This window comes from Bacteroides oleiciplenus YIT 12058 (genome assembly GCF_000315485.1).
Lineage (GTDB): Bacteria > Bacteroidota > Bacteroidia > Bacteroidales > Bacteroidaceae > Bacteroides > Bacteroides oleiciplenus.
Window position 1 is genome coordinate 539,567 of sequence record NZ_JH992943.1, and the last position, 115,343, is coordinate 654,909.

Genomic DNA, 115,343 nt, shown 5'->3' on the forward strand with positions numbered 1-115,343 from the left:
ACGCAACTCCTTGAAATACAGGTCGTCATTGTTCAGATAATACATATCATGATAGCTAGCATCATTTCTAAACTTCAGTTTAGGATTCATAGATTGAAGTTGCAGGCATTCGGCAGTCATGGAAAGAATACAACGGATGACAACCGTAGAACGAGCGTCTATCTCTGCTTCTCCACGGAAGACTTCAGGGAAACTGTGAAACATTCTCTCAGCTATGCCACGGTGCTGGCGGGCACCGAGCAGAGTAAGCTCACCGTACCTGCTTCTTGCCATATGTGCAACGCTATCTACAATGAGTAGTGTCTTGCGTCCCAGTTCCGTAAGTACATTGTTACGATCAGCCTCAGTAAGTATCTCCAGCGGCTTTTCATAATCTGCAGGATTAATCAGATAGCGGGAACCATGACGTGCATAGTGGCTCAGATAGAAAGGCTTATACCCGGCGGGAGGTGCGGTCTGCACGGCCGAGGGCTGGGGATAGGCATAGTAGTTGGCTGCCGAACGATGGACATCGGCAAAGATTTCCTCTTTGGCTGTCTGGGCACTCATACCGAGTGCCAGACAACAGAGGACGGTCAGCAAGATAAAACGTTTCATAGTTTTTTATTTATGTGATTTATTCGTCTGAAATTCTTTTCAGGTGCTCTTCTATTTTCTGGAAAAATGAACTCAAATGTGAGCCATCCACAAATGCATGATTAACGTAAATGGAAAGAGGAAATACCAGACGTCCTTCGCGGGATACGGCTTTACCGGAAGTCATCAGTGGATAACTGCAACCGTTGCCAGCTTCGGCCAATGTGTAAGTGGTAGATGTGAAAAACATCTTGGGCACTGCACTTAAATGAACAATATCATAATCGCCCTGTGCGCCCAACACTTTTTCAACGCCATAAGGGTCTCCATCTTCCGGGATATTGGTTATCAGAGAATAAGCTTCGGCATAAAAGCTTTTGAAGTCTTCATGATAAGGAATGCGAACGGTATAGAAAGTCTTTCCTGGAACGGCTATCGGAGAAATGATATCTACCTCATCATGAAAGATAACTTTTCCATTCTTATCCGTACGGTAACGGAGCTCCGGCACCTCATTGGCTGAACGCACCACAGCATACAGATAATAGAGGAAAAAAGAATGACCGGAAGCTCTGGCTGTGGCACTGGCTTCGGTACAATCAATCTCTGTGGTAACTGAATACCATGAATTCACGAAACCCCGGAAAAAGTTATAATTATCCCGGCGTTCCCATGTGTCAATGTCTACAATATGTTTCATAAATATTTGGGGTTAATAAAAATGCCCGGTCGTTGATGTCGGCCAGGCATTCTGTTAGTATTATTTTCCTTTCTTATAGTTCTCCAATCCGGTTTGTAAGAATTCGATATACTTAGGAATGTCCTCGTCATAAGAATAAGATTTATTCAACGGGCGACCTTCATTATTTATCAGTACATAGAACGGCTGTGCATTTGCACCGAACTTAACCCGTTGCAGATAACTCCATTTATCGCCTACTGTACGTAGAGTACGCTCTCTGCCATTCTCAACCACTTTTACGGGTTCAGTCAGCGGTGTTTTATTATCTACATAAAGTGTGATGAGCACATAGTCGTTATTAATAATATCACTCACCTTGGAGTCTGTCCACACAGCAAGTTCCATCTTACGGCAGTTCACACAACCATAACCGGTGAAGTCGAGCATCACTGGTTTGCCATGTTGGCGGGCATATTCCATTCCGAGATCGTAATCATCGAACTTGGCATGTACCTCGTTATTATAAAGATTGAAATCCTGCGTCTGCATAGGCGGAGCAAAAGCGCTTACTGCCTTCAACGGGGCACCCCACAAGCCGGGAACCATATATACAGCGAAAGCAAGTGAGAAGAGTGCCATGAAAAAACGCCCCACTCCCACTTTTGTATCATCATCATCATGCGGGAACTTGATTTTGCCCAACAGATAGAAACCCAGTAAAGCAAACAGCACAATCCACAATGCAAGGAATGTTTCGCGGTCGAGGATGCGCCAACCATAAGCCAAATCGGCTACGGAGAGGAACTTCAATGCAAAAGCCAGTTCCAGGAAACCAAGGGTAACCTTGATAACATTCATCCAACCTCCCGATTTCGGCATAGACTTCAACCAGGACGGGAACAGAGCGAACAGTGTGAACGGCAACGCCAGAGCAATAGCAAAACCAAGCATACCGATGGCCGGAGCCACCACACTACCCGTTGTGGATACCTGTACAAGCAGGAAACCGATAATAGGTCCCGTACAAGAGAAAGATACCAATGAAAGCGTGAATGCCATCAAAAAGATACTGAGCAAACCACTTGTAGCTTCCGCCTTACTATCGACAGCATTGCTCCATTTAGAAGGCAACGTCAACTCGAAAGCTCCGAAGAAGGAAGCAGCAAACACCACCAACATCAGACAGAAAAGAATATTGAACACGGCATTCGTGGAAAGCGCATTCAGTGCACTCGCACCGAAGATCAAGGTAATAGCCAGCCCCAATGTAACGTAAATCACTACAATGGAAGCACCATATGTCCAGGCATCACGAATACCTTTCTTCTTATCCTTAGAACGTTTCAGGAAGAAACTCACCGTCATCGGGATAATGGGCCATACACAAGGAGTGAACAACGCCAACAATCCGCCGAGGAACCCGGTGATAAAGATATAGAACCATGACATATCCTCTTGTGAAGTAGTTTCACCGAAAGACTGTAAATCGGAGATGACTGGTTTCCACAAGTCTATATTTTCCATGACATCCACGTTTGTCGGACCATCCGCACCACCAATCACAGTGGCAGAAGCGGCGTCCGCAGGTGCTTCTGCCTGGGTTGCCGGTTGATCTTCCGGTTTTGTTTCAGCTACGGGAGCCGTTGTTTTATCAGCAGGAGTTGCAGCAACTGCACCCTTAGCAGCTTCCGCCTTACCAGTGAAATCAAATTCCACCTGCGTAGGTGGCAAACAGTTTTCATCATTACAAGCACCGAATTCCAGGAAGCCCTGCACCTGATAATCACCACCAGTGAGTTTCAACTTCTGAACAAACTGCGCCGTACTTTCAAAATAGCGCACGTTCATCTCAAACAATTTATCATAAGAAGCTATTTCTTTACCTTTCGGCTGCAATTTTCCTACGACCGTAGCACCAGATATTTTCTCTACATTGAACGTAGCCGAGATAGGACCACCATCACCGAGGTCGGTAGAATACACATGCCAACCTTTATCGATAGCAGCGGTGAATACAATTTCCGCTTCACCCGCCGAAAGCGTTTTCAGTTCCGACTTGAACTTGACGGGCTCTTGTATCTGCGCCTGTGCCACAACGGCAATGAGCAACAAACAAATGGACAATATCTTCTTCATCCTTTAATTTTTAATTTTCAATTTTTAATTATTCCTCATAGTCTACACATGCACGACTCTCTTTTACTTCGGCAATCAACTTGCCTGCCGCTACATGTTCGGGGTGAGTGGCGTAGTATTTCACATCGTCCAGTGTGTCAAACTCACTGTATAGCGCAATACTCCAGGTTTCGGCAGGATTCATATTCAATCCCACTTCTATTTTCCGGATAACAGATATTTTGGCAGGAAGAGCCTCTATAGCGCTTTTAAAATCATTCATAGCGGCCAGCTTTTTGTCAGCCGGTGCTTCGTCTTTTAGTTTAAATAATACAATGTGTTTGACCATAACTTTGTTATTTTAATGATTTATCTATATATTTGTCAACTGAAGCGATTAATTCTAACCGCAAAAATACTCGTTTTGTTTTAAATATACACTTAAACGGATGTTAATAATAGGAATTGCAGGCGGAACAGGTTCAGGAAAGACCACCGTCGTACGTAAAATTATCGAAAGCCTGCCGGCAGGTGAAGTGGTATTGTTGCCTCAGGACTCTTATTACAAGGACAGCAGCCACGTGCCTGTGGAAGAACGACAGAACATCAACTTTGACCACCCGGATGCTTTCGAGTGGAGCCTTTTGTCCAAGCACGTAGCCATGCTGCGCGAAGGAAAAAGTATTGAACAGCCCACTTATTCGTATCTGACGTGTACACGCCAACCGGAAACCATTCACATCGAACCTCGGGAAGTGGTTATCATCGAAGGTATTCTTGCCTTGTGCGACAAAAAGCTGCGCAGCATGATGGACCTTAAGATTTTTGTGGATGCTGATCCCGACGAACGGCTTATTCGCGTGATACAGCGAGATGTGATAGAGCGTGGACGTACTGCGGAAGCGGTAATGGAGCGTTACACTCGCATTCTGAAACCCATGCATTTGCAATTTATCGAGCCGTGCAAACGGTATGCGGATTTAATTGTACCCGAAGGTGGAAACAATATGGTAGCAATTGACATTCTTACTATGTATATAAAGAAACACTTATAAAATTGAGAATTAAAAATTAAAAAATAGATGAGGGCAACCGCTAAGATTTTTCTGATTGCTTTATTGTGTCTGTGCTGGCTATCAGGGTGCAGAAATAAACAACGTGCTTCCATGGATGGGGAGGCCGTGGGGGATTTGCAACAGATAAAGGATAGTGGTGAGCTCGTTGTACTGACTTTATACAGTTCCACATCCTACTTTAACTATCGTGGGCAGGATATGGGTTTTCAATATGAATTGAGTGAGCAATTTGCCAAAAGCCTTGGTGTAAAGCTGCGTGTAGTAGTAGCAAGGAACGTACAAGGACTCATAAAGAAATTGTTGGCAGGTGAGGGAGATATTATAGCTTACAACGTACCTATCACGAAAGAGCTGAAAGACAGTCTGATATACTGTGGTGAGGAAGTCATTACGCATCAGGTGATTGTGCAACGCTCAAGTGGAAAAACCAAACCACTGACGGATGTAACGGAACTGATCGGCAAAGACATTTATGTGAAACCCGGGAAATATTACGACCGACTGGTAAATCTGGATAAAGAACTGGGTGGAGGCATCCATATCCATAAGGTAACTAATGATAGTGTTTCGTCAGAAGACCTTATCACGCAAGTGGCTCAGGGAAAAATTCCCTATACGGTTGCTGATAATGATGTAGCCAAGCTCAACACTACGTATTACCCCAACCTGAACATTAAGTTATCCATCAGTTTCGACCAAAGGGCTTCCTGGGCAGTACGTAAAGATAGTCCCGAACTGGCTGAGGTTGCCAATAAATGGCATGAGGAAAACATGACTTCTCCTGCCTATACAGCCAGTATGAAAAGATATTTTGAAATCAGTAAAGCTACGCCACACACTCCTATCCTGTCTCTTCGGGAAGGAAAGATTTCACACTTTGATGAATTATTCAAGAAATATGCTTCGGAAATAGATTGGGACTGGAGATTACTGGCCTCGTTGGCTTATACGGAGTCTAATTTTGACACAACCGCCGTATCGTGGGCAGGTGCCAGAGGTTTGATGCAGTTGATGCCCGCTACGGCACGTGCCATGGGAATACCTGAAGGAAAAGAACAAAATCCGGAAGAAAGTGTAAAAGCTGCCATAAAGTATATTAATGCCACTGCCCAAAGCTTCTCATCCGTACCACAGGAAGAACGACTCAATTTCGTACTTGCATCTTATAATTCGGGCATCGGGCATGTGCAAGACGCAATGGCACTGGCCGAAAAATATGGAAAGAACAAGTATGTCTGGAAAGATAATGTAGAAAACTTCATCTTGCTGAAAAGCAACGAGGAATATTTCACCGACCCAGTCTGCAAAAACGGATATTTCCGTGGAATAGAGACATATAATTTCGTGAGAGATATTATGGGGAGGTATGAGACGTATAAGAAGAAGATTAAGAAATAGGGATAAGTATAAAATATTAATTATTAAATATAAGGTATAAGGCTGCGCTATAATAGCGCATGGTTAATAATTAATATTTCATATTTTCCCTAAAACAAACTCAGCTTATTCTTCTGTGCCTCTTCCAAAGATACTATTTTCGGGGCTTGAGTAGCATTCTTTTCACGCAACTGCTGATACTCAGAGGTTAATTTTTCCATTAGTTCCTCTTTCGTTTTCGGATTCATCAATCGGGCAGCAACTGTTGCATTCTGCGAAGCATCTTTCAAATGAACTACAGGAGCATGGTATACCGGAGCTATCTTCAATGCCGTGTGCAGTTGAGAAGTAGTGGCACCACCTATCAATAAAGGTATGTCAGCACCCACTTTTTCCAATTCCATAGCCACATGCACCATCTCTTCCAGTGAAGGAGTGATTAAGCCGCTGAGTCCAATCATATCCACCTTCTCTTCCAGGGCACGCTGAACAATCGTTTCGGCAGGCACCATCACACCAAGGTCTATAATTTCGTAACCATTACAAGCCATTACCACAGAAACAATGTTCTTGCCAATGTCATGTACGTCACCCTTCACTGTGGCAAGCAATACCTTTCCGGCAGAGGAAGAACCTTCCTGTTTTTCGGCTTCAATTATAGGTTGGAGAATAGCTACGGCTTTCTTCATGGTACGAGCTGTTTTCACGACCTGCGGCAAAAACATCTTTCCGGCACCAAATAACTCCCCTACATAGTTCATACCTGCCATCAGGGGACCTTCAATTATATCAACCGCTTTCGGATAGAGCTTCAGGGCTTCCGCCAGATCTTCTTCCAGATAATCACCGAGTCCCTTGGTCAGAGCATACTTCAAGCGTTCTTCCACACTCGTTCCATCGCGCCATGAAAGTGGGGCAACATGCTTATCAGACACATTACCTTTCTGTTGTTCGGCAGTAGCCTTCAGTTGCTCGGCTGTTTCTATCAAACGCTCGGCAGCATCGGGGCGACGGTTCAGAACCACATCTTCTATACGTTCCAGCACATCGGAGGGAATATCCGTATAAAGCACAGCCGTAGCCGGATTAACAATCCCCATATCCATTCCTTCGCGGATAGCGTAATAAAGGAATACCGCATGCATGGCTTCACGGATATAATTATTTCCGCGGAAAGAGAAGGAAAGGTTGCTGACACCACCGCTGACATGTGCACCGGGCAGATTCTTACGTATCCAGCCCGTAGCCTGAATGAAGTCTACGGCATAGTTGTTATGTTCGTCCATACCCGTAGCAACGGCAAGGACGTTAGGGTCAAAAATAATATCGTGAGGGTTAAAGCCGACTTTCTCAACCAGAAGCTGATAGGCACGGGCACACACTTCAATCTTACGTTCATAAGTATCTGCCTGTCCTTTTTCATCAAAAGCCATCACTACGGTCGCTGCACCATATTGCTTAATTGTACGGGCATGCTCCAGGAACTTCTCCTCTCCTTCTTTCAAAGAGATGGAATTTACAATGGACTTTCCTTGCAAACACTTTAATCCGGCAACGATGACATCCCATTTGGAAGAGTCAATCATCACAGGCACACGGGCTATTTCCGGCTCGGAAGCGATCAGATTGAGGAAGGTTGTCATTTCAGCCTGCGCATCCAGCAGACCGTCGTCCATATTTACATCAATGACCTGCGCACCATCTTCCACCTGTTGGCGGGCAATGCTGAGAGCTTCATCGTATTTCTTCTCATTAATCAATCGCAGGAACTTACGTGAGCCGGCAACGTTGCAGCGCTCGCCCACATTGATGAAATTCTTTTCAGGGGTTACTTCCAGCAGTTCCAGACCGGAGAGCCAAAGGCTATCAGGTTTCGGAGCGGGAATATGAGGGGCTGCACCAGCCACCAAGGCAGGATATTCGGCAATATATGCATCTGTAGTGCCGCAGCAACCACCGATAATATTTATCAAACCTTCATGAATATATTCTTTCACCTCATGCGCCATGTCGGCGGGAGTTTGGTCGTACTGACCGAGACTGTTAGGCAATCCCGCATTGGGATATGCACTGATATAATAAGGAGCACGAGCGGCAAGCTGTTCCAGGAAAGGTTTTAACTGGCGGGCGCCGAACGAACAGTTCAAACCCACCGAGAAAATGTCAGCATGTTGAACGGAGGCTAGAAATGCCTCCAAAGTCTGTCCAGAAAGGGTACGTCCACCTGTATCAGATACGGTAACAGATAGCATGACGGGCACTTGAATGCCCGTTGCCTCCATCGCCTTCTCTGCAGCAAAGATGGCTGCCTTAGCATTCAGCGTATCGAAGATGGTTTCTATCAGCAGAGCATCTACCCCACCTTCCAGCAAGGCTTCCATTTGCTCGCGATAGGCATCGGCAAGTTCATCATACGTCAACGCACGCATGGCAGGATTGTTCACATCGGGACTCATGGAGCAAGTCTTATTGGTAGGACCGATGGAACCGGCCACAAAACGTGGTTTATCCGGTGTAGAGAATTCATCCGCCACTTCACGTGCCAGTTTCACGGCAGCAAGATTCATCTCACGCACATACTGTTGCACATGATAATCGGCCATACTGACGCTGGTGGAACTGAATGTATTGGTTTCGATTATATCCGCACCTGCAGTGAGATACTTGCGGTGTATATCTCGTATCACATCGGGACGTGTCAGACAAAGCAGGTCATTATTTCCCTTGAGTTGTCCGGGGATGTCTGCAAAGCGTTCTCCCCTGAAATCTTCTTCTGTTAAGTTGTACTGTTGTATCATGGTGCCCATAGCACCATCTAAAATGAGGATGCGCTCACGCACCAAACTGCCAAGTTTACTCATCTAAAATTATCTTTTAAACATCCGCGCCATATCGCGCTTGTCGTCTTTTTCTTTCAAAGCTTCACGCTTGTCATATTGTTTTTTACCTTTTGCAAGAGCCACCACCACTTTAGCAAGTCCTTTTTCATTGATAAACATACGTACAGGAACCATTGTGAAGCCGGGATCTTTGGCTCCACGCGCCAGTTTATCAAGTTCTTTCTTAGTAAGTAAGAGTTTGCGCTCCCTGCGTGCCGAATGGTTGTTGTATGAGCCATAGAAGTATTCGGCAATATGCATATTCTTTACCCATAACTCGCCGTTGGCAAAATAGCAGAATGTATCTACAAGGCTTGCCTTGCCCATACGGATTGATTTAATCTCCGTACCGGTGAGCACGATACCAGCAGTATAAGTGTCCGTCAATTCATAGTCGAATGTAGCACGCTTATTCTTTATATTGATAGGAGCTTGTTTCATGATTTCATACGTTAGTTAAGCACCGTTGTCAGTTGGTTGAATATCATCTGAATGAGCATAGGGCAAGCAATCAGCAAAATAGAAGAAATGATAGTGAACCTCAATCGGTCCTTTTCTTCTACTTCCATCAACGTGGAAGCCCCTTCCCACACCACATACACGATATAGAACTGCAACAGCAATCCGATGATATTAAAGTCCGGCAATATGCCGATAATAATCCGAAGCAAGAAAAGTACGACCAGTGCATAGCCCGCAAATTGCTGCGTCAAAGGCATGTCACTGTCCATCATAAACATTTTGACGCGCAACCCATTAATGAGATATGCCGCCAGAAAATACCCTCCGAAGAGAGAAACCGCCACTGCACAACATTGCGTCATGGCATATTGAAAACTTTCCGGACCACCCCATCCTTTCGCCAGCAAAGAGCCGATGAAGACGGACAATCCGCATAAACCAATCATAGGATAGACAAAAGCAGTAAATACTTTTCGCCTATCCTCTTCCAAACGAATTTCCTCCCAGGCCTTGGCCGGAGAGGAAATCAGTAACATTGCTATATGGAATAATGCTTTATAGTCCAATTATTAATCTTTATATATGTACTCTACAGTATATGCTGTCAATTCATCCTTCTTATCTTTCAGATCGTCTGAATTAAAATTTTTCGTCTCATTTGCATAAATAGTTATTTTCTCAGGTTTCTTTCCATTATTAGCATTGGCAAATTCAGAAAGGGCATTGTCAATACTAAACAGTTTATAAGAAGTAGCCTGAGATTTTGAATCTTCCTCAGAAGAATTATGACGCAGGTAAAGCTTCAGTTCTTCACTCCTCTCTTCTAAATCTGCCTGATCATAAACTAAAGTAAATGTATGTTTTGAAATTTCTTTCTCAGCCAAGAATATAACAGGAACGATTATTTTGCTCTTATCATAATACATGAACCTTAAATTAGATTCCGGTCCATTTCCTATTTGAAGCATAGTCACATTCTCATATTCTTCTCCTTTATTTTCAGCCTCTATTGCATAGCTATTAGTTATCTTTTCTCCGATAATCACTGTGGCATTGATGTTTTTGGTATTTTCATCTACCTTCTGTTCATCCGAATTATAAGAATATTGGAAATATACATAATCCCCAGGATACAAATCCTTATCTGCCAAAGAATTCACAGCTGTTATCTGTAACCCGCCAGGAATAGTAATAACTGTAGGCATGAAAGAAGTTACTTGCCCAAAAGTTACTTGAGTTACTGTGGGATCAGTTTCAACGCATGAAGTAAGAGAAGCACCCATTATTAAGGTAAGGGCAACCATCCAGATTTTAAACTTAGCCATTTTCATTGTTCTATAAATATTAGAGTTTGCAAATTTAGATAAAAGAATTGAGTTACATAGTACTCTCTTCGTTTTTTCATTGTTTTTAAGAGTAAATGAAATATTAATCTAAATACTGCAACCCCCAACATTTATTTAACTTTTATTCAGACTTAATTTCCAATAATCCGAGTATCAAGTAATTTATTATCTTCATCTCGATAAATGTTATAATATAAAAAGGTCGTTACTATGCCCTCCCATTTTCCTTTAATTCTAAACCTTTTACCAGCTTCTGCACCATTTGCTTTTTCTAACGTGACAACATAAGTGAGAGTTGTATTATATGACATTTTTAAAACCTCAACCCTGCAGGTTGTATTCGCAGGAATAACCACTTTAAAAGTCTGGGATACAGTTACATCATATTCCCCTGTAGAAGTATAGTTAGTTGAATGAGATGAAGTTATCGAAGTACTAAGATCGCCACTAATACTTACTACAGGTAAAGGGGCTTGCCCAGATTGACTACTCCAATGAAATGCACTTTGATTCTGAGTAGAAACACCATTAGTTTCATTAAAAGTACTACTTTCTCTTGCTGTTTCAGAAACCGTAAGAGTATGCTCCACATCAAAAGGTTCTCCTGGGAAAATACTTCCCATTATGAATTGATCTCTTCGATTTATAAAATCGCCATCAAGTTCAGATTTTACATATTCTACATCAATAAGGCGAAACTCCCCAATGGGAACCATTCTCCACAAGGCAAGATCAGTAGAATGAGGTGTTTTAAACTTCAATGCAGTTCCATTCCGTGTATCTGATTGTAAATATAGTTCCGGAGAAGATAACGAAAATGTAGCATATTTTATATAATAATTATTTCCCGAAGGAATAAATGAGAAATTAGCAGGAATAAAACTACCAATCGCTCCAGCCAAAATGGGCTCCGTTTTGCTATCATTAGGTTTAACTGTGGGTGTGAAAGGAGGAGAAGAAATAGAGCTATTCCCTCCGACAAGAATAATATTTCCAGACCGTACATACCATCGCTGTCGCAAACTTCCATCATCTTCTGTATACAAACTCATTTCACTTCCAGATGGTGCACATGACAAATATCTACGACTAGTATTTCCTACATTCAAAATATTAACTGGAATACCATCCAACTCAGTTATCTGATTAAAATCTGTAATAGATGACGTTGCCGCCCTTGTTTGTACCTGCTCCGTACCGCTTTGTACAATCCCCTCCAAATTTTCTTGCTCACAAGAAAACATTCCCAACAATCCTACTAATAGCAAACTAATCTTTTTCATAAGTATCACATTTTCAGGTTAAACATATTACATTATTTATAGTACAAACTCCCCACGCACATACGCTCCATTTTTCCCTTCTATTTCTATCGAGAAATTACCGGAACTCCCTAATTCAAGTTGAATACCTTTTTGCACAGAAGATTGAATATTTTCCGAAGAAGAGTAAACCACAACACCATCCTGAGAAAGAGTTATCTCCACTTCTCCTATGGCTGCTTCAAAATACATAGTTAGAATACAATTATCAGTATCCAGCACCACAAAAATAGGCACTACCGGTCGTACAGAGCGATGATCGTCCGTATCTCCTTTAGTCAGAATATCAAAAGGGACATCATTTCCGGTCAGTTGAACCGAACTCATTTGTAGGACTTCATTTTTGTTCACTACTGAGTGAGCATTTACCTCCATCAAGGAAAACACACCCAACAAACATAGAATTAATTTTAGTTTCATAACGTTTTTCTTCTTTAAGTTTAGTAGCAAAGTTAACGCAATGACAACTATTTCCAAAGATATTAATGAGGACAAGAAATAAAAAATAATAATCTATTATACAATCAATTAAAAAATAAGTAGTGGACAAAACCATGCTTTTAAGCTCAATAAAATGCAATCATTTGCTCCAAAGAATCTTCTTTTTTCAATTTCAAATGTGCTTTCAGTCTCTGCTTATTTTTATATATCGACCTCGTTTCACAATCAAAGACAATCATCAGTTGCTTGACAGAGAAACCAACTTTAATCAACGCAGCCAATAATAATTCTCCTTTTGTCAAGTCAAAATTTGCTTTTATGCGTGAGATAAAGTTAGCATGCACCAAATCTAAATAATCGAATATATGTTGACGCTCAGAATCTGTAATCTTCTCCACAATCAACCTTCCCTGTTCCAATTCTCCCAGAATGAACAGGGCCTCCACACTTGAATTCTCACGTATCTTCTTGTTCTGGACCGTTAAATCAAGAATCTTCCTGTTCAGTTTACCTATTACTTCCTTTTTCGATTCACGCTCCTGCTTTTCCAACTGTTCTAACTCTGTAATCCTGCAAATATACCCCTTCTATTATCTTCTCATTCCTCTTCAAAGCCTCTATATTCCGCAGATTTTTCTTCCTATATAATTTAATGAAATAAATACTCAGACCAATAACCAACAACACTAGAAACGAATAGAAATAAGTTTGATTTGCCTTTTCTAATCTTACCTGCCTATTTTCCATAACAAGTTTGTCTGTTTCATACTTCTTCTGCAAAGTCAGCAGTTGGCTTCTCAACTTATCATTACTAACAATATTTAATATTGAATCGGATTTTTCTTTATAACAAAGGGCTTGTTGATAGTCACGTTCTTCTTTTTTCAATAAACACAAATAACTATATGCACCCGAAGAAATGATTATATCATTTGTACAAATACAATGCATGAAACATTCTTCGGCCAATGCAAACTCCCCTATGTCCATATATATACGGCCTAAAGACAGATAATAGCGAGATTCATTTTTCACATTCTTATTTAACTTGATGGCAGCAACAATATGGTCTATGGCTTGCGAATATTGTTTCTCTTCTTTAGCAATAAGTCCCAACAACTGAAGAAGAGAGACTCTTATCTGGTTTGTTGTATCGGGCAACAGTGCCAACCCTTTATTAACATACCATCGAGCACTGTCGTTATGTTGCTTTGCAAGATACCCTCGGGCAATATTACGACATCCAAACACCATACCTATACTGTCTCCAGCCAACTCATAATAATGAATAGATTTCTGATAATTATCTATTGAGAAGTCATACACACCTTGCACTGAATTTAAATAACCAATATGCTCAAATACCAATCCTTGCAATTTATATTCATTCGTTTTCTTCAAAAGATCCAAAGCTTCCAAATAAGCTTGCATTGCTTCTGATAATTTATCTTCTGCCACCATTACTTTTCCATAGTAATAGTAAGCCCTTCCAGCTTTTAAGAAGTCATTATTGCTCTTGTAATAATCTACAGCAATTTTAATCAGCGAATCGGATTGCAAACTATCCAAATAGTTCTTATCCAAAGTCTGTGCCATTAATAAAGCATAGTCTGCGCGTTCTTTTCCATGAAGATGTTCCGGATATTCTATCAGGTTTATCAACCGCATAGCACTATCAGGGTATACCTCCACACAGCTTTCCACTTGTTTCAGCAATTTTTTATTCACATCAGTTCGCGTACAGGAAACAAGTCCACCTCCTATTACAAAAAGCCCAAACAGAAACAAGCATTTTTTCATATTCAACGTAAGATATCCTGCAAAGGAACAAAATACTGCATAAAACGGCAAATATTTAACAGCAATTTATAAAAAGACCGCAAACAGCGACTATTTCATCATTCAGATATTCATGTAATCCTAATATTCCCTACAATCTTAGCTCTTATACGGCCTATAGCCATCCTCAACCACAGATAAAAAACAACGAGGTTAAGACAAAACATTACTTTGCCATATTCTTTTTATTACCATACCCTATTCTAATCTTTGTTTTCCAATTGCAGGCTGTCCGGTTTCCAATTGCAGGCTGTCTAACCCGCAATTGGAAACCGGACAGCCCACAGTTGCAGGACGAAGTTTTACATTAGGCTTACTCATGTTTGAGCTTAAGGGTACACACATTAATGATTAAAGGAAAGGAGATTTATCTTTAGGCTTTAATGCATAAACTCTTTAGAGGAAGAGGCATCACTCAAATGATTGGAGTTATTCCCATTGCTTTATAGCATCTTTTTTGCAAAACTCATCTGCCTAACAATAAATTTTTGTAATTCTGGAATAAATTTCTTATCGCCTTATATTATAAAGGCTTGGGGAGGATTACCCGATTTTGAGGTAACGAGTTGGCAACCGTGCTTATTTCTGCGCTCTGCTGTGAGTTGCTATCAAGTCAGTCGTTCTATGCGCAAATATAAGAATAAAAATCAATTGTACTATATAAAAATGGAAATTGAAAGTTAGTTAAGGAAGAAACGGCAAAGAATTAAACGTAAAATCAATGCTTTCTTTGGTTTATCATGAAAAACTATTCATATTATATATCTATAAACATTTATAATTAGATATATGATATACGGATACATTAGAGTAAGCAGTGACAAGCAGACGGTAGAAAACCAACGTTTTGAAATCAATAATTTCTGCGACAATCAAAAACTGAAAATTGATGGTTGGATTGAGGAAACCATTAGTGGAACAAAAGCCTACAACAAACGAGAACTTGGAAAGTTGCTCAACAAGGTACAGAAAGATGATTTGATTATCTGTGCTGAATTGTCCAGATTGGGGCGTAATCTCTTTATGATAATGGAAATTCTGAATATTTGCATGGGCAAGGAATGTAGGGTTTGGACTATCAAGGATAACTATCGGTTGGGGGAGGACATTCAAAGTAAGGTGTTGGCTTTTGCTTTTGGACTGTCAGCTGAGATTGAGCGTAACCTTATTAGCCAACGAACCAAAGAAGCTTTGGCACGAAAAAAGACAGAGGGGGTGGTATTGGGACGTCCTAAAGGGAAAAAGAGTACCCCAGAGAAGTACAAACTCCATGGTAAGAAAATTCTCATACAAGAACTATTGAAAGCTGAAGTTTCACAGCGCAAAATCGCTAAAATTTGTAAAGTGGATAGAAATACGCTCGCTCGATTTATCAAGACTTTTATGGTAGAAACATAAGGAGCGATTTTGTGCAGCAAGAGTGTGTGGAGTGCGACTTCGTTTCCTCTGATTCGTGGGTGATACTCTCGCCTATTGAGCAGAGTATCAAACGGAAAATTGAGGCTGTGGGAACTCCATTGAAGGATTGGGACATTCAAATCAACTACGGTATTAAGACAGGATTCAATGACGCATTTATCATCAACACTGAAAAGCGTGATGAGATATTGGCGAATTGTCAGACAGAAGACGAGCGCCAAAAAACGGCTGAACTTATACGACCGATTCTTCGTGGCAGGGATATCAAGAGATATGAATATGAGTGGGCGGACTTATGGATTATTGCCACATTTCCTTCTCGGCATTATGATATAGAAAGTTATCCTGCAGTGAAAAATTATCTTCTGTCAATTGGCATACATCGTTTGGAACAAACAGGAAAAACTCATATTGTTAATGATAAAAAAATAAAAGCCCGAAAGAAAACCAATAACGAATGGTTTGAAACACAAGATAGCATCAGTTATTGGGAGGATTTTTCTAAGCCAAAAATTGTGTGGAAAATAATCGGGAACCAAATGGCTTTTGCATATGATACCAACAATTATGTAATGAATAATGCGTGTTATATTATGACAGGCAATCATTTGGATTATCTGTTGGCGGTATTGAATTCACAAGCTATAACATGGTATAGCTATGTGACTAATATGAATAAAACTGGCGTTGGAGATGTTCAAGTTGGAGGTCAAAATATAGCGACTTTCCCTATACCTCTTTATGATGCAAACAAAATAGAACTTGTTGAATTAGCTGAACTTGCAAACAGTATAACAAATAAAAATATCAATTTACCATTCATTGACTCTAAAATAGAGAGTTTGGTTTCAATGGTATATGGATTCACGAGTGAAGAAACTAATTTTTTACATTCATTTGTTTCTTCACTCCGAAAGTCTATTTAGACAGTTTGCTGGTTTTCAATATATTGAATTTCATCTGAGGTAAGCTTATAAATATCATACATCAACTTATTGCTAAAACATTCAAAATCCGTAATACTCATCTTGCCTACTTTCAAATCATTGAAAGCAGCAAGATGAGTATTTAGTTGTTCAGTAGATAGTTTAGCAACAATAAGCTGTTCTATGGTATACTTTTTCCATCTAATTGTCCCCACTCCTGTAGTTGTCCCTACTTTAGAAAATAACCATTCAGACACAGACGAATTTAAAGCAGATAAAAGGTATTCAATGCATTCGCCTTTCATGTAAAAAGAAGTTGCTTCTGGTATATATTCCCCTAAAAAGTCGAAAGCAAATTTTGATTTATCAGATATTTCTCCCCACACAATTTTTGGCTTAGAAAAATCCTCCATATATGCGCAGTTTCGTAGGTTATATGGCGTATCACCTCGATCAGACCGTTTCTCTATTTGTGAGAATCCCTTATACATCTTACCGCTATAGGCTATACCTCCATTATCCAACCATTTTTTAATTGCAGGATAATCATTTATATCTACAGGTTTTATTCTCTTATTTTTCAATCCATTATGTGTATTGATAAGCCAAAGACCAGCCCAATCATATCCATAGCGTTTCACATCGCGTCCTCTCAAAATAGGTCGTATAAGTTCAGCCGTTTTTTGGCGCTCGTCTTCTGTCTGACAATTCGCCAATATCTCCTCACGCTTTTCGGTAGATATGATAAACGCATCGTTATACCCAGTAAGGACTCCACGATAAATGTTTATATCCCAATCTTTGAGTGGTGTACCAATAGACTCAATCTTACGCCTGATACTTTGCTCGATTGGCGACAATATTACCCAACTGTCACTACCAGAGAAATCGCAAATGGTATGCTCTTGCTGCACAAAATCGCTCAAATTATTCAAGCCATTCGCATCTTGTACCAAACAAGCTTGTGTGTTAAAAATATTTGTTGCTTTTTGAGATAAAAGAATATTTGCTTCTACCGTTATTGCATCGAATATTTTTATACCAGCAAAATCTATCAACATAATAGGATTCGTTTGGCTTGCAAAGTAACCTCGTAAGGCTTCACCATATCCTGCACGCATCCATTTATTAGACGTGATATAGCAAAGATAACCATTAGGACTAAGTAGATTCATACCCAACTCATAGAAGAGACAGTAAATATCACCAGTACGTGCATAAGTTACGTAGCCCATGCGTTCCAATACATCGGCACTCTTACCCATAGATTGTAACTGAATGTAAGGTGGATTGCCAATGATACAGTCAAATCCCAAGAAGTTACCTTCGGCATCGAGTACTTCTGGAAACTCTATACGCCATTCGAATGCGCCAAGGTAAATTTTGTTGGAGCGTATTTCCTCAAATATATTTTCTAAAGTCGCAACTTCTTTCTTTAAGTCGGCAATGCGCTTGTCCGATGCTTTCTTTTCCTTTTTTGTCGGTTCAAACAGTTGAGGTGCTTGTAAGGTTGCCAACTCAGAGCGGCGTTTGTTCAATCTAACCAATCGTGCATCCCTGCGGTTGATTTCTGTTTTCAGTTTCGACTTGATTTCAGTTATAAGCGTTTCCAAATCCTGCTTTTCGCTTTTACTTTGGGCATTTTTATATTTAGCTACAGCCTCCTTATATTGGCTGATACTGATACCAGACTCTCGCAGTACGGTCTGAATACTGTCAGTCAAAGCGAATCGGTGAAGCAAAGAATTTCCACACTTGATATTAATGTCTATATTTGGCAAGGTCTCCAAATAAGTATAGTTACTTTCAGCTGTATAGTAAGCATTCTTCAACAATTCAATCCACAGTCGTAGGCGGCAAATCTTCACAGAGTTGGGATTAATATCAACGCCAAACAAACAGTTTTCAATGATTTGACGCTTCTCCTTGAAAAGGGTTTCCTGCATGCGGCGACTTTCCGCATTGAGTGTGTTGTAAGCAAATAAGTTGCCTTCGGCATCGGTCACAATCAGCTCATCATTTTCAATGGCAAGTTGATAGTCAGCTTTGCGGATACGCTTACCGGCAGCATCTACCAAAATACCCAATTCGTATTTCAAGAGTATCAACTCATTGAGAGCAGACACAAGAAAGTGCCCCGAACCAACAGCAGGGTCACATAGGTGTAAATTGTTAATCAGTTCATTGGCTTCAGCTATATTGTCGATGCGGTTGTATAGGTCTGTACGGGTAGCACAGTTCCAGCCATAGCAATCATTAAACTTTTGCAGTACGGTCTTGGTGATTGCTTCGCGGCACATAAACATAGTGATAAAGCCTGGTGTGAATACTGAACCATCTTTGTGACCGTTTATTTTCTCGAATATAAGACCTAGAACAGAGGCATTGATGAGTGTTTTAGCCTCTTCTTGCACTTCTTCACTGCCTTCGCTCGCAAAGTTATAAGCATCAAGAAAAGCAAATAGGTATTGTAGGGTAGGCAATGCGCTGACTTGCAGATTTCGTTTTGGGTTCCGTAATACGCTACTCGTCAAGAGGGGAAGTTCCGCACGTTGTGAAAGACTGTTTATCTTAATTGTTTTACTTTCCAAATCTGTCACCTCGAAAAGAGAGCTGTTGAGATAGGGAACGTAAGCAAAATCACGCATAATGGACTGTGTGCGACGGCTCATGTCACGTGCAAGCACTTGGAAAAAGAGTGTGTTGAGATCATCATAGTCATGAATCTTGGTCGTTGAAAGAAATTTATAGACAGTATCTCCATTGTGGTATTTCAACATCTGAGCCTCCAACAGTTTCAAGAAAAGGATGCGATTCATCCAAGTGATGCACAGTTCCATTGCAACATTGAATAACCGTTCCTCATAATCATTCCCATACAGACTACCATTTACGTGACGCAAACAATCTTCTGCATCCAGTTGGTTAATAGTATTCTCCAGTAATGAAGCCTCGTCACGCCGTTCCACAGCTTTGCGTACAATCACGGTCTTGTTATTCTCTTTGCGTTCCTCAATACCAATAATGTGTAGCAGCTCAGTGTAGAATCCACGGTTGAGCGAATTGCTGTCGTTTTGGAACGATAGCTTCAAAAGGTGTGTGTCGCTGAATATCTTATAAAGTTCGATAAGTTTGCGTGAAGTGCTGCCGTCTGTTTTATCAAGCAGGTGTCGATAGTCCTGTAAGTTGAAGTAAGTGTATTCAAGGCTGTCTTTCACCTCCTCAATATAGTTTGTTGCAATTTCAGTATAGAAGAAGTCGGTTTTGCTACTGGTCTTGCGTCCATCCACAAAATCTTGAAACTCACGACGTAGCTGTTTGTTCTGATAGAATTTACGTTCAAACTCATGGGCATCAAAAATAAAGAATTCATGAATATTAGTAGCGATGAGATATTTAATATCATTGTTCTTCTTACTAACACGTTCTTTGAGATAGTATAGCAATAATTCCTGCAAAGCCTTACGATTGAGATTGTCATTAGAAATCATCTCACCTTTGTTGGTAGTGCTCTTTACCTCAATCAATAACCCTATATTGGACTTGGTAGTTTTATCCAATCGGATAGCCAAATCAATATCTTCTTCGGGAGCCATGTAGTATGTCTTGTAGAACGTTTCGCTTAAGAAATTACGTAAATGTTCTTTCTGAGTTTCTTCTCTTTGCCCATCCACTACATTGTCCCTCAATGTGCGAAGGGCATTTTTGAATAGGTCAAAATCTGTTGTTTCAATCGCAACCTGTCTATATGCTTTGTTCAGAACTTGATTCGGTTTGAGTAGTCCCATAATGTTTGGTAAATGAGTTAATAAAATACAAAGGTAGCCTAAAATCTTGATAATAAAGAATGAACGTATTGGTTTAACGAAAGTTTGTTCTACCGCCAACCATTATCAACATACAATAGCAGGCAGTAGATTTGATATGCCCCACCTAATTATATTGTAATGCCAGTTAAAGCAATCACATGATTATCATCCTTCGTGCTTCTCATTTGCGGCAACATCAGCACCTCATTCAATTTCTGGTTGTTTTCTATGCCTATATGCTTGTACCCATATCGTGGCGCGTACTCCTTGAAGAACCGCACAAGTTTCTGCAATTCCTCTTTCTGCTTCTTGGCAAAGTTGCAGTTCACAAGGATGATGCACCAATCGGGAAAGCCGCCCACACCTTTGCTGTACTCCCAAAAACGAATGTAGAGTTTTACGGGCTTGATATTTACATCCACGCAATAACCGTTCATTGTCGGTGTAACGTGAAGGCTGTTTCTGTAACCGAACCTCTCACAAATGTAGAGGTCAAAATCCAATAAAAAGTCTTTCTGTACCATTATAGTTAATCTTTTAAGTTGATAAATAAGTCGTTATAATCCTCATGCCACGCTTGCGCTTGGCTTTCTCACTGGATTTGATGGGCCGCATGAAATTATATGGCATGGCGGAGGCTTTCAGGGAAAGCCTTGCCGGTATCACCCCGCAGTCCATGACTGCGGACACATTCCTTTCCATGCTCCTTGCACGCGAATGGGATTACCGTGCCCAGGCTGCCATAGCGCGGCTTACCAAGAATGCGGTGTTCCGATACAAGGCTTATCTCGAACAGATTGACTATGGCACAAACCGGGGTCTGGAGCGCAATCAGATGGAACGCCTCGCCACCCTTGACTTTGTACATAAGGGACAGAACCTCTTCATTACCGGCTCTTTAGGTACAGGAAAAAGCTATCTGGCATGTGCCCTTGGCCACGAGGCATGCAAAAAGGGATTCCGTACTTTCTATGCCAATGCACCAAAACTACTTGGCGCACTGAAGGTTGCCAAAGTCAAAGGTCACTTGAGACTGAGCTCAAGAAGATTGAGCGTTGTCAGTTGCTCATCCTTGATGACCTATTCCTTGTACCTCTTGATGCCAAGGAACGTCCCATCCTGCTCGAAATTATTGAGGACAGGCATGAAAGGAAATCCACTATCATAACCTCGCAGTACCCATCGTCCAACTGGTATGATATGGTTGGTGATCCGACAATAGCCGACGCCATCCTTGACCGAATCATTCATACGGCCCATACCATAGAGTTGTGCGGTGAAAGTATGCGTAAGTTAAGATCTAAGAAAAACTAGAGAATTAAAAGGGTAAAATAAAATTGACCCCTATCACCAGGACTTTAAAGGGTCAATCATATTATGGCCAAGGTGGGTAAATCCTGTTTGGCCAAAAGGGTCAAAGTAGAGTGGCTTTTCCAATAGGCATTACGCAACATTTCTGCCGTAACAAACGCCTCACGGTCGGATATGCGCTGGTAATGCTTGATGATTTGCGCCTTGATGTTGTCCAAGACAAGATTGATGTCCCGTGCTTCCTTTCCCTTGCCTTTCGCCTTGTTCCCTTTCACGTCCCAAAGCGTCTTTGGGATGCTCTGCTTGCAACTGAACTGCGATACAGTCCCGTTGATTGTCACTCTTCCCATGATGGGAACGATTCCGTCTTTCTCCTTGCTGCCGTTCACGTAGAACAGCACCTTGAATGTGCTTCTGCTCATGCTTAACTTTTTTTGGTTGTAAAACTAATAATCAACGAGTTAAACCTTGATAAGCAAACCTAAGCAGAGCAACGCAATCAGCACGGACTATGTTAAATCTTACATTCTGACGGGTAACGATTTGAAAACCTTCCTGCTTCAATATTCCGCTTTTCTTTGCGTTTTCCATTCTTTCCCGTTGGCTTCGTTTGGCGTCATAAACGCTTTATTAATAAGCCATTCAGTGCCATTTCTCCCTTTTTATTCGTTTATTCCAGAGATTTTCAGTAACTTTGTTTCCGATGACTCATAGCGGCATCTGTTAAGAGGTTTACTTATATCAAACTTATACCAAGATTATGGCTCATTCTAAACTTCACATCATCTCCAATAAAAAGACCGTTACATCGGGAATGAAAGAAGGTGGAAATTATCTTTCGTCTCTCACGCGATACATGTTCTTTCTTATATTGTTGTCTCTCACGATATCCTCCAAAGCAGTAAATATGGATTCTTTATCCATGAAAAATTATACCCTATCAAGTACAACAACAGCAATTTATGTTGCAAAAAACAAAACTGGTGCACAAGACAAGTATAAGCAAACCAAATATTGGAGAAAACATAAAACATTAAAAGCCTGCGGATGGACAGCGCTCGGTATAGGAGTACCCACGATGGTTGTAGGGTTCGCCGGTGCCGTCGTTTCGGGTTACGAGTCTGGTGGAGACGGGAAAGCCTTCGGCATCATCCTCTGCGCCGGAGCAGGACTAACTATAAGCAGCATTCCACTTTTTACTTTTGCCGTCAAGAATAGACAGAAAGCTATTGCAACTGCACTTGGCACAGAACTCAACCCACAATTGTGGAAGAAGCATAAACAGTTCAGAATTGGAGCATATACGGCATTGGGCATAGGACTTGCCGGAATAGCAACAGGGCTAATGGGCGGAGCTTTCGATGATTCTTTCTACAAAAATACCAGACCATGGAAAGCTGTATTTTATGCGGGTGCAAGTGCAACAGCTGCCAGCATTCCACTTTTCGTTTTTGCAAATATCAATAAGAAACGGGCTAAACAAGCAATAGAATTCTCGCTTAGCAGTTCGAGTATTCAAATGGCTTTACCCAACGGAATGATTCAGACACAACCGGCATTGGGCATTTGTTTTAATTTTTAGGGATAAAAGAAAAAAATGCGGCAAATAATTCTGCCGCATACCGGATGCACTCAACCGTCTTGTTCAGCCTTTCATCATATCTTTAAAAAGCAATAAAAGTTTGAAAGAGTAAAATCGCCCCTTATCAGACGATTTTAGCAAACTGTTCCAGATGTTCGTCTACATAGCTGGCTACTAAAGTTGTTATTCCTTCTTCTTTTTCAAGGAACTCATCTTCCAGTTCATCAAAAGCTTCATATTGCTCGTACATAGCCATAAACTCATCATCGGTGCGCTCGCGCTCCAAATCTTCACGATGAGCATCATAAATCTTCTTGGCTCTATACACAAGTTTGCCGAAATCTTCCGCTCCCCACAGGCGCATAACTTTAGCAAAGGGATTGGCAAAGATGTAACCTCCGTAACCGTTCTGTATCAATTGGCAGAAACCGCCATCCATCACTTCGTCACGAAAGAGTTGATAAGCAAGCAGAGTGTGCTGTTCACCTGTCAGTAATGGCATGGAGTCGGCAGTTAGTTCACCCCCTATCACTTCTTTATATTTATCTGTAAATACCTGGATGAAGGCATCCATCCCCTCGCCCGCAGCTTGACGCAAGGCGGCATCAGTAATTTCAATCATAGTCTTCTTATTATACCTTAATGTTTTGGCAAAGATATGGAAATATAGGAGAAAGGTATAATAAGAAGACTAAAAAAAGTGGGGAATAGTGTCTCTATAATTTCCTCTGAATACCTTTGTCTCCCACAACGAAGTAAGAATCCCCATCTATCAGCAACGCCCGTCCACGTTTCTTCTTACGATTTTCTTTATTATCCACATTGACGCCGATCACTTTTCCATCATAGAAAGTGGAAATATCCTTAAAAATGGTATGCCCCACGATGATGTGCTTTGCTTTATAGCGATCCATCACCATTTGCAGGCTGTCCTGCGCCATCGGGTGATATTTGGCATCTGTCCGCACAAGGCCGCGATACCAGATCGGTCCATCGTTGCCATACAGGAAAGCAGTGAGCGGAGAAAGCGCTTTACGTTCTTTCTTATTCAGAAAAAGGGCTTTACTCATTTCTTCGTTTACGGTCGGGATACTTAAATTACGATCGTAGAAATTCTTGCCCAATCCGGCATGCACATACAGGTCGTTACCAATAGTCTGCATAGTGTTGCGCGTGCCCAGCCACCGGCCCAGTTCTGTGTCAGGCCCAAAGAGTTTGGGATAGTCCATACCTAACTTCTCCGCCAACACTTTATATTTATCTTTCGTGTAGCGCAAGTCGTTTGCCAGCACCAGCGGTTCGTGGTTTCCCAACAGAAAGGAAACGGTTCCTCCGGCTTTGGCAGCCTCATCTTCCAGTTTATAGAATAACCAAAAGATTTGCGGCACATCTTTGCCACGGTCGAAAATGTCGCCAATAACCATCAGATGATTACTGCCAAAACTCCAATTATAGTTACTGTCTATGATGCCGTTGCCTTGCAGTAGGCTGATGACGCAATCCAGACGCCCATGAGGGTCGGACATGACAAACACTTTTTCGGGTTGACGATATTGCCAGTCGGGGCGCTTCACCGGATGGAGCTTTACATCAAACGGGAATCGTCCCTTGTGGTCTATCACATGCAGGGTGAAGTCTTCCGGTAGTGCATTATATGTAGTGTCTACAATCTGTCTTTTCTTATCTACGCTGATTATGCGCACTCTACTATCAGGCTGATAGAGCACATAAGGTCCGTCGGCCGATAATTCCTCTTTCTTCTCTTTTTCTTTCTTCTTGCCCTCTAAATCAAGAGTTCCGGCACTCAGGCCGGAACTAATGAACATCAGAGTAAATGCGACAAGAAAGTACTTAGTGAAACTTGCCTTATTCATCTTATATCGTTTTAATTACCATATTCGGGATTCTGTATCATATTAGGATTAGCATCCATCTCTCTCTTAGGAATAGGGAGCACAATCATGTAGAAATTCCAGTTTATGTCTTTCATATATTTCGTATCATGCTTGGTTTTAGTCAGATTACTATCCTTTACATCCACACGCTCTATCGTCAACCCATTTCTGACAGCATCGTACATGCGATGGCCTTCGGCAACCAACTCCTTGCGGCGTTCGTTTAAAACTCTCTCCAAAGTAATAGTTTCGCCCTGTACAGTCTTCTCCGGATTAGCACGCCTCACAATCGGGTCAAGATACTTAACCGCCGCATCATTATCACCCTGTTTTACGGCCGCTTCGGCTGCTATCAGATAAGCTTCGGACAAACGGATAAGCGGAATGTTAGCATCTTCTATATTCTCATTTTGCTGCGGCTGATACTTAAAGACATATGCATAATATTTCTTATCAAAGCTCAACAGTTTAAGACGAATGTCTTTCGGGTCTTCTTTCAGGAATTGATAGAAAGAACAGGTGATGCACATATCGTCGTAACCGTCCTTAGAGTTCAGATAGCCCATGCTCTCCTTACCCGGACTATCTGTAGTGAGGTTCACTATTTCGAACAGAACTTCACCCGGATTGGAAGCCGATGCATCATTGCCCCATGCTGTGGGATATTCTTCATTAGTCCACAGAGCATAACCTTCTTTTTCAGCTCCCTTAATAGCGGCTTCCGCCGTTTTCAGTGCATTGGCATTATCTCCTTTATAAAGATAAGCACGACTGAGAAGCACCATTGCCCCCCATTTGTTTATTTTTCCTTTGTTGAAATCACCGCTCAACAGTTCAACGCTATTACTAAGGTCTTCAATAACTTTTGCATAACATTGAGCTACCGTGTTGCGGGCAGGTTTACTGTCAATAGTAGACAAGCCTTCCACAATAGGCACACCCAGTGAAGCGCCGTTATCCTTCGTATACGGATAACCGAAAATACGAGTCAAATCGAACAAAGCCAAACCGCGAATAGCCAATGCTTCGCCTTTCAAATCATCCCTGTATGCAGTTTCCTCTTCTTCAATGTCCAGCTTATCAATATTCATCAGAATCAGATTACAATTCTGAATAATAGAATAGAGATAAGACCAATGAGAAGTGGGACCATCATTCTTTGTAAAGTTAAAGCGGTAATAGTTAGCTACGCGTTTGGTAGAGCTGACAGCCTGCATATCATCTCCCGTCACATCTCCGTAATACACCAGACGACCCGAATAGGCATCAGAACTTTGCATAGTACTGTAAATACCATTCAAGGTGAACTCAACATCCGATAATATTTTAATACTGGTTTCAGTGTCTACCGAAGTAGAAGGGTCCAGATCCAGCCAATCATTTCCGCAAGAGGTAACGACGAACAATGCGGAACTGATGAATAAATATTTTAATAGTTTCATAATATCAAGTTTTTAACGGTTAGAAATTAACATTTACACCAAAGGTTACGGTCTTCAAAGGAGGTGTTCCCCAAATAGCAGTACCACCGCTGACAGCTTCCGGATCGTAATAATCATAAGCCGCCCAAGTCCAGAGGTTATTGGCTGAAGCATACAAACGTACGTTGTCGATACCTAATTTCCGGGTCCACTCCTTCGGAACTGTTACGCCGAATGTCAAGGTCTTGAGACGAATAAAATCGGTGCTATGCAATCTGCGGGTAGTTGACACCTTATTCATGGCTACAGAAGGTTTTTCATAGAACAATTCATAGTTTGTAATGTCTCCCGGTTGTCTCCAACTGTCCCGGTAGTAAGTAGGAATATTGGCTTCCAGGTCGTTGCCGCCATGTTCCGTTTTCTGCGCCCAGTTGTCATAAGAGTAGCCGCCGAACTGGTAAGAGAACATGAAACTGAAATCGAACCACTTGTAACGCAAAGTGTTTGACAATCCACCTATAACATTGGGTTCAGCATGCTTATCCAAAACGATGGCATGTGCTTCTTTTATAACTTCGGTTATCTCTTTCTTATAGTTTCCATTCTCGTCAACGTCATTTGTATAGAATTGAGGTGCACCGGTTTCGGGGTTGATACCGGCAAATTCTATCATGTAGAACGTGCGATATGATTTTCCTACTTTGCGAATCTGATTTCCACTGATGATTTCTGTTTGCATGCCATCCAGTGTCACAATCTCATTCTTGTTATGTGAAATGTTGAATGTAGTGTTCCATGAGAAATCTTTTGCCTGAATATTGGTAGAATTAATCTCCAGTTCCACACCTTTATTCTTAACCTCGCCGATATTCATCAGATAGCTACCGAAACCGGTAGTCATAGAGATGGGACGATCCATCAGTAAGTTCTTGGTAGTGCGGGTGTAATATTCCAATGTAACATTAATGCGGTTCCACAAGCTGAAATCAAGACCCAGATTCAGGTTATAGTTGGTTTCCCACTGCAAATCATTATTCTTAAGTTGCGACTGGATGATACCCGGCTGCTCCAAATACCCATTGGTCAGGCTGCTCAGTCCCCTGTATCCGAAATAGTCGGAAGGAAGCGTGCCATTCACACCGTAAGATGCACGAATCTTAAAATCAGTCAACCAGTCTTTTACAGGGTCCATAAATCCTTCTTCAATCATACGCCATGAGCCGGATACAGACCAGAAATTTCCCCAACGGTTGTCCCTGTGAAAGCGCGAACTACCATCCGTACGGAAACTACCACCCAGATAATACTTGTTTTTATAATCATAATTCACACGGAATAAGTAAGACACCATGCGTGTCCGGGTATCGTTGCCACCCACCGATTCGGTTTTCATACCGTTGCTGATCTGATTTTTGTCATAAGTTGCAAAATTAGTGGCATAGCCTGACAGATAATCGCGGTACTGGTCATCAATTTCATATCCCACCAATGCATCAAGATGATGGTCCGTGGCAATAGAAGTTTTATAGCTCAACTGGTTAGCCCACACCATTTTCTTATATTCATAAAACTTCTTGCTCATACCGCCGTTTATATCATCGCCATTGGAAGTGCGCGGATCACTCCAATCGTTACCTTTCGTGTTGACATAGTCGTAACTGAAAGTAGACCTGAACTTTAAATCTTTGATAAACTCATATTCACCATAAATGGTGTTGAATGCACGGGTCACATATTCGCGCTGATAATCATAAGTTGCCGCCAAGGCCGGATTACGGTCACTGATACGGATAAAGTCACGATTCCAACTACCATCTTCATTATAAACAGGATCGGAAGGAACGACAGCACTACGTGAAGTATAGAAAGGAGAAGAATAAGAAGTTCCTTCACTATACACATCCTGATTAACCGTAGCAAACAAAACATTTGCACCTAATTTGAATTTATCGGTTGCCTGAAAATCAACGTTCAATCTTCCACTAATGCGCTCCAGTCCTGAATTGATAGCTATACCATCCTGCTTCAGATAAGAAAGTGAAGAATAATACTTAAATCTGTCCGTACCTCCCGACAAAGAGGCTTCATAAGACTGATGGCTCCCTTTTTGGAACAAGACATCATCCCAGTTTGTATATCCGCACCAGGGAATCGGAGCGTAATCGTCAATCTCGCCATCGGCATAAGCCATTGCATCAGCTTCACTCTTGCCCTTCTTCATCTGACCCGCCACCAGACCATCGTAGATATATTGGCGGCGTTCTTCTCCTCCCATCACAGGACGATAATCCATTGCAAAATCGGAACTACCCCAATCGGCTTTCAATGAAATGGTGGGTTTTCCTACTTTACCTTTCTTTGTGGTGATAAGTACCACGCCATTGGCTGCACGCGAACCATAAAGTGAAGCTGCTGCAGCATCTTTGATAATGGTAATGCTTTCAATATCCGAACTGTTGATAGTGGACATGATGTCAAGGCCGGCATCTGAGCTCATCGTGTTGATGGTACCGGAACGCATCGGTACTCCGTCAATTACATAGAGCGGAGAATTGCTGGCATTGAAAGAACCCATACCGCGAATTCTCAGAGAAGAAGAAGCACCCGGCTGTCCGGAGGAAGAAGTAAACTGTACGCCCGGAGCATTGCCTTGTAGTTGATCCATGAAAGAGACGGAAGGAATATCTTTCATCTTATCCCCTTTTACATTGGAAGCAGAACCGGCATAAGCCGACTTCTTGAAAGTACCGTAACCAGTGACTACCACTTCTTCCATCAGGTTCATGTCTGGTGACATTTCCACTTTCAGCATCTTACCGGAAGTAACTTTAACTTCCTGACGGACATAGCCGACGTAAGAAACCGTCAATGTGACCGGAAGGTGATCCACTTCCAGAAAAAAGTGACCGTCAAGGTCGGTAGTACCACCATTGGTAGTACCCGTCACCACAACATTAGCACCGATAATAGGCTGTCCGGTTTCGTCAATAACAGTACCGCTCACCTTAGTCTTTTGTTGAGGAGCAGCCACTTCTTTAGCCTCATCTACAGCCGGTTTAATGGCAATAACCCCATTATGGACAGAATAAGTCAATCCACTGTTCTTTAGACATTTATCTAACACAACAGCAATTTTCTCATTGTTTACATCTAAGTTCCGGACGCTTATCCCCTCAACATCTTTAGTACTGTAGACGAACGTGAAGTCGGTTTGCCTCTGAACTTCCCATAGCACTTCGCTCAGGGTAGCTTTCTTAAATGTTGCCGTGACAGTGGTTTGCGCAAATGCAGTATTAGCAGCTTGCATGAAACCGGTGACAATGAAACAGAAAAATAGGAACGTTATCCACAAACGTTTGCTACTTCCTTCATGTTTGTTGCAGTAGTCCTTCTTGTTCATAGTAATTGATTATTAGTTAGTTATAAAAAGTAATTGTTTTACCGTCAATTTTAGCATGTACCTTTTCCGTCTCCTCCAACAACTTGACGAAAGGTGCTATTTCTTCGTATCGGTCGAGATGACAACCAAAACGGAAATCCTTAATCTTTTCTGTTTTGTAGATCACCTCCATATCATACCATCGAGAAAGCGTCTTCATAATGTCTTCCAAACGTTGATCTTTAAAATGAATTTTACCTTCCACCCATGAGGTGTAGAATGAAGTGTCTACCGTGCGCACCTGCATGGAATTGCTTCCCACTGGCAGAGTGGCTTGCTGTGAAGGCTTCAATATAAGGCTCCCACCTTGTCCGGCATTGACTTTCACCGACCCGTTGACCAACGTTGCCTGATATTCTTCGCCAGGGTAAGCTGAAATATTGAATGCTGTTCCCAGCACTTCTACCTGTATGCCTTTTGTGTTTACCATAAAAGGTTGTCCGGTTTTGCTTACCTCGAAATAAGCCTCTCCTTCCAATTCCACTACACGCCTGCCATCGCCGAATCTAACCGGAAATCGAAGGCTACTCATTGAATTCAAGTGAACTTTGGTTCCATCACTCAATACCAGAGCGTACTCTCCTCCACGCGGAATTTCCACCTTATTATATACAGGTTTCTCTTTTTGAAGAGCAGCCTGTGCCACCTGATAATTCAAGGTGGTTGAGTCTACCTTGATATGCGCCCCCTCCAATTCTTGCAATGCATCTACAGCATTTTTATTCAGGTGGATTGTTTCTCCGTTATCCAATGTCAAAATGGCTTTGGATTCCCCCGGTGAGATGAATTGGGCTGTCAGCACCGGCTGGTTCTGAGAATAATCGTGAGAAGTATATTTCAGTGAGATTCCTAACACAAAAACAGGAAACAGGACAGCGGCGGCATAGCTTAGTATTTTTATTCTCCTCTCCCTGTTATTATTTCGTTTAATCCGCTTTTGAACGCCTTCCCAATGAGTAGAGGTGTTAAATGCTGAGCCCTTCTCCATATGTTGCCTGAAGTTTTCTTCATTACATATTTTCTGGAACAGAGCTTCATGAGCAGTATCTTCATTTCTCCAATTCTTCAATTGGGCACTTTCTTCGGGAGTTGTCTCACCGGATAGATACCGCGCAATAATATTAGCTATGTGGAAGTCTTGCTTTATCATATATTGACCTTTTTTTATTGTCTTTTATAATAATACAGGTCAACTGATATTTATGGTTAATCAACCATCACTTTTTTTCGAAAAAAAATAAAATGAGTGTCGTTTCAGATAAAAAAGAAGAGAAAATAGTAATAGTCTTTCAAATGTTCCCGGAGCTTTTTATAAGCAATTCTTTTGAGGGTATGCACCGTTTCGGCAGATACATTTAAATGTGCGGCTATCTCATTATTCTTTTTCCCTTCCATAGCCAACTTCATGATAGCCCTCATCTGGTCGGGAAGCATATCGATAGCATCCGCCACAATTCTGTAAGTTTCTTCCTCCACCACTGCATCATGAAAAAAAGAGTCCTTTTTCTTCTCAATCACTTTCTGGGCATATTCCCATACAACTTTAGAATGTTCCAGTTCATTCAACGCTTTATTGCGTACAGCAGTATAAAGAAAAGCTTTCACTTGATGTAAATAGAAAAAATCATCCCTGATCTGCCAGAGATTAGCAAATGAATCCTGTACAATGTCTGCCGAGGCCTCGTCATTTTCCATATACTGATTGGCAAACAAACAAAGAGCTACATAATATCTTTCAAAAATATTATGGAATTCTTGCTCGTTGAGCTTTATGCTAATGGGAATATAGGAAGTTTCTGCTATCACCATTTGTCGTTTTAGTATGCAAAAATAATTAAAAATTGATTCTTTGTCTAAGTTTGGTAGGAAAATCTAGTTACTACATACCAAATCTTACACATAGAAAAAGAATTTATCGACATTGCCCGTTCAGGAAACGCATATCTTTGCCACATCAGAATATTAATCTTAAAACCATGAAAAAAAACTACGCACTCCTATTCGTTATCCTTTTATGTGCAGTCTTTGCACAGGCTCAAACGACTCCTGCCTTTCCCGGTGCTGAAGGGTTCGCCCGCCACACCGTAACCGGCGGACGCGGAGGAATTGTATATCACGTCACCAACCTTAATGATAGCGGTGAAGGCTCACTGCGCGCTGGTATTGATATGAAAGGTCCCCGAACTATTGTTTTCGATGTATCAGGTCTCATTGAACTACAAAGCAGATTAGTCATAAAAAACGGTGACCTCACCATTGCCGGACAAACAGCTCCGGGAGATGGCATCTGCCTTAAGAATTACACTTTGCATATTTCCGGATATAAAGAAGAAGAAAAGAAAGACCAATGCGCCACTAATATTATCATCCGCTTCATCCGTTGCCGGATGGGAGACGAGAAAAAGGCAGAAGATGACGCCATGTGGGGTCGCTACACCTCGAATATCATTATAGATCATTGCAGCATGAGTTGGAGTACAGATGAGTGCGCTTCTTTTTATAGTAATAAGTACTTCACCATGCAGTGGTGCATCCTGAGTGAGAGCCTTACCAAATCAGTACACGTCAAAGGAAATCATGGATACGGAGCCATCTGGGGCGGTGAGGGCGCCAGTTTTCACCATAATTTGCTGGCTCACCACAGCAGCCGTACTCCCCGTCTGGATGGTAGTCGCTCCATTGGAAGATGGGAAGAAGAACTCACCGACCTGCGCAACAATGTGTTCTATAACTGGGGGCCTACCAACGGTGGATACGCCGGAGAAGGCGGACGCTATAATTTCGTAAATAACTACTATAAACCAGGTCCCTCCACTGCCACTAAGAAAAATATCGTTAACCGTATCTTCCAGCCGAATGCGGATGATGGTAGCCAAAGCAATCCGGCGGGTATTTGGGGAAGCTTTTATATCAGCGGGAACTATTTTGACGATACCTGTTCTAAATTAAGCAATGATATGAAAAAGCTGGTAGCACAAACCAATGTGGACAATTGGGAAGGTATTCACCCGCATCTGGGTAATGGCAACCTGCCGGGAGGAAGTATTGACGGTATCAAAAGCAATGTTGAATTTGAAGTAGCTGCCGTCGGCACACATACAGCTGCACATGCTTACGAAAATGTACTTGCTCATGTAGGTGCCAGCCTGAAACGGGATGCTGTAGACGAACGCATAATTTCCGAAGTGAAGAATGGCGGTTATACCTATGAAGGTAGTAACGGGAGCAGTAACGGATTGATTGATTCGCAAGAAGATGTAGAAGGATGGCCTCTGTACAACAGTGAAGAAAAGCCTGCCGACTTTGACAATGACGGCATCCCTGATACTTGGGCTACCCAATACCTTCCTGTTGGCAAAACCTATCAGGATATAGAACCTACTACCGGCTATTCTTATCTGGAACTTTATATCAACAGCCTCGTTGATAATCTGATGAAAGCCTGTTGTGAGAATAGCAACGCTTCTCCAAGTATCCATGATTTCGGTTTATATGGTACACCTACCGGAGTATCCTCTCCTTCCATAGAAACCACAGATGCAGTGAAATGCTTTCGACGCAACAAGCGAATTGTCCTCAAAGGGTTGTCTGCAGGAGCTCGTATTGATATATATGATTTATCGGGTCGCTCCATAGCCTCCCATGAAAGCCTTGACGAACAGGCGGAATACTTCCTCAATCAACCTGCTATTATCAGTGTGCAATCCGGAGGAAAGAAGTATAGCTTCAAGAGCCCCCGTTAATTTTATTGTAATGTGGAGATTACAATACACAGAAACACTGCCTCTTATTATTAATTTTTATAAAAAAAGTCAGATAACTCGATTTGCATAAATAAAGAAAAGGAGTAACTTTGCGAGCGATTTAAAAAGTGGATTACGTTTTTTATTTTATATAACTTAAAAAGAGCTAATTATGACTTATTCACACGAAGTGGAACACATGTGTGTTGTGAAGAAAGGTCCTAACCACGGACCGGCTCCTATTCCCGAAGAAGGTAAATGGGTAAAAGCTAAAGAAATTGTTGACATCTCTGGTTTGACACACGGCATTGGCTGGTGTGCTCCCCAGCAAGGTGCATGTAAATTAACCCTCAACGTGAAAGAAGGTGTCATTCAGGAAGCCCTGATTGAAACAATCGGTTGTTCCGGTATGACTCACTCAGCTGCTATGGCATCTGAAATCCTTCCGGGTAAGACCATCCTCGAAGCCTTGAACACTGACCTCGTTTGCGATGCTATCAACACCGCAATGCGCGAGCTCTTCCTGCAAATCGTTTACGGACGTACTCAGTCAGCTTTCTCTGAAGGCGGTCTGATTATCGGTGCCGGACTGGAAGACTTGGGTAAAGGTCTGCGTAGCCAGGTAGGTACTCTGTACGGTACATTGGCTAAAGGTCCTCGTTACCTCGAAATGGCTGAAGGTTACATCAAGAACATCTTCCTGGATAAGGATGACCAAATCTGCGGATACGAATTCGTTCACATGGGTAAATTCATGGACGAGATCAAGAAGGGTACTGATGCTAACGAAGCATTGAAGAAAGTAACCGGTACTTACGGACGCGTAACAGCTGAACAGGGTGCAGTTAAACATATTGATCCACGTCACGAATAATTTATAAGGAGGAAAAAGAACTATGATTAGAGAAGTAAAATTTGAAAGTCAAGACCGTCGTATCAAAGGAATCATTGAAGCTTTGAACGCTAACGGCATCAAAGACATCGAAGAAGCAAACGCTATCTGCGAAGCTGCCGGACTCGATCCTTATAAGACGTGTGAAGAAACTCAGCCTATCTGCTTCGAAAATGCAAAGTGGGCTTATGTTGTAGGTACTGCAATCGCTATCAAGAAAGGCTGCACAAACGCTGCTGAAGCTGCTGAAGCTATCGGTATCGGTCTGCAAGCATTCTGTATCCCGGGTTCTGTAGCCGACGACCGTAAGGTTGGTATCGGTCATGGTAACCTGGCAGCCATGTTGCTGCGCGAGGAAACTAAGTGTTTCGCTTTCCTGGCAGGTCACGAATCATTCGCTGCTGCTGAAGGTGCTATCAAAATTGCTGCTAAAGCTGACAAAGTACGTAAAGAGCCTTTGCGTTGTATCCTGAACGGTTTGGGTAAGGATGCTGCACAGATCATCTCTCGTATCAATGGTTTTACTTATGTTCAGACTCAATTCGACTACTACACAGGCGAACTGAAAGTAGTTCAAGAAATCGCTTACAGTGATGGTGCCCGTGCAAAAGTAAAATGCTACGGTGCTGATGATGTTCGCGAAGGTGTAGCTATTATGTGGAAAGAAGGTGTAGATGTATCTATTACAGGTAACTCTACTAATCCGACTCGTTTCCAACACCCGGTAGCCGGTACTTACAAGAAAGAACGTGTTCTTGCTGGTAAGCCTTATTTTTCAGTTGCTTCCGGTGGTGGTACAGGCCGTACTCTCCACCCGGATAACATGGCGGCTGGTCCGGCTTCTTACGGCATGACAGATACAATGGGCCGTATGCACTCAGACGCTCAGTTCGCTGGTTCTTCATCAGTTCCTGCTCACGTAGAAATGATGGGATTCCTGGGTATCGGTAACAATCCTATGGTAGGTTGTACAGTGGCTTGTGCTGTAGACGTATCTCAGGCTTTGAGCAAGTAATTACTACATAGTAGATCCCTGTAACTGACAAAGTTATGGGGATTTTCTATTTTCAGTAAGTTCGTGGGTTGAACTGCTGATTTACCTTTCTCCTACCTATCAAAATCAATCAAGAACACTATAAATGATTGGCTGAAATTACTGCATAAAATTGGCTCTTTAGGTCGTAAATGGGTTGCACGATTAAGAGTTGGTTTAGGGTAAATTTGGGCTAAAATGGCAATTATTTTGTGACTTATTTGTGACCACTTTTCTATTTTCTTACAAGTGGTCACAAAACACAGGATAACAGACTATACTACAGATAGATATATCATATTTAAAGAACTTCCAAATGTCTAATTTTAATTGATTAAACAATGGAAAGAAGTTCATTCGCTATTCTCTTTTTCATAAGAGAGAGCAAAGTTAGAAAAGATGGTAATGCTCCTATTGAAGTCAGCATTACTATTAATGGAGAAAGATGTTTTTTCTCTACTGGTAAGAAAGTAAAAGCTATTGCTTGGGATAAGAACAGGCAATTAGTAAAGGGGAAAGATGAGGAAACTACAAGCCTCAACAACTACCTTAAATCAGTCAGAGCAAAAATGTATGAGAAAGAAGCAGAGTTACTGGATAAAGGTTTTGTGATTACAGCCCAACTCTTATACGATGCCTATTTTGACAAAGTAGAATGTCTGCAAGAGAAATCCTTATTAAACGTATTAGAAGAACACAACGCAGAGCGTAAAGCAATGGTAGGTAAAACTGTTGCACCTGCTACCTATTGGGTATTTGAGTACACAGCCAGATTACTAAAAGAGTTCATTCTACAGAAATATGGTAGAGAGGATTTATACCTAAGAGAATTGAACCTTAGTTTCATTCAAGGCTTTCACTCATTCCTATTAGGTGAGAAGAAGATGGGGCAAAATTCCAGTACCAAGCATTTAAAGTTCCTAAAAAAGTTATTGAACTTAGCTGTTTCCAACTCCTACATTTCCCATAATCCTGTAAATGCTTACAAGGTAGAGCGCGAACCTGTAGAGATTGATTTCTTAGACGAGGAAGAACTAAGAAAGATTATCAACTTTGATACTCCTATTCCACGTTTTGAGAGAGCAAAGGATATGTTCCTGTTTGGATGCTTCACAGGTCTTAGTTACATTGACATCAAAACCCTAACAGCAGAACACTTTGAGAAAGATGGTACAGGTAGAATCTGGATTAAGAAGCGTAGAGTAAAGACAGGTGTATTATCAAGAATCCCCCTACTCCCTATTGCCAAACTGATACTGGATAAGTACAAAGGAGGTGAAAGATTATTGCCTATTCAAGACCCTGCTGACATTAATAAGTACTTGAAAGACATAGCAATACTATGCAATATAAAGAAGAGAATTACATTTCACACTTCGAGGCATACATTTGCCAGTACAGTCACGCTTGCCAATAACATATCATTGGAAGTTGTATCTAAGATGTTAGGGCATACAAATACCAGAATGACAACCCATTATGCCAAGTTAATTGACAGGTGTATAGGTGAGCAAATGGACAAGTTAATGGACACATTTACAGAAGAAGGTAACGATTAAGGTTAGTTAAATTCTAAATAATCCCACTTGCAGCAATGTAGGTGGGATTTTTTTTATACATTTGAACAGCCAAATATAAAACGCAAATGTATGCCAGTAGATAAGTTTACAGAAGATACCTATATAGAATTTGAATACCAATTACTTGATTATGTAGAACAAGTTGCTTTAGAATTTAATCCAGATATGGGATTTGATTCAGATGGTAATATGTATCCATGTGGTACATTGGCAATTGAGCGATTTAAAGTGAGATACAACAGAAAGTTTATTGATATTAAATTCAAGCATGAAGACTACCTACACAACAAAGAAATACAAGACACATTAAAGGAATTGGGTGTAGATATAGATAAGTTCTGGTATCTGCTACTCTATGTAATGGATTATACTGCTGGTTATTGTTGGGATGCAATAGAAGTAAAGGAATCCCCCAAAGAGCAACTGGAAAAGTTAGTCAAACTAATAGCTGACAACTGCTCTGATTATAATAAAGTATCTGGTGCAACATTCAGCACTCCTATTACCATTACCATAAATGCCAAAGGTAAGCAGACACTTACCATTGATAACCCTAATACAATAGCCTATATAGGACTATTATGTGCTAAAGGTTGCAGTGAGATTGAAGATAATAGTATTCTATCATTAAGATACAGTGATAATGATACATTAACTGCTGCTGATACTATGCGTATATGCTTATTTGCAAAGATGTTCCTGTACTTCTTTGAGATTAACAAGCAATTCAATAAGAGGCAGAAGAAAGGAAATACAATTTCACTAAGTAAAAATCTACTCATATCCAGACTTGCATACTTTACCAAGCTAACCACTAATAAGAACTATTTGAATGATGATGATAATCTTAAGAAAGCTATTAAAGAATATGGAGATAAAAAGCTATCCACAATAAATAGTTACTACTTCTAAACAATCATCTAACTGTATATCAGCCCTATTCTTGTATTCCTAATTAAAAAGGGAGTATAAGGATAGGGCTTTTTTCATCCCTTTTAAGCCCACTAAATCCCCTCATATTTGCAGTGTCAAAACGATGACAGCAGAACTAAAGATTAAAGGGGAGTAAGACAAGCCCTGCAAATTCCTCCCTATTAATTAGTTCAAATGCCAGTAGTTTTGCAGCGTAATCAAATTAATAACCCATTAAAATTAGAGACAATGGAAACTAAAGGAATCGCAACAGTAGAGAACGTAAACGAAGTAATTAACTCTAAAAATGAAGTAGTTATGACAAAAGAACAAGTAATTGAAAACGCACGCATCGCATTAGCTGAAAAGAAACAGTTCCTTGCAGATAATGCAAATGCTGAAAAGAATATCGTTAAATCAGCAGAAACGAATGTTACTAAGGCAGAAAGAAGCTATGTAGAGGCATTGCAAGCAAGAGAGTTACCAACAACCACAGTAGAATTGTGGAATGTACAGACTTCTACAGAGGAACAAGAGATTATCAGTAAGAAAAAAGCTGAAATCATTATTGCCACTTCTGATTACAGCATGACTGTAAGTAAGGTGAATGTTGAATTGGGCAAAGACTTGATAAAAGACAGCAGACTTGAAAAGATGCCTTTATTTGTAACTGATGCCAAATTGTTCTATGATGCAGAAATTACATTGAAAGACCTCAATGGAAATATCGTTCCTAAGAATACTCCCAATGTTTTTGTATCAGTTGATACAGCCAATGGATATTGGAAATGGAAAACATACCATGAAGCTAATATCAATTCCATCGTAAAGAACGAATCTGCATTAATCATTGAGAATGTGAGAATCAAGACATTCAGTTCCTTGCAAGAATTTGCACAATACAGAGGTGTAAACAACGTACTAAGCAGAGGATTTAATGGTTTGGAGAAAGCAGGAAACGCAGCATTAGCCACCCAAAATGAATTTTACAAGAAGATATTTGAGGTAGCTAAGGAGTTAAAGGCTAATATCAGCGTAGTAACCAAATACTATAACTTAGGTAAAACGCTGAATCTGAAAGTCTGGAATGATGCAATGCTTGGAATAGTTAGTGGGGATTTCAGTTATGACTTAACAATTGGTGATGAACTTATTGAAACATTGCAGAAAGTAACCTCCAAAGTAAGCACAATCAAAGAACGCTATATGATTGATGCAATTACCAGATTAGCAAACCTACAGCCACAAGGTGCAGAGGATAAAATTGGCATTAAAGAAACTATCAAAACAATAGAGACCTTGAACAAGGAAACAGTAGCATACGTAGAACAAGTTTCTTTAGACAAAGTGAATGAAATCTACACTGCTTTACTCACACAGTATCTTAAAAATCATGAGGTAATTAAAGAAGAACAAACTGCCTAATCTAAGAATCCAGAGCCTATGTGACAGATAGGCTTTATCTTTTCTCCTTTATTATAGTGTTGCTCCTAACGAATACGCTTTAGACTGATACAATATTGATTTTCAGAAGTTGCGACCTAGCTGTTAGGTCGCTTACCAAAAGTTCAGTATCTTTGTATTACTTCAAGCAAATGAAATACAGATACTTCCAACTTACCAAGATTGACGACAAATAACCTATCTAAAGTCAAATTAATTGCAATGGAAGAATTTACCTATGAGCAAATAAGAGCAAAAGCGCTAAAACAAGGAGTTAAAGATAATAAGTTCCAGATTGGAATGTACGCCCAATCAAATGGCTACATGAAACGCAAAGTACATAGAAATGGAAGACATTACACAGTCTATGTATCATTACAGAAACTCACATATTAATATCGTATGATAATTCACTTACCAACAGGAAAGACATTCAGTAATAGGAAAGAAGCCAAGATTTACTTTGGTGCTACTTACTATTACAAGTTAGAAAAGGAAAAGAGAGATTTACAATTTACACATGATATTCAATCAGCTACTTATGAATATGGAAAGATTAATACCAACAAAGTGCAAGAACAGGGCAACGATTAATTACTCTATTCTTAAACAGTTCAAATCAGCCAACATATATAGATTCTTTTGTGTATCGTTATATAGAGATGATTACTACCATGCAAGAGTTACTTTAGACGAACTCAAAGGCATTACAGGCGACAAAACCCTTAGTAACTTTACTAAAGACTTTAAAGAGTATTTAGAAATAAGTACTTATCGTACAGATTTAGGAAATGGCGTCAAGCCAAGACATAATGTGTATCATATACCACCTAAAGAACCTCAACATATTACTTTATCCAGAAGATTCATTGCCATTGACTTGGATAGTGCGACTAAGGGGTTCTTCATTCAGTTAATGTTATTATCTCAATTCGCCAATATTGAAATGACTAAACCTAATATCATTAAGGAATTAAGTATTGACAAAAGCACCTTTGATAAATACTTACGTAATTTACTAAGTGAATTTGTGTTTATGAATAATGGCTGTTTAGTTCTCCACACTGACAATATATTACTGGAAAATGATTTTAAAAGTCAAATGATATTAGCTTCCAAATACCTTATAGGGAAAAATCCACCTAATGTTACTCTAAACAAGGATAAAGGTAAGTAGTGGGGAAAAATTAGTGGTTAGTAAGATATACTAATACACAGATTTTCCCCTCCCCTTATAAAATTCAGACCTAAGATAAACATAGAATTTTCATATCAAGAAAGAACAACCTTATACATAGGAATTTAATAATAGAGCGTTGAGCGCACATATATACTACCCCTCCAAATAAGCACCCCCTATCATTTTAAATTGAGAGCCTTTTCCTGTAAGGTTGTCCCTGTAAGAGATTACAGAATACTAAAAATAATGACAGTAATAAGCAACCAAGTAGTGTAACCAATTATGCCTCCCACCAAGTCTTGAAATAAAGTAGAATCTTGCGTGAAAGTTCACTCTACCAAATTGGGGAAGTAGTACCTTTTTTAATCCTTATGGCAAATCAAACCTTAAGGCTTATCTAATGGCACACACATTCCTATTTGATTAGTGAACTTTCATTTATAAGGTTCTCCTTTACTCAAAATTCACAAAGTATTCATTATTAAAATTGGGCTTATGGAAGCAGGAGATTATCTATTAGTGGTAGTTCTTATTGTGTTGGTGGTAGTTGGGTTAATCGTTAATCCAGTCATCGCTATTGCATTTGTTTTCTTTCTATTCATGCGTGGCAGTGTTAAAAAGCAAGAAGCTGAAAACAAGAGCAATGCAAAGTATTACAGAGATGTTATACAAGCCAGACAGGATGCAAGAATAGCAAAGGAATTAGAAAAGAACAAGAACATCAAAAAATAGATTATGGAAGCATTAGATTTACTACCCACAAGGAGAAGTGATTTACAAGAAATCGCTGAAACAGTTGATTACATGGAAGTAGTGGAACAACCTAAAAAGGATAATCCACACTTCATTGAAGCTAACACAAAGGAGGTTGATTTACAGCATTTAAAGACAGATTGTATTGTGCCAGTCTTTTCTAAGGATAATGAACTTACAATCTCACACCCTAACTTTATTGAAACTGTTTGGGATGCTGCAAACTCATTCTTTAGTGGTGAACGAATTGACAAACCAGACATTAGAATATCACACATTGTTAAAGGTCGTATTCCAGAAGCTATTCACAAACCTGTGAACCAGCTTTTAGAATCTGACAAGACACAATACTATGAGAGAATGATGTTCTGTTTTGAAGTGCCAACTATCTATGAAACGATTGAAGGGAACAAACTTACCTTATCTATTGGTGGCGTTCGTGCCTATAATCACATGAATCTATATTCCAAAAAGGGAATAGAGAAATTCAAAGTCTTTATAGGGTTTAAGAATCAAGTATGTTGTAACTTATGTGTGTTTACTGATGGGCTGAATAGCTGTTTGGAAGTTTCTAATACAAATGAATTATATCGTATTGTATTGGAAATGTTCAACAACTACAATCCAGCCAAACACATACATTTGATGCAAACGCTTACTGATTCTTATCTTACTGAACACCAGTTTTGCCAACTATTAGGAAGAATGAGACTTTACCAGTCATTGCCACAAGGCTATCAAAAGGAGATTCCAAGAATGTTGCTTACTGATACACAAATTAATAGTGTGTCTAAAGCATACATACAAGATGAAAACTTTGGTAGTTTAGGTAGTGATATTAATATGTGGAAATTCTATAATTTGCTGACAGGTGCAAATAAGAGTTCCTATATTGATAGTTTCTTAGACAGGTCGCTAAATGCTACAGAAATGGCAGTTGGTATTAATTCAGCTTTGCATGGTGATGAGAAATACAAGTGGTTTTTAGATTAGTGGCATTTGGGAATATTCAATATTGGGATATTCTCAATTTGTCACAACAAAAACATTCACTTCTCTACAAAGTGAACATTCTACTATCATTCAATTAGTTAGGTTATATCTAACATTTGGGTATTACATGGAATGTTCACTTTCATTCACCTACTAATAAAACTGAACATTATGAGTTTAAAGTACAGCCAAACTACAAGTGATTATCTGCAATGGAATGAAGCAATGAAACTGATACGCCTACTCTATAAAGATGCCAACTATAAAATGAGCTTACTTATTAGTGTAGGGTGCTTTTGGGGATTGCGTATTAGTGACATTCTTTCTTTAAGGTGGAATGATATTCTAAATGTGGATGAGTTTTCTATCATTGAACACAAGACAGGGAAACAACGTACCATTAGAATTAATTCCCAACTAAAGAGGCACATTGCAGATTGCTACAAGCAAATTAATCCCATTGGAATTAATGCACCTGTTTTAGTCAGTCAGAAGGGAACAGTGTACACTATCCAAAGGATTAACATTATTCTTAAGGAGATTAAAGCGAAGTACAAGTTATCAATTAATAACTTTAGTTGCCATAGTCTTAGGAAGACATTTGGTAGACAGGTTTACAACCAGAATGCAGATAACGCTGAGCTTGCTTTAGTTAAACTAATGGAGTTGTTCAATCATTCCAACGTAGCCATTACAAAACGTTACTTAGGACTAAGACAGGAAGAACTACTACACACTTATGATTGCTTAACTTTTTAGTACACTTCTAATTTGCTAATACAAACGCTTTTCGTATATTTGTGCCAATCCTAGCAATAGGAGGACTTTTTATTAACGAAAGGCGTTTTGCATTATCCTTGTTCCTAAATTTCGCCAAAATTTAAACAATCACAGGGATATGCACAACGCCCATACTAATGTTATATATCTATCTTACTGATAGCTTATATATCGTTTGGTGTGGGCAACTGTTGTGTATTTGTGATTGGGGTGTTTGGCGACACCTAGGGACAGATATGCTAATAGTTCCCACACCTTTTTATATGTAATAGTTTACCAAAGGGAACAGGTAAGCATTATATTTTAAGATAATGAATGAAATAGCTAAGAGTTTTAAGCTGTCTCTAGAAAACCAATTAGATTCTATTGCCCAACAAATTATCAGTAGTTCCTCTATACCAACTTCTGATACGTATGAAACCATATCTAATACAATCAAACAGTGTGGAGAAATGGCTAAACAAGAATACAAAGGTCTTGCTCACAATATAGGTATAACAGAAGATGAACTTAGATATATAATAAGTACAGCTGTACTCAAAACAATTGTCAAGTACAAATGAATATCTGGAATAGGTTGATAGAACTATTTAATAGCTCAACCAGTAATCACGAAGAAATGAACATAGTAGACAGTATAGCTAAATCGAAGATATTATACAAAAAGCTAATATCCATTACGCACCCAGATAGAAATCCAACCCAAGAAGAATTGGCTAAGGTCTTATCTGAAAGAATAAATGCAAATAGATATAATTACAGAGAATTAAAAAACATAGAACAAGAAGTATATAAAAAACTTTTAAAGCCATGAAGATAATCGATTTTATTAACAACCTATTGAACTCATTGTTGGATGGTTCATTTGAACGTATGAAAATTATATCTGCTATGAATCAAAGTTTTAAAGAATACTTTTACTCTGGAGAAATAAATAGATTATGCAAAGTATCTATTACAGCAGGTAATACAGAATATTCCCATGAAATGAGTGCCATATTTTTTAGAAGTGGATTTAAGATTTCGATAGAAAATGACAATGGATTAAAAGATTCTGAAGTAAGAGAAATATCTCAATACATATTATCCAATAAGGCTTTCATAAGACAATTAATGTCACTTGGCTTTGATACACTAATTATTACAGGGAAAACTTCAGCAAAAGGAATGCAATACTGCTTAAAAAATTACACACAAATAGGAGGATTTTCTTTAGAATAATAGAACAATGGAAAGCTACAACTTAAATAAGATAGAATTAATCTCTTGTATTATTGAAAACACATACTCTATAAAGAAGAGCTATATTTCAAAGTGGTTCTCCACTCAAGAAATACAAGTAGAAGTATTGACTACAGAAGAGAAAGCTATATATAAGAATGGGGCTTTATTTGAGCATGAAGCAATCATTCATCACACGTTTAGAGAAGGGTATAAAACTAGGAAAAAAGGTGAATTCACAATGAAAACCAAAGAGAAATCTGTCTGGAAATGTGTGGAATATGAAATGGATGGGAAATATAAATCCAATGAAATTCATGTATATAATTCAAGAAATGATTTAATTGAATCAATATATACAGAATATTCCCAAAGCACCTATAAGTACCTGTATTTATACAATGAAAAAGGATATAAGTACAAATTTATTGATTATAATGGGGATATTAGTTATTATGAATATAATAATCTTAACCAAATCACTAAGAAAACAACATTAAATTCACAAGGGCAAGAAATTTTAATCAAAGAATTTATATATAACAACTTGAACCAATGTGTTAAAATAATTACCACAGATAAGGTGAATAGCAAAAGAGAAGTAAGCGCATATAAAGATGATAGTTATAATAACACGATTTATATGCAATATTGTGACAATGGAGTAGAAATAATCATTACCTATGAATATAAATATGATGAATATGGAAATTGGATAGAAATGAGGCAATATCGAAATAATATTTTCAATTTACTAAGAACAAGAACGATACAATACAATGATTAAATTAATATTTTTAAGCTGTTGGATCACAGGGATTCTCTTTGTATCATGTCAGTACAAACAAAAGGAAGTAGTACAAATATCTACAATAGATAGTACTATGCAGGTAAATGTTACCTCTATCTTAGAAAACAAGCTATCTGAAATCAATGCTCTATCTGGACAAGTCATTATAATGGAAGTTCAAACAGGACATATTAAAACACTGGTTGGACTTACAAGAAAAGATAGTACAAATTATCAACCTTGTAACAAATTCAGCATACAAAGACCTACAGGACTAATGAACCCCATATCTATATTGGCAGCTTTAGAAACTGGTAAGGTAAAATTGGATGATGCAGTTGATACTGGAAATGGAATTTACTCATTCAAAGGTGGAGCAATTAAAGACCACAACTGGAATAGAGGTGGATATGGTGAGATTACAGTAAAGCAGGGATTGGCTTGTAATTCTAATATTGCCACAGTAAAGGCTACATTGGAAGCATTTAAAGATAATCCAATGAGTTACGTAACACGTTTACACCAAATGGGTATGGGAGATTTAGACAAGCTAAAATACTTTGAAGAACTGCATCCCATTCGATTTATGACTAAAGATTCCATTTGGCGTGATACTGACTTGGCATTTACTTGTATTGGGTATAACTTATCTATTGCACCAGTCCAAATCCTAACCTTTTATAATGCCATTGCCAATAATGGCAGAATGATAACGCCTCAACTATATAAGGATAGTATAATAGTTATCAATCCACAGATAGCAAGTAAAGTGAGTATTGATAGCTTGAAACAAGCATTACTATTTAATATTACTGATGGATTAGGAAAGCCTGCATACTCTGATAAAGCAGCAATAGCAGGAATACAAGGTACTACTTTGCTAACTACTAATGAAGATAGTACTAAGAATGAGTATGCAGCAGAGTTTTATGGCTACTTCCCTGCTGATAATCCAAAGTATAGTATCATTGTATCTATTAATAAGACTGGATTACCTGTAAGTGGTGGGTTAATGGCAGGTGACATATTTAGACAAATTGCAGAATACATTATTAATCTCAAATAATTAACTCAAATGAAAACATTTAGAATCTTAGCAGTCTTAGTAATGGCTGTAGTGTGTGTTAGTTTATCATCATGTAGTAAAGATGATGATAATGAGGATAAGCCTGTAATTGAACAAGCTAATCTAATTGGCAAATGGCAGTCTACTTGGCAAAAAACTCATGAAATCGTAAATGGCAAAGAAGTAGTTACTTCTGATGAAGCCTATACTAATGGTTCATGGGAATTTAAAGCAGATGGCACTTGTATTGAATATGATGGTACTACACCTGCACGTTGGACGTTAAAGGACAACAAGCTAACTGTTACTTACAACGATGGCTATTCTGACGTTCTTACAGTAAATGAACTTACAGCCAATAAGCTAATTCTTGCCTTTGAGGATTGGGACAACACAGATGATGGTGGCGAAGAACTGGATGATATTACAACTACTACCTATAAGAAGATAACGAAGTAGTACCTTACACACCTAACCAGATTATCAAGAACAGCATTTGAGAATTAACTCATTTGCTGTTTTTTTTCTTGTAACCTTAGCCAATAAGAAATCACTACACAACAGATACATTTAGAACATAGTACCTTAATAAGGATATTTCAGACTATCATTCAAGACCTCAATTCATACGATACCAACTATCAATTGAAATAACATCTTCGCTACAAAAGTATGATAGAACTGTATTCAGATACTTCTACAACCAGATTACCAATACAAATTTCAAACTCAATTATTATGAATATCTGTTATTCAGAAAGACAAAAACAGATTGGAAAGAAATAAATTAATGAATGAAATAAGGAGTATAGAACATTGCTGACAGAATTAAAAAATATACAATTTTCATAGTAAAGCGATATTTCGTTTGGCAAATGACAAGTAATTAACATATTACAGCATACTAAAATATGCTACTACAAAAAAAGTTCTTAAGTTTGCTACGAGTAACCAACTAATTAAATAAAAGACATGGAACTATTAAAACTTCAAGATACCATCCCCTTTGGCAAACTAAAAGGAAAGATAATTAATGAAATATGGAAAGAAAATCCAGCATACTTTAACTACCTCGTTAAAAGAAATGACAAATTTCTCTTAGACAGAACAGTCTTTTATGAACTACAGCAATTATATCCAAATGAAAAAAAAAGAATAAAACAGCTATCTCTCTATAACATACGTAAAACTATATCAATATCTGATTTCTACACAGATGAAGAACTGGCTGAAAATAATAGAGAAATGATTGATTATGAACAACAAGAAAGGGATAGTGCTTTAAGGAACAGGTATTATGAAATGGGAGGACTTGATTTTGACCTATGGCGAAGTGGTGAATTAGATGATATTGATTGTATAGATTGGGATTAGTACGAGTAACAAAAGAGACGTTATAAAGTAGAATGTATTCAAAGGAGTATTTAACAATGATAAATTCCTAAAAGAAATATCATCAAATTTACAAAAGTCATGTGTGAATACGCTGAAATAGAAAATATCAAACTATCTAATGGTAAGACCATCAAACAGGTAAATGAGGAAGTAAGCAAGGAAGTGGAACGCATTTACTTAGAAGGATGGAGCAAAGGGATTGCTATACCTTATAGAGATAACAAAGGGAATATCCATTTAGCTAATCCAGATGGAAGCGAAGACTTAGTAGAGTTCAATCGTAAAGAAAGAAGCTACAAAATTCTGTCACGTGTTGCAGACAAAGGAAAAGGCAGGTATGCCTACCTATTAATAGAACTAAATAAGCTACTTTAGCAATTACTTATATCATAATCAAAGTGTATTCTCTTGTTATTTCCCACATTTTGACTACCTTTGTATGCAAAGGAGACAATCATTATGAAACTGATAGAGAACAACATCCAAAAGATTATAGACCTGTGTAAAAAGCATAAGGTACATAAGCTGTTTGTGTTTGGTTCTATCCTTACCAATCGCTTTAGCGATAAAAGTGATATTGATTTAGTGGTTGATTTCAATAAATCAGAAGTGAGTGACTACTTTGATAACTATTTTGATTTTAAATACTCCTTAGAAGATATATTAGGTAGAGAAATAGACTTACTGGAAGAACAGACCATTAAGAATCCTTATCTTAAAAAGAATGTGGATGCCACTAAAACATTAATCTATGGATGATATTATAATGAAGCATTTGCAGGATATTTTGACTGCCATTGAAGAAGTGGAAAGTTTCTTTGGCAGTAATCCTAAATTATATGATGATTTCTATAGTAACCTATGCCTTAGGCGTGCAGTAGAAAGGAATATTGAAATCATTGGCGAAGCTATGAACAGGATATTGAAGGTTGATAAAGATATAGCCATTACTAACTCTCGTAAGATAGTAGATGCACGAAACTATATCATACATGGCTATGATAGCCTATCTGTAGATGTTCTTTGGAGTATGGTTATCAATCATCTTCCCAAACTAAGAAATGAAGTTATATTGTTATTAAATTCATAAGGTTGTGACTTATTCACGACCACTTATTCAAAATACAGAGATTTATAATCTGGAGCGTTCTTTAAAACATTGGATATTTATCTGTAGAACAATCATTTACAATTACTATTGATTGGTTTACAGGGATGCTGTGTCGCTGCTTCTTATGGTATGACAGATACAATGGGCCGTATGCACTCAGACGCTCAGTTCGCTGGTTCTTCATCAGTTCCTGCTCACGTAGAAATGATGGGATTCCTGGGTATCGGTAACAACCCGATGGTAGGATGTACAGTGGCTTGTGCGGTTGACGTAGCTCAGGCTTTGAGCAAGTAAGTCTAAACAACTCTAAATAAATGAACTCCTGTAGTCTTGATGATTGCAGGAGTTTTTTTGTAGTAATCTGAAAAAATTGCTACCCTTGCATAAACTCATAATTCAAAAGATTATGGAATATATCAACGAATTTCACAAAGAATGGATAGAGCGCACTCGCCAATCAATAGCCTTTTGGAGCAAGCAGCCTGTATCACCAGAAGATGTAAAGAAACAACAAGAAATGCTGAACAAGCAGAGAGCTATAAGAGAAAGCAAATTGAAGAGTTAAAGAAATTTGCTGATGCCAATAGACAGTGGATTGCCTTATCTCATTGTACTCTGCGGAATAGATAATGATTTATATTTCATTGATACACAAATACGATTAAGAGAACCACACTCCTAAAGGATCAGACATTTTGACCAATTCCATCTCCTCCCCGTATCCGGTCCGTACCCGGTCCGTACCAAGGCCGTACCTACTCCTTCCCTAAGGATACGGAGAATATACGGAGAAGACACGGAACAGATACAGCTCAGGTAGGGAGAGGGAAGAGAAACAGACCAAAATTACATAAAAGATACCCGGAAGAGAATAGCTTTATAAAATCTCTTTCCGGGCATCCTTCTACAAAATATATAGAATCTTAATTTAGTTTACTCATTGAACCAATCAATCTTTTTGGAGAAGTACATCACCATAGCCAATATCACGAATAATCCAAGACTGCCGGCAAGCAGAGCGAAAGTCTCCAACTGGATAAGAATGAAAACATAAATATAAAGAACACTGAGCAGACCTATCATAATGAAAGCCGGCTTTTTCCTCTTGATGATGCCCAGCATATACCCTCCTACCAAAACAATAGTAAGTACTGATGCCACCAAATAAGCCATACTGAAACCGATATGCTCAGACATGGAAAGCAACAAACTATAGAACAAGCAAAGTGCCAACCCTACCAATAGATACTGCAAAGCATGAATACGGGTCTTTTCCAGAATTTCAGTGAAAAATATCACCATAAAGGTCAACAAGATTATCAAGACGGCATATTTAGTAGAGCGCATGGACTGCTGATATTGCTCTACAGGCATTTTCAGATTCACACCAAAATTGGAATTTTCAATATCTTTGATACTGGCATTCTGATAATTAACAAGCACCTGCGAATAATTTCTATTAAGATTCAGTACCTGCCATTGTGCTGAGAAATCTTTCTCGGTAATCTCCCGTTTTTCCGGCAAGTAATTGCCGTCAAAGCTCGGAGTATTCCAATTTGCTTTCAGGCTGACTTTTGTGGTTTTGCCCAACGGAGTGAAGTTAATGGACTGGGAGCCTTTCAGCTTAATCTTCATTTCATAAGGCAATTTCTTGTCTCCCTTCAAAGCCGAGAGGTCTACAATAGCATGAACACCCATATTATCGATACCCCGTCCGTCCATTCCTGGCTCGAACATATAGACAGAGTCATTCAATGTAATACTGACTTGCTCACTAAGCCCGCGCATATCAGTCAGATTCAAGCAAATAGCTGCTCTGTCGTACTGAAGCACATCCATATCCACATTGTTTTTCCGAAGTTCTTCTGAACTAAAATATCCTTTAATAAGAAGTTCCGACTGATACACATTCACCTTATAAATCCCTCGCTGAAGGATTTCGGTCTGCAATTGCCCATCCACAGACAGTTCATCCGGGAATAAAGTAACATTCCCCATAGATACTTTCTGTACTCCATTCTCCTCATGGGTAATAGGGTATTTCAAGTTAAGGTAAGGTCCTGTAATGGTCTGTGCCAGACTCCATTTCTGCCCGACTTCTGCAATAGCATCCGTCTGCGTACGTCCGCGCTCCGAAATCATGTTTTCAATCATAAACATCGGAATCAGCAGTAACAGCACCAGAAAAGCAATAATCACCACTTTAATTGATTTCGAGAAACGGTGCAAACAGCCACTCGCCTGCCTCTTTGTTTCATTCAGACTTTCATTCAGATTGCCATTAAAGTCATCATTCAAATTGTCGTTCAAATTTTCCATAATAGAATAGTATTAATTAAGTTGATTTCAGAAAATTCTCCAATGCCTCAATATGAGCCTTAAAAGCTTTTTTCCCTTCAGAAGTAGCCTGAAAAGAGGTTTTTGGCTTCCGTCCCACAAAGGTCTTTTGGCAAACGACATAACCCAGTTCTTCCAAAGCCCTCGTGTGGCTTGCCAGATTACCGTCCGTCAGTGAAAGCAACTCTTTCAGGGTATTGAAGTCCACGTCCTCATTTACCATCAGGACTGCCATAATACCTAAGCGAACTTTGCTTTCAAATACCTTATTTATATTTTGAAATGCCTCTATCATTTATTTCCTTTTCCTTTCGTACTGCAAATAAAACAACACTCCATATAAGACATGGAACCCGCCGAAACCAATTGTCCAGAACAGCAAGCCATGTCCTTCAAAAAAGCAGTCTACAATACCCAGACAGAGGAATGCATATCCCAGCCAAGCTACATTAGAGTAGGTAAACTTTGAAACATTTACCAGGGAAAGTCCATAAAACAATAACATAACGGAGGATACCAATCCATAGATTTCATGTAGCAACAGGGCTATGCAGAACAGCCCTCCCGTCAACAACGGAAGTACGAAATTCCAAGCAATGCGATACGTTAATTTACTGAATAGCTTTTGTCCTGTTTTCCTCGCTTTATAACAGGACAGGATGCAAGCGGTGATTACAGAAGCCGTCAACACCAACGAGGCCACCATAATCAACTCCTCCCGGTTGTCTCCTGACTTTAATAAATTATTGGCTATGCAGGCACCAACTAATGCGTACATACCGGCTAAAACAGCCGTCATTCCACTGAGAGATACAAACTTGGAGGATTTTTCCATCAACTCCTTTATCTCATTTACTGATTCTAATGCTTTGTTCTTATCCATATAAAAAGTACTTTGTACTGCAAAGTAAAAGATAAAAAATCAAAGAAGCAAAGAATATTGAGAAAAAATATTCTCGATAAAACTAACCCCGCCAAAAATTACTATATTTGCAATCAATCAAATATCAATAGTTATAGCCTAATGATGAAACAATTAATAGCTTATTGCGGATTAAATTGCGAAAATAGCGATGCCCGCATAGCTACTGCCAACTTTATACTACCAACAATTCATTGATAACCATGTATAAATACACTGAAACAAAGAGCATCATTTTATCTCTATTCCATTTAAGTATATTCGTGCTTTTCAGTTCATGTTCTTCTATGCACACTCCATTTTCTGTGGTAGATACAAACAGAGCACTGGAGTATACAATGGATGGAAAGCACTTGTTTACTTACAATTATGCCGTAACCTATCCACCACAGGGCGTAGACACTGTTTATAAACGAAGCGGATTCATTCACCCCTTACGTACGTTGGAGGGTGAGATACTGACCAATTGCTCCCCATCCGACCATTATCACCATTTCGGCTTGTGGTATGCCTGGACAAAGACCACATTCGAAGAAAAGGAAATTGATTTCTGGAATCTTTATAAGAAAGAAGGTACGGTTCGTTTTCGTCGGTTCACTGAAGTGCAGCCCGATGGATTTTCCGCTGTGCTCGACCATGTGGCATATCCCGACTCCTCACAAGAAAAAGTAGCGATGACCGAGCATTTGAAAATCCGCGTGGGAAAAGCTAAACAACGGGGATATTACATTGACTATCACACCACGCTTCGTTGTGCCACTTCTGCTCCTATAGTATTGGAAAGCTATCGCTATGGAGGCATTTGCATCCGTGTATGCGAAAGCTGGAACGGACAAACAGCCGAGATGCTCACATCCGAAGGGCTCAATCGTGACAAGGCTGACGGGGCGCTGGCCCGCTGGTGCTACTTTCAGAAGAAGCCCGGCAAAGACGATGCATGCATCCTGATTGTCCCTTATCCTTCCAATTTGAACTATCCGGAACCGCTACGGGTATGGGACGAAAAAGCCAATAATTCCCGGGGCGACCTGATGTGGAACTTCTCTCCAACCAAACGTCAGTCATTTACTTTGCATCCCGACCAGGAATTACGTCTTTCCTATCGGATCTATGTGCTGGACGAACCTATAAACGCCTCCACTGCCGAAGCTCTTGCACAAGAGATCATCTGATATATTTCGGAGGATACTGTCTTATCGTGACACTCTCCCGGATGTATTTCCCTGCATCAGACTCTCTACTTCTTCTACCGTCACATGATTAAAATCACCGTATACGGTATTCTTCAACGCAGAAGCGGCAAGGGCATACTCCAATGCTTTCTGGTCATCATCGGGATAGGTGATCAGACCATAAATCATGCCACCAACAAAAGCATCACCGGCACCTACGCGATCCACTTCACATTCGATATCATAAATGCCGGTATGCTTCAATGTGCCATCAGAATAGAGGACGGCAGCCAGCAAGTTATGATTAGAAGTAATAGAATTGCGTAATTCCAGGAAAGCTTTTTGACAACGAGGCACAAGCTCCACTACCTGACGACCGAAATCTTCGAAAGCAGGGAGATTAGCTTCAAAAGAAGTATCGGCAGCATTGATGGCTTTGAAACCGACAGGTTGGATGCCAAGCATTTCCTTATATTCCGGTTCGGCTCCGAAGATGACGTCACTGTATTGCACCAAAGGCTGCATGACTTCGGCTGCTGAGCGACCATAATTCCAGAGTTTCTTACGAAAATTGAGATCACAGGAAATAGTCAGCCCCATGCGGTCGGCTATCTCAAGAGCTTCGCGGCAAGCATCAGCACCTTCTTGTGAAAGGGCGGCGGCAATACCCGACCAATGAAACCAACCTGCATCGGAGAATATCTTTTCCCAGTCAATCATACCGGGACGCAAGGTGGCAAAGGAAGAACCTTCGCGGTCGTAAACAACATTGGAGTTGCGGAAGGCGGCACCACTTTCCAGAAAATAAAGCCCCATACGCTTACCTCCCCAAACAATCCCCTCGGTACCTAAACCATTGGCACGGAGTGAAGCGATGCAGGCACGAGCCACTGCATTGTCCGGCAGACGCGTGACAAATTCTGTAGGGATACCGAAGTTGGCCAGTGATACGGCTACGTTGGCTTCACTGCCACCATAGGTAGCTATCATCTGATTGGTTTGTGAAAAACGAAGGAAATCAGGAGCAGTCAGCCTCAGCATTATCTCACCGAAGGTAACCACTTTCTTATGGGTAGCTATTTGTTTCTTATTCATAAAGGTGTCAATAAAATTGATTAACTAAACGTCAAAGCTGTATTTTTATTCCAAGCAAACGCAAAGATATAATAATATTTATTGGCGGGAAAGCAGGGATAAAACATAATAACCGGATTTGTTGTAACTTTGCAAAGTTTTAACTGATATAACAAACAGAATGAGTTCATTGAAGAAAATCCCCTCTCCTTTAGTATCTCTCCTGCCCATCGCACTGTTGGTAGGAATGTTATTTGCCACAATACACACATTCGGAAGCGATGCTCTGGGAGGCGGCAGTCAGATCTCCTTGCTGACCACGACAGCTTTCTGCGCATTTATAGGTATAGCCTTTTACCGCGTCCCCTGGAGAGATTATGAACTCGCCATTACCAATAATATTGCCGGAGTTGCCACTGCCATCATCATCTTGCTGATTATCGGCGCACTGAGCGGTGCATGGATGATAAGCGGCATCGTCCCTACCCTTATATATTATGGTATGCAGATCATCCATCCCGATTTCTTCCTGGCATCCACCTGCATCATCTGCGCACTGATTTCAGTGATGACGGGTAGTTCGTGGACGACAATCGCCACCATTGGTATCGCCTTGATGGGTATCGGTAAGGCACAGGGGTTCAATGAGGGCTGGATAGCGGGTGCTATCATCTCCGGCGCCTATTTCGGCGATAAGATTTCTCCATTGTCAGAAACCACCATACTCGCTTCTTCCATAACAGATGTACCTTTGTTCCGGCATATACGCTATATGCTGATTACGACTACGCCGTCATTGATTATCACACTGATTATCTTCACCGTGATGGGTTTCGTTATCGAAACCCGTTCTACGGAACACATGGCCGACTTTGCCGTTTCGCTGAAAGATACATTCACCATCACTCCCTGGTTGCTGATTGTCCCCATAGTGACCGGAATACTTATTGCCCGGAAAACTCCGTCCATTATCACCTTATTCCTCTCTACTATGCTGGCAGGGATATGCGCTATTATCTTCCAGCCGGATTTGCTTCGGGAAATTGCCGAAGGGAGTAATATATTTAAAGGTGCAATGATGACATTCTATGGAAGCACCAGCCTGAATACAGGAAACACGATGCTGACCGACCTTGTTTCCACCCGTGGCATGGCGGGTATGATGGATACGGTCTGGCTGATACTTTGTGCCATGTGCTTCGGAGGTGCAATGACGGCAAGCGGCATGCTGGGTAGCATTACATCCGTCTTTGTACGCTTCATGAAAGGAAGGGTCAGTGTGGTGACCTCAACAGTCTGTTCGGGATTGTTTCTCAACCTCACCACTGCCGACCAATATATCAGTATCATCCTTACCGGAAATATGTTCCGCAACATTTATGAGAAAAAAGGATATGAGAATAGGTTGTTAAGCCGTACAACAGAAGATGCCGTCACCGTCACTTCACCTTTGATACCCTGGAATACCTGTGGAATGACGCAGGCAACGATATTGAACGTATCTACCCTGACGTACCTTCCCTATTGCTTTTTCAACATTATCAGCCCGCTGATGAGCATCTTAGTTGCAGCCATCGGATATAAAATTGTGAAGCGTCCCGTGAACAATCCCGAATAAAGGTTGTTTTGCAATAAACGAACAAGAATCGTAAAACCTAAACATTAAAGAATTATGAAAAAGTTAATTGCATTAGTAGCATTAGTAATGATGAGTGCGGCAACGACCGCCATGTATGCACAAGAAAGTAGAGCGGAACGCCGCGCAGACCGTAAGGCTCAAAGAGACGCTGAACGCGCCCGCCTGAAAGCTGAAGAGCAAGTAGCCGACGCCATTTCGTATGATGACGCTGTGGCAGCATTGAAAGCCCACCAATTTGTACTGGAAGCTGACCAGGTGATGTTCCGCAACGGACAGACGGCTTTCGTAAACTCCAACACCAACTTCGTATTAGTAAACCAGGGACGTGGTACCGTGCAAGTAGCATTCAACACCGTATATCCCGGTCCTAACGGTATTGGTGGTGTAACTGTAGACGGAACAACTTCGGATATGAAAATCACTACCGATAAAAGAGGTAATGTAAACTGCCAGTTCAGCATCCAGGGTATCGGTATTTCGGCACAGATTTTTATTACGCTGACCAACGGTGGCAACAATGCCAGTGTAACCATCAGCCCGAACTTCAACTCCAACACTATGACGTTGAGCGGTAATCTGGTTCCGTTAGACCAATCCAGTATCTTCAAGGGACGTTCTTGGTAAAGCCCTTTACAATATATATATTTCCACTCCGCTGCAAGTTACTAAAAAAGTGTACATTTGCAGCGGAGTTTTTTTATCTTTGTACCCGATATGAGAGAATTTATCATCGCAGACAATCAGGACATCACCAAAGCAGGTATGATGTTCTTGCTAAGCAGGCAAAAAGACACTGCCCTGTTGCTGGAAGCAGACAACAAGGGAGAATTGGTTCAGCAACTGCGCTTACATCCGCAAGCAGTAGTAATACTGGACTATACGCTGTTTGACTTTTCGGGAGCAGACGAGCTGATAGTACTGCATGAGCGATTTAAAGAAGCAGACTGGTTACTTTTCTCAGACGAATTGAGCATGGAGTTTCTGCGGCAGGTATTATTCAGTAGTATGTCGTTTGGGGTGGTACTAAAGGATAATTCAAAAGAAGAAATACTATCCGCACTGCAATGTGCTTCGAGGAAAGAACGGTTCATTTGTAATCATGTGAGTAATCTGTTGTTATCCGGCAACAACGCTTCTCCCGCCCGCCCGACGCTGAAAGATGATTTACTGACGCCCGCTGAGCGTAGTGTGCTCAAAGAAATCGCTTTAGGAAAAACTACAAAGGAGATTGCAGCGGAGAAGAATCTTAGTTTCCATACGGTAAACAGCCACCGCAAAAACATATTCCGCAAGTTAGGGGTGAATAATGCGCACGAGGCCACTAAATATGCGATGAAGGCAGGGATTTTAGATCTGGTAGAATACTATATATAATCAGCCATAATCTCATTAGGACTGATCGTATCATCAATGGCATTGATGGTAGGCATCATCGGCATTGATGATACCCATCATCCGTATTGATGATATGCTCACTCCCAGACTCATCCCTTCTCCATCCCGGACATTGGCTATTATCATTTAACTCAGAGCTATGCAGAAGCGAACACTCCGATGGCTTATGCATAACCAACCTTCAGACACAGATTTCCCCACTGCCGATACATATCCGGGAAGCCTCATCATAAACTACGCCGAATTGTCCCGGAGCGATGCCTTGCAGATTATCAACGGAAATGATGCGATAGGCCTCTCCCTCCCGCATTAATTTCCCTTTCATAAACTCCGGTGTGTGCCGGATTTTAAAAGTAACATCCACTTCTTTATCCTCCTGCCAGGGATTTTCTGTAATAAAATGGAAATCGTGCATTTTGAATTCCCGACCGTATTGCCATTGTGTGTCGTATCCGCGAGAAACATAAAGCACATTTTCTTCAATATCCTTCCGAATAACAAACCAGGGACCGCCACTCAGCCCCAGACCTTTACGCTGCCCGATAGTATGAAACCAATATCCACGATGCGCACCGACCTTCTTACCGCTTTCCCACTCCACAATATCCCCTTCGCGCTCGCCAAGGAAACGGCGGACAAAGTCATTATAGTTAATCTTGCCCAGAAAGCAGATGCCCTGACTGTCACGACGGCGGGCAGTGGGCAATCCTGCCATGCGGGCAATGTCCCGTACTTCCTGTTTCATCAACCCGCCCAAGGGAAACATTAGTTTGGAAACTTGCAGGTAATCAATCTGAGCGAGGAAATCAGTTTGGTCTTTTACCGGGTCTACGGCTGTGCCCAGCCATATCTTCCCGTCCTTACTGATGGTAGTGGCATAATGGCCGGTGGCGGTAAAGTCAAATTCCTTGCCTACCTTCTGCTCGAAACAACCGAATTTGATGAACCGGTTGCACATCACATCAGGATTGGGAGTCAAGCCGCGACGGATTTTATCAATGGCATAGGCAGCTACCTGTTCCCAATATTCGTTCTGCAAATCTATCATCTCCAACGGCAAGCCATAACGGCGGGCAACAGCCGAAGCCATCTCCCAATCTTCTTCGGCCGAGCAATCCACATAATCGGTACCGTCCATTCCTATCTTAATGTAAAATAGAGACGGACGGTGACCCTGTTCACAAAGAAGGTGTACGACAACAGAACTGTCGACACCTCCTGATAATAAAACAGCAATATTCATTTAGTTAAAGAGTAGTTATCGTTCTTTTAAATCTTATTTAATGCCTGAGACAAGTCGTCCAGCAAATCAGCAATGTGTTCCGTACCGATGGACAAACGGATAGTTCCCGGCTTGATGCCTTGCTCTTCCAGTTCCTGCTCATTCAGTTGCGAATGGGTGGTGGTAGCAGGATGAATGACGAGAGACTTGACATCTGCCACATTCGCCAGAAGTGAGAATATCTGCAAGCTATCAATAAATGTATGTGCTTCTTTCACTCCGCCTTTCACCTCGAAAGTAAAGATAGAGCCTGCTCCACCCGGAAAATATTTCTCATACAATGCATGGTCCGGATGTTCCGGCAATGACGGATGATTGACCGCTGCCACTTTAGGGTGCTTCTTCAGGAAATCAACCACCTTCAAGGCATTCTCCACATGACGTTCCACACGGAGGGAAAGCGTTTCCAGTCCCTGCAACAGAATGAATGCGTTGAACGGGCTAATAGTAGCCCCCGTGTCACGAAGCAACACGGCGCGGATACGTGTAACATAAGCCGCAGCCCCCGCAGCATCCGTAAACCGTACGCCATGATAGCAAGGTTCCGGTTCGGTGAGTTGGGGGAACTTGCCGGAAGCCACCCAGTCGAACTTACCGCTATCCACAATCACACCGCCCAAGGACGTGCCATGACCGCCGATGAACTTCGTAGCAGAATGGACTACGATATCCGCCCCGTGCTCTATGGGACGTATCAGGTAAGGAGTACCGAACGTATTATCAATAATCAATGGAATCCGGTGGCGATGGGCTATTTCGGCAATGGCATCAATATCAATGATATTGGAATTGGGATTGCCCAGAGTTTCGATAAATACGGCTTTCGTATTCTCTTGTATCGCCTTCTCAAAGTTCGAGAGTTCCGTGGGGTCTACAAAAGTGGTGGTCACTCCGTAGGCCGGCAAGGTATGCGCCAACAGATTATAGGTACCTCCGTAGATGGTCTTGGCCGAAACAATATGATCTCCGGCACGGGTGATATTCTCGAAAGCATAAGTGACGGCAGCAGCTCCCGAGGCAACCGCCAGTGCAGCAACCCCACCTTCCAGTGCAGCTACACGAGCCTCGAACACACCTTGCGTGGAGTTTGTCAGCCTACCGTAAATGTTGCCCGCATCTTGCAGGCCGAAGCGTGCGGCGGCATGGGCAGAGTTGCGAAATACGTATGAAGTAGTTTGGTAAATGGGCACGGCACGTGCATCGGTAGCCGGGTCGGGTTGTTCTTGTCCTACGTGGAGTTGAAGCGTCTCGAAATGCAATTTCTTTGTTTCCATTGTCGTTGTATTTTTTAGGATTAATTGATTGAGTGCAAAGATAAGTGGATGTCCTGACATGGGCAATGGCACAAGATAGGGAATTTTATACCACATTTATGGTAGATAAACAAACTATTCGCTAAATTTGCAACGAAAACCAAACGATAGATACAGATGAGAAGAAGGAATATACAGCTTTTCCTACTATTGGGAGTCCTTGCAATGACAAGCTTATTCTCTTGTGGAGTAGACCGTTGGCCGGAATACTACAAGTGGACCGGACGCGATTTGTGGATAGACAGCATCATGCGCGAAGAATATCTTTGGTTTGAAGACATCCCCGCCTCCAAAGAGCTGAATTACTTCCTCGACCCGGCAGCTTTTCTGGATAAAATAAAATCTCCGCTCGATAAAGGATATTCCAGCGTCGATACATTGTATGCCACTCCTCCGCCAAGCTATGGTTTCGACTATACGCTATATCGCATTGCTGACAATGACACTGCTTATAATGCATTGATTACGTACGTCATACCCGAATCTCCCGCCGCCGAAATCGGTCTGGTACGAGGTGAGTGGATTATGATGATTAATGATGATTATATCACCAAGAAAACCGAGTCATTACTGAACGAAGGTGAAAACCAAAAGCTATTATTGGGAAAATATAGTAGCCAGGAAAATGAAGAAGGCGAAAAAGTGGGTATCATTCAATCCTACCGTGAGGCCTATTTGCCTGCTTCCCGCCCAGTGGAAGATGTTGTCATACCCACTTACGGCATCCTCACCGGCGGAACCCTGAATGTAGGTTATCTGGTCTATAACAGTTTCAGTACAGACTATAACAATGAATTACTTCGCCTCTCCCAATACTATAAAGATAATAATATAACAGATTTCGTTCTCGACCTGCGTTACAATGCCGGTGGAGCAATGGAGAGTGTACAACTGCTGGCAAGCATACTGGCACCTGCCGACAAACTGGGCAGTCCTTTTGCCTCACTGCTATACAGCCAGAAACGGGCAGCCAAGGACCGTGAACTGACGCTCGATCCCCAACTCCTACAAGGAGGCGCCAACTTAAATCTGCCGAAAGTATATATCCTCACCACCACAACAACTGCTGCAGCTTCAGAGATGCTGATTAATTGCTTGAAACCTTATATGGACATAGTGATAGTAGGCGGCAACACCAAAGGAGAAGTTGTAGCCACAGAAAGTTTCCCGAGCAATAAATTCCTGTGGGTGCTCCGTCCCGTTGTGTGCGAGGTATTCAATTCCGAAGGCGAAGCCGATTATGCCAGTGGCTTCACTCCTGACTATGCAGTCAGTGCACTGAGCGATTTTGCTAAGGTATTGCCGCTGGGTGATCCAAATGAAGAACTGCTAAGTGCCGCATTAGGTATCATCGACGGCAGCATCGTGCTTCCTGAACCCGAGCCGGAACCGGAACCTGAAACGCAAATGACAGCTGTGAAAAGTGTGAAAGTAAAACGCACCTTCCGCAGTGGCCTTATAATTAAATAAATCAATATGAAGAAAAACATTTTCGCAGCCTTGCTCTTTATTGGAGCATTGACAGCTTGTAGTGATAGTGATGAAGGTTCGGGCATACCCGATGAGCCCAAATATCCCGTAACTAATTTCTCGAAAATAGAATTAACGGAAGTCAAGCAAGAACCGAACGTACCGGCTGTCACTGTTACCCAAACCTATAACTATAATGCCACCGGCAGGCTGACAGACTTTACAATAATGCAAAGTTTCGTAGCCGGAGGAGAACAGTTTAAGATAGAAAATACTACTAATGTTGTTTATGAGGATCATAAGGCGATAGTGACAGACGAAATAAATAATGTATCTACTTATACACTAGATGATAACGGCTATGCCATCAGTTGTGTACGTCAGGAAACAAATGGAAAAATACGTTCTTACACGTTCGACTATCTAATCAATACAGAAGGAAAATATTTTCTGAAGACTATAACGGAAACATTGAATGGAAATCAACCTTACTCCGCTATCAATATAGATTACAGCAATTTCAGAGCATTGCGCATCACGGAACAGGTAGACTCTTACGAGCAAACCTATACAGCCAGCACATCCGTAGGCAATGAAATAGCCAACAAATCAGAGATACCATTTTTGTTTCTGGTAGAGCTATACCCCCTTTCACTCCATACCGCGGCTGTATATGGAAAGTTTTTGGGAGATGCATACAATACTCTGATTACCCAGCTCGTACCGGATGGAAACAGTGAGAGCCAGGAAACCACTACCTACGCTTATGACTTCACCCAAAAAGGTATCGACATTTCATATGAAGAGACTACAAAATACTACGACGATAGAGGCAAAGTCCACACCCTTACTCGCACCATAGACTATATAATGGAAAATAAATAAGAATATTATCTCTTAAAGAACTTATCAAAGAAAAGAATTTGGTAATCAATGGAATTATTCCAATATTGACCATTATGTGCACCGGGACGGGTAATAAAGTCATGACTGATTTTCTTCTCCAGAAGACTTTCGTGTAATGCTTTGTTCACTTTCAGGAAGAAGTCCTGTTCGCCACAATCAATAATTAATGCGAGATCACCATCCTTTATCTTATCAATCTGAGTGATAACCGTGTGCTGATCCCATAAAGCCTTGTCAGCTTCGTATTCACCCAGTTGCAAGTTCATCTCCCAATTCTTCGGAAACGGACGGATGTCAACTCCCCCACTGGTGCTTCCTCCTGCACCAAACGTATCGTTATGACGGATTGCCAGCCACAATGCTCCATGCCCGCCCATACTCAAGCCGGTAATGGCACGTGCTTTTCTATCAGGAATAGTAGTGTAGTTTTTATCGGTATAATTCACCAGTTCTGAGCTTACAAATGTTTCATAACGGTATGCCGGATTTTTTGGGCTATCCCAGTACCAACTGTTTTTACCATCGGGACATACGAAAATGATTCCTTTCTCATCCGCAATTTTGGGCAACTCCGGTTTAATTCCCATCCAGGTACGCGCATTGCCACCATAACCATGCAACAAATAAATCACCGGACAAGCCTCTGTCTTCCCTCCTAATGCCTTATCAGGAAGCACATACACCACCTGCACCTCTTTATTCATAGACGGGCTTTTCACCATCACCGTATCTACTCGTGCCGCCTGCACCGCAACAGCAACGAACAGCAACAAAATGCTAAATAAAATCTGTTTTCTTTTCATGTTTTTCATTCATTAATAATCTCTATAATAGGCGGCAATATTAGTAATAAAATTCAAAAAATTAGTATGTTTGCAACATAAAACTATTCAAAACCTATATGGAATTTATTATTATTGTACTTTTATTAGTGTTGAACGGCGTTTTTGCTATGTATGAAATAGCATTGGTATCGTCCAGCAAAGCACGACTCGAAACCCTTGCCGGCAAGGGAAACAAAAGAGCCAAAGGCGTACTGAAACAATTGGAAGAGCCCGAAAAGTTTCTTTCTACCATTCAAATCGGCATCACTCTCATCGGCATTGTATCCGGTGCCTTCGGTGGTGTTGCCATTGCCGACAACGTAGCTCCGTTGTTTGCTTCTATTCCAGGAGCAGCTCCTTATGCCAAAGACCTTGCCATGATTACAACGGTGGCAATCATTACCTACCTTTCACTCATCATCGGTGAGTTGGTTCCCAAATCCATTGCCTTGAGTAATCCGGAACGCTATGCAACTCTGCTCAGCCCGGTTATGATTATACTAACCAAGGTTTCTTATCCCTTCGTTGCCCTGCTCAGCTTCTCCACCAAAATCATGAATAAACTGATTGGTTTGAATAATGGAGAAGAACGCACCATGACACAGGATGAACTGAAAATGATTCTGCATCAAAGTTCGGAACAAGGTGTTATTGATAAGGAAGAAACCGAAATGCTGCGGGATGTATTCCGCTTCTCGGATAAGCGTGCCAATGAACTGATGACTTACCGTCGCGACATCGTCGTACTGCATCCTACGCATACACATGAAGAAGTACTGCAAATCATCCGTGAGCAACATTTCAGCAAATATCTATTGGTAGAAAAGGGAAAAGATGATATTATCGGTGTGGTATCCGTCAAAGATATCATCCTGATGTTAGGCAGCGAAGAACCATTTGATTTACGCAGTATAGCCCGTCCCCCCCTGTTTATTCCGGAAAGTTTATATGCAAAGAAAGTTTTAGAGGTATTTAAGAAGAACAAAAATAAGTTCGGAGTTGTTGTAGACGAGTATGGTAACACCGCAGGTATCATCACCCTGCACGACCTGACAGAAAGCATCTTCGGAGACATTCTTGAAGAGAACGAAACAGAAGAAGAAGAGATCGTCATGCGGCAGGATGGTTCGATGCTCGTTGAAGCCTCCATGAATATAGATGATTTTATGGAGGAGATGGGAATCCTGAGCTACGATGACCTGAAAGAAGAAGATTTTACCACACTGAGCGGACTCGCCATGTTCCTCATCGGACGGGTGCCGAAAGCCGGAGAATTGTTCAGCTACAAGAACCTGCAGTTCGAAGTTGTGGACATGGACCGTGGACGAGTGGACAAACTACTCGTCATCAAAAAAGAAGAGGAAGAATAGCTAAATTGCATTTTATATATTAACTTAAACCATTAAAGCAATGAAAAAAGTAATGATGATTGCAGCTATCGCTGCTGCATTGGTATCCTGCCAATCAAAAGGAACTCAGAACAATAATACAGCTGTAGATGAAGGCGAAGGCGTAATGGCTGTTGCCGGAAATGACTCTTCTGCCGTAGCCGTATATGAAGGTCTCCTTCCTGCTGCCGACGGTCCGGGTATCCAATATGTATTGAGCGTGGACAGTGTAGGTCCTGACGGAGAAAGCGGCTATACACTGGTAATGACTTATCTGGATGCAGAAGGTCAGGGACAGAACAAGAGCTTCACTTCCAAAGGTAAGAAACAAGTCATCAAAAAGACAGTGAACAACAAACCAAAGACAGCCTACAAACTAACACCGAATGATGGTGACGCTCCCGTCTACTTTGTAGTAGTGAACGATACAACTCTGCGTTTGGTCAATGATAGTTTGCAGGAAGCTGTCAGCGACCTGAACTACGATATTATTCAAGTGAAGAAATAATCAGCAAAACCTTTCATGTAAGAGGAGCTAAATAGAGTGTTTAGCTCCTCTTTTTTGTGCTATTTTTTTTATTTCCCCATTTCTCCCACCAAAATATACTGATTGGAACAATATATATAACGATTGGAACAATATTTTAAGTCTTCTATTCTTGTAACACGTACCTTTGTCCTATCAGATAAATGAAGACAATCATATCATACTCGCAATATAGAAATTAGAATCATAGGCTTTTTAAATTCATAGTTAGTTGGCAATAGGTATTCTTATAGGTTATTTTAGGTAGATTGTTTATTGAAAAGCGGCTGTTGTGAGACATCCGCTTTTTATTCATATGTAGCAACAACAATGTATTACTCCACCTTCAATACAACTTTTTGCTTGGAAAGCCCTTTAGACTCTACAGTCAGGACAACTTTTCCCTGTTCCATATACCTACCACGCAAAATGACCAAAGCCAACCCATTATAAGCCTCTCTCTCTGATAATTGGAAAGGTAATAAACTTGTTGCATCTCCATTATCAGTAGCTACTATCTCGGCAGGACCGCTAACCGAAAACTTCAAATGATTCTTAGATCGGGGTACGACACGGCCTTTGGAGTCAACAACAGCCACTCTGATAAATAACAAATCTGTACCATCATTTCTTAGTACGGTCTTTTCCGGTGTCATCTGCAAAGTAGCCGGCATTCCAGTTGTTTCCACTACTTCTTCTGCCCATTTCTGTCCATTCTTATAGGCTATCGCTTTCAACGTACCCGGTTCATAACGTACGTCATCCCAAATCAAACGATCGTAAGAATGAACCTTCTCTCTACGCCCCAATGATTTACCATTCAAGAATAATTCCACAGCATCACCCGAAGTATAAATATGAACCGGAGTCATTTCACCTACCCGTTCCTCCCAATTCCAGTGAGGCAATATATGTACAGTCGGCACATCAGGACGCCAATAGCTCTTATAATTGTAATAGCGATCTTTCGGAAAGCCACATAAATCAACAATACCGAAATATGAGCTACGGGAAGGTGTCTTAATCTTACCCAACTCTTCCAATTCTTTCCGGGCTTTCTCCAACTCACCCGAGTCACTGAAGTTCAACAAATTAGTAAGATCTTTATTATAAGGAGTAGGCTCGCCCAGATAATCGAACCCTGTCCACACAAACTCTCCACTCATGAACGGATACTCTTCATTCATTTTGAATTGAGCTTCAGGAGCACATCCCCAACCAATAGTTGTCATATCATACGATGAAAGTTGGAAACCTGAACGACTATCATTGACATCCGTCGTTACCGGAAAGAAATACTCCCCACGGGAACTCGTTGCAGAAGAAGTTTCACTAGCATGATAACGGCGAGTCGGATTCTGCTCTTTAAAAAGCGGATAAGTTTTGTGGAAATAGTTCAAGCCGAATATATCTACCTGATTTACAATATCCCGAAAAATAGCATCCCGTTTATTACATCCAAGGGATGTAGGACGTGTTGGGTCTTCATCATGGCAGTAAGCTGTCAGATTACGAGCTATTATAATTCCTTGATCGGTCATTTGATCGGGCACTTCATTACCTATACTCCACATAATGACAGAAGGATGATTGCGATAATGACGCACCATTGAGCGCATGTCCGCTTCATTCCAATCATCAAAAAGAATATTATAATCATTCTTGCGTTTGCCCTTTTGCCAGGTATCTGTCAATTCCAGTTGCATCATTAATCCCATGCGATCACAGAGGGAAACTAACTCCGGTGCAGGCGGATTATGAGAAGTCCGGATAGCATTTACACCCATCTCTTTCATTATACGCAACTGTCTTTCGGCAGCCACTTCATTAAAAGCGGCACCTAAAGCACCTAAATCATGATGCATACACACTCCTTTGATAGGAACCTTACGCCCATTCAGCATAAATCCTTGGTCATGGGTGAACTTTATTTCACGGATTCCAAAAGGAGTTTTATAATTATCTACCTCCTGCCCGTCCTTAAATACCCGGCTGACTACTACATAGCAATTTGGTGTATCGACATCCCATAACTTCGGATTAGCGACTTCAAATTGAAAACGGGTACTCGCCCAACTGTCTTTTTGGATTGTGATGTTCTTTGCGACACTCTGAGATACCTCTTCGCCTACCGGATGTCCATTCTCATCCTGCAGATAAATACTCGTCTGCAACTCTACCTGAACATCTTTTTCAGTACGATTCTCAACATTCACTCCCATTTCCATGATAGCATTTTCCGAATTGATTCGCACATTTCGCACAAAAGTTCCCCATTGCTCCACATGTATAGGAGACGTTTTAACTAACCACACATTCCGATAAATACCACTGCCCGGGTACCAACGTGAAGTATCATCCGGATTATCCAACCGGATAGCCAGCACATTCTTTTGTCCTACCTTAATATATGGTGTCAAATCAAGACGAAAAGAAGCATAACCATAAGGCCAGCCTCCTACATATTGTCCATTACACCAGATAGAAGCATACGACATGGCTCCATCAATATCAAGATAGATTTGTTTCCCAGCATCACTCTCCACAGATTCAAACGTTTTACGATACCAGCGTATTCCCCAATAAGGCAATTTACCAGTTGAACCTGTATAATCAATGTTGAAAGGTCCTTCAATTGCCCAGTCATGAGGAAGATTTAGCTGCCTCCAACCACTATCATCAAAATCAGGCTTTACATAAGCTACACTTGCTCCCGGATTGCCTTCAGGTCTTTGATGTTTTTTCCCGAATATAATAAAATCATTGGCACATGGCAGCAAATAGGGTTTCAGCTGAAAGTAATGTAAAGCAGAATCTACTCCAGCCGGATCATTCTCCAGATAACGCCAATCACGATTGATGTTAATACGCTCACGCACCGCCGGTGCATCTGCACAAATAATATTCTGTCCAAAAAAGAGCGTCAAACTCAGTAAAACAAGAAATCTGTGTTTCATAATATTCTATTAAATTATTAGCATTACAAAAATAGGAAATGGAAAGATACATGATTATCAATATTATCTATGTTTCTATCAATACCGTCTCAAAAGTCTTCCACTATTAGTTGTATTTATCATCTTTGCATGTAAATTGTATGTCACTAAATATAAAACCTATTTATAGTTAATAACCAACAAATTTAAAAAGCCATGTACAAGTATTCTAAGGATGGAGTTTCTGTGCTCACAGTGTTAGACAAAAGAAAACAAAAAAAGAACGGGCTGTTCCCGATAAAGGTACAAGTCATCTACAACAGAAAACAGAAGTACTACTCCAGTGGTCAAGCGGTTTCTATCCAAGACTGGGAGAGACTACCACATGCCAAAAGCCGCCAACTATCTGAGATACGGCGTAACATTGAAAACAGCTTTTCACTAATCAAACTACAGGTCGAAATTCTGTCTTTTCAAGGAGAGTTCCACTTTGATACATTAAATGCTCGTTTAGGCAAATACTCAGAATTATCACTCAACACTTTATTCTTAAAAAAACTGGAAGAATTAAAAGACAACGGGCAGGCAAATACTTATCTTTCTTACAAAGGTGCACTAAATAAAATCGAACAATTCGCCGGAAAACATATCTCTTTTCATGAAATAACAATCAACTGGCTAAACCGTTTTGAGCGTCACTTATCCGCATCAGGTATCAGCTATTCCAGTATGGGTTTCTACTTCCGGAATCTGAAATGTATCCTTAATATAGCTCGTAAAGACGGGGTCATCAAAGAAAGCCAATATCCTTTTGGAAAAGGGAAATATGAAATACCTGTCGGATGTGGACGTAAACTGGCATTAAATCTGGAAGAAATAAAGAAAATAGTCACATATACCGATGGAACAAAAAAAACAGAAATGTACCGTGATCTCTGGTTCTTTTCTTATCTATGCAACGGCATCAATTTTCGTGATTTACTATACCTGCAATATTCCAATATCATCAATGGAGAAATCTGCTTCATACGTGCAAAGACAGCTCGGAACACTAAACGAAGTAAGATTATCCACGCGGTCATTACTCCTGAAATGCAAAGAATAATCAAGAAATGGGGTAACCCTCCTACCTCATCGGAAACTTATATCTTCCCTTTTGCCACCGGAATAGAAAATCCGTTCGAGAAAGTAAAACTTGTAAGAGAAGTAATCACCGAGTGCAATCAGATTCTTTATAAAATATCTTGCAGAACAGGTATTCCACGAATCACCACCTATTCAGCCCGCCATTCATTCGCTACTGTATTAAAACGTAGTGGTGTCAACATAGCTTATATATCAGAAAGCCTCGGACACTCCAACTTAGCAATCACGGAAAATTATCTCGCCAGTTTCGAGGCTGAAGAGAGAAAAAAGAATTCAATACTCTTAACCCAATTTGATATATGAAACAATGATATATATGTAAATAGCATGTTCCATAGCTGGAGAAAGAATCGATTCTAACATCTTTTCTCTCACTAAATCAAATCACTAACTACTTTTTTATCGACAGAGTTTAAAATGATGTATTGATATTATGTAAAAACAATCAAACCATGAAAACTCAAAAAGAATTTCAGGTGAAATCCCTTGTTAATTTAAGTCTAATTAAAAAAAGTAGTTTAATGAAAAAGAAAGAACACAAATCGAGGTCGCTTTCATGGCGATTTTTGTTGGTACTGTTGAGCTTCTCTTTTAGTACTATAGTACAGGCTCAGAATATGACAGTAACAGGAACTGTAGTGGATCAGAATGGTGAACCGTTAATTGGAGTGACGGTCACAGAATTGAACACTACCAATGGAGCCATTACCGATATAGACGGTAACTTCTCTATTAAATGTACTAATGGAGCAACTCTCAAATTCAGTTACATTGGTTATAAAGAGGTGACCAAAGTTGCTACAGGAACTAACCTTAAAATTACTTTAATTGAAGACTCGCAGGCGTTAGATGAAGTTGTAGTAGTAGGTTATGGTACGCAGAAAAAAGGAAGTGTAACCGGTAGTGTAACTAGTGTCGATGCTAAAGCTATTGAAGATTTTCCGTCTGCTAATCTTTCTTCAGCGTTAGCCGGACGTCTCTCTGGTGTATATATAAGCCAAGGAACAGGTAAACCAGGAACTTCGGCTTCTTTTAGTGTACGTGCCAAGGGTACTCCTAATAATTCCGATCCGTTATATGTTATTGATGGTGTGGTAAGAGACAAAATGGCATTTGATGCATTGGATGCTAGTGAAGTAGCTAACATCTCGGTATTAAAAGACGGTGCATCAGCTGCAGTTTACGGTGCACGTGCAGCCAATGGTGTTGTATTGATCACTACAAAAAAAGGTGGAAATGCTAAACCGACTATTAATTATACTGGTACAGTAGGTATTGATGTGGCCGCTATGATTCCAGAAACGCTGAATGCTTATGAACATGCTACTTATTTGAATGACCGTGCTATTCAAGGTTATCTCAATAATGCAATCTGGAATCCAAATGTGGAGCAACAAGATCCGACTACAAAATCCTCTTGGTATACAGATGACGAGTTAGCACATTTCAAAACAACCGATTATAGTTTCTTGGATGACGCATGGCAAACTCCGTGGTCTACCCGCCACGCTATTAATATTACTGGTGGTACAGAAAAGGTACGCTATTTCATTGGTGGTTCCTATTTCTATAATATGGGTTCGTTTGACAATTTGAAATATTCTAAGTATAACTTTCGTGCCAGTATTGATGCTGACATCAGCAAAAATCTTACAGTTGGTTTGAATATTAGCACAGATAACCGTAAAGACACTAAACCCAACTGGAAGTCGGATGGTGACCGTGATCGTATGAACGACTTATATAAAGGATTACTCCTTCGTACAAAAATGATTCCAAGTATGATTGATGGCATGCCAGTAGGTAATTTTATAGAATGGCATCCACTAATGCTGATCAGCGAACAATCTGGCCTGCATACTAAGAAATGGCAAAACGTAAACGTAAATGCTACAGCGGAATATCGTGTTCCATTTGTTAAAGGATTAAAACTTAGACTGCAGTATAATCGCACGCTGGATAACCGTTTAATCAAAAAAGTGAACTTTCCGTACGAAATGTATAACTTCCAGACTGCCGGAACAAATAACCATTATATTGATCCGAGTAACGTAGTAGTTTCTACCAAGACTCGTGATGATGGTAACTATGTATTTAAAGAAAATCAATTGGCAGAAGAATATCAGTTGAATCTATTCGTTACTTATGATCGTAAATTCGGTAACCATGATTTGAGTGCTTTGTTTGTTTATGAACAATCTGAAGGTGATAGTGAAAAGTTTGATGCACAACGTAACAAACTCATCACTTGGGAAATGCCCGAGTTCTTTGGTGCAAGTGGTGATGCTTCCGAGTCCATTGTAGGAGCCGGTTCAGTAAGCGAAAGCGGTCGTCTTTCTTACGTAGGTCGTTTGAATTATGCTTATGCAGATAAATATTTATTGGAAGCTGCCTTCCGTGTAGATGGTTCTACTAAATTTGCTCCTGATCAGCGTTGGGGTTTCTTCCCTTCGGTTTCCGCAGGATGGCGTATTTCCAGTGAACCTTTCTTTTCAGAGAATATTAAATTCATTGATTACATGAAACTCCGTGGTTCTATTGCTACATTGGGTAATGATGCCATTGGTGGCTGGCAATGGATGGCCCGTTATGGAATTACTACAGGAGCTGTATTCAACGGTTTATCTTATGGACTGGAGCCTAAAGAAGTACCTAATCCGAAGTTGACTTGGGAAAAATCTACCTCTTATAACATTGGCTTTGATAGTCGTTGGTTCAATAATAAATTTGACTTCAGTTTTGAGTATTTCTACAGACGTACATATGACATTCTTGATAATCTGAACGTAAGTGTGCCAACTACATTTGGTGCTTCTTTACCGAAGGAAAACTATTCTGAAGTTAAATCTCGTGGTTTTGAAATAGAATTGGGATACAATGATAGAATAGGTAAAGTTGACTATTATTTAAGAGGTAACTTTAGTTTTGCAGATAGCTGGTGGTCTAAGAAAGATGAGGCAGAGAACATCCGTGCTTACAAATCTGAAATAAATAAATCATTAAGCCGTGAATGGGGTTTTGAATGTGTTGGCATGATTCGCACAGAAGAACAGTTACAGCAGTATATGGAAGAAAACCCCAATATGACAATTAAAGGACAAAAACCAGGTTTGGGTATGTTGATCTACAAAGATGTGCGCGGACCGGAAAGTGATGAACCGGATGGTATCATTACGGATGATGATAAAGTTGTTATCATTGAAAATAAAGTGGCTCCTATCACTTACGGTTTTACTATCGGTGGCAAGTGGAAAGGCTTTATGCTCGATATTTTCTTCCAGGGTATGGCAGGTCATAAAAAGCTAATGGACTTCCGTGGCAATGGTATCAATGCCCATACAAGTACATTCAAGTATTACAACGACCATTGGACACCGGAGAATCCGAATGCTTCAATGCCGGGAGCTACGCAATATAAGAACAATGAAGCTTCTTCCTTCTGGGTACGTAATGCTTCTTTCCTGCGTTGCAAAAATATCTCCTTGTCTTATGATTTACCAAAGACCCTTATTCAAAAGATAGGCGTTGATAAGATAAGACTTTTTCTGAATGGTACGAACCTTTTCCTACTACAGGATAAGGTGAAATGGATGGATCCCGAAGCTACAAGTATTTCAGACTATCCTGTCATGAGAAACTTCTCATTCGGTTTGAATATAACGATCTAATTACATTAAAAACACTTGAATATTATGAAATCGAAACATCTAATAGCAATTACAGCATTGACATTGGCAAGCTTGACCGGTTGTACGTCTGTATTGGATAAGGACGACTTGACTGCTGTCAGTGAAAAGGCCACATGGAGTAGTGAAATTCTGGCTACAGCTTTCTTGGACAAGTGCTACAAGGATAATCTGCCGGCATTTAATGGTGATTATGCCAAATATAGCGATGAAGGCAACGGGGGGGGTGATTTTATTCACGGGCGCCTGACTGCCGTTGCCACTGCGGGAGGTCCATTAGAAGAATATTGGCCCTATGACAAGATATATACTATCAACGTTCTGCTGACCAGCATTGATGAAGGTAGCTTGCCGGAAGAAACTCGGAATCGCATTAAAGCTCAAGCTCTCTTCTTGCGTGCCTATCAATATTTTGAGATGGTAAAAATCTATGGGGGCGTACCTCTGATTTTAGCTCCGCAAGACAGACATAGTGATGATTTGTATGTAACCCGTAATACAGCTAAAGAATGCATTGACCAAATAGTGACAGATCTTGATGCAGCAGCAGCTTCACTGCCCAGTGTCTGGGGAGAGAACGATTTTGGGCGTATAACCAAAGGAGCAGCTATGGCTTTCAAGGGACGTGTATTGTTAACTTATGCCAGTAAACAATTTAACCCGAACAATGATCGTACCCGTTGGCAGGCCGCTTACAATGCTTGTGCTGCAGCACAGAAGGAATTGTCGGATAATGGACAGCGTGCTTTACATCCCATCTATAAAGAAATATGGAGCAAAGAAACGACTTCAGAAACTGTGCTGACAACTCGTTTCCTTGATCCGGTACGCACACACAATTTCATGGCTGGACTTCGCCCCTTGGAGTTCTCAGTAGGTGCTGTTGGCAATCACCAGCCTACATTGGACATGGCTTTGGCTTTCCCGATGGCCGATGGTACCGCTCCGGGAGTAGATGTGAATGGTGACGGTGTGAAAGAAGCATTTGAACCGACTGCTACGGATGCAACAGGTATGTTCTGGCTGAATCGTGATCCTCGTTTCTATGATATCATTGTTTATAATGGTGCTGAATATCCACTGAATGGTATGCCGGAATGGTTCCAAGGTTGCATGTACACATATAAAGGTGGTGAAGATACCCATAGTCCGACAGGCACAGGTTTCTACTCATGCAAATTCTCTATTCCAGAAAAAACAGCTACTGAAGCTAAAGATCATGGTGATATGGATTGGATTGAAATGCGCTATGCCGAAGTATTGTTGAATCTGGCCGAATGTGCAGCCGAAGTAGGTAATAAGTCGGATGAGGTTTATACTATCTTGAAAGATATTCGCAAACGAGCCGGTATCACAGCTAATGCAGATGGCCTTTATGGCTTAAAAGCAAATATGAGTCAGCAAGAGCTTATTGATGCCGTTCTTTATGAGCGTCGCATTGAATTAGCTTATGAAAACAAACGTTTCTGGGATTTACTACGTCGCAAAACATTTACTGACATGCAAGGTTATTCCCGTTACAGAATTGAAATTCAGGTGAAGAGTGAATATGCTTCTATGGCACGAAGAGACTTTATCACTATGATTAAGAATGATCCTGAGTTAATGACAAAGAATTACTTTAAGTATTTCACCACACAAAGATGGAAAATTGACGAGACTTATCAGTGGGATGTGAAGGACAACTATTATTTCCAAGGATTAGCTCGTAAGCATTTTGAGCAGAATCCTAAACTACAACAGACCATTGGCTGGGAAAGTGGTGACTTTGATCCTTTGAAATAATATGCAGTTAATAATATATAGTGGTAGTCTTTTTTAATGAAATATTTTGTTAACCTTAATCTGAGGGTGTCCGAAAGGATACCCTCTTTTAGTAATAGAAGGTTGGTTTTGCTCTTTTATTGCAAGCATTTGAGACAATACATATAATAAGAATCACTTTTTTCCTCTTTCTTTGTTAAACTATTAATTAACTTTATTGATAAGACAAAAGAATGAAGAACATTTATTATCTACTATTATGCCTTCTTTTCCCTTTATCCATTATGGGACAGGAACCAACAGGCAAAAGCCAGTGGGCTTATCAGGATGCTTCCGGGAAATTAGTGTACAAAACCACTAAAAGAGGTGATCGCATCATCGATTTTTCGCATGCCGGCTATAAAGGCGGTGGTGTGCCATTGCCATATGTCCCGGCAAAGATGACTGTACATCCTTTAGGAGAGAATGAAGATTGTACCGACTATATTCAAAAAGCCATCGACATGGTTTCGGCACTGCCCAAAGATGCCAATGGCTTTCGAGGTGCTGTTGTGCTGGCACCGGGACGTTATGTATGCCAACGTACCATTCAGATAGCTGCGGACGGCGTGGTGTTGCGTGGTAGTGGAAGCGACCGTAGCGGGAGTGTTATTGTGATGACCGGAGGTAAACATACGGCGATAATTGTAAACAATGGCATTCGCCAGCGCATAGGCAATCGTTTAGGGGAGGCAGATTCCAATGAAAAAAGTATAAAAGTGACTGATAAATATATTCATGCCGGTTCTTATAGCTTCACGGTGGCAGATGCTTCCGGACTTTCTGTTGGCGATAACGTAGAAATACGTAAACCGGTGACGGAGGAATGGATTAAATATATGAAGATGCATGACTTGGTGCGTGACGGAAAGCCTCAGACTTGGATCAAGGCAGGACGACTGTTGGTTGTTGAACGGACAATTGCAGGTATTGAAGGAAATACGATTACATTGACGGTCCCACTAGTAGATTCTTATGACGCTAAATTTACCGGTGATAATACTACGTTGGTGTTAGCTAATAATGCCCAACGCATTCGCCAGTGTGGTGTAGAAAACATTCGTATAGAATCACCGGAACAGGCTGTTAATCATGGGAAAGCATTGTACTATGCATTAAGAATCAATGGAGAAGATTGCTGGGCAAGAGATATCAATGCTATGGAGACAATGGAGAGTGTAGGTGTAGGCGGTAGGCGTATCACTTTACAACAGATTAATGTAGTCAGAAAAGCTTTGCATCAGGGAGCTTCCAAACCGGCAGAGTTCGCACCGAATGGAGGACAGATTTTAGTTGACCGTTGTTCGGTGGAAGGAGATAATATCTGGTTTGTAGCAATCGGTGGCGGGCAAACCGGCCCTATTGTATTCCTCAATTGTTATTTCAAAGGGAATGGCCGCATAGAGGGACATCAACGCTGGAGTACAGGCTTTTTATTTGACAATTGTAATTTGCCGGATGGTGGAATTGATTTTAAGAACCGTGGTTCTATGGGGTCCGGTCATGGCTGGGGCACTGCTTGGTCTGTTGCCTGGAACTGCGTAACGAAGAGTTATGTGAACCAGATACCACCGGGAACATATAATTGGGTAATTGGTAGTAAGGGGGAAAGCACACCATTACGCCGTCCTTTCAATCAATCCGGTCCTACTTTACCTGTTGGTGTTTTTGATTCTCATGGTATTCCGGTTGCACCACAAAGTCTCTATCTTGCCCAACTGAAAGAGCGTTTAGGTGAATCGGCATTACAGGCCATTGGGTATGGTGTTACTGTACAATCACCTTCTCCCGTTTCTTCAGATTATAGATTTCAAGGTGGCATGCAAGCCTCTCCGGAATTGTTCGGAAAAGACTATAATGCTATACACGAATATATGCGTTCTTTAGGTTGGGATTACTCAGAGCACCCTAATATCTCGAAGGATGACCATCATGAAGGGGTGCATTGTGAAGTCATTTTTGACCTTGCCCTACAACAATATGTCTTTAAATTTACAAATCATGCTAATGTCGAAGCTCTGGATAGCGACCGGGGAAGATTATTGAGCGACCGCCAGCGTAATGAGATGAAAAGTCAGACGAATCATGAGTGGTATCATCTGAACGGTAACTGGAATGAGTGGCAGCGATTAGAATGGAAGTTCCGCATACCGAAAGGTTTTCAACCTTCCACTAAGTTTTGCCACCTTCATCAGCTGAAGGCACAAGAAGGCAATAATGGTGCACCACTCATCACCATCAGTACCCGTTGTGATGAAAATGGTGGCAATAAACGCGTACAAGTGATTCATACCGGAGATACAAGGACATCTGGCAAGGGGGTTATAATAGACAATCTTCCACTCGCTGACTTTGAAGATGAGTGGATACAGGTTGAAACAGAAATGCACTATACTCATCATGGTACGTTCCGCATTAAACTTACCCGTATCAGCGATGGAAAAGTGCTTGCTAATCAGTCTTCTTCCGATATAGACCTGTGGAGAAAGGGAGCAACAAGCATCCGGAACAAATTTGGCATTTATCGCAGTTTAGGACGAAAGATGAAAAGCGCATCCGATAGGCCGGACAATGGAATTAAAGATGAAAGTCTGCAATTGGCAGACTTTAAAGTGTACGAAGCATATACAAATCCAAATCCTCAACCTCACGACTAACTGTTTTCTGAAAGAAATGCTTGAGGAAAAGTTAGTTTTCTGAATGATGCAGACTTCATCTTACAGGGAAGTCTGCACACGTCAAAGTAGCCCAAGGCACGAACGACTGATTGACGGTTCCTTCCGGACGGCTCTTTCCGATTATCTTGCGGGTATAGGGCATTTCCATCCCTCTCCGGTCATGGTAGTGATGGTAAGCCCGTTCCCAGGCCGGACATATTTTATCCCGTTGCTTGGGGGATATTTCAGGTCCGTAAACCGGTTTTCCAAACCATGTGATATACTGTTCGTGCGGTACGTCTTCACCCGACATATATTTTGCGGTATACTCAAATCCTTTGTAAAGGCGATTGTCGAATGCTCCATATAGATCTTGTTTTTGGTTCCATGCAATCTCGGCGGCACAAGCCAGGAAAGCAAGCCCCATTTGCACATGCTGCTGGTCGCGTCCGCTCTCTTGGCACTGCCCGTTTTCATAAAAATAGTTCTTAATAGAGCCATTGGTGGGGCCATCCGTCAACTGTTTACAGGCTTTGTCAAAGATATCCCGGCGATCAAGAAAAATCCCGATGCACATCATAGTTTGTCCGTTGGCTGCATCCCAATTACCATTGTAGCGGGGAACCCAATCTTTTATCACCGGATACCAGATGTTGATTACCATATCTTCGAATGCTTTACGGTCTTTGTCTTTCCAGCCTTTGTAGGTGTATTTGATGATTTCGGCAGCATTGAGATATTTGATACCGGCCGTGCTCACCTTTAATTGCCGGTTATGGTTGACGACCGAATCCAGCGTGTTGGCCCACGCATTGAGAATCTCGATTGCTTTTTCAGCATACGCTTCGTTACCTTCCACATACCATTGCAGGGCCATTGTATAGGCAGCCGCCCCATCGCGCACAAATTCTTTTCCTCCGTTGTCGGGTCGGTTATACGGACCATTGTCCACCACTCTGAAAGGGGTGGGTGCATAGTTGAGCGAGGCAATATCCGATGCTCTCAGTTGAAGCCACGCTTCTTTCCAAGGTTCTTCATTCTCAAGAATCTTGGTTTTCATGAATTCGAGGTCTGAAGTGGTGTGCAACATTCCGGGATGTACAAAAGCTTGTCCGAAACAAGCAATGCCTGTCAGCATACAAAGGAGTGAAAGAAGTGTTTTTCGTATCATATAATTATAGATTGATTTTTTGATTTACTTTTGGCGTTCAACAATGGCAAAAGTAGGCAAAGGCCATAAATTTCATTGTAACTAACGTCTCAATTACTATCACTCATATCTAATAACGCCCCATTAAAGCGGAATTAATTTATAGTAGAGCGGTTCGAAGCTAAATAGTAATAGCCAATGTCCGGGATAGAGGAAGGTTAAGTCAGGGAGTGAGCCTATCATCAATACGGATGATGCCTACCATCAATGCCGATGATGCCTACCATCAATGCCATTGATGCCTATCATCAATGCCATTGATGATGCGATTAGTCCTAATGACATCATGGCTTACTCACGACAATAGCCTACCTTTTATTTCGTTCGTATAATAATAACACCGTTCGCCCCCTTCATTCCGTACTCAGAACCGTCCTTCTTGACTTCCACTTCACGGATATCCTTTACGGCAACAGAATTGTTAGCCTCTTCCAAAGAATTGTATTCCGCTCCGCTGATAATGAAAAGCGGTTCCGTATTCAGAGAGAAAGAGGATCCCCCGCGGATGGTAGCTTTCATTTTTCCATCGGAATAATCTATTTGCAGTCCGGCAATACGCCCCCGGAGCAAATCAACCAGATTGTTTGCGTCCAACTGCTGGATTTGCTCATAAGTGATTATATTGCTGTTGTACGTTGGCTTGGGAATGACTTTATACATGCAGATGATTGTTTTTGACTCATAAGCATATCGCAATGAATTTTCTCCTAAATGAATAGTGCATGTAGGCGAACCGAGCATAGGGACGGCTGTCATCAATTTACGGTTAGGATATACATATAGAGTATCTCCCTCTTTCACATTCTTCAGTTCAAAGGTTCCCTTTGATGAGGATGTGGTCATCTTCATCCGCCCCTTAAGCAGCATCTTAATACGCTTTGCCGGTTTCCCCTTGGAATCTAAGATCACTCCGGTCACACTTTCCTGCGCCCAACTTGTGAGTGCTGTGAATAAGACGATAAAAACAATGAATATACGATGTTTCATATTTTAGTTATATAAAAGAGGGGAGGTCTATTTAAACGATCATATACGCCAAATATCCCTCCCCTGAGTTAGTTAATATAATCGACTACCTATCTTTCACGAGGTTCGGCTGTGCAAATTGTGCCATTATCGAATACATATAAATTATCAGCAAAGATGATCACTTTGTTTTCCAGGCCGAAACCGGAACGGCTTACATTATACTGCTGCCCCGTTATCTTTGCCAGAGCATCATTCTCAAAATACTTCTTCCCATTATAATAAACAATGAAGTTCTTGTTTGCATCGATAGAAGCGGCAATGGTATTAAAAGCATCCTTCTTGAACTTGAAGTTTGCAGTGTCAGTGCCTTCTCCCATCACTACTTCTGTATCCTCACCTGCCATTACATCAGTTGTAGTATAGGTAGCCTTCCACTTACCCGTTTTCGGGAAAGTGGTGAAACAGGCTTTTGCCACATAATTCATCGCCCCGTCGATACGTGCAAATTCTAAACGGATTTCTACGAAGCAACTGTCTTGCGGTGAAGTATTCACAGCATAATCTACCTGTGTGGAAAACGGAATCGATACGTTTTCCCAGCTACGCGCAAACCGACCGTCGGCTTTACCGGACGTCAACTTTACAGCGCCGTTAGTGCCTTTATTTGCATCAAAAGCAACTGTCATGGAGGCATTAGACCATCCTTCATTGTAGTATGGAGTTTCAAAACTTGAATAGAACAACTCATCCGTAACCACCATCTTCGTACGGCGTGTCTGCTTTTTACCTCCATTCTTTACGGTACACCACACTTCATAAGTTCCCGCTTCATTGGGCGCTTTCCAAACATTTTCAAATAAACCTTGCGGATTAGTCAATTTTCCGGCGTCGCATCCCCATTCATAGCTGACATCGGAATCGTCACCTACTTCTGCGGAAACAAAAACTTTCACCACATCGTTCCGGCAAAACTTAGTTCCAAAAGTATTCAGCGATACAATATTTACATTATCATCGTCTGAGCATGAAGCAAACAAGAAGCAAGCGAGTAATGCTATATTAAATAATATCTTTTTCATATATCACAATTTAAATTATTCTTGACCCATAAAATATCTCGTCGGACGAGGTTGATACCAGTCGGAAACATGAATGTACCCATCAAGTGCTTTGATGTTGGTAGTGCGGCAACTACCGGCAGAAGCTTCTAATAATTTTCTGATATTCCAGGAGAAATTATTTAACTGAAGAGGCAGGTTACGGTCTTGTCCGAGTCTGATGTCCATCACTGCGGTATCACCGTCTAATGTCTGCCCATCCTTAGTATACTTGAATTTTCCGGTTCCATAAGTTTCTACCCAGTTTACGGTTGAACTCAAATTATCATAAGACCACTCTTTCTTTAAAATATGATAGGTCAACAGTTCCTTAACTTCTGCTTTATCATATTGTTCCCAAGCCGTGGCTTTGATAGAGTCTGTTCGCCCTTCAGGCAATACTTTATTAAGGCTCCAATAACAATTGTCTCCGCTACTGAGAGCTGAATTTGTCAGTAGGATGTGGGTATTGCCCGATTCCTTATAAAGACTCTCAATCCCGGCATAAGTAATACCGTCAATCAAAGTACTGAAAATATCAGGACGGCTTTGAATAAAATCCCAAACTGTCTGGTTGATTTTATTGGTTCCACTCTTTGCTTCATATTCTTCATTTGACTGAAAATCCAGTCCGAACAAAGTACAGGAGCTTATTGCAACTGAAAGAAGAGCAAAGCATAGTATTTTTTTTATTATTCTCATATTGATTTGAATTTAGATATGTAACTGCAATTATTCTCCATAAGGTGCATTCTGATGTCCCTTCATTGACGGATTCTTACGGAATACATCCAGATACAGCGGCCACAAGATTCTACCGTAACCACCGATGTGATCAGGGGATGGCTTGGTAACGCCGATGTTAAATCCATCAGTTTCAGCATTATCCACATCAGCATCTATCATGTACTGATCCAGATATTCTTTCACCAAATCATTGCGAACAATGTCAAACCATCTTTTCCCTTCAGCCCAGAATTCAATCGTGCGTTCATCAATTATTAACTTAATCAAATCTTTTTCCGACGGATAATCAGCCAATTTTGCCTCTACACTCCATCCTGCGCGTCTACGAACTTCGTTAACCGCATCCACCGCTCCCTGGTAATCTTTCTTTGTACCTAAAACCAAAGCTTCCGCTCTCAGCAATTTGACGTCTGTAATACGATATATAGGCATTTCAACATTACATTCCCCATTCGGTTTGTAGGTATAACCCGCACCTTTATCATTGGCTTCCGCAAACTTCGGACATTTAATCTGGAAATTGGCTGTATTGCCATAATCGCCGTTATATGCTTTGGCATATGCTTCTTCAGTCATTTCATCAGGGGTTATATAAGAGCTGATTCCGATGGTATCCATAATCAAGATTGTGCGTACATCCTCTCTTTTGCGTGTCACGAGTTCTTTATAGATTTCTTCCGTCGGATGATACCGGATTGTATTGGAGCCAGAAGCGATTTCCTGTGCATATCCGAAGCCACCACCATCTTGTTCATAATTCCAATAAAGATTGAAGATCATTTCTTTAGAACTCGTCGGATTTAAGAACATCTTTGCGTAAGAACTGGCAGGCTCTGATTGATAACCATAATTTTTTATCAAATCATTGGCAATCACTAATGCCTTGTCGTATTCCTTGTACCACATGAGTACGTCCAGTTTTATTGCCATCGCCGATCCACGGTTCAAATAATATTTTACTGCACTTCCCAGATCAGTTGAAGCTCCAAAAGCCTCTATTGCACGGTCCAAATCATCCAGAATGAAATTCTTCAAATCCATCACGGATGTTCTTCCGTAATAGCGTTCTTGGTTGGCAATATCTTCCATCGGCTCTGTTATCTTGGGTACATCACCCCAAATGCGGATGGCATAAAAATACATCAATGCACGCATGGCATAAGCCTGTGCCAGATAATTATTGGAAGTGGTCACAGCCACCGGACATCCCGGAATATGGGCAATAGCGGCATTAGTGCGATAGATAGTAGAATACAAGCTTTCCCAATTACTGGAACCTGTACTGGAACTCAGTCCATTATATAGTAAGTTCGTATCATATGCAGTCCCTCTGGGTTTATAAACGCCACTACGGAGTTCTCCCCAATAAAACCAGTTGTTCTTTAAAGTTGCTTGCAAACCGTCATATATACCTGCATTCCAGGTTTTCAAGTCCTGCTCTGTTTGCCAATAGGTTTCCTGTGACAAAGAGCTTTTGGGCTGCCTATCCAGAAAGTCCTCACAAGAGGTAAGAAACAAACTGAGGCTTATTATAAATAAATAGATATATTTTTTCATAACATGCTATGGGTTAAAAGTTAATATTCAGACCTAAACCGATTTCTCTTGCTGTCGGATAGCGTCCACTATCATTACCGGGACGGAGTACGTTGCTGTTGGATATACTGGAAGGATCAAATCCTTTATATTTAGTCCAGGTCAGCAGATTATTGCCATAAACATATACTTGCAGGTCGGAAACAAAGAATCTCTTGGAAATTTTGGGATCTACACGATATGCCAGACGCGCATTGGTCAAACGGATATAGTCACCGTCTTCCAGGAACATGGATGACAATTCACGTGCATTATTCACGTCTTTGGTTGCATTGGCACTACTGTAAACAGGCGTAATGTGTCCCTGATACTTCCAGAGTGCGTAACAATCTCTTGCCAGCGGGGTCATATTTGAAGATGAATTCTGCAACAAATCCCGGCGTTGCTTATTATAGATCTTGTTGCCAAAACTTCCATAGAACGAGAATGACAGAGAGAAATTCTTATAATTCAAATAGTTGCTCCAGTTCAAATACCAGGTAGGCATACCATTGCCCAAAATACGTCTATCCGAATCATCAATCTTACCGTCGTGATCCCGGTCGTCCCAGATAACATCGCCACCCTTTGAAATGATATTATTAGCTGTCATCTTGCCGACTTCTCCGTCATACTTCTGTCCACCCTGAGTTTCATAATGCGACAAAATAGGCTTGCCGTTAGAACCGTAAATAATATTGTTATAGTTATTCGGGTCTCTGTGGAATACAGGAACAAGTCGGTCACCGAATGAGCCGTCTCCATTCTTCACATAAGCATTGGACTCATCATATCTATAAATACCTAAATATTTCTGTCCAAACCATTGTCCGAGTGGTGAACCTTCTTCAATCCAGTATTTTCCGTCTTCCAGGAATCCTTTACCTTCAGATAGTTTCAACACTTTATTTTTATTCTTTGAGAAATTTATTGTTGTCTGCCAGGAAAAGTCTTGAGTTTGTATAGGATAACCACTGATGGATAACTCAATACCACGGTTTTCAATATTACCAAGATTGACGCGCATGCTGCTTATACCTAATTCTGAAGGCATAACCTCGTCTGCTAATAAATCCTTAGTCTTTTTGATATAGTACTCTGCTGTTACGGATACACGGCCATTCAGTAATGTTAAGTCAAGACCAATATTAGTCTGCTCTGTAGATTCCCAACTAAGATTTACGTTGGCAAGCTTAGACGTTTGTTTTACTGCAATAGCCCCGTTGTAGTATCCACCGATTTCATACTGATTAATTGACTCGTAATTGCCCACTTGCTCATTACCATTGGTACCCCAGCTGGCTCTGAATTTAGCATCAGTCAAAATTGGCTTAGCCCAGTCAAAGAAAAACTCGTCCGAAAAGCGCCATGCGGCAGAAGCTGACGGGAACAATCCCCAACGCTTTCCTACAAATCGGGAAGAACCGTCATAACGAAGGTTGGATACAAAAATATACTTTCCTTTATAGCTATAGTTCACACGACCAAAGAAGGATGCCATGGCATGGTCACTAAATCCGGTTTTCGTATTCGTTAAGTTTTTAACCTGTTGAGCGTTGGTTGAAATGATTGATTCGGAAACATATTCACTTCCTTCCAAATTAAAATCTTCATCATACCAATCTTCTATACTGGTACCTCCCATAGCTCCTACAGAATGATCGCCAAAATCTTTAGCCCAGTTTATGTAGGTTTCAGCTGATAATTTACGTTTTATAGTTGCATTGTTTTTACCAGTGGTGGTTCCCGAAGAAACCAACTTGCCAGGTGTTAATTGATCCGTGCGATTCAGGCGTAGGTTTCCTTGTACGTTAGCTGACCAAACCAATCCTTTCATTAATTGGAATTCTGCTCCCTGATACAATTGTATATCATAAGCCGTTGTTTCATTAATACGCATATAGGCATCTGCAATAGGGTTGAACTGACCACCATTGTTAAATACATAAGTACCGTCGGGGAAATACAATGCCATTTGAGGAGGGCGCCTTAATGCTTGGTTCAATACACTACCTGTACTAATGTTATTTTTGTTTGTCCAACTTACATTGAAACGGCTCATTAATTTAAAACGATCACTTACTGCAAAATCCACATTCGTTCTGGACGTCAGACGATGCATATAGCTGTTCAATACAATACCTTGTTCATTCAGATAACCAATACTGGTATAATAACTAATCTTGTTTTTAGCACCACTAATATTGATGTCCAATTGGTCTGAATGTGCTGTGCGGGTTACTAAATCCTGGTAATCATTATCTGCCATAAAATTAGGGTGCAAAGAGTCATTACTGGTCTTCCACAGTGATGTACCTGCATTACCTGCACGTTCTTTCAAATAACGCTCAAAAGCATTTGCCTGATCTAATTTGTGAGACAAATTCTTAATGGAATGGTTATACTTTATAGACACGCGTGCCGGGGCACCTTCCTTACCACGTTTAGTGGTTATGATAATTACACCGGCTGCTGCACGTGAACCATAAATAGCAGCAGATGCTGCATCCTTCAGTACTTCCATACTTTGGATGTCCGCAGGGTTGATAGTAGAAATATTATCTACTGCCACACCGTCCACAATAAATAGAGGATTAGCACCTGAACCCATAGTAGATGCACCACGAATTAACATCGTACCAGTATCACCAGGAGCGCCAGAATTGTTAGAAATCTGCAAACCGGAAACTTCTCCCTGCAAAGCTTGATAGATGTCAGTCGGCTGACGTTCTTCAATTGTTTTAGCGCTCACAGTAGAAATAGCACCGGTCAGGTCTCTTTTCTTAGAAGTACCATAGCCTACAACAACAACCTCATCCAATGCTTGAGCATCTTCTGTCAATACTATGTTCATCTTGGTACCCATGGCTACTTGCGTTACATCCTTATAGCCAATATAGCTAAATTTTAATGTAGCACCTTTATTACTTTTAATAGAGAAATTACCATCAATATCAGTAATTGTTCCATTACTACCTTTCATAACGGAAACTGTTACTCCTATTAGAGGTTCCCCATTTTGATCAACAACCGTACCGGTGGTTGTAATTTCCTGAGCATATAGACTAAAACTCATAGAAAATGTAAACAGAACGAGGAAAAATCGCCACAATGGCGACTTCAATTGGTGTTCTTTCTTTTTCATTAAACTACTTTTTTTTTAATTAGACTTAAATTAACAAGGGATTTCACCTGAAATTCTTTTTGAGTTTTCATGGTTTGATTGTTTTTACATAATATCAATACATCATTTTTTAAAGTTAAACATCGTTGTTTTCCACATCGCAAACAAACAACAATTTTCTGAAACGAGATTTAAAGATTGTATCAAATACTATCAATTATATCTCAAAGTGTTATAGACTGCAAACAGACATGATAACAAACAACTAATAATCAATCACTTACTGCTAATTACAATTTTACAAGACTAAATTACAAGCCTTTTTAGAGCCTATTTAGTAAGTATATGCAAGTCCATATTCTTATGACGAGCCATCAATTGAGCCACATAAAGCGAGCGGGGGAAAACATTCTTTTCATTCTGCCCTTCCCAAACACCATCCGGACGGTCTGCAAAAACTCCCGGGGCTTTTTCACCCTTCATTCCAAAATTATAATTATAACCCGATGCCCAGGGACTTTGCACTGCAGCACGTTTCACACGGCAGTTCCAAAGAATCTGAGTCACTCCGGCCCAACCATGACCGCTCCCCATTTTTCCGCGATCTTGCACATTGATTTCTCCATCGGTAATCACATTATCATAAAGCGTACCGACAGCCCAACGATGATGAGGACCAATATCTGCATAAGTTTGTGAAGCTGTACAATTATAAAACACATTAGGACCACATACACGGGCACCCGTCACATAGTCATGGCGTCCCTCCGTACTTTGACAATTCATGAACAAGTTCTGTTGTCCCCAATTATTAAAGGAATATCGCAAACCACCGGTAATCAACGACTTTGTTTCCAGGCAACGGCAATCTGTCACAGTCACATTTTTCGCATTACGTTCACAGCTCACTGCCGAATAACCAAAATAGCGACAGGTAAGATTACGCGCCCAACAATTTTCCACTTTATCAAACTGGACACCAATCCAGCCATGTTGATTATCCTCATAATGTTCAAACTCGGATTCCAAACACATATTAGTTACTCCAACCTCACTAATACGTCCTGCAAAAGTATACTTAAAAACTTCACCACCGCCATATTTATCTTCCATTTGCATCACAACCGGATTATCAATAAAGATACGATTACCTTCTATTTTTACAATCTCCCGTTCGAAAGAAAGATTGTACTCCTGTGCAGTCCATTGGCGAGTTCCTTTTCGTTCGATGATTTGATCCATCTTAATATCATGTATCCAGTTATCCGTTCCGGGACGATAAACGATGATACGATCACCAACCTTAAAATTTGCAGAAGAAGAAACCTGAAACGAATGTGTTCCCACCGGTACAAACATATCTGTTATTTTCACCCTTGTTCCGGGCACTTCCTCTATTCTACCTTCACCGGATACTTGTATTAATGAAAAACGTTGCTTACCGATAGCCAACAAACGGGTTTCATTCACATTATCCCCTTCACCGGTCAGGACTACTCCACTCGTATTAATACGGATAGTTCCGTGGACATGATATACTCCACGCTTCAACAGAACTGTTCCGCGATGGCCGTCTTTATCCGGTTTCATGCGAGCCACTTCATCTATTGCATCTTGAATACGCTGACGGCTGTCACCGTTCTCTACAGGATATACCACCTTTGTCACCGGACAGTAAGGGATTGATTTATCACCATGATGATACCCCACACGACTAAAATCCGGAATTGTATTTCCTTGTTTATCGGGATAATAGGCCAACTCCCCTTCCGGGGTAACCTTCACATGGCTGGATTGCCAGCCCGGTGGTAATTTCGTCTGAGCAGATATACTCACACAAAATGCCATAGCAACAATACCACCTACAAATGTTTTCACACTATTCATTCTATTCTTAATTATTGGTTTGTATATAAATTCAGTTCTATTTTCTCACCTGCCGCAGTTGGGATTTGCAGATATTCTCCATAAAGTATATCCGATTTTTTGTTTCCTCGAGTAACCTGTACAGGTTGTCCTTTCCAAGGATTTTCTATTTTGCAGATGCGTCCTTTCTCGCTAAGTATCGCTACTCCCTGAACTTCACCTTGCTTAAAGGCAGATGTAACCAAAAATGCCCCATAAGCTCTTAAATTCTCAAACGAAGCATCCTTCCCGCGATTCCAATTCGGGAAAACACGGATAACGCCTTCGTAACTTTGCAACAACATCTCATTTATAGTCAGGGGAACAGCAGCAAAAGTCTCAATACCTCCACCACCTTGTACAATCCAATAGTTGGGATATACATTCATTTCAATCCGCTTCTTCAAATAAGATAAAATCTTATCCGACGGATATCCTACACGCACTGCTCCGGGATAACAAGTTTCGATTCCGTTGTTGGAAGTATTTCCCCAATCATTCGGGTCACGCTGTTTATCCGCCCAATGTGCAACATCATTCAATAAGATAGCATTGAACTTGGCGTCCGTCACCGGACCTGCAACTCCACCAGGAAGAATTAAGCCATGAATAGAGACTCTGTTCAAGCCTGACGGTTGTACATCCTTATTCTGAGGTCCTTTCTCCATGTTCTTCAAACTTTGGCGTCCGTCTTCCGTGGTACCCAACGGATATTCACTCAGTTTCTCCAAAATATCCTGCCAATGAGATTGTCTTACACGATCCACAGACAAAAAGTCACTCATATCCATTACTCCCTGAAATAGCATACGGACCAAGCCCAAAGAAAGAGTAGAATTAAAATCACCCAAACGATTACGCCAAATACCTCCATTACGTTTATTGGGCATCACCTCATTAAAATGATCCATGTGGATGACATAACGTCCATTTTCTAAAGAAAGGTAATCTTCCCAGAAATCAGCACAGGCCACAAGATATGGATATACTTTACGAGCATACGCTTTATCATATGTACTATAATGTCGCATCAACATATTTCCGACACTAAACACCGCATTGATTTTTTGCCCCAGGAACTTATAACCACCGTCTATAGTGTTTTCGCGAGTTGCATACTTCTCCAGCATTTCTTCCGGGGTCAATGGCCACATTGCCGTACATAACCCTTTCGGCCCAATACCTACCGGATAATAAATACCTCTGCAATCCAACAACTCTTGCGCATGTTTCCGACCGGCTTCCATATAATCCAATAGAGGTTGATCAAAATTATCCGTCAAACTAATATGATTAGAAGAGAAGGCTCCCCAGTAAGGTGCCTGATAATTGTAATTCAGATGATAATCACCTCCCCATGCAGCCTCATCACGTGTAACGAATGGCCCCCATATTCCAGGTGCGAATTTACCCTCACGAGAGGAGCAAGCAAACAAATATTGAGATTGATAATAATACTTCTCAAAATAGCTGTCACCAATATTAATATGAGATTGTTTCCAGAAGTTATTCCACCAGACATGGTGTTTCTTGCGTAATTGCTCTATAGTGGTTTCCGACACTTTTCCGGCCTCCGCAATTGCTTTGTTTTTCCAATCCGGTGTATCATGATTTGTATAAGCAGATACTACCAGTTGCATTTTCTTTCCGGGAACCAGAGACAGTTCATCCGTACTTGAATTCAAGGCCAATGCCACATGAGTAGGCCAACGCAATAATTCCGTATTCTCAAATGAGCGACTCACCCACATCACTTTACCAAGGCCTTGTGCTGTCGTCGAAGTATTACCTTCAGCAGCCCACAATCGCAAACGAGCAGTTACGACCTTATTCGATTGCAATTCTATTACTACTTTATTATCCGTTGCCGCAACCCATGCAGATAACTTTAACTCGCAATAGGTATTTGAGAATTTAGCTGTTATTTCTGCCGAACCGGGTAACTGTTCTGCATGATAAGAAGCTCCCCGAAGTTCATCTATTGTAATATCCAATCCACCAGGCAGCGCAATACCACCAGGATAAACCGGGTAAGCTCTCCAAAAGTCATTCTTACCAATATAGAAACAAAGTTTATCAGGAGTACCGCCCATCGTGATACCTATATCTCCATTACCAGCTAAAGGTGCATCCGGAGTTTTGGTAGTAGGAACATGTTGCGGAGGTGAAGTAAAGACAGCCTTATAAGTGTCCATTACAGATTGGGCTTTTAGCAAGCTGGCACCCAACAATGCTAATCCAAAAACAAAAACCTTGTGTGTATTCATAGTCTATAGTTTTTTATTCAAAACAAAAATAGACGTATCCTACAAACAAGGCTTGCAATATTATTTCAATCGCTTGGAGAAATGATTCAAAAGATGTTTTTTAACGAATTATGGCCACAACAGAAGCTGTTTTACCTTTCCCTTTTCCTTTGGGCAGAGAAATACGTATCTGTTTATGGTTTAGTTCAAGTTCTGCAACATCTTCACATTGAGTTGGACTGGCACAACTTATCATGTATTGTCCGTCTCCACTCTTCCGTATCATATAAACTCCGGGAGTCTGGATAGTCAATGCGAGACCTGTAGCAACCCTTAATTGTACCGGTTGATAGGCAGCTACCCAGCAAGTAGCCTTTTTCTCTGCATAAACGGCTTGTGCTACAGTGTCATTACGAAGTATCCGGATATCCGACAAATCAAAAGCAGCTACATTTTTCTTATCTACCACCGGCAATATCAAATATTGATAGGTAGCTTGTTTAGGAGATGCGCCATGTTTCAAATAAAGAGTGGTGACCTCTCCATGTACCTCTGCCGGGCGATACATCTGCATGACATCATACCAACTTCCTTTACGTTCCGCAGTTTCGGCAACCATCTCATTTTCATTTCCCCATACAATATATCCCGTATTATTATGAAAGAAGCGATGTACTTCTGCCGTAACAGTTTGTTTGGCATTCACAGCGCTCCATTGTCCTTTCTTCCAGGAAAGAAGCTCTCCGTTCTTATGACATTGTTCTATTGAAGTGGTCACAACAAGATTACTATCTGCCTGTATGCCTGCTCCCAAGCAAAGAACAAAATCATCCGCACAAATCCATGCTTTATGTGCTTTCACTCCGGCACGATTCAACTCCATCACAGTCATACCCTGTTTCTCATCCGAAACAGCTCCAACAAAAGTTCCTTTGTTGCGAGGCTGATAGCTTTTGATCAATGGCATGGGAGCATCATCCTCAAAAGCAGTCACTCCCGGCAATTTACGCCAATCCCAAAGCGGGAAAATATCCAAATATTCCTTGCCATCCTTATATATATAGGTTGCTCCATCAGCCATATAATATCCTTTCATATTATCACCATTCATCATTTCCACACCCACAATACGGTCGGAAGCCATTTTTATGGAAGCCATCCAGGACGGACGGCGATAAATAGTATAATCCGACTGCCAAAAGTGCTTATGTCCCGTCAGTAGATTCAAGGCAGGTGCAGGATAGTTGTCACGAAGCAGAGCTGTGGCTATAGCCATACATGCCTCTGATTCGCCTCCACCCAACTCTGAAGCAGCAAATGCAAGACTCAATGCTTTATGCACAGGTGCATGGTGAAACAATTGACGCCCTAAGGCATTCACATCCATCATCCCATTCCAGATAACCCAACGATAACCTTTGTCAATCAAAGTACTTATAATACTCAATTGTTTATCATCAAAAGCCAGAGAAGTCCCGGAAAACAATCCGGAGAAAAAGCTCATCCCAGCAACAAATGAGAGCCCATAATTCCCGAATTGTTGTTGGGCACCGTGCTGATGGAAACACCAATCATCTTTTATGCCTTCTGCCCCACCTGTCACTATTCCAGATGCAATCGTATCGCGTGCCATCTTCACCAACTCATAATCATTCTGTAACAATGCACGCATCATCACATTTCCGGCAAGCCATACTTTATTCTGTCCGGTCATTCCAAACTTGGCATTCTCCATTACAGCAATTGCCTTCTGCTTTTCAGCCGGAGTTAGTTTTTCTTCAAACAAAATGAAAGCTGTGCCCAGTGTTTTAGGTATACCAATCTGATTATACCACCAGTTCAAGCACACAGGTTTAGCAGTAAACCAATAGTCCATTGCTCTATGAATCACTTTTTCTACTTCCGGAGAATGGTAATAAGAAGTTTGTTTGGAATTATAAAGTTTCACCAGTTCCAGAATACGTTCCGCATGAAGTTTAGGCTCCCACCCCGAACGTTTCTTATCTTCATAATTAATGTCCGGCCACATCCCGGTTTCCATAAAAGAAGATAGATAGGTTGCTATTTTCTTTAAATCGAAAGGATAACGCTGATGCAATTCCACTACAGCCTGGTCCGAGATCTCTTTCTCCGGCTGAATAGATGAAAGAATAGACAACAAGCCAAACGAATCTTCCCCCGAAGGAACTAACATCCGGGAATAATTCTGCTTGATGCGCACCAACTCACCTGTATTGCCGGCTTGAACAGAGATAGATACAAGCAATACACCTACTATAATCAGACTACATAAAACTCTCATTCTTATTTAGTTTTCAAATGTTCCGTTTCCATACTAACAGATGCCCACAAAATGCCGGCAACCGCCTCTTTTGCATTCAAAATTTTGGGAACAGTAACATATTCTACAAAATTCTTTTTAATCACTACACCGTCACACGCTCCTATCACATCCAACAAACCTTTTTCATTCACCTGTATGAAAGGAAACAGGCTCTGATACCCTCTGTTTGCAACCGGAGCATATTCCTTAGCCCTGAGCAAACCTAACTGAACACCACGCTGGATGGAATATACAAACATAGCGGTTCCCGACGGATCAATAAAGTTCAGGGGATTATCTCCTTTATCTACCACCATGAACCAGCCTCCGGTTTTCTTATCTTGCATTTCTCTCAGTCCTTTGCACATTTTCAGGTAAATATCAAGTACCTGTTGATAGTCTGGATGTGCTTCAGGTAACAAAGCAAGTAGTTCCGGAACCACCAAAGTATACCATCCCATTCCTTCACTCCACACCTCCGGTGAGGCTCCCGTAGATTTATCCGCCCATGCTACTTTTTCCGGTTCTGTAGTCCAAGCATGCAGTACCAGTCCATCCGGACGTTGCAGATGGCGGGCAGCAGTGATAATATTCCTGCATGCCACATCATAACAGTAATCAGCCTCTCCGACATATTGCGCACAACGTATCAGAAACATCTGCATCATAAATACACCGTCAATCCACATATTAGGACTACGGTTTCCATGCCAGAACTGCCCGTCGGAACTAGGATACTTATCAACAGCTTTTAATATCTGCAAAGCTGCTTTCTTATATTTTTCATCACCCGTACGCTCATACAGAGTACAAAATGCCGAGCCGGTCATAAAATTATCAAGATTAGTTAATCCACCTCCTTTGTAATTCCCATCTTCATCAATAAAATGGTCTATATACTCTTTCATATATCCCAGATATTTGCCGTCACCAGTCAATTGTCCCAGGCGATCCATTGCCTCAAACATATATCCTTGCACATAAGTATAATCTTTCCAGTAAGCCATTCGATAATCCGGGTATCTCGCCATCACTGTCTCAGCCAAGGGAAGCGCCAATCGTTTCGGAGTAGTTCCGGGAGTGTATTCCAACTTCGCATCAGGCACTCCTTGAGAAGTAGTCCGCCGATAACGGGTAGTAGTTTCCTGAGTGACCAACATTGTTACATCTCCCTCTACTACCGTACCCGTAGTTTGTTGACTTACGACTCTGTTTTGTGCCATTGCAGGAGGCGTTGTGCCCAAAGCACACAATACACCAATTCCAGCTATTATCTTCCGTGTTATGTTCATAGTTCAAATATAAAACGATGTTATATTCTTAAATCCAAATCAATGGATTACGTACAGGTAGATTACGTACCACCTCATCCGTTACCGGAAAATGTTCCAACTGTGCCCACGTAGACAACCAGTCTTTATTATTCGTTTGCAAAGCTCCGAATAAAAGGAAAGGATGAGCTACCGGCCATTCATCCCAATACATTACATCCTTCGGATAAATCCAACTTTCCTTATCAAGCACATATGGATAAACAAAATTAATACCTTTTTCTATATTCCTGCCATCCTCCACTGTATAAGTCCATAAATCATCATTTTTATCAGAGAGCGTCTGACATATCGTCGCCATTGCATCCAAATTAAACAGAGAATAACCATAGGGCTTTGTGCGCGCAGTTTCTAAAGGAAAGCTGCCGTCTTCAGCCATTTGCTTGGGCAGGAGTACTTCTTTATAACGCTTCCTACAGTAATCCATCATATCTTTATCACCGGCATAACGAGCGAAAACGGCAGTTTGCATCACCCAACAGGTACCATGATTATTCTTGGCATTCATCTCATCTATGCCATATTGATGCGTGAACATCCATTTCGAATAATCGGCAAACCACCGTTTAGTAGCCCTAATATCATCTTCAGGAAGTACTCCCAGTTTTTCCAACTGATATAAGGATTGGGCTACTTCCATAAGATGTATCGTATCAATGATGCCGATGCCCCTGCCTGTAGTAATTCCCTTAATAGCCTGCGCATACTGCAAATTAGGATTCATCCGCGTCGATTCATTCACAAACCAGGCACGTACATGTGCCAGTATTACATCCACATACGTCTTATCCTGATCCAATAAATAGGCAGAAGTCAGATTTCCCACAATCGAGCTGAAGCGTATCATCGCATGTCTATGTGCCACGAAATTATCCGGATTAGTTTGACCATCCCGACGAATATAGGGACCATCAAGATTCAACGTATCCGGCCACCAATAATCACCCTCCGAATAAAAGTCGTGTATATCTCCCGCACTACGTTCAGCTATAAAGGCGGTGACTGTCACCGGTTCTTCTTTTAGATTCGTAGCAGCACGTTCCAGTATCCCCTGTTTCAAAACATTCTTCACATAATCTTTGCCATTCTTCTCCGATGTACACGAAGCAACTAGCAAAGCACATATCCCTAAAAATAAAACACCTACCTTTTTCATAATTTCACTGTACTGTTATAAATGAAGTCTTGACCTTATCTGCTTTCACGGCTACAGAAGAAGTACCCCCTTGTGTCCGAACCCGTATTTGTGCCCGTCCGTTTCGTGCCTGTACTTTGCGCGAACCGGTCACCGTTCCCTGATTCTGTATTAATTCCCCGTCTCCGGCAATATCGAAAGATATAAATATCCTGGAATCAAGGCATCTGATACCATTGGCATCTACCAACTGGGCTTCGATTTCAACAGTTCCGTCCTCCCGGGGTGTAGAAGTAACTCTAAACGCATATTCTTTTTCCCATTTTTCTGTCTGATATTCAAAGCTCAACTCATCAGAAAGGACTTCTTTGCCGATAGCTACGGCGCGAAGTATATTCTGTCCTTTAGCAAGTTTCACATTCCAGTGCAGGCCGGCAGCCGGGAAATCCTGACTATTACGTTTACGCACTCCCTGGCTCTGCCCATTCACAAATAATTCTACAGCTGGACAGTTAGAATAAACCAACACTTCCTTCTCTTCGTCAGCATCTCCCCACCTCACAGGCCAGCCATGTCCATAGATATGAAGCATCGGTTTCTGTGTCCAATATGACTGGAACACGTAGTAACTCTCTTTCTTTGTAAAATCTCGTTCTACTACTCCTTTCTGGTTCATATATGGCACCGGATTATCCGGGCGTACCGGAGTAGAAAAATCTTTGAATGGCCAATAAGCGGCACCAGTCAACCACGGCATTTTTTCTTGTTCTTTCAAATGCCAGTCTATCAGTTTCACGATGTAACTTTCCGACCAATCTCCTTTCGTCAGCACCAAAGCCGAACCGTTCAAAGCAGCATCTCCATCGCTCTCTCCTTCTTTACGTATAGGAGCGGTAGCTTCTGCATGGCGTCCAGCATGACTATCTCCACCCCACTCTACATGCAAGAAATGCTTTACTTTCTCCATTTCTTCTCTGGACATCTTCTGATAATCCGTATAGACGCCACGATACCAACCTGCCCAGATTGATGGAGAATATACATCTACAATATCGCTGCAAAAAGCGCAACGGCGAATAGCCGTCTTACGTTCGGCATCAAGATGGTGAGACAATGTATTCAATTCACTCATCAGGCTCCGTATTTCCCGTTGCTCAAATTCAGGAAAGTCATTCGGCCAGTCATTCTCATTCCCTAATCCCCAGATAATTACCGAAGGATGATTGTAGTGCTGAGTTATCATATTCGTCAACATCCGTTTAGCCTGTCCGCGATACTCCTCATTGCCGACTCCACCGCGGCACCAGGGAATTTCTTCCCAAACCAAAATACCCAGTTCGTCACAGAGATTCAGAATGATTTCAGATTGCTGATAATGTCCCAGGCGAATGAAGTTCACTCCCATCTCCTTCATCATCTTCATTTCCTGTACCATCTGTTCCTCGGTCATGGCAGCAGCTACACCCGCATGGTCTTCATGTCGATGTGTTCCCCTCAGCAAAAGGCGTCTTCCATTCAGCATGAAAGGCCCTTTTTCTATGAACTCAAACGAACGGAAACCGAAACGTTCACTTGCTGTCATTTTCTGCCCGTTGGCTGTTACGGTAACCTCACAGCTATACAATGCTGGATTGTCTACATCCCAGAGCTGTGGTTTATCAATCTGAACATCCAAAAGTTCTAATTCACCCAGCGGAGTTATTTTATCGAAAGTGCGGGTAGATACCACCTCACCCTTCGCATTTTTTACACTGACCTCTACCGATGCTTCACGCACATCAGCAGGATTATAGAATGTACCGGATACTCTTAATGTACCTTTTTTCATTTTAGTATCCAAGGTCGGCTCCACCCGAAGAGACGCAACGGACACTTCCGGCAGATACACTAGATTCAGATAGCGGTAGATTCCGCCATACAAATTGAAATCCGATAAATCCGAAGGTATCATCTCCGCATCCCGCGTATTATCACAGCAAATGCTCAAAGGAACTTCGCCTCCAAAACGTTCAGCCTCTTTACTCGAAAGAAACGCCTGCACCGCGTCAGTGATATCCACATTCCAACTATCGTATCCACCGATATGGCTACCAACTTTGGTCATGTAGACATATACATCCGTCTTCTGTCCTGCTCCCTCGAATTCCAGCAGAATACGCCCGTTGGCATACGGATTGTTTAGTTGCAGGCGGGTCTTATACCAGCCCGGTCCCTGATAATAATTCAAATCCGGGTCTACTGCATCCTCTGCATTAAAACAGTGGGGCAAAGTAACCTTTGTCCATATAGGCTGTTCTTCCGGTTGTCCCTTCTTCACGGGGCGAACCAATTCCCATATATTCCCCACATCCTGGCGGAGAAACTCCCAGTTATTCGTCAACCGAATCTTATTGTCCGTTACAGGCACCTTTGCCTGAAAGGTACCTGTAACAAAACAAACTGTCACTAACAATAAAATAATACGCCTCATACCTATTAAATCTTCATGTTCTACAAAATGGCTGTACCTTCCTTTTCAAGCTTGGCTTTCTTGAGCAAAGCTTCCAGGAAATAATAATCAGCATAAACCAAAGGCACATCTCTTTCAAAGTTGTGTGCACCGGTGCTGTGCAGCAACAGGAAGCCACGGTCACCTTCCAACTGGGCACGATAATTCTTACTTAAACTTTCAACAATGGTATCCGCCCATTTCTTGTATTGAGCCGACTTCTCCGTATTATACATCGATAATTCGTACATGGCACAAGCCATTACAGCGGCAGCAGAAGCATCACGAGGTTCATTCGGAATACCCGGAGCATCAAAGTCCCAATAGGCTACCATATCCTCCGGCATCGTAGGGTTGGTGAAAATGTAATTGGCTATATTTTCAGCCTGCGATAAGAATTCGGGCAACTTCGTTTCACGATAGCACATAGTATAGCCATACAATCCCCATGCCTGACCTCTCGACCAAGCCGATTCATGATTATATCCCTGATGTGTATGTTTATGAAGCACTGCTCCGGTAATCGTATCATAATCAATCACATGATAAGAACTGTAATTATCACGGAAATGGTTCTTCATCGTAGTGCGGGCATGCGTATTTGCAATGTTGTAATATACCGAATCACCTGTTTCTTTAAACGCCCAATACAACAATTCAAGATTCATCATATTATCGATGATAACCGGGCATTGCCATTTATCACGACTATGATCCCATGAACGAATGCAACCGATGACCGGTTTGTAGCGAGTGATTAACGTTGCAGCAGATTCCAACAGAATATCCTTATAGACTGCATCATGAGTCAGACGGTATCCATTGCCGAAACTGCAATACATTTTGAATCCCATATCGTGTGTTCCACCATTGGTTTTCTGGTCTTCTATATTGGCGGTGAATTCCTGTGCCTGTTTCTTCCAGAAATCATCCTGCGTATATTCGTACATATACCACAATTCACCGGGGAAGAAACCACTGGTCCAATCTCTCGATGCCACCAGACGCAGAGTTCCGTCGTCCTCTATCGTACGGGGAGAAATAGGTTTTCTTTTCATCTGTTCTTCCGGTATATTGGCTTTGACAGAGTCTACTTGCGTAAACGCATATTTCAACTGCTGTCCGGCAAAATCAAAACTGTCTTTTACGACATCCACTTCTTTTGTCGCTTGGCTACATGCTCCACATACGACCAATAACGATACTAATCCCGTTTTAAATTTCATAATAGTTACTTTCACTAATGTTTATATTGGTTTAATACAATCTCCCTATAAAAAGATTGCGCTAAGATAGACGATTTATCCCAGCGCAACTTTCAATATTGTCTTATTCATTTGAAATTCTATTCCAAACAATACATAAAATAGATACTATTTAAGAGTTTCCCTCTTCTCATTATGTCTTTGCACCCATTCTGAGGGTGAATAACCGTAAAATGACTTGAAACAGTTTGTAAAATAAGCATGGCTGTTGAAACCTGTATAAACAGATATTTCCGAAACAGTATAACTGGACTCTAACAAAAGTTTGGCAGCTATTTCCAGACGCTTATTACGTATCAACTCCGTCGGCGACAATTCTGTCACCGCTTTCAGTTTCCGATACAAATTAGCACGACTCAAGCCTAACTCCTGGCTCAACAAATCCACTCCCAATTCCGGGTTAGAGATATTCTTTTCAATAATCTCAAAAAAGCTCTGGGTGAAACGGTCATCACCGGAAACTATCTCAATTCCCATCGCTTCCGGAGAGAATTTCTTCCCGTACAGCTTCTTCAACTTCTCACGAGATTCCAGTAGGCTGTTGATACGGCAAATCAATACATCCATACTGAAAGGCTTCACTATATAATCATCGGCGCCAACCGAAAATCCTTCCTTAATGTGCACCACCATAGACTTGGCAGTCATCAGCACCACCGGGATATGTCCCAATTGCAAATCCTGTTTCACTCGTGAACACAATTCCAAACCATCCATCTGAGGCATCATGATATCACTCAATATTAAATCCGGATACTTCTCCAAGCTCAGGTCAAGGGCATCTTTTCCATTGTCCACATCCAGCACATAGAAGTAAGGTTCAAGACACTCTTTGACGTATGCTCTCACCTCATCATTGTCTTCCGCCAGCAGCACTGTCCATTTCTTCTCAATATCAAAATGTAGTTCCTGAGCTGATGGAATCACGTCTTCCACTACCTGCCCGTCTTCTTCCTCCACCAACAGACTTGCATCATAGGCGTTGCTAGTAATGGGAATATATACCCTGAAAATCGTACCTGTAGGCTGATTATGGGATACTGTAATAGTCCCCCCGTGCAGATGTACGATGGAGCGTGTCAGGCTCAGTCCAATGCCCGTACCTACATTTTCTTTATTATTATCCTCTCCCTGATAGAAAGGGGCAAAGATATTCTTCACCTCATCATCGGGGATACCTTTACCAGAATCCGCCACAGAAAAACAAGCAAACTTAGTATCGGCAGGCAATGTTTGTAACTCCGCTTGTTGTTCCGGAGATAAATCTGCAAAAGTACATCGGGATAAAGAGAACACCACCCGACCATTATCCGGAGTAAACTTCATTGCATTGGACAACAAATTGAAGACTACCTTTTCTATAATCGATTTATCGAACCATGCCGACATTCTTTCTTCGCTCGTTTCAAATGTGAAATAAATAGATTTCTTTGCCGCCAAATGATTGAAAGCATAGTAAATCTCTTGCAGGAACGGATTCATATCCGTCTTGGTGATACGCAGATTCAATTTGCCCTCCTGATTCTTGCGTAAATCCATCAACTGGTTCACAAGCAGCAGCAATCGCTGGGCATTACTGAATATCAGACTCAGCTTATTCTTTACACTGGAAGAGAATTCGGGCATGGATACCAAATCCTGTAAAGGTGCAATGATTAATGTGAGCGGCGTGCGAAGCTCATGCGAAAAATTGGTGAACATGCGTATCTTAGCCTGATGAAAATCTTCCAACTGCAATTTCTCTTTCTGCTTGAATTGCAGTTCGCGTTCCAACTTCTGCTTCTTTGATATGTAGTACATGATAAGCGTCATCACAAAGACAAAAGCAACGGCGTAGAATAAGTAAGCATACCAGGTTTTCCATAAAGGCGGATGCACAATGATGCGTATTTTACGCGTCTGCTGGCTCCAGACTCCGTCATTATTCGAAGCCTTCACTTCAAATACATACGTTCCCGGACTCAAGTTGGTGTAGTAAGCCTCCCGGCGGTTGCCAATATAATTCCAGTCTTTATCATACCCTTTCAAGAAAGTAGCATACTGATTCTGCCGGGCAAATACAAAGTTCAGGGCACAATAACCGATAGAAATGTTATTCTGGTTATAATCCAGCTCAATTTCCTCCATGTCGTCCAGCACGGAGCTCAAAATAGCTGTCTCGTCTTCCGGTTCAATCGCCTGGTTGTTTACCACCAATTTTGTGAACACCACCGGTGGTACATAAGAGTTCAATTGTAATTCCTGCGGACTGAAGGTCACAAAGCCATTGTTCCCGCTAAAGCAGATTTCACCATTCGGCAATAACAAACCGCTATGGGGAGTAAATTCATAAACGCCAATGCCATTGAGAGAGTTGTAATTGGTAAATTCTTCCGTCTTGAGATTATATTTGGAAATACCATTACTTGCACTAATCCAAAGATTATTATCATTATCCTCCACAATGGCACAGATGTCATTCTCTATCAAACCTTGCTCTTTGGTTATGGTCTTTATGATTCCTTTTTCTTCATCGTACAGGGATATGCCACCGCCAAATGTACCAATCCAGATGCGGCCGGAACTATCGCGCACGATGCTTGTCACATAATTATTAAGCAGCCGACGGGATTCTTTTTCATCCGTATCATAATAAACAGCTACCCCTTTATTTAAATCATATTTTATCAAGCCATCATTACGGCTACCAATCAGCACTACCCCATCCCGCAACTTCAGAATACAACGTGAACTGGCAAACAGACAACTGTCCTTTCCACCATTAACCGGGAAATGTGTCTGTATTTCTTTCTTATCCGACAAACGTATTATCCCCATACGGGAATCGGAAGAAACAATCCATAAGCTGTTATCTTTATCGCGGAGCATGGAATAAATGGACATCTCACGTGGAAGTTGATAATAGAGTGTATATTTCTTGGTACGGGTATTGAAGTGATAAATAGCTCCCTTATTCGTTCCGCACCACAGTATATCATCCTCCAGCAAAAGTCCTTTTATGATATTCTGGCTATATTGCAGTTTCGAGGCATTATCTATCGGATAATAAGCATATTGCCTGTTCTTCAGATTATAATCAAGTAATCCCCTGCCTTCAGTTGCCATATATAGACAACCTCCGGGAGTGGCAAGCATGCAACCGTATATACCGAACAATGCATCAAATATCGTAGCAGGGTCATGAAAATCGAAACGGTTATTAAACCGGCTGGAATAGCTTACTCCACCGGCATACGTGCCTACCCACACCGTCTGACTCCTGTCTACAAACAAAGAATAAATGGAGAAATGACTCAGGTTGCCCTTTTCAAGGGAAGCATCCGTATGTTTCCAAAAGGAGTGAGTGGAGAGGTCTATCGTATATAGTCCGTCGAACGTGCCAACCAGTAGCATTCCACGCAACTCCGATATGGCCCGGACACTACTGCTAGTCAAAATGCTGTTACCTTTGTGGTAAGCAGTTATTTCCTCTTTCTCAAAATCAATACGATATAGTCCGCTCAATCCGCTCCCTGCCCATAACATCCCGTTAGAATCTTCGTAAACGGTAGAAATGCTGTTGCCCAACAAACGAAGCCCCGGTGTCTGGGTAGTGAGCTGCCTCTGCACTTTCATATTCATATCGCAGACAAACAGTCCCTTCGTGGAAGTACCTATCAATATCTGATGATGCTTTGTTTCGTAAATTACGGAGATAAATTCATCTTTAATCTTCCCATTCAGGTCGATACGCTGAAAAACGTCCATTGCCGGGATGTATAGATACAGACCTTTAGTTGTTCCTATCCAAAGCCGGTTGCGAGAGTCTACGGCCAGACTGCGCACTTCGCTTTTGGCAAAAGCACCGTAACGCTCATCGATGAATGACGTTATGCGGTTAGTCTTTAAGTCTATCTTGTTCAATCCGCGCGCCGTGCCCACCCATAGGTTCCGGTCGTTATCTTCGGCCAGGGCCCAGATGTGATTGTCGCTCAATGTCAGGGAGTCCTTGGGGTCGTGCTTATATATCACAAACTCGCTTCCATCATAACGGTTCAATCCGTTGCGCGTGGCAAACCAGATGAAGCCTTTGGTATCCTGAAATATCTTAATGACTGAAATCTGGGATAATCCATCTTTCAGGTTCAGGTTCGAGAAGTAGAAGTTCTCATTGTTCTGGGCTGTTATCTTGATGGTGGCTAATATAGTAATCAGCAAAAGAATATATTTTTTCATAGGTATAGCAAACTATGTTTTTCATTGTATTATCCGGGAAACAAAGATACACCATTCTTTCATTCCACAAAGTAATCCATAGGACATTAACTTATTCCGTCAGCAGTTCCGTAGCACACCACAACAGAGGGGCATGAGCATGCAGGTCACCCGTAATTTGCTTACGGTTCATATAGTGGTTCTTGTCATTTTTGATATTGGTTCCTTCGCATACATTCGTCACTTCATCATCAATGTTTATATAAGAGACCAGTGCCAGCCATCCTTTCATGGCAGCCGGGACATACGCCTTTTTATCCAGCCAACCATGCTTCACTCCCACCAGCATAGCATAAGTAAACATAGCCGTACCGGAAGTTTCTTTATAAGATGCCGGTTCGTCAATCAGCTGATGCCACATGCCGTCAGCATCCTGATTCTCCAGCAAAGTGGTCATCATCTTTTTATAAGCCTCCATTATAGCGGAACGGTTGGGGTTATCCTCCGGAAGCACGGAAAGTAGGCGAGACATGCCCGCAGCCATCCAGCCATTGCCGCGCGCCCAGAAGAACGGTGCTGTAGGGGCATGATAGAAAAGGCCATTCGGACGTTGTATTTTCTCCAGATACATCGCCATTTCGGCAGCGGCACGGTCGATGTATTTCCGGTCGCCGGTAGCCAAGTAGGCCTGCGACTGGATGGTGGTAATCATAAACATATCGTCAATCCATACGCGCGTCTGCCAAGAGTATCCCTGGTCAGCATAGGCTTTTTCTTCCGGTTTGGCATCGGCAGGAACTTCCCACTGGGTATCGGCATACTTCATCCCCAGTTCAAAGTATTTCCGGTCGCCTAACTTCTGCATGTAGATTTCGAGGGGGACGGCACCTACCACATTATAATCTACGTGCACCATACGGGGGAGCATATTCTTTTCGGTGGTGAACAAGGGTTCGAAACGATTTTTCAGTTGTTGCTGCATATCCTCGTCCTTTATTGCTTTGCTGAACCACAAAGCACCCAGCCAGGTGCAAGCGTCAGGATAGGTCACATAATTGGGGGCTTTCTCAGCACGCGGATTCCCAAAACGGGTATGGGGAGTTACGAGATACTTATTAACAATACGCGTACCTATTACCTTGGGGTCGGCATCTTTCATACGTTTCTCCAATCCGGAGGTTTGAGCATTGATTGTGCCACACCAGCCTGAGAAGGCGGTAAATAGAATAAATAAAAGTTTGTTTGTCTTCATTTCATAGTATTATTAGCAGATTTATAACTAAGACAAATGTAGGGGATTTGCCCCGGAGAGGTTTGAATTATTGTCCCAAATGCTTGAACTATTAGCTCAGAATGGGCGATACAGGGGTCTCACGAGAGTTTTTCCATTTCATTTGTAAGTAGCTTTTATCACCGATATTCATTTCCCCGAAGACCGTCCGGAATATATTCTGAGAAGGGGGTATAATCAGTATACGACTGAATAGGGATGAGTATACGACTGAACCCTATTCAGTCGTATACTGAATCCCATTCAATCCGACACCCTATTTATAAATGCCGGATAAACTCTATATTTTGTATCTTTTTCGTACGGTTATAAGTGAATCGTGCCGGCAGGCGGAGATAATGAGATTATCATCAAGCTTGAGCCTTGCGCTGCTTATACCCTGCATATACCATCAGGGCAAAAGCACAGGCATACACAACGAATACCGCAGTCAACGCCGGCGGAGTATCACCGCCACCATAAGAATGCAGGCCGGACAGATAGTAGTTGACCCCGAAATACGTCATCAGCACCGAGGCCAGTCCCAGCACGGACATCACACTGAAAGCATAGTCCGAACGGAGGGCGGGCAGAAAGCGGGCATGCAAGACGAAGGCATAAACTACCATTGTGATGAGTGCCCAGGTTTCCTTCGGGTCCCATCCCCAGTAGCGCCCCCATGATTCATTGGCCCAGACGGCACCGAGGAAAATGCCTGCCGTCAGCAGATAAAGACCGATGTGGAGAGACATTTCGTTAATAATGCGAAGTTCCCGGATATGCGGTTGCAGCAAAGCAACTTTCGACGGATTACTCGTACTCATGAAAGCAAGGGTGAGCAGCCCGAGCAGGAAGCTGATGCCAAAGAATCCATAGCTTGCCGTTATCACCGCCACGTGTATCATCAGCCAATAAGACTTCAACACCGGAACCAGCGGAGTGATTTCGGGATCCATAAAGTTGAGGTTCGCTACAAACAGAATGATACCTGCAAAGAAAGCCGCCAAAGCCAACGTCATAGAGGAACGTTTGATAAACAAAAGTCCCGCCAAAGCCGTTGCCCAAGCAACGTATATCATTGATTCATAAGCATTGGCCCAAGGAGCGCGCCCCGATATGTACCAGCGGATGCCAATCCCGGAAGTATGTAGCAAGAATATCAGTACGATAAGCGTGACTAATGGGAAGATAATGGCTTTGAACCAACGTCGTGGCTTCAACAACTGCCACACCACAAAAACCAGTAGTAGCAGCCCCGCAGCCATATATCCCATAGCCGACCAGAAAAACAGTTGTGCCTTATTATAAAACAACTCCCACGACACTTGCTTTTCTGTCAATAGCGGTGTGGCGCTTTGCTTCTGCTGGTACACGTTCATCATAGAAAGAACTTCTCCCGCACTCTCCCAGTTACCTGTTCGCAAAGCATCGTAGGCTTCACCTAAGTACCAGGGCATGATTTTACTTACAAACAGAGAGTCTCTTCCGGAGAACATACTCAAATTATCTCCCGGAGAATACCACTTTCCGCTCGTGTCTCCCGGCAGTGGAAACAGAGCAAACATCTGTCCTTGCTGGAGAGAATATAATATGTTCACTTTCTCGTCCAGTTTCAGCAAGTCTTTCTCCAAACGTGAGCGTTCGGCAGCAGGGCGCGAATAGGCTTTATCCACCGCATCTGCTATCAGATACCTGCCACTTTCATCGAAGACATCGAGAAAGCGCAGATATTTCCCTCCGGGCAAAGAATAGACTTGCGGCAGTTCCTTGTTCGTCTGGCGGATGAACGGTACGTTGCTCCAATAAGCAGGATTCATGAGGAAGCCGATGATTACTTGTTCGGAGGTAAGGCCTTCGAAAGAGTTACTACGGTAAATCTTGCGAAGCAATTTATCAGTATAGGTATCCATCGGCTCAATACGCCCCGTGGGGCATTGCACCTGCAGGCGTCCCCATTGTTCAGCTTGCTTCACAGGGATGGTATTCTTTAGTAAAAGCTGAGTATCAGCGTTTTGGGCAAATGAAAGCATGGGAAGAGAAATCAGCAGAAAGACGGGTACCACGCGTTTCAGTTGCTTTGCCAGTTGGCGGAAACGGGATTTCTTGTCAGCCAAAGTCAGCAACATACCGGCAAGCAGCAGCAGATATCCGGTGTATGTAATAGTTGTGCCCGCACGGTCATTGTTCACCGTCAGCACGGTTCCCAGTTCGTCCGAGTCGTAGGAAGACTGGTAGAGGCGGTATCCTTGTTCATAAATCACTTTGTTCATGTAAATGTGTTCGCTCCGTTCGCCCTCTTCGGTATGGATGGTAAGGAAACTCTCAAAAGAGGAAGGACTGTGAGAGCCAGGGTAACGGACCAGCTTAAAATCATCCAGACGGATAGAGAAAGGTAACGGACGTTGATCCTCCGTTGTACGCATATACGACACTGTCTCCCCTTCCCTGATATGCACAATGCCTTCAAAACCAAAGATATTAGTAATCAATGCCCCCAACAATATCACGACGAAAGAAACATGCAACAGCAATATGCCATACTTTCGCCGGCTCCACAGACGTGCCTGCCAGGCAGTGGCGCAGAAGTTAAGAATCAGCAACAATTGTAGAAAGTAGAAGAGTGGATTGTTATAAATCATTTCCCTTGCCATTGCCGTTCCTTGCGACTTCTCAACAAAGGTGGCAGCCGCCAGCAATATCACATAGTGCACCAGCAATATCAACGTTATCTTCCACGAGGTGAACATCGCTTTCAGGGAGAATCGTACTTTTTTCATGCTTACATCATTCAATTGAGACATTCAGGGTATTCAATAACTCTGCCAATGCGGGCGGCGTCAACTGCTGGGCTGCATCAGACAGGGCTTTCTGCGGACAACAATGGGACTCTATGAACAGTCCGTCCGCATGCAAAGATATAGCTTTCGCGCAAATAGAAGCTAATAATTCACGTTTTCCACCGATATGGCTCGGATCACAATAGAAAGGCAATTCCGGGAAATGAGTATGAAAGCGTTCTGCCAGCTCCCAAAGGGGGGCATTGCGGTAGGGAGAACTATCTACCGTGCAAAAGCCACGATGGATGATACGGACATCTTTCAGTCCTGCCTGATGGAGGCGCTCTACCGCACCAATCCACAACTCGACATCGGGACATACCGGATTCTTCACCCACACCGGAAGTTCGCATCCACGCAAGGCTTCTGCCAACTCGTGCATCATGAAGGGATTGACCGTTGTACGGGCGCCAATCCATATCATATCGAGGCCGGCTTTCAGTACGGCTTCCACATGACAGGGAAGCGCTACTTCGGTCATTACCCGGAGTCCCAGTTCTTGTTGCACTTCACGCATCCAATCCAGTCCTTCCTCGCCTACTCCCTCAAATGTTCCGCAGCGCGAACGGGGTTTCCACAGGCCGGCACGCAATGTGCCCACACCTATTTCTTTTAACCCCCTGGCTGTTTCCAACATCTGCTCACGGCTTTCCGCACTACACGGACCGGCCACTAAACCCATAGTTTTCATATTTCCTTTCTCCACTTAATATTTAGTGATTAGCGTTTAGTGATTAGTGATTAGTAGGCTGCGCTATCATACCGCATGGTGTTAATCACTAATCACTAAACACTAACCACTAAATTAATCTTCGATAATCACACGGAAGCCTACATTATACACTTTCTGCCAAGGCAGATAAGCCCGGCGATAATATGCGGTAGATGCTTTCGGATGATCGTTCCACGAGCCTCCTCTAACCACCTTTTCCGTACCTGTACCCTGTGCCTTCTCATTGTAAGGATAAGGAGAGTAATCGGAAGAAGTCCACTCGGCAACGTTACCTTGCATATCATACAAACCCCACGGGTTGGCCTGATAACCGCCACCTTTCACCATCAGCATATTGCCGTCGTCCACACCATTTTCTTTAGGCTGATAAGTATAGTACTTATACCAAGCATCATTCTCTTTCATCGGCATCGGGTTCACACCGCGAACAGCCATCTGATTCAGGTGTTTATCCGCCAAGTTCTCGTACTTGCCGAAATCGGTATTCAACGAACCATACCAGAATTCACTATCACTACCCGCACGGCAGGCCCATTCCCACTGTACCTCGGTGGGCAGAGTAATCTTCATACCGGTCTTTTCGCTCAGTTTCCGGCAGAATGCCATTGCTTCTTCCCAGCTTACACGTATGGCAGGCTGTTCAGGATTATTGGCAGGATAACCCTCGTGTACGTGGTCTTTCCACAACTGGCGTATGAAGCGGCTGTCGTGTTCGGGGAAAAGAGTGCGGAACTGTTCGTTGCTTACTTCTATTTCGCCCATCCAGAAAGCCTTCTTCACTACCTGCTTATGGGCAGGAGAATAGTCGGAATGACCTCTGTTGCTACCCATCACAAACGAACCGGCCGGAATGCGGACGAAGTTCATCTTTATGCCCGGAGCCAATTCGATGCTCATCTTGGCATTGTCTTCCTTAGCAAGCATAGCCTGCGCAACGGATTTATCAAACGGCCAGCCTTTCACTTTCACATCCTTATCCTTATATTCTTTCTTCTCCGGCCTTACAGGAGCAGGTTTATCCTGCCCTTCCAGATATTTGGCATACGAACGAATTTCAGCTTGCCAGTCTACACCGGAGCCTGCATACTTTTCTGTCAGTTCCGTACGGCGGCTGATTTGCTCTACTCCCTTAAACTCATTGGCATTGAACTTGCCATGATAAGGAGCGTTGAAGTCAATCCAGTTGTAGAGGGCCTGCCACTCTTTATCAGTCAGTTCCACTCCATGATGTCCGGTCTTCAATATCTTGATTAGCGGACTTACAGAAGCATGATATTCATACGGATCGAGCACTTCGATTTCGGCTTCGGGACCTTGACGATATACGTAAGGATGAAGGTTCAGATAGCTGACTCCGAATCCGGAGAACTTATCAATCTTTCCACCGGTAAAGTCGGCCAGTTTGTTGGAGCCATCGTGACAGGCAATACAAGCACGGTCGAGCACAGGCTGCACTTCCAGATCGAAAGTGAAAGAGCGTACTCCACCTTCCGGCTTCGTGATGGCATGAGGAGCCATTGTTGAGGCTTTTACACGTTTGGGAATAGGAAGTTGGTTCTGGTCTTCGTGGCAGCCGACACAGGAAACAGTTTCACCCGGCATACCTGTCAGCCAGCTACGCATCCACTGAATAGCACGTCCTTCGGAGTCTAACGGTTGCAATGAAATAGGCGTATTGGCAGGAATCGTAAAGATGGCGGAACCATCCTCTTCAACAGGAACGGTACCCAACAAACGTTTGATGTCCCAACCGCTCTGAACCCCCTGTGCCCAATGATCGGACGGAGTCTTGTTATAAGCATATTCGTAGGCAAGTACGCGGAAAGCTTTCACTGTGCCACGAGGCACACCTTCCAATCCTTCTCCTTCGTAGATGTCCTGGATGAACACGGTGGCTTCCTTGCTGCCCGGCTTTATCCTCTCGGGGATGGCGGGGGGAACCGGACGTTTCACTACCGGAGTGGGGCAAATGAGTCCTTCGCCTTCAAACTCTGCAATCAGCGTCAGGTTGTCATACACGTCTACCAGATAGACACCCCACAGGGCACTTTCATTCAGTTTTGCTGTGACGAGGAAATATTTATCCGTCAATGGATAAGGTTTGATGAACTGAGGCCATACGCCATCCACCAAACGGTCTTTTACAATCGGTTCAATCTTACGGTCGCGGAAAGGCAATTCCTGCAACATGCCTTTCTCAGACTTACGGCTCTTTGAAGGGTCGAACAGCATCAGGCGTCCGGAACGGGTTACACCGTGGTGACCGGAAATCACACCAATAAACTGCGAAGAACCGCCAGGCAGAGGTTTGGCGTCGAACGTACTGTTCGGGAAGTAAGAACCGCTACCGTACAGGGATTTCTGTTCAGTTCCATCCGGATTCATATGCATCACAAAGCGAGAGAAGTAATGGGTCAGGTCGGTATACTCCCAGCGGGTATACATGATGCGACCGTTATTCATAACCGTAGGCGCCCAGTTGGCATCCTGGTCGAAGGTGAGACGGCGTAGAGAACCATCTTTCGGGTCGTACAGGCACATATTGCCTACTTCGTCATTACCATTCACACAGGGCACACCATTATAGCCAATATTGGAAACGGCAATAATCTTACCGGAAGGTAAATAGGTGGCGTCGAAGAATTCCAGGTCTTTCTCCGGAGTTTCAATGAGCTTCTTCAGGCCGGTGCCATCCAGTTTCACTTCGAACACTTGCCAGCGACGGTCGGTGTCTATCATGGAGAACATAAGGCGTTCGGCATCCCAATGCAGTTTCAAGTCAGGGACGGAAGAACCATTGGTCGGCTTGAAAATAGTCCGGCTCTGAACGTCTCCGCGCAGATTGGTCAATTCGGCTATTTCGGCGTTGAAACCACCACGGGAAGCCGAGGTCTGGTTAGACCAGTTATTGTTTTGTGTGCCCAGAGCACGCGGGTTGATCTGGCGGGCAGAAGTTCCTACCTTATAACGGCCGACGATAATCTTATCCATATCCAGTGCCGTGTTCGCCAGCAGGATATCACGTTTCAGTTTCAAGGCTTTGTTGGCGGCATCCAAAGCTAATGCATCATTCTTATAGATGCCGGAGAAACCTTTTCCTGTCAGCATTTTCAGTTCAGCAAGTCTGGCTTGATTCATATTCTTATCGTAATTGGCATCCCGAGCCATGTCGTTATAAGCCTCTTCGATAGCACGCATATTGAGCCAGCTTAGGGATTCCTGCAACTGATACACATTCATTGCCGCCTGTGCCAGGTCCAGATATCCGATGACTTGTTCATCTAATGTCGGTTTCGAGGCAATCTGCGCAATCTGTGCGGTGAAGTAGGCCTTATCGTTCAGCAGATTTGCTACTTCGGTCGCTATATGCTTTTCGATAGCGGCATCATGCGTTGTGACCAGTGCTTTCATGTCACTTCCGCCGAAAGGCAGAAACAAAGTAGCTTGGGTGGGATATTTCGTCACAATATCCGCAGCAGCTTCGGAACCCGTAATGCCTTGAAGACGGAAAATCACCGTACCAGCGGAAGAGCGGTTCTCCAAACCAATCTCCGCCTCAAAACGGACATATTTCTTATCCAAGGGTACAACAATCTGGGCGTTGGCATTTGCCATAATCGTGCGTTTATAGGTTTTGCCTTTCATGACAACATCCTGTGCCTTGGCATTCTCATTGAAACGCAGGCTACCGCTACCTGTCTTCTTGAATGTATCTCTGAGGTCGTTCAGCCAAACAGATGAACCGTCGGCGGCCACCAGTTTGGCATTTGCCCATACAGCCTGGTCGTCTCCCGTGCCGTCTACAGTGCCCCACGTATAGAGTACCATTTCATCCAGTCCAGTCACGTCAGCCGAAAAAGGCACTGCTGCCTCCTTTGCCTTGATTACCTTCGATGCAACGGGCAAACAAGTTTTCTGCATCTCCTCATAGGCCTGGTTCTTAGCCGCAGCAATGCTTTCCGCCCACGTAGCGGGCGCTTTCACTTTTGCACTTGCCCTCCGCTGTGCCATGCCAGGGAGCGATAAAGCAATGCATACAGACATTACTAATAATTTCTTATTCATAATACTTTGTTCTAAAGTTAATCTCCTATTTTAAGTCCGGTAACCGGAAATCTTTCAAATAACAGGCAGCGGATATCTTACCCACATTCTCCTTATCGTGCAAGCTCCACACCACTTTACCTTCTTTATCTATTTCTATCAATTGCGGTTCGTCCACAGTAACGTCTTTTGTATGTCCGTACCAATTACAAATCAATAGATTCTGATTCTTCAACTGCAATATCTGCCCGACGAACAACAGGGACACTCCCGGTATATCATTGGCATTCATCCGTTTCAGCTCCTCTCCTGTCCGACGGTCAATCACCATATAATAATGCCCGTCTCCGCAAGGCAACAACAGATTTCCATCCTTTAGTTCAAGCGATGAGAATGCTTTCCCCTCAATCTGATGCTCCGCCACTACTTTCCCTTTACGGGTCACTTCCAGCACTTTTTGTCTGGTCATTACCGGTATCAGATAATTCTTATTCCGAAGCTGAAACACCTGGCGGAACTGGTTGTGAGTTTTTTCAACTTCCAAGTCCAGTACGACTTCATTCACTTCTTTACCATTCTTATCCAGCTCTATGAACCGGGCGGGATTACCACATAGCCCAAGCAATACTCCCCCGTCACGCAGCAAGGTGGCCGACTGCAATTCTGTTTTGTCCGGTGCCGGATAATCCCAGACCACCTGATGGTCCCAAGTAACGAGTTTGGCTCCCCGTTTATAGGAATACAGCACTTCGCCTTTCCGGGTCAGAGCAACCGTATTACATTCTTCCCCTTTCTCTAAAGCATGTTTCCACTCTACTTTGCCGGTTTGTTTGTCTACCAGCAGAATATGCGGATTCCCGGAGCCGGCAACCAAAAGTTTATCTTGCGCTACCGCCCGGAATCCCATGGAAAGAATGACCCAAATAATAATATAAACCCTCATCATCCCTTTTATAGTCGGTGTTACTTACTCTTCAGTTCGTTGAACAGCTCAAGCGCCTGTTCAGGTTTCAGTCCATCGTGCACCACTGCATGAACGGCTTGTATCATGGCAGCCGGAGCTTCAGACTGAAATACATTACGTCCCATATCTACGCCTGCAGCACCTTCGCTGATTGCCTTGTAGCACAATTCCAGCGCTTCCAGCTCGGGAAGTTTCTTACCACCCGCAATCACTACAGGAACAGGACAGGCAGCCACTACATTCTCAAAACCATCGCAATAATAGGTTTTCACAATGTTGGCGCCATTCTCGGCAGCAATGCGGGAAGCCAGACCGAAATAACGTGCATCACGTGCCATGTCCTTACCAACAGCCGTGACACCCATCACGGGGATTCCGTAGCGGGCACCTTTATCAACAGCTTTATAGAGGTTGGCAATCGTTTTCGCTTCATGGGCAGCATCTCCAATGGAAAGCATCACAGCCATTGCCGATACGTTCATGCGGAGGGCATCTTCAACGTCAATCAGAGCATTATCATTCAGTTCCGTCAGAATGGAAGTGCCCGCGTCAGAGCGGAGGCAGATCGGTTTATTGGTTGTGGGAGGTATCATTGTGCGAAGAATACCGCGGGTGCACATCAGGCAGTCGGCATACTCTATCAGCGGAACGATACTTAAATCGATACGTTCCAATCCGGACGTAGGCCCCATGATAAAACCGTGGTCAAATGCCAGCATCACCGTCCGGCCTGTTTTCGGGTTGAAGATGCGCGACAAGCGGTCTTTCATACCCCACGGAAGGTTTTCCGCGCCTTTCACATGAAAACTATTATTAGAAGAGGCAATACCCAAACCAAAATTATTGCCTTCTCTCAAATCATCTAAATCAGCCATCTTTTTATCTTTTATTATTTATGGTTCTATAACGAATCGTATGGGGAACTGCACATAATGATATTTAAATACTATCTGAACAGCTTTCAACTACCTACAGTTATTTGACTGACTACTACGTAGTAATTGACAAACTACTCATAGGTAAATGAATAACTACCTATAGGTAATTGAGTAACTACTTACTAGTAGTTTTATCGCTTACTAACACGATCCGTCATAGAGTTTTATTTATATATCTTAGTTTTTATAAAGCTTTGGCAAACGCATCAAACATGCACGACCAAGAGCACGCCCCGGAATCAGCATAACCAATGGAACGCTCACCATAGTTCCGGGCACGCCCGAAATTAGCTTTCATCTCTTTAGTAGCTTCGGCACCTTTCACAGCAGCCTCGGCACCTGCCAGAAGGATTGTTTTCACATCTGTGGAATCGCACGTCTGAATCGCCTCTACTGCCGGAATCAGGGCATCCATCATTGTTTTGTCTCCCTGCTTGGCTTTCGTTTGTTTCCTTACACCTTCGAGTCCGCCAACAAACATAGCCTTAACACCTGCCGCATCCAGTTCGGTACCTGCCGCATGGTCGCTCATCCCAAGGAAGAAACCACCTAACAGAGTGCTTGTGGAGCCACTGATTTCGAGCATCAAATGGAAGCTCATATCATTCAGCATAGAGCGGAATTCAGTCCCCTGTTCAGCCGTCGCTACAAGGGCGGACATGGATTGCACGATAGCCGTTCCATGGTCTCCATCGCCCAGCACCGCATCTAGCTTTGAAAATTCGTCGGAGCGTTCCGTAATGCACAACAGTGCATTACGGAGCATCTTCTTAAAATCATCTATTGTCAGTTTATCCATCTTTTATCGTCCGATAGTAGTCCAGTAAGGAGCGTTCGACATTTTATTGTTCAGATAATCTACATGGTCATCATCCAGCAAACCGAGAATCATCTGGAAACCGGCCTGTTCCTGCACAGTCAGTAACTCACCGATGCGGGCTGAAGCAACTTCAAGACCTGCATTTTCAAGCACCTGATGAGCTTTACGATAGACGATGTTCATTTCCATGTGTGTGGTTGCACCTACACCATTGATGATGAGCAAAGCCTTGTTGCCAGCTTTCGGCTGCAACTTTTTCATCAAGAGACCTATCATTTCTTCGGCCGTATCGTCAGCAGAAATCAATTGCTTGCGACCGCCACCGCCTTCACCATGCTGTCCCATACCGATTTCAATCTCACCATCGGGGAGGTCGGAAATGGTCATGCCATTCTGCGGATGGGTACAGGACTTCATAGCTACAGCCAGCGTAGCCAGTCGCGCACTGAAGCGTTCGCCGATTTCGATAATCTCATCCAGAGATTTGCCTTCTTCGGCAGCAGCACCCACTATCTTAATCAGAGGGACACAGCCTGCCAAGCCACGACGGTCATCATCCGGCGCATCCAATCCGGCACTGATGTCGTCATGCGTCAGAATCGTCTTCACCTTGATACCTGTGCGCTCCGCCAACTGGCATGCCATATTCGCGCTCATCACGTCACCGGAGTGATTCAGCACTACCAGCAAAATGCCGGCTTCACGCTTAAACATCTGCAAAGCCTGAAACAGACGCTGTGCACCCGGAGCGGCGAAAATATCGCCAACCACAGAACAGTCCAGCATACCGTCGCCCACAAAACCGCTCAACGCAGGTTCATGACCGGAACCACCCAAAGTGAT

At 41.8% G+C, this 115,343-nt stretch carries 89 protein-coding genes and 3 pseudogenes (2 of these 92 running past the window's edge); 41 read left to right on the forward strand and 51 right to left on the reverse strand.

What is annotated here, in order from left to right; all coding sequences use genetic code 11:
- The 4 genes in view from HMPREF9447_RS18500 to HMPREF9447_RS18515 are tightly spaced (at most 60 nt apart) and all read right to left on the reverse strand, a layout consistent with a single transcriptional unit that may run on beyond the window.
- A protein-coding gene (locus HMPREF9447_RS18500) for a histidine-type phosphatase (RefSeq protein ID WP_009131298.1) crosses the window boundary here: on the reverse strand, positions 1–597 show its beginning. Its footprint begins 678 nt before the window's first position; 597 of the gene's 1,275 nt are visible here — the first part of the coding sequence; the start codon lies at positions 595–597; its stop codon lies off the left edge, out of view.
- A gap of 19 nt (positions 598–616) precedes the next feature.
- Positions 617–1,276: a CatA-like O-acetyltransferase gene (locus HMPREF9447_RS18505; RefSeq protein ID WP_009131299.1), complete on the reverse strand. Its 660-nt coding sequence runs from the start codon at positions 1,274–1,276 to the stop codon at positions 617–619.
- A 60-nt stretch (positions 1,277–1,336) separates the two neighbouring features.
- Positions 1,337–3,394, reverse strand: a complete 2,058-nt coding sequence (locus tag HMPREF9447_RS18510; RefSeq protein ID WP_009131300.1) for a protein-disulfide reductase DsbD family protein — start codon at positions 3,392–3,394, stop codon at positions 1,337–1,339.
- Between the two features lie 28 nt (positions 3,395–3,422).
- Complete coding sequence (locus tag HMPREF9447_RS18515; protein ID WP_009131301.1) at positions 3,423–3,722, reverse strand: Dabb family protein; 300 nt, start codon at positions 3,720–3,722, stop codon at positions 3,423–3,425.
- Between the two features lie 100 nt (positions 3,723–3,822).
- On the opposite strand from HMPREF9447_RS18515, the gene udk reads away from it, so the two are divergent.
- Both udk and HMPREF9447_RS18525 read left to right on the forward strand, forming a co-directional pair.
- Positions 3,823–4,428 carry a uridine kinase gene (gene udk / locus HMPREF9447_RS18520; protein ID WP_009131302.1) on the forward strand — a complete coding sequence of 202 codons (606 nt, stop codon included), beginning with the start codon at positions 3,823–3,825 and terminating at the stop codon, positions 4,426–4,428.
- Between the two features lie 27 nt (positions 4,429–4,455).
- The gene (locus HMPREF9447_RS18525) at positions 4,456–5,847 is read left to right on the forward strand and encodes an MltF family protein (protein ID WP_009131303.1); all 1,392 of its coding nucleotides are present in this window, start codon (positions 4,456–4,458) and stop codon (positions 5,845–5,847) included.
- A gap of 89 nt (positions 5,848–5,936) precedes the next feature.
- Here HMPREF9447_RS18525 and metH read toward each other — a convergent pair whose 3' ends face one another.
- From metH to HMPREF9447_RS18560, 8 genes are all read right to left on the reverse strand, one after another.
- A complete protein-coding gene (metH, locus tag HMPREF9447_RS18530) occupies positions 5,937–8,687 on the reverse strand; it encodes a methionine synthase (RefSeq protein ID WP_009131304.1) in 2,751 nt (916 codons plus the stop codon).
- A 6-nt stretch (positions 8,688–8,693) separates the two neighbouring features.
- Complete coding sequence (gene smpB / locus HMPREF9447_RS18535; RefSeq protein ID WP_009131305.1) at positions 8,694–9,146, reverse strand: SsrA-binding protein; 453 nt, start codon at positions 9,144–9,146, stop codon at positions 8,694–8,696.
- A gap of 11 nt (positions 9,147–9,157) precedes the next feature.
- Positions 9,158–9,703: a Yip1 family protein gene (locus HMPREF9447_RS18540; RefSeq protein ID WP_009131306.1), complete on the reverse strand. Its 546-nt coding sequence runs from the start codon at positions 9,701–9,703 to the stop codon at positions 9,158–9,160.
- Positions 9,704–9,736: 33 nt separating this feature from the next.
- A complete protein-coding gene (locus tag HMPREF9447_RS18545; protein WP_167549130.1) occupies positions 9,737–10,492 on the reverse strand; it encodes a hypothetical protein in 756 nt (251 codons plus the stop codon).
- Between the two features lie 152 nt (positions 10,493–10,644).
- Complete coding sequence (locus tag HMPREF9447_RS18550) at positions 10,645–11,796, reverse strand: hypothetical protein (RefSeq protein WP_009131308.1); 1,152 nt, start codon at positions 11,794–11,796, stop codon at positions 10,645–10,647.
- 36 nt (positions 11,797–11,832) lie between these two features.
- Positions 11,833–12,255 (reverse strand): DUF3244 domain-containing protein, encoded by a 423-nt coding sequence (locus HMPREF9447_RS18555; protein ID WP_044138371.1) that lies wholly within the window; start codon positions 12,253–12,255, stop codon positions 11,833–11,835.
- A gap of 146 nt (positions 12,256–12,401) precedes the next feature.
- A complete protein-coding gene (locus HMPREF9447_RS28530) occupies positions 12,402–12,827 on the reverse strand; it encodes a hypothetical protein (protein WP_009131310.1) in 426 nt (141 codons plus the stop codon).
- Positions 12,808–14,004, reverse strand: coding sequence for a tetratricopeptide repeat protein (locus HMPREF9447_RS18560; RefSeq protein WP_157225283.1), 1,197 nt, complete (start codon positions 14,002–14,004; stop codon positions 12,808–12,810). The genes HMPREF9447_RS28530 and HMPREF9447_RS18560 overlap by 20 nt, the downstream gene beginning before the upstream one ends.
- A 900-nt stretch (positions 14,005–14,904) precedes the next feature.
- Between HMPREF9447_RS18560 and HMPREF9447_RS18565 the strand changes: the two genes are divergently transcribed.
- Together HMPREF9447_RS18565 and HMPREF9447_RS18570 are read left to right on the forward strand one after the other, a co-directional pair.
- Positions 14,905–15,513, forward strand: a complete 609-nt coding sequence (locus HMPREF9447_RS18565) for a master DNA invertase Mpi family serine-type recombinase (protein ID WP_009131313.1) — start codon at positions 14,905–14,907, stop codon at positions 15,511–15,513.
- A gap of 107 nt (positions 15,514–15,620) precedes the next feature.
- Complete coding sequence (locus tag HMPREF9447_RS18570) at positions 15,621–16,460, forward strand: TaqI-like C-terminal specificity domain-containing protein (RefSeq protein ID WP_455423494.1); 840 nt, start codon at positions 15,621–15,623, stop codon at positions 16,458–16,460.
- On the opposite strand, the gene HMPREF9447_RS18575 is transcribed toward HMPREF9447_RS18570, so the two are convergent.
- Together HMPREF9447_RS18575 and HMPREF9447_RS18580 are read right to left on the reverse strand one after the other, a co-directional pair.
- Positions 16,457–20,248 (reverse strand): type IIG restriction enzyme/methyltransferase, encoded by a 3,792-nt coding sequence (locus tag HMPREF9447_RS18575; RefSeq protein WP_009131315.1) that lies wholly within the window; start codon positions 20,246–20,248, stop codon positions 16,457–16,459. The two genes, HMPREF9447_RS18570 and HMPREF9447_RS18575, sit on opposite strands and share 4 nt — an antisense overlap.
- Before the next feature lie 149 nt (positions 20,249–20,397).
- Entirely contained in the window at positions 20,398–20,793 is a 396-nt protein-coding gene (locus tag HMPREF9447_RS18580; RefSeq protein ID WP_009131316.1) for a hypothetical protein, read from the reverse strand.
- A 137-nt stretch (positions 20,794–20,930) separates the two neighbouring features.
- On the opposite strand from HMPREF9447_RS18580, the pseudogene istB reads away from it, so the two are divergent.
- A pseudogene (gene istB / locus HMPREF9447_RS18585) lies at positions 20,931–21,583 on the forward strand (IS21-like element helper ATPase IstB).
- Between the two features lie 122 nt (positions 21,584–21,705).
- On the opposite strand, the pseudogene HMPREF9447_RS18590 reads toward istB, so the two are convergent.
- A pseudogene (locus HMPREF9447_RS18590) lies at positions 21,706–22,002 on the reverse strand (Arm DNA-binding domain-containing protein); the annotation flags it as partial.
- Between the two features lie 392 nt (positions 22,003–22,394).
- Here HMPREF9447_RS18590 and HMPREF9447_RS18595 point away from each other — a divergent pair.
- A complete protein-coding gene (locus HMPREF9447_RS18595) occupies positions 22,395–23,162 on the forward strand; it encodes a hypothetical protein (protein ID WP_044138372.1) in 768 nt (255 codons plus the stop codon).
- A 124-nt stretch (positions 23,163–23,286) separates the two neighbouring features.
- On the opposite strand, the gene HMPREF9447_RS18600 is transcribed toward HMPREF9447_RS18595, so the two are convergent.
- From HMPREF9447_RS18600 to HMPREF9447_RS18625, 6 genes are all read right to left on the reverse strand, one after another.
- Positions 23,287–23,784 carry a DMP19 family protein gene (locus HMPREF9447_RS18600; RefSeq protein WP_009131320.1) on the reverse strand — a complete coding sequence of 166 codons (498 nt, stop codon included), beginning with the start codon at positions 23,782–23,784 and terminating at the stop codon, positions 23,287–23,289.
- A 94-nt stretch (positions 23,785–23,878) separates the two neighbouring features.
- A complete protein-coding gene (locus HMPREF9447_RS18605; RefSeq protein WP_009131321.1) occupies positions 23,879–25,036 on the reverse strand; it encodes a metallophosphoesterase in 1,158 nt (385 codons plus the stop codon).
- An 11-nt stretch (positions 25,037–25,047) separates the two neighbouring features.
- Positions 25,048–26,499, reverse strand: coding sequence for a RagB/SusD family nutrient uptake outer membrane protein (locus HMPREF9447_RS18610; protein ID WP_009131322.1), 1,452 nt, complete (start codon positions 26,497–26,499; stop codon positions 25,048–25,050).
- A gap of 19 nt (positions 26,500–26,518) precedes the next feature.
- The gene (locus HMPREF9447_RS18615) at positions 26,519–29,878 is read right to left on the reverse strand and encodes a TonB-dependent receptor (RefSeq protein WP_009131323.1); all 3,360 of its coding nucleotides are present in this window, start codon (positions 29,876–29,878) and stop codon (positions 26,519–26,521) included.
- A 16-nt stretch (positions 29,879–29,894) separates the two neighbouring features.
- Positions 29,895–31,067, reverse strand: a complete 1,173-nt coding sequence (locus tag HMPREF9447_RS18620) for a FecR family protein (protein WP_009131324.1) — start codon at positions 31,065–31,067, stop codon at positions 29,895–29,897.
- Positions 31,068–31,171: 104 nt separating this feature from the next.
- Entirely contained in the window at positions 31,172–31,723 is a 552-nt protein-coding gene (locus HMPREF9447_RS18625) for an RNA polymerase sigma-70 factor (RefSeq protein ID WP_044138455.1), read from the reverse strand.
- 170 nt (positions 31,724–31,893) lie between these two features.
- Here HMPREF9447_RS18625 and HMPREF9447_RS18630 point away from each other — a divergent pair, with 170 nt between their 5' ends.
- The 23 genes and pseudogenes from HMPREF9447_RS18630 (at position 31,894) to HMPREF9447_RS28830 (ending at position 49,374) form a co-directional block, all read left to right on the forward strand.
- Positions 31,894–33,660 (forward strand): pectate lyase family protein, encoded by a 1,767-nt coding sequence (locus HMPREF9447_RS18630; protein WP_009131326.1) that lies wholly within the window; start codon positions 31,894–31,896, stop codon positions 33,658–33,660.
- 172 nt (positions 33,661–33,832) lie between these two features.
- On the forward strand, positions 33,833–34,534 hold the full coding sequence (locus HMPREF9447_RS18635; protein WP_009131327.1) for an iron-sulfur cluster assembly scaffold protein: 702 nt from the start codon (positions 33,833–33,835) through the stop codon (positions 34,532–34,534).
- A 22-nt stretch (positions 34,535–34,556) separates the two neighbouring features.
- On the forward strand, positions 34,557–35,567 hold the full coding sequence (locus HMPREF9447_RS18640) for a GGGtGRT protein (protein ID WP_009131328.1): 1,011 nt from the start codon (positions 34,557–34,559) through the stop codon (positions 35,565–35,567).
- A 359-nt stretch (positions 35,568–35,926) separates the two neighbouring features.
- Complete coding sequence (locus HMPREF9447_RS18645; protein WP_009131329.1) at positions 35,927–37,144, forward strand: site-specific integrase; 1,218 nt, start codon at positions 35,927–35,929, stop codon at positions 37,142–37,144.
- 90 nt (positions 37,145–37,234) lie between these two features.
- Positions 37,235–38,077: a hypothetical protein gene (locus HMPREF9447_RS18650; protein WP_009131330.1), complete on the forward strand. Its 843-nt coding sequence runs from the start codon at positions 37,235–37,237 to the stop codon at positions 38,075–38,077.
- 249 nt (positions 38,078–38,326) lie between these two features.
- Complete coding sequence (locus tag HMPREF9447_RS18655) at positions 38,327–39,502, forward strand: hypothetical protein (protein WP_009131331.1); 1,176 nt, start codon at positions 38,327–38,329, stop codon at positions 39,500–39,502.
- Between the two features lie 420 nt (positions 39,503–39,922).
- Entirely contained in the window at positions 39,923–40,114 is a 192-nt protein-coding gene (locus HMPREF9447_RS27865; protein WP_009131333.1) for a hypothetical protein, read from the forward strand.
- Positions 40,068–40,697: a hypothetical protein gene (locus tag HMPREF9447_RS18665; RefSeq protein WP_044138457.1), complete on the forward strand. Its 630-nt coding sequence runs from the start codon at positions 40,068–40,070 to the stop codon at positions 40,695–40,697. The genes HMPREF9447_RS27865 and HMPREF9447_RS18665 overlap by 47 nt, the downstream gene beginning before the upstream one ends.
- A 498-nt stretch (positions 40,698–41,195) precedes the next feature.
- Complete coding sequence (locus tag HMPREF9447_RS18670) at positions 41,196–41,432, forward strand: hypothetical protein (protein ID WP_009131335.1); 237 nt, start codon at positions 41,196–41,198, stop codon at positions 41,430–41,432.
- A gap of 3 nt (positions 41,433–41,435) precedes the next feature.
- On the forward strand, positions 41,436–42,446 hold the full coding sequence (locus tag HMPREF9447_RS18675; RefSeq protein ID WP_009131336.1) for a DUF3871 family protein: 1,011 nt from the start codon (positions 41,436–41,438) through the stop codon (positions 42,444–42,446).
- 171 nt (positions 42,447–42,617) lie between these two features.
- Positions 42,618–43,205, forward strand: coding sequence for a site-specific integrase (locus HMPREF9447_RS18680; protein ID WP_009131337.1), 588 nt, complete (start codon positions 42,618–42,620; stop codon positions 43,203–43,205).
- 332 nt (positions 43,206–43,537) lie between these two features.
- A complete protein-coding gene (locus HMPREF9447_RS18685) occupies positions 43,538–43,789 on the forward strand; it encodes a hypothetical protein (protein WP_009131338.1) in 252 nt (83 codons plus the stop codon).
- A 56-nt stretch (positions 43,790–43,845) separates the two neighbouring features.
- A complete protein-coding gene (locus HMPREF9447_RS18690; RefSeq protein ID WP_244267646.1) occupies positions 43,846–44,040 on the forward strand; it encodes a hypothetical protein in 195 nt (64 codons plus the stop codon).
- The gene (locus HMPREF9447_RS18695; protein ID WP_009131340.1) at positions 44,037–44,447 is read left to right on the forward strand and encodes a hypothetical protein; all 411 of its coding nucleotides are present in this window, start codon (positions 44,037–44,039) and stop codon (positions 44,445–44,447) included. The genes HMPREF9447_RS18690 and HMPREF9447_RS18695 overlap by 4 nt, the downstream gene beginning before the upstream one ends.
- A 7-nt stretch (positions 44,448–44,454) precedes the next feature.
- The gene (locus HMPREF9447_RS18700; protein WP_009131341.1) at positions 44,455–45,234 is read left to right on the forward strand and encodes a hypothetical protein; all 780 of its coding nucleotides are present in this window, start codon (positions 44,455–44,457) and stop codon (positions 45,232–45,234) included.
- A complete protein-coding gene (locus tag HMPREF9447_RS18705) occupies positions 45,227–46,303 on the forward strand; it encodes a penicillin-binding transpeptidase domain-containing protein (RefSeq protein WP_009131342.1) in 1,077 nt (358 codons plus the stop codon). Before HMPREF9447_RS18700 ends, HMPREF9447_RS18705 begins: the two co-directional genes overlap by 8 nt.
- 9 nt (positions 46,304–46,312) lie before the next feature.
- The gene (locus tag HMPREF9447_RS18710) at positions 46,313–46,762 is read left to right on the forward strand and encodes a lipocalin-like domain-containing protein (RefSeq protein ID WP_009131343.1); all 450 of its coding nucleotides are present in this window, start codon (positions 46,313–46,315) and stop codon (positions 46,760–46,762) included.
- A gap of 513 nt (positions 46,763–47,275) precedes the next feature.
- Positions 47,276–47,677: a hypothetical protein gene (locus HMPREF9447_RS18715; protein ID WP_009131344.1), complete on the forward strand. Its 402-nt coding sequence runs from the start codon at positions 47,276–47,278 to the stop codon at positions 47,675–47,677.
- A gap of 99 nt (positions 47,678–47,776) precedes the next feature.
- Positions 47,777–48,073 (forward strand): hypothetical protein, encoded by a 297-nt coding sequence (locus tag HMPREF9447_RS27465; RefSeq protein ID WP_009131345.1) that lies wholly within the window; start codon positions 47,777–47,779, stop codon positions 48,071–48,073.
- Positions 48,074–48,157: 84 nt separating this feature from the next.
- On the forward strand, positions 48,158–48,457 hold the full coding sequence (locus HMPREF9447_RS18725) for a nucleotidyltransferase family protein (protein WP_009131346.1): 300 nt from the start codon (positions 48,158–48,160) through the stop codon (positions 48,455–48,457).
- Positions 48,450–48,788 carry a HepT-like ribonuclease domain-containing protein gene (locus HMPREF9447_RS18730; protein ID WP_009131347.1) on the forward strand — a complete coding sequence of 113 codons (339 nt, stop codon included), beginning with the start codon at positions 48,450–48,452 and terminating at the stop codon, positions 48,786–48,788. Before HMPREF9447_RS18725 ends, HMPREF9447_RS18730 begins: the two co-directional genes overlap by 8 nt.
- 138 nt (positions 48,789–48,926) lie before the next feature.
- Positions 48,927–49,103, forward strand: a pseudogene (locus HMPREF9447_RS18735) (GGGtGRT protein); the annotation flags it as partial.
- Positions 49,104–49,215: 112 nt separating this feature from the next.
- Positions 49,216–49,374, forward strand: coding sequence for a hypothetical protein (locus HMPREF9447_RS28830; protein ID WP_009131348.1), 159 nt, complete (start codon positions 49,216–49,218; stop codon positions 49,372–49,374).
- Positions 49,375–49,742: 368 nt separating this feature from the next.
- On the opposite strand, the gene creD is transcribed toward HMPREF9447_RS28830, so the two are convergent.
- From creD to HMPREF9447_RS18755, 3 genes are read right to left on the reverse strand one after another with little or no spacing between them, the layout of a single operon-like run.
- Complete coding sequence (gene creD / locus HMPREF9447_RS18745; RefSeq protein ID WP_009131349.1) at positions 49,743–51,128, reverse strand: cell envelope integrity protein CreD; 1,386 nt, start codon at positions 51,126–51,128, stop codon at positions 49,743–49,745.
- A 16-nt stretch (positions 51,129–51,144) separates the two neighbouring features.
- Positions 51,145–51,441 carry a winged helix-turn-helix domain-containing protein gene (locus HMPREF9447_RS18750; RefSeq protein ID WP_009131350.1) on the reverse strand — a complete coding sequence of 99 codons (297 nt, stop codon included), beginning with the start codon at positions 51,439–51,441 and terminating at the stop codon, positions 51,145–51,147.
- A complete protein-coding gene (locus tag HMPREF9447_RS18755) occupies positions 51,442–52,029 on the reverse strand; it encodes a hypothetical protein (protein ID WP_009131351.1) in 588 nt (195 codons plus the stop codon). It lies immediately after the preceding gene.
- Between the two features lie 242 nt (positions 52,030–52,271).
- Here HMPREF9447_RS18755 and HMPREF9447_RS18760 point away from each other — a divergent pair, with 242 nt between their 5' ends.
- Positions 52,272–53,240: a DUF6807 domain-containing protein gene (locus tag HMPREF9447_RS18760; protein ID WP_009131352.1), complete on the forward strand. Its 969-nt coding sequence runs from the start codon at positions 52,272–52,274 to the stop codon at positions 53,238–53,240.
- 21 nt (positions 53,241–53,261) lie between these two features.
- On the opposite strand, the gene HMPREF9447_RS18765 is transcribed toward HMPREF9447_RS18760, so the two are convergent.
- Complete coding sequence (locus tag HMPREF9447_RS18765) at positions 53,262–54,335, reverse strand: sugar kinase (protein ID WP_009131353.1); 1,074 nt, start codon at positions 54,333–54,335, stop codon at positions 53,262–53,264.
- Between the two features lie 169 nt (positions 54,336–54,504).
- On the opposite strand from HMPREF9447_RS18765, the gene nhaC reads away from it, so the two are divergent.
- The 3 genes from nhaC to HMPREF9447_RS18780 all read left to right on the forward strand — a co-directional run bounded on the left by nhaC (position 54,505) and on the right by HMPREF9447_RS18780 (position 57,327).
- Complete coding sequence (gene nhaC / locus HMPREF9447_RS18770; protein ID WP_085938351.1) at positions 54,505–55,932, forward strand: Na+/H+ antiporter NhaC; 1,428 nt, start codon at positions 54,505–54,507, stop codon at positions 55,930–55,932.
- Positions 55,933–55,986: 54 nt separating this feature from the next.
- Positions 55,987–56,577 carry a DUF4251 domain-containing protein gene (locus tag HMPREF9447_RS18775; protein WP_009131355.1) on the forward strand — a complete coding sequence of 197 codons (591 nt, stop codon included), beginning with the start codon at positions 55,987–55,989 and terminating at the stop codon, positions 56,575–56,577.
- A gap of 90 nt (positions 56,578–56,667) precedes the next feature.
- Entirely contained in the window at positions 56,668–57,327 is a 660-nt protein-coding gene (locus tag HMPREF9447_RS18780) for a response regulator transcription factor (protein ID WP_044138462.1), read from the forward strand.
- 202 nt (positions 57,328–57,529) lie between these two features.
- Here the strand turns inward: HMPREF9447_RS18780 and mnmA are convergent, their stop codons facing one another.
- Positions 57,530–58,591: a tRNA 2-thiouridine(34) synthase MnmA gene (gene mnmA, locus HMPREF9447_RS18785; protein WP_009131357.1), complete on the reverse strand. Its 1,062-nt coding sequence runs from the start codon at positions 58,589–58,591 to the stop codon at positions 57,530–57,532.
- A 26-nt stretch (positions 58,592–58,617) separates the two neighbouring features.
- Positions 58,618–59,904, reverse strand: coding sequence for an O-acetylhomoserine aminocarboxypropyltransferase/cysteine synthase family protein (locus tag HMPREF9447_RS18790; protein ID WP_009131358.1), 1,287 nt, complete (start codon positions 59,902–59,904; stop codon positions 58,618–58,620).
- A gap of 156 nt (positions 59,905–60,060) precedes the next feature.
- On the opposite strand from HMPREF9447_RS18790, the gene HMPREF9447_RS18795 reads away from it, so the two are divergent.
- Positions 60,061–61,413 (forward strand): S41 family peptidase, encoded by a 1,353-nt coding sequence (locus HMPREF9447_RS18795; RefSeq protein WP_009131359.1) that lies wholly within the window; start codon positions 60,061–60,063, stop codon positions 61,411–61,413.
- A gap of 6 nt (positions 61,414–61,419) precedes the next feature.
- Positions 61,420–62,298 (forward strand): DUF4595 domain-containing protein, encoded by an 879-nt coding sequence (locus HMPREF9447_RS18800; RefSeq protein WP_009131360.1) that lies wholly within the window; start codon positions 61,420–61,422, stop codon positions 62,296–62,298.
- A 5-nt stretch (positions 62,299–62,303) separates the two neighbouring features.
- Here HMPREF9447_RS18800 and HMPREF9447_RS18805 read toward each other — a convergent pair whose 3' ends face one another.
- Entirely contained in the window at positions 62,304–63,122 is an 819-nt protein-coding gene (locus HMPREF9447_RS18805; protein WP_009131361.1) for an alpha/beta hydrolase, read from the reverse strand.
- Positions 63,123–63,220: 98 nt separating this feature from the next.
- On the opposite strand from HMPREF9447_RS18805, the gene HMPREF9447_RS18810 reads away from it, so the two are divergent.
- Positions 63,221–64,513: a hemolysin family protein gene (locus HMPREF9447_RS18810; protein WP_009131362.1), complete on the forward strand. Its 1,293-nt coding sequence runs from the start codon at positions 63,221–63,223 to the stop codon at positions 64,511–64,513.
- A 40-nt stretch (positions 64,514–64,553) separates the two neighbouring features.
- The gene (locus HMPREF9447_RS18815; RefSeq protein WP_009131363.1) at positions 64,554–65,039 is read left to right on the forward strand and encodes a copper resistance protein NlpE N-terminal domain-containing protein; all 486 of its coding nucleotides are present in this window, start codon (positions 64,554–64,556) and stop codon (positions 65,037–65,039) included.
- Between the two features lie 353 nt (positions 65,040–65,392).
- Here the strand turns inward: HMPREF9447_RS18815 and galB are convergent, their stop codons facing one another.
- Entirely contained in the window at positions 65,393–68,014 is a 2,622-nt protein-coding gene (gene galB / locus HMPREF9447_RS18820) for a beta-galactosidase GalB (protein ID WP_009131364.1), read from the reverse strand.
- Between the two features lie 195 nt (positions 68,015–68,209).
- Between galB and HMPREF9447_RS18825 the strand changes: the two genes are divergently transcribed.
- The 4 genes from HMPREF9447_RS18825 (at position 68,210) to HMPREF9447_RS18840 (ending at position 77,285) form a co-directional block, all read left to right on the forward strand.
- The gene (locus HMPREF9447_RS18825) at positions 68,210–69,442 is read left to right on the forward strand and encodes a site-specific integrase (RefSeq protein WP_009131365.1); all 1,233 of its coding nucleotides are present in this window, start codon (positions 68,210–68,212) and stop codon (positions 69,440–69,442) included.
- Between the two features lie 218 nt (positions 69,443–69,660).
- Positions 69,661–72,807 (forward strand): SusC/RagA family TonB-linked outer membrane protein, encoded by a 3,147-nt coding sequence (locus HMPREF9447_RS18830; RefSeq protein ID WP_044138377.1) that lies wholly within the window; start codon positions 69,661–69,663, stop codon positions 72,805–72,807.
- 24 nt (positions 72,808–72,831) lie between these two features.
- Positions 72,832–74,610, forward strand: a complete 1,779-nt coding sequence (locus tag HMPREF9447_RS18835) for a RagB/SusD family nutrient uptake outer membrane protein (protein WP_009131367.1) — start codon at positions 72,832–72,834, stop codon at positions 74,608–74,610.
- 212 nt (positions 74,611–74,822) lie between these two features.
- Entirely contained in the window at positions 74,823–77,285 is a 2,463-nt protein-coding gene (locus HMPREF9447_RS18840) for a hypothetical protein (protein WP_009131368.1), read from the forward strand.
- Positions 77,286–77,340: 55 nt separating this feature from the next.
- Here HMPREF9447_RS18840 and HMPREF9447_RS18845 read toward each other — a convergent pair whose 3' ends face one another.
- From HMPREF9447_RS18845 to HMPREF9447_RS18950, 22 genes are all read right to left on the reverse strand, one after another.
- Complete coding sequence (locus tag HMPREF9447_RS18845) at positions 77,341–78,456, reverse strand: alginate lyase family protein (protein WP_009131369.1); 1,116 nt, start codon at positions 78,454–78,456, stop codon at positions 77,341–77,343.
- Positions 78,457–78,810: 354 nt separating this feature from the next.
- Positions 78,811–79,482 (reverse strand): TonB-dependent receptor plug domain-containing protein, encoded by a 672-nt coding sequence (locus HMPREF9447_RS18850; RefSeq protein WP_009131370.1) that lies wholly within the window; start codon positions 79,480–79,482, stop codon positions 78,811–78,813.
- Between the two features lie 89 nt (positions 79,483–79,571).
- Positions 79,572–80,543, reverse strand: coding sequence for a hypothetical protein (locus HMPREF9447_RS18855; protein ID WP_009131371.1), 972 nt, complete (start codon positions 80,541–80,543; stop codon positions 79,572–79,574).
- A gap of 15 nt (positions 80,544–80,558) precedes the next feature.
- Complete coding sequence (locus HMPREF9447_RS18860) at positions 80,559–81,263, reverse strand: hypothetical protein (protein ID WP_009131372.1); 705 nt, start codon at positions 81,261–81,263, stop codon at positions 80,559–80,561.
- 30 nt (positions 81,264–81,293) lie between these two features.
- Positions 81,294–82,865, reverse strand: a complete 1,572-nt coding sequence (locus tag HMPREF9447_RS18865) for a RagB/SusD family nutrient uptake outer membrane protein (RefSeq protein ID WP_009131373.1) — start codon at positions 82,863–82,865, stop codon at positions 81,294–81,296.
- Between the two features lie 13 nt (positions 82,866–82,878).
- The gene (locus tag HMPREF9447_RS18870) at positions 82,879–86,028 is read right to left on the reverse strand and encodes a SusC/RagA family TonB-linked outer membrane protein (RefSeq protein ID WP_009131374.1); all 3,150 of its coding nucleotides are present in this window, start codon (positions 86,026–86,028) and stop codon (positions 82,879–82,881) included.
- A gap of 309 nt (positions 86,029–86,337) precedes the next feature.
- Positions 86,338–87,894, reverse strand: a complete 1,557-nt coding sequence (locus tag HMPREF9447_RS18875; RefSeq protein ID WP_009131375.1) for a hypothetical protein — start codon at positions 87,892–87,894, stop codon at positions 86,338–86,340.
- A gap of 11 nt (positions 87,895–87,905) precedes the next feature.
- A complete protein-coding gene (locus HMPREF9447_RS18880) occupies positions 87,906–90,179 on the reverse strand; it encodes a glycosyl hydrolase family 95 catalytic domain-containing protein (protein ID WP_009131376.1) in 2,274 nt (757 codons plus the stop codon).
- A 100-nt stretch (positions 90,180–90,279) separates the two neighbouring features.
- On the reverse strand, positions 90,280–92,460 hold the full coding sequence (locus tag HMPREF9447_RS18885; protein WP_009131377.1) for a polysaccharide lyase 8 family protein: 2,181 nt from the start codon (positions 92,458–92,460) through the stop codon (positions 90,280–90,282).
- Between the two features lie 2 nt (positions 92,461–92,462).
- The gene (locus HMPREF9447_RS18890) at positions 92,463–93,773 is read right to left on the reverse strand and encodes a glycoside hydrolase family 88/105 protein (protein WP_009131378.1); all 1,311 of its coding nucleotides are present in this window, start codon (positions 93,771–93,773) and stop codon (positions 92,463–92,465) included.
- A 28-nt stretch (positions 93,774–93,801) separates the two neighbouring features.
- A complete protein-coding gene (locus HMPREF9447_RS18895; protein ID WP_009131379.1) occupies positions 93,802–94,968 on the reverse strand; it encodes an alginate lyase family protein in 1,167 nt (388 codons plus the stop codon).
- Positions 94,969–94,972: 4 nt separating this feature from the next.
- A complete protein-coding gene (locus HMPREF9447_RS18900; protein ID WP_009131380.1) occupies positions 94,973–97,417 on the reverse strand; it encodes a glycoside hydrolase family 2 protein in 2,445 nt (814 codons plus the stop codon).
- A 20-nt stretch (positions 97,418–97,437) separates the two neighbouring features.
- Complete coding sequence (locus HMPREF9447_RS18905; RefSeq protein ID WP_009131381.1) at positions 97,438–98,661, reverse strand: glycoside hydrolase family protein; 1,224 nt, start codon at positions 98,659–98,661, stop codon at positions 97,438–97,440.
- Positions 98,662–98,808: 147 nt separating this feature from the next.
- Complete coding sequence (locus HMPREF9447_RS18910; protein WP_009131382.1) at positions 98,809–102,915, reverse strand: two-component regulator propeller domain-containing protein; 4,107 nt, start codon at positions 102,913–102,915, stop codon at positions 98,809–98,811.
- Positions 102,916–103,006: 91 nt separating this feature from the next.
- Complete coding sequence (locus tag HMPREF9447_RS18915; protein ID WP_009131383.1) at positions 103,007–104,146, reverse strand: glycoside hydrolase family 88/105 protein; 1,140 nt, start codon at positions 104,144–104,146, stop codon at positions 103,007–103,009.
- A 389-nt stretch (positions 104,147–104,535) separates the two neighbouring features.
- The gene (gene ccsB, locus HMPREF9447_RS18920) at positions 104,536–106,941 is read right to left on the reverse strand and encodes a c-type cytochrome biogenesis protein CcsB (protein WP_044138464.1); all 2,406 of its coding nucleotides are present in this window, start codon (positions 106,939–106,941) and stop codon (positions 104,536–104,538) included.
- A 7-nt stretch (positions 106,942–106,948) separates the two neighbouring features.
- A complete protein-coding gene (locus HMPREF9447_RS18925) occupies positions 106,949–107,692 on the reverse strand; it encodes a DAHP synthetase I family protein (RefSeq protein WP_009131385.1) in 744 nt (247 codons plus the stop codon).
- A gap of 114 nt (positions 107,693–107,806) precedes the next feature.
- A complete protein-coding gene (locus tag HMPREF9447_RS18930) occupies positions 107,807–111,799 on the reverse strand; it encodes an SUMF1/EgtB/PvdO family nonheme iron enzyme (RefSeq protein WP_044138381.1) in 3,993 nt (1,330 codons plus the stop codon).
- A gap of 25 nt (positions 111,800–111,824) precedes the next feature.
- Positions 111,825–112,721: a beta-propeller domain-containing protein gene (locus tag HMPREF9447_RS18935; RefSeq protein WP_009131387.1), complete on the reverse strand. Its 897-nt coding sequence runs from the start codon at positions 112,719–112,721 to the stop codon at positions 111,825–111,827.
- 20 nt (positions 112,722–112,741) lie between these two features.
- Positions 112,742–113,617 (reverse strand): 3-hydroxy-5-phosphonooxypentane-2,4-dione thiolase, encoded by an 876-nt coding sequence (gene lsrF / locus HMPREF9447_RS18940; protein WP_009131388.1) that lies wholly within the window; start codon positions 113,615–113,617, stop codon positions 112,742–112,744.
- Between the two features lie 247 nt (positions 113,618–113,864).
- On the reverse strand, positions 113,865–114,479 hold the full coding sequence (locus HMPREF9447_RS18945; RefSeq protein ID WP_009131389.1) for a DAK2 domain-containing protein: 615 nt from the start codon (positions 114,477–114,479) through the stop codon (positions 113,865–113,867).
- A gap of 3 nt (positions 114,480–114,482) precedes the next feature.
- Positions 114,483–115,343, reverse strand: the 3' portion of a protein-coding gene (locus HMPREF9447_RS18950; protein ID WP_009131390.1) for a dihydroxyacetone kinase subunit DhaK. The gene runs 147 nt beyond the window's last position; 861 of the gene's 1,008 nt are visible here — the last part of the coding sequence; the start codon falls outside the window, past its right edge; its stop codon occupies positions 114,483–114,485.

Coding starts and splice junctions, on each gene's coding strand:
- HMPREF9447_RS18555 (WP_044138371.1), bottom strand. CDS start 12,255: ATGAAACTAAAATTAATTCTATGTTTGTTGGGTGTGTTTTCCTTGATG.
- mnmA (WP_009131357.1), bottom strand. CDS start 58,591: ATGAATATTGCTGTTTTATTATCAGGAGGTGTCGACAGTTCTGTTGTC.
- HMPREF9447_RS18565 (WP_009131313.1), top strand. CDS start 14,905: ATGATATACGGATACATTAGAGTAAGCAGTGACAAGCAGACGGTAGAA.
- HMPREF9447_RS18760 (WP_009131352.1), top strand. CDS start 52,272: ATGTATAAATACACTGAAACAAAGAGCATCATTTTATCTCTATTCCAT.
- HMPREF9447_RS18545 (WP_167549130.1), bottom strand. CDS start 10,492: ATGGCTAAGTTTAAAATCTGGATGGTTGCCCTTACCTTAATAATGGGT.
- HMPREF9447_RS18505 (WP_009131299.1), bottom strand. CDS start 1,276: ATGAAACATATTGTAGACATTGACACATGGGAACGCCGGGATAATTAT.
- HMPREF9447_RS18680 (WP_009131337.1), top strand. CDS start 42,618: ATGAGTTTAAAGTACAGCCAAACTACAAGTGATTATCTGCAATGGAAT.
- HMPREF9447_RS18640 (WP_009131328.1), top strand. CDS start 34,557: ATGATTAGAGAAGTAAAATTTGAAAGTCAAGACCGTCGTATCAAAGGA.
- HMPREF9447_RS18845 (WP_009131369.1), bottom strand. CDS start 78,456: ATGATACGAAAAACACTTCTTTCACTCCTTTGTATGCTGACAGGCATT.
- HMPREF9447_RS18840 (WP_009131368.1), top strand. CDS start 74,823: ATGAAGAACATTTATTATCTACTATTATGCCTTCTTTTCCCTTTATCC.
- HMPREF9447_RS18910 (WP_009131382.1), bottom strand. CDS start 102,915: ATGAAAAAATATATTCTTTTGCTGATTACTATATTAGCCACCATCAAG.
- HMPREF9447_RS18655 (WP_009131331.1), top strand. CDS start 38,327: ATGGAAACTAAAGGAATCGCAACAGTAGAGAACGTAAACGAAGTAATT.
- HMPREF9447_RS18815 (WP_009131363.1), top strand. CDS start 64,554: ATGAAAAAAGTAATGATGATTGCAGCTATCGCTGCTGCATTGGTATCC.
- HMPREF9447_RS18600 (WP_009131320.1), bottom strand. CDS start 23,784: ATGATTGAAATTACTGATGCCGCCTTGCGTCAAGCTGCGGGCGAGGGG.
- HMPREF9447_RS18880 (WP_009131376.1), bottom strand. CDS start 90,179: ATGAATACACACAAGGTTTTTGTTTTTGGATTAGCATTGTTGGGTGCC.
- HMPREF9447_RS18795 (WP_009131359.1), top strand. CDS start 60,061: ATGAGAAGAAGGAATATACAGCTTTTCCTACTATTGGGAGTCCTTGCA.
- HMPREF9447_RS18620 (WP_009131324.1), bottom strand. CDS start 31,067: ATGATAAAGCAAGACTTCCACATAGCTAATATTATTGCGCGGTATCTA.
- HMPREF9447_RS18715 (WP_009131344.1), top strand. CDS start 47,276: ATGGAACTATTAAAACTTCAAGATACCATCCCCTTTGGCAAACTAAAA.
- HMPREF9447_RS18675 (WP_009131336.1), top strand. CDS start 41,436: ATGGAAGCATTAGATTTACTACCCACAAGGAGAAGTGATTTACAAGAA.
- lsrF (WP_009131388.1), bottom strand. CDS start 113,617: ATGGCTGATTTAGATGATTTGAGAGAAGGCAATAATTTTGGTTTGGGT.
- HMPREF9447_RS18790 (WP_009131358.1), bottom strand. CDS start 59,904: ATGGAAACAAAGAAATTGCATTTCGAGACGCTTCAACTCCACGTAGGA.
- HMPREF9447_RS18830 (WP_044138377.1), top strand. CDS start 69,661: ATGAAAAAGAAAGAACACAAATCGAGGTCGCTTTCATGGCGATTTTTG.
- udk (WP_009131302.1), top strand. CDS start 3,823: ATGTTAATAATAGGAATTGCAGGCGGAACAGGTTCAGGAAAGACCACC.
- HMPREF9447_RS18855 (WP_009131371.1), bottom strand. CDS start 80,543: ATGAAAAAGATATTATTTAATATAGCATTACTCGCTTGCTTCTTGTTT.
- HMPREF9447_RS18780 (WP_044138462.1), top strand. CDS start 56,668: ATGAGAGAATTTATCATCGCAGACAATCAGGACATCACCAAAGCAGGT.
- HMPREF9447_RS18670 (WP_009131335.1), top strand. CDS start 41,196: ATGGAAGCAGGAGATTATCTATTAGTGGTAGTTCTTATTGTGTTGGTG.
- HMPREF9447_RS18800 (WP_009131360.1), top strand. CDS start 61,420: ATGAAGAAAAACATTTTCGCAGCCTTGCTCTTTATTGGAGCATTGACA.
- HMPREF9447_RS18635 (WP_009131327.1), top strand. CDS start 33,833: ATGACTTATTCACACGAAGTGGAACACATGTGTGTTGTGAAGAAAGGT.
- HMPREF9447_RS18615 (WP_009131323.1), bottom strand. CDS start 29,878: ATGAACAAGAAGGACTACTGCAACAAACATGAAGGAAGTAGCAAACGT.
- HMPREF9447_RS18885 (WP_009131377.1), bottom strand. CDS start 92,460: ATGAGAGTTTTATGTAGTCTGATTATAGTAGGTGTATTGCTTGTATCT.
- HMPREF9447_RS18540 (WP_009131306.1), bottom strand. CDS start 9,703: ATGTTACTGATTTCCTCTCCGGCCAAGGCCTGGGAGGAAATTCGTTTG.
- HMPREF9447_RS18850 (WP_009131370.1), bottom strand. CDS start 79,482: ATGAAACATCGTATATTCATTGTTTTTATCGTCTTATTCACAGCACTC.
- smpB (WP_009131305.1), bottom strand. CDS start 9,146: ATGAAACAAGCTCCTATCAATATAAAGAATAAGCGTGCTACATTCGAC.
- HMPREF9447_RS18650 (WP_009131330.1), top strand. CDS start 37,235: ATGCCAGTAGATAAGTTTACAGAAGATACCTATATAGAATTTGAATAC.
- HMPREF9447_RS18865 (WP_009131373.1), bottom strand. CDS start 82,865: ATGAAAAAATATATCTATTTATTTATAATAAGCCTCAGTTTGTTTCTT.
- HMPREF9447_RS18870 (WP_009131374.1), bottom strand. CDS start 86,028: ATGAAAAAGAAAGAACACCAATTGAAGTCGCCATTGTGGCGATTTTTC.
- HMPREF9447_RS18595 (WP_044138372.1), top strand. CDS start 22,395: ATGAAAGAAGGTGGAAATTATCTTTCGTCTCTCACGCGATACATGTTC.
- HMPREF9447_RS18685 (WP_009131338.1), top strand. CDS start 43,538: ATGAATGAAATAGCTAAGAGTTTTAAGCTGTCTCTAGAAAACCAATTA.
- HMPREF9447_RS18765 (WP_009131353.1), bottom strand. CDS start 54,335: ATGAATAAGAAACAAATAGCTACCCATAAGAAAGTGGTTACCTTCGGT.
- HMPREF9447_RS18805 (WP_009131361.1), bottom strand. CDS start 63,122: ATGAAAAGAAAACAGATTTTATTTAGCATTTTGTTGCTGTTCGTTGCT.
- creD (WP_009131349.1), bottom strand. CDS start 51,128: ATGGAAAATTTGAACGACAATTTGAATGATGACTTTAATGGCAATCTG.
- HMPREF9447_RS18550 (WP_009131308.1), bottom strand. CDS start 11,796: ATGAAAAAGATTAGTTTGCTATTAGTAGGATTGTTGGGAATGTTTTCT.
- HMPREF9447_RS18930 (WP_044138381.1), bottom strand. CDS start 111,799: ATGAATAAGAAATTATTAGTAATGTCTGTATGCATTGCTTTATCGCTC.
- HMPREF9447_RS18690 (WP_244267646.1), top strand. CDS start 43,846: ATGAACATAGTAGACAGTATAGCTAAATCGAAGATATTATACAAAAAG.
- HMPREF9447_RS18515 (WP_009131301.1), bottom strand. CDS start 3,722: ATGGTCAAACACATTGTATTATTTAAACTAAAAGACGAAGCACCGGCT.
- HMPREF9447_RS18700 (WP_009131341.1), top strand. CDS start 44,455: ATGGAAAGCTACAACTTAAATAAGATAGAATTAATCTCTTGTATTATT.
- HMPREF9447_RS18810 (WP_009131362.1), top strand. CDS start 63,221: ATGGAATTTATTATTATTGTACTTTTATTAGTGTTGAACGGCGTTTTT.
- HMPREF9447_RS18605 (WP_009131321.1), bottom strand. CDS start 25,036: ATGAATAAGGCAAGTTTCACTAAGTACTTTCTTGTCGCATTTACTCTG.
- HMPREF9447_RS18935 (WP_009131387.1), bottom strand. CDS start 112,721: ATGAGGGTTTATATTATTATTTGGGTCATTCTTTCCATGGGATTCCGG.
- HMPREF9447_RS28830 (WP_009131348.1), top strand. CDS start 49,216: ATGGAATATATCAACGAATTTCACAAAGAATGGATAGAGCGCACTCGC.
- ccsB (WP_044138464.1), bottom strand. CDS start 106,941: ATGAAAAAAGTACGATTCTCCCTGAAAGCGATGTTCACCTCGTGGAAG.
- HMPREF9447_RS18755 (WP_009131351.1), bottom strand. CDS start 52,029: ATGGATAAGAACAAAGCATTAGAATCAGTAAATGAGATAAAGGAGTTG.
- HMPREF9447_RS18645 (WP_009131329.1), top strand. CDS start 35,927: ATGGAAAGAAGTTCATTCGCTATTCTCTTTTTCATAAGAGAGAGCAAA.
- HMPREF9447_RS18525 (WP_009131303.1), top strand. CDS start 4,456: ATGAGGGCAACCGCTAAGATTTTTCTGATTGCTTTATTGTGTCTGTGC.
- HMPREF9447_RS18725 (WP_009131346.1), top strand. CDS start 48,158: ATGAAACTGATAGAGAACAACATCCAAAAGATTATAGACCTGTGTAAA.
- HMPREF9447_RS18900 (WP_009131380.1), bottom strand. CDS start 97,417: ATGAGGCGTATTATTTTATTGTTAGTGACAGTTTGTTTTGTTACAGGT.
- HMPREF9447_RS18860 (WP_009131372.1), bottom strand. CDS start 81,263: ATGAGAATAATAAAAAAAATACTATGCTTTGCTCTTCTTTCAGTTGCA.
- HMPREF9447_RS18575 (WP_009131315.1), bottom strand. CDS start 20,248: ATGGGACTACTCAAACCGAATCAAGTTCTGAACAAAGCATATAGACAG.
- HMPREF9447_RS18610 (WP_009131322.1), bottom strand. CDS start 26,499: ATGAAACTATTAAAATATTTATTCATCAGTTCCGCATTGTTCGTCGTT.
- HMPREF9447_RS18510 (WP_009131300.1), bottom strand. CDS start 3,394: ATGAAGAAGATATTGTCCATTTGTTTGTTGCTCATTGCCGTTGTGGCA.
- HMPREF9447_RS18775 (WP_009131355.1), top strand. CDS start 55,987: ATGAAAAAGTTAATTGCATTAGTAGCATTAGTAATGATGAGTGCGGCA.
- HMPREF9447_RS18665 (WP_044138457.1), top strand. CDS start 40,068: ATGGAAAGATTAATACCAACAAAGTGCAAGAACAGGGCAACGATTAAT.
- HMPREF9447_RS18730 (WP_009131347.1), top strand. CDS start 48,450: ATGGATGATATTATAATGAAGCATTTGCAGGATATTTTGACTGCCATT.
- HMPREF9447_RS18630 (WP_009131326.1), top strand. CDS start 31,894: ATGAAAAAAAACTACGCACTCCTATTCGTTATCCTTTTATGTGCAGTC.
- HMPREF9447_RS27465 (WP_009131345.1), top strand. CDS start 47,777: ATGTGTGAATACGCTGAAATAGAAAATATCAAACTATCTAATGGTAAG.
- HMPREF9447_RS18890 (WP_009131378.1), bottom strand. CDS start 93,773: ATGAACATAACACGGAAGATAATAGCTGGAATTGGTGTATTGTGTGCT.
- HMPREF9447_RS18825 (WP_009131365.1), top strand. CDS start 68,210: ATGTACAAGTATTCTAAGGATGGAGTTTCTGTGCTCACAGTGTTAGAC.
- HMPREF9447_RS27865 (WP_009131333.1), top strand. CDS start 39,923: ATGATAATTCACTTACCAACAGGAAAGACATTCAGTAATAGGAAAGAA.
- HMPREF9447_RS18695 (WP_009131340.1), top strand. CDS start 44,037: ATGAAGATAATCGATTTTATTAACAACCTATTGAACTCATTGTTGGAT.
- HMPREF9447_RS18895 (WP_009131379.1), bottom strand. CDS start 94,968: ATGAAAAAGGTAGGTGTTTTATTTTTAGGGATATGTGCTTTGCTAGTT.
- HMPREF9447_RS18945 (WP_009131389.1), bottom strand. CDS start 114,479: ATGGATAAACTGACAATAGATGATTTTAAGAAGATGCTCCGTAATGCA.
- metH (WP_009131304.1), bottom strand. CDS start 8,687: ATGAGTAAACTTGGCAGTTTGGTGCGTGAGCGCATCCTCATTTTAGAT.
- HMPREF9447_RS18750 (WP_009131350.1), bottom strand. CDS start 51,441: ATGATAGAGGCATTTCAAAATATAAATAAGGTATTTGAAAGCAAAGTT.
- HMPREF9447_RS18705 (WP_009131342.1), top strand. CDS start 45,227: ATGATTAAATTAATATTTTTAAGCTGTTGGATCACAGGGATTCTCTTT.
- HMPREF9447_RS18835 (WP_009131367.1), top strand. CDS start 72,832: ATGAAATCGAAACATCTAATAGCAATTACAGCATTGACATTGGCAAGC.
- HMPREF9447_RS18925 (WP_009131385.1), bottom strand. CDS start 107,692: ATGAAAACTATGGGTTTAGTGGCCGGTCCGTGTAGTGCGGAAAGCCGT.
- HMPREF9447_RS18905 (WP_009131381.1), bottom strand. CDS start 98,661: ATGAAATTTAAAACGGGATTAGTATCGTTATTGGTCGTATGTGGAGCA.
- HMPREF9447_RS18710 (WP_009131343.1), top strand. CDS start 46,313: ATGAAAACATTTAGAATCTTAGCAGTCTTAGTAATGGCTGTAGTGTGT.
- HMPREF9447_RS18875 (WP_009131375.1), bottom strand. CDS start 87,894: ATGAATAGTGTGAAAACATTTGTAGGTGGTATTGTTGCTATGGCATTT.
- HMPREF9447_RS18580 (WP_009131316.1), bottom strand. CDS start 20,793: ATGGTACAGAAAGACTTTTTATTGGATTTTGACCTCTACATTTGTGAG.
- HMPREF9447_RS18915 (WP_009131383.1), bottom strand. CDS start 104,146: ATGAAGACAAACAAACTTTTATTTATTCTATTTACCGCCTTCTCAGGC.
- galB (WP_009131364.1), bottom strand. CDS start 68,014: ATGAAACACAGATTTCTTGTTTTACTGAGTTTGACGCTCTTTTTTGGA.